Raw genomic sequence first — 115343 nt, forward strand, 5'->3', positions numbered from 1 at the left:
GGGTGAATAACCAATACGTGAAAGCACTTGATCTTGATCAAGTTGTGGCACTTACACTTCCACATCTTCAAAAGGCAGGCAAGGTAAGCGAGCAGCTGACAGAAGAAGAAAACACGTGGGTGCGCAAACTCATTTCTCTATACCACGAGCAATTGAGCTACGGAGCAGAAATTGTTGAGTTAACAGAGTTGTTCTTTAAGGAACAAATTGAGTATAATCAAGAGGCAAAGGAAGTTCTTGCAGAAGAGCAAGTACCAGAAGTGATGGCTTCGTTTGCAGGTCAGCTTGAACGTCTTGAGTCTTTCACACCAGATGAAATCAAAGCTGCCATTAAAGCGGTACAAAAAGAAACAGGGCATAAAGGTAAGAAACTATTCATGCCAATTCGTGTGGCTGTCACTGGACAAACGCATGGCCCAGAACTTCCGCAAAGTATTGAACTGCTAGGTAAAGAGACGGTATTAAACCGCATTAAACAAATATAAGGAAAATCGTTGCGAGGGAGAAGTACAATGTTATCGTCCATCACAGAAAGAGTCTTCACCGGCTGAAAGAGACTTATGGGCAGACGTTGGAAATGCACCCTCAAGACCCTTGAGGAACACGTATGTTAGTATGCAAGGGCGGTACCCTCCGTTATGGGATGAAGTTGAGAAGGCTGCGAAATGAGGGCTTTCTAAACAGAGTGGAACCGCGTTTTCAAAACGTCTCTGTCATATGGCAGAGGCGTTTTTTATTTGTCCAAAAAAGAGAGCAAGTCCTAAGAGAGATTGATGGGGAAGAACGGGGGGAGCATGTGTTTTTCAAAATGCTGAAAGAAGATATTGATACTGTGTTTGATCAAGATCCTGCTGCTAGAAGCTATCTTGAAGTAGTGCTAACCTATTCAGGGCTTCATGCGATTTGGGCTCATCGTGTTGCGCATGCATTTTACAAGCGTAAGCTGTATTTTCTTGCGCGGATCATTTCTCAGGTCAGCCGGTTTTTCACAGGGGTTGAGATTCACCCAGCAGCAACCATCGGCCGGCGGTTCTTTATTGATCACGGCATGGGCGTCGTGATTGGGGAAACATGTGAAATTGGCGATAACGTCACTGTTTTCCAAGGCGTGACATTAGGGGGAACAGGGAAAGAAAAGGGAAAGCGGCATCCAACTATTTTGGACGATGCCCTGATTGCGACTGGTGCTAAGGTGCTCGGTTCCATTACCGTAGGAAAAGGGTCCAAGATTGGTGCGGGGTCTGTTGTGTTAAAAGACGTACCAGACCACTCCACTGTTGTAGGTATACCTGGGCGAGTGGTCGTTCAAAATGGAAAGAAAATCAATCGTGATCTCAATCATCAAGATTTGCCAGATCCAGTTTCTGATCGTTTCAAAGAATTGGAGCGAGAAATGGAAAAGCTAAAACGTGAGCTGGCTTCATTGAGCAGAAAGGAAGAACAATCATGACAATCAATATTTATAATACATTGACACGTAAAAAAGAAGAGTTTGTCCCACTTGAACCAGGAAAGGTGAAAATGTATGTATGCGGACCAACCGTGTATAACTACATTCATATCGGGAATGCAAGACCGGCCATTGTATATGACACGGTACGTAAGTATTTAGAATATAGCGGCTATGATGTGAATTTCGTATCCAACTTTACTGATGTGGATGATAAACTCATCAAAGCAGCAAATGAATTAGGCGAAGATGTCCCAACGATTGCTGATCGATTTATCCAAGCATACTTTGAGGACGTCAGTGCATTAGGCTGCAAAAAAGCAGACCTTCACCCGCGAGTGACAGAAAATATGGATGATATCATTGCGTTTATCGCCACATTGATTGAAAAAGGCTACGCCTATGAAGCAGATGGTGACGTGTATTACAGCACACGCTCATTTGAAGGCTACGGAAAACTGTCTCACCAATCGATTGATGAACTAAAGACAGGTGCCCGTATTCGTGTAGGTGAAAAGAAAAGGGATGCACTCGACTTTGCATTATGGAAGGCCGCAAAGGATCAGGAGATTTCTTGGGATAGCCCGTGGGGCGAAGGGCGTCCAGGCTGGCACATCGAGTGTTCTGCGATGGTCAAAAAGTATTTAGGCGATACGATTGACATTCATGCTGGCGGACAGGATTTAACGTTCCCTCATCACGAGAATGAGATCGCTCAATCTGAGGCTTTGACAGGAAAACCTTTTGCGAAGTATTGGATGCATAACGGGTATATTAATATTGAGAATGAAAAAATGTCAAAATCACTTGGGAACTTTGTGCTTGTACATGACATTATTAAAGAACAAGATCCAGATGTGCTTCGTTTCTTTATGCTGTCGGTTCACTATCGTCATCCAATCAATTACTCCATTGACTTATTGGAAAGTACAAAGAGTGCATTTAACAGACTCAAAACATCTTATTCAAATCTACATCATCGCCTTGAGAGCAGTACCAATTTAACAGAGGATAACACTGAATGGTTGACAAAGATTGAAGAGCAGCGAGCGACATTTATTTCTGAAATGAATGATGACTTCAATACGGCAAATGCCATCTCTGTTTTATTTGAACTAGCGAAACAAGCGAATTACTATATGGAAAATGATCATACTTCTGAGGAAGTGATCAAGGCATTTATTGGCTTGTTCCAAGAAATCACATCCGTCCTCGGCTTCTCACTAGAAGAAAAGCACACGCTTGACGAAGAGGTAGAAGCATTAATTGAGAAGCGGAATGAAGCTAGAAGGAATCGTGACTTCGCATTGTCTGATCAAATTCGTGACCAGTTAAAGAGCATGAATATTGTATTGGAGGACACTCCTCAAGGTACGCGCTGGAAAAGAGGAGAATAGGTCATGTTGAATTTTGAAAAGCTGAAAGACGGAAAACAGTTGAACGGACTTGCACTTGCTTATATGGGTGATGCCATTTTTGAAGTATACGTGAGGCATCACCTCCTCCAAACGGGGGCGACCAAACCAAATGAGCTTCATAAACGTGCAAGTAAGATCGTTTCAGCTAAATCTCAGGCCGCTATTTTATTTGAGCTTCAGCAGAAGGGCTTTTTCACAGAAGCAGAAGAAGCGGTGCTGAAAAGAGGAAGAAATGCAAAATCAGGCACAGTGCCTAAAAACACAGACGTTCAAACGTATCGTTATAGTACAGCGTTTGAAGCGCTCATGGGTTATTTATTTATTGAGAAGCAGGACGAACGCTTAGAAGAGTTGATTAGTCAGGCGATTGAAATCGGAACGTCAGGGAGGAAGACAAATGAGTCAGCAACATGATTATGTGATTGGGAAAAATGCAGTGATTGAAACACTGAAGTCAGATCGGGAGTTATACAAGCTCTGGATGGCAGAAAACACTGTAAAAGGACAAGCCCAGCAGGTCATTGAACTCGCGAAAAAGCAAAATATCACCATTCAGTATGTTCCGAGGAAAAAGCTTGATCAGATGGTAACAGGTCAGCACCAGGGAATCGTTGCACAAGTAGCAGCATATGAATATGCAGAATTGGACGATTTGTATCAAATTGCTGAAAAGCGGAATGAACAACCATTTTTCATCATCTTAGATGAAATTGAAGATCCGCACAATTTAGGGTCGATCATGCGTACGGCCGATGCTGTTGGTGCACATGGAATCGTCATTCCAAAACGACGAGCGGTAGGCTTGACGACAACTGTTGCGAAAGCATCTACTGGAGCCATTGAACATATCCCGGTCGCAAAAGTAACCAATCTTTCCAGAGCTCTTGATGAAATGAAAGAAAGAGGAATTTGGGTCGCAGGAACAGATGCATCTGCGAAGCAGGACTACAGACAATTTGATGGCACGATGCCTCTCGCTCTTGTCATCGGCAGTGAAGGGAAAGGAATTGGCCGATTGATTAAGGAAAAATGTGATTTCTTGATTAAATTGCCAATGGCCGGGAAGGTCACTTCATTAAATGCATCAGTTGCCGCTAGTCTATTGATGTATGAAGTGTATCGAAAACGTTATCCGTTAGGAGAATAGAGATGGACATCCTCTTAGTCGATGGATACAACATGATAGGTGCATGGCCTCGTTTGCAGCACTTAAAAGAAAACAGCTTTGAAGAAGCCAGAGACGTGCTGATTCAACATTTAGCAGAATATCAAGCATATACAGGGTATCGAGTCATTGTCGTATTCGATGCCCATATGGTCAAAGGAATCGAAAAGAAGCGGACAAACCACCGAGTAGAGGTCATCTTTACAAGAGAAAATGAAACGGCTGATGAGCGGATTGAAAAACTGGCACAGGACTTGAATAACATTCGGACGCAAATTCATGTGGCGACCTCTGATTATACAGAACAATGGGCGATTTTTGGACAGGGTGCACTTCGTAAGTCAGCACGAGAGCTCTTAAGAGAGATAGAAGTGATTGAACGAAAGATTGAAACACGTGTCAAAAAGATTACTTCTGATAAACCAGCATCCAAAATTGAATTGTCAGAAGATGTATTGAAAACGTTTGAAAAATGGCGGCGGGGAAACTTGGAATAGCTTGACGATATTTCAACCATTATTGTATAATATTTCTATCTAGGTGCGGTCGGGGGGATCGAAGTGAATCTAAACAACAGCAAGGGTAAGTCCATCAGAGAGCAATTTTGCCAGTTGGAAGATGAACAAGTCATTGAAAGGGTTCATGTCGGAGATAGTGATGCGCTAGATTATTTAATAACGAAATACCGCAATTTTGTACGTGCGAAAGCAAGATCTTATTTCTTGATTGGAGCGGATCGAGAGGACATTGTCCAAGAGGGGATGATCGGACTTTATAAGTCTATCCGCGATTTCAGAGAGGACAAGCTTACTTCATTTAAGGCTTTTGCAGAATTATGTATTACCCGCCAAATTATCACCGCAATTAAAACAGCTACTCGCCAAAAACATATCCCGTTAAATTCCTATGTATCATTAGACAAGCCGATATACGATGAAGAATCGGACAGAACATTATTGGACGTCATTTCCGGTGCTAAAGCGCTTAACCCAGAAGATTTAATCATTAGCAAAGAAGAATTTGATGATATTGAAATGAAAATGGGTGAATTACTAAGCGAGCTGGAAAGAAAGGTACTTGTGCTTTATCTTGATGGCAGGTCCTATCAGGAGATTTCTGAAGATTTAAACCGTCATGTGAAATCAATTGATAACGCACTCCAAAGAGTAAAGAGAAAATTAGAGAAATATTTAGAGCTGCGCGAGATCAGTCTCTAATCAAACCTATATTGACAGCTTTTTCGACACTGTGATAAGGTACTAAGGAAATGATGTCGAGAAAATAGGTGTAAATATGAGGAAAAAGATTACTCTAGCCTGTAAAGACTGCGGAAGCCGCAATTATACGACAATGAAAAGTGTTGCTTCAGCAGCTGAAAGATTAGAAGTTAAGAAATATTGCAAGACTTGTAATTCACATAAAACACATTTAGAAACGAAGTAGGATTTGCGTTCTTTAATCTGTGGAGGTCTTTTACATGCGTATTATCAGTTTCTTAAAAAGTGTCGGGAAAGAAATGAAAAAGGTCAGCTGGCCAAAGAAAAACGAAATGGTCCGCTACACGATCACTGTTATTTTAACAGTCGTATTTTTTGCCATCTTTTTCTCTTTTCTTGATATAGGAATCTCACAATTAATCGAATTAATTCATTAATACTTGAATAATGGTCTGCTGAACGTGCTATAATAGATCATAATATGACTTGCCAAAAAACCCGTTTTACGGGTTTTTTCAATTGCTTGAAAATATTTACCGGTACTCGAGATTCGTCAAATAGACATTACGAAATGTGGGGAGGGAAGGACTAAATAGTCCTGAACGAAAATGGAAAAGAATTGGTATGTTGTGCATACGTACTCTGGCTATGAGAACAAAGTGAAAGCGAACTTGGAAAAGCGTGTTGAATCAATGGGCATGCAGGATAAAATTTTCCGCGTTGTTGTACCAGAAGAAGAAGAAACGGACATTAAAAACGGTAAGAAAAAAGTAGTGAAAAAGAAAGTATTCCCTGGATATGTGCTAGTAGAAATCGTCATGACTGACGATTCTTGGTATGTCGTTCGTAATACACCAGGTGTGACAGGATTCGTTGGATCAGCTGGATCAGGCTCTAAGCCGACAGCGTTATTACCTGGCGAAGCGGAAACCATTCTGAAGAGAATGGGACTTGAAGAGCGCAAGACAGAAATCGACTTTGAACTAAAAGAAACAGTCAAGGTCATCGATGGACCATTTGCTAACTTCACAGGCTCTATCGAAGAGATTGATTATGATAAAAGCAAAGTCAAAGTATTCGTTAATATGTTTGGTAGAGAAACTCCTGTGGAACTTGAGTTCACTCAGATCGATAAATTGTAATTTAAAAGAGCTTGAAATGAGTGTATAGAAGTGGTAATATAGCAAAGGTACGTCTTGAGTTCGCTCAAGATCGCTAGCTAGTTATTTCGTCATTCATATAAAGAATGAAGTTGTTGAGTGGGAGGGGGATTCCCCTATTACCACATCACGGACTTTAAGGAGGTGTGTCTCGTGGCTAAAAAAGTAGTAAAAGTTGTTAAATTGCAAATTCCTGCTGGAAAAGCTAACCCAGCTCCACCAGTTGGACCTGCACTAGGTCAAGCCGGTGTTAATATCATGGGATTCTGTAAGGAGTTTAACGCTCGTACAGCTGACCAAGCTGGTCTTATCATTCCTGTTGAAATTTCGGTTTTTGAAGACCGTTCATTTACATTTATTACTAAAACTCCACCTGCTGCAGTATTACTTAAAAAAGCAGCTGGTATTGAGTCTGGTTCTGGTGAACCTAACCGTAATAAAGTGGCAACTGTTAAGCGTGATAAAGTACGCGAAATCGCGGAAACAAAAATGCCTGACTTAAACGCTGCTAGCGTTGAATCAGCTATGCGCATGGTTGAAGGTACTGCACGCAGTATGGGTATTGTCATCGAAGATTAATTTTTTGTCTTGTTGGGTTGCGAGTTTGGTTTTGACAAGTTCGCAACCCTTATTCGTGGGAGGTTATTCCGCTAAAACCACATAAGGAGGATTTTATAATGGCTAAAAAAGGTAAAAAGTATGTAGAAGCTGCTAAGCTGATCGATCGTACAAAAGCGTATGATGTTGCTGAAGCTGTTTCTCTTACAAAAAAAGCAAATACAGCGAAATTTGATGCGACTGTAGAAGTTGCTTTTCGTTTGGGCGTAGACCCTCGTAAAAACGATCAACAAATCCGCGGTGCAGTTGTACTTCCTAACGGAACTGGTAAAACTCAACGCGTTCTTGTGTTCGCTAAAGGCGAAAAAGCAAAAGAAGCAGAAGCTGCTGGAGCAGACTACGTTGGAGATTCTGATTACATCACTAAAATCCAACAAGGCTGGTTCGAATTCGATGTAATCGTTGCGACACCTGACATGATGGGTGAAGTTGGTAAGATCGGTCGTGTACTTGGACCAAAAGGTCTTATGCCAAACCCTAAAACAGGAACTGTAACTTTCGAAGTAGAAAAAGCAATCAATGAAATCAAAGCTGGTAAAGTAGAATACCGCGTTGATAAAGCTGGTAACATCCACGCGCCAATCGGAAAGGTTTCTTTCGAGGACGAAAAGCTTGTTGAGAACTTTGCAACAATCTATGACACAATCCTTAAAGCAAAACCTGCAGCGGCTAAAGGTGTATACGTGAAAAACGTTTCTGTTACATCTACTATGGGCCCTGGCGTGAAAGTGGATCCATCTTCTTTCTCTGCAAAATAATTCTTGACTTATCACAATCGTTTTGATAATATCAAAATGTTGTAAAATAGAATAATCATTTATACCGTAGACAGCAGGGGCCTTATGGCTTAATTAACCCGCCGAGGTGTATATGTCACAGTCTTACGTTAACGTATGCTTGTATATACAGCCTCCATGTCTTAATGGAGGCTTTTTATATGGAGAACCGTTCGTTAGGAACGTGATGGCCTGATCGGTATAAGTGTTACACAAAGAATGTACAGGAGGTGTAACCATGAGCAATGCAATCGATACTAAAAAAGTTGTCGTTGATGAAATTACTTCTAAATTTAAAGACAGTATGTCTACTGTAATCGTAGATTACCGCGGTCTTTCAGTTTCTGAAGTGACTGAACTTCGTAAACAGCTTCGTGATGCTGGCGTAGAATTCAAAGTTTACAAAAATACTTTGACTCGCCGTGCAGTTGAACAAGTTGAACTAACGGGTTTAAACGATTTCTTAACAGGTCCAAACGCTATCGCATTCAGTAACGAAGATGTTATCGCACCTGCGAAAATCATCAACGAATTTGCGAAAAGCCACGAAGCTTTAGAAATCAAAGCTGGTGTTATCGAAGGAAACGTAGCGACTGTAGAAGAAGTGAAGGCTCTTGCGGAACTTCCGTCTCGCGAAGGCTTACTTTCTATGTTGCTTAGCGTTCTTCAAGCTCCAGTTCGTAACCTTGCTCTTGCTACTAAAGCAGTTGCAGATCAAAAAGAAGAACAAGGCGCTTAATGCGTACTTGACGTAAAAAAACTTAAAATGGAGGAATTACAAATGGCTTTAAATATCGAAGAAATCATTGCTTCAGTTAAAGAAGCAACTGTACTTGAGTTAAACGACTTAGTAAAAGCAATCGAAGAAGAATTTGGCGTAACTGCTGCTGCTCCTGTAGCTGTAGCTGCTGGTGGCGGTGCTGCTGCTGAAGAAAAAACTGATTTTGATCTAGTACTTGCTGGTGCTGGAGACCAAAAAATCAAAGTTATCAAAGTGGTTCGTGAAATCACTGGTCTTGGCTTGAAAGAAGCTAAAGAACTTGTTGACAACACTCCAAAACCACTTAAAGAAGGTATTGCTAAAGAAGAAGCTGAAGAACTTAAAGCTAAGCTTGAAGAAGTTGGCGCTTCTGTAGAAGTTAAGTAATCTTCGCCTAATCTTTTGGGAAAGCTCGCTTTTACTGGCGGGCTTTTTCTTTTCTTATCTCCTGAAACGATTGAATCCAGAGGAGGTCCATTCACCATGAGTGACCACTATTATACGGAAAAGCCATCAGTGAAAAGCAATAAACAGACATGGGACTTCACCTTGAGAAACCGTAGCTTTACTTTTACAAGTGACAGTGGAGTGTTTTCTAAGAAAGAAGTCGACTATGGTTCGAGGCTTTTAATTGAAGCTTTTGAAGAACCTGACTTGGATGGCGACGTCTTAGATGTCGGTTGCGGTTATGGACCGATCGGCTTATCGTTAGCAAACGAAATGACAGGCCGCACCATTCATATGATTGATGTGAACGAAAGAGCAGTCGAACTTTCAAAGGAAAACGCTAAGCATAATCGCATTGATAATGTCCGCATCTATCAAAGTGATTTGTTCTCGAATGTTCATTCATCAGCTGCTTTTGCCTCTATACTGACCAATCCCCCAATACGGGCAGGGAAGAAAGTAGTACATGCGATCTTTGAAAAAAGTGCTGATCATTTATTGCCGGAAGGTGAGTTGTGGGTGGTTATTCAGAAAAAACAAGGTGGACCATCTGCGATTGAGAAATTAGAGCAGCTTTTTGGAGAAGTGACGGTCGTTATGAAAAAAAAGGGCTACTATATTATCAAAGCTAAAAAAGTTTGACGCAGTTTCCTAGCTGTGTTAACATTATAAAATGCCAATGTGTATATTTTGCTTGATAGGCTTAAAAAACAACTATTTTGTATAAATTATGCATACTTGGGAAAACTAATAAAATCGGTATTTGTTTTTGGATGTGGTTTTCTTATTTTAGAAACCCTTTTTTCTTTTGTCTTGTAAAAGTATTTCTTTACTGACATTTGAAAGACAGAAATACTTTTTACACATATAATACGCATGATTTGAGGGGTGAATCAGTTGACAGGTCAACTAGTTCAGTATGGACGACACCGCCAGCGCAGAAGCTACGCACGCATAAGCGAAGTGTTAGAATTACCAAATCTCATTGAAATTCAAACCTCTTCTTATCAGTGGTTTCTTGATGAGGGTCTTAGAGAGATGTTTCAAGATATATCCCCAATTGAGGATTTTACTGGTAACCTTTCTCTTGAATTCATTGATTACAGCCTAGGGGATCCTAAGTATCCTGTAGCAGAATCAAAAGAACGTGATGTAACTTACTCTGCTCCACTAAGAGTAAAAGTTCGTTTAATTAACAAAGAAACTGGAGAAGTAAAAGACCAAGATGTGTTTATGGGTGATTTCCCAATCATGACAGACACAGGTACTTTTATCATTAATGGTGCGGAACGTGTAATCGTTTCTCAGTTAGTACGTTCTCCAAGTGTATATTTCAGTGGTAAAGTAGACAAAAACGGTAAAAAAGGTTTTACTGCGACTGTCATTCCAAACCGTGGCGCATGGTTAGAATACGAAACTGATGCGAAGGATGTAGTCTATGTACGCATCGATCGCACACGTAAGTTGCCGGTTACGGTTCTTTTGCGTGCTCTCGGCTTCAGCTCTGATCAAGAGATTCTTGACCTCATTGGCGAGAATGAATACCTACGCAATACGTTGGAAAAAGACAATACAGAGAATGCCGATAAAGCACTTCTCGAAATCTACGAGCGTCTTCGTCCCGGAGAGCCACCAACTGTTGAAAATGCGAAAAGCTTGCTAGACTCTCGCTTCTTTGATCCGAAGAGATATGACCTAGCAAATGTTGGACGCTACAAGATTAATAAGAAGCTTCATATTAAAAATAGACTATTCAATCAAAAATTGGCTGAAACGCTAGTTGATCCTGAAACAGGTGAAATCCTAGCAGAAAAAGGTCAAATTTTAGATAGAAGAGTGCTTGATAAAGTTCTTCCATACTTAGAAAACGGCATCGGATTTAGAAAGCTTTATCCAAATGGTGGCGTAGTAGAGGATGAAGTAGAACTTCAATCTATCAAGATTTATGCACCAACTGATCAAGAAGGCGAGCAAGTGATCAACGTGATTGGTAATGCATATGTAGAGGAAGCTGTGAAGAACATCACGCCTTCTGACATCATTGCTTCAATCAGTTACTTCTTTAACCTGCTTCATGGAGTAGGTGACACAGATGATATCGATCACCTTGGTAACCGTCGTCTGCGTTCTGTAGGTGAACTTCTGCAAAACCAATTCCGTATTGGTTTAAGCAGAATGGAGCGTGTTGTTCGTGAAAGAATGTCGATTCAAGACACGAACACGATCACACCTCAGCAGCTGATCAACATCCGTCCTGTGATCGCTTCTATCAAAGAATTCTTTGGTAGCTCTCAGCTTTCTCAGTTCATGGATCAAACAAACCCGCTTGCTGAATTGACACACAAACGTCGTCTATCAGCGCTTGGACCGGGTGGTTTGACACGTGAGCGTGCAGGAATGGAAGTTCGTGACGTTCACTATTCTCACTATGGTCGTATGTGTCCGATTGAAACACCAGAGGGTCCAAACATTGGTTTGATCAACTCTCTATCTTCATTTGCGAAAGTGAACCGCTTCGGATTTATCGAAACACCTTACCGTCGGGTTGATCCTGAAACAGGTAAAGTGACGCCGAGAATCGATTACTTAACCGCTGATGAAGAGGATAACTACGTTGTAGCACAAGCGAACGCTCAGCTAGCTGATGATGGTTCGTTTATCGATGATAACATTATCGCTCGTTTTAGAGGGGAAAACACCGTTGTTCCTCGAAACCGCGTTGACTACATGGACGTTTCGCCGAAGCAGGTTGTTTCTGCAGCGACAGCATGTATCCCATTCTTAGAAAACGATGACTCTAACCGTGCTCTAATGGGAGCGAACATGCAACGTCAGGCTGTGCCTTTGATGCAGCCGGAATCACCGATTGTTGGTACAGGTATGGAGTATGTATCAGGTAAAGACTCTGGTGCTGCTGTGATCTGCCGTTACCCAGGTGTTGTAGAACGTGTTGAAGCGAAGAATATTTGGGTTCGCCGTTATGAAGACGTTGACGGACAACAAGTCAAAGGAAACCTAGACAAATACAGCTTGCTGAAATTTGTCCGCTCTAACCAAGGGACTTGCTACAACCAGCGCCCAATTGTAAGTGTTGGAGATGAAGTCGTCAAAGGGGAAATCCTTGCAGACGGTCCTTCTATGGAAAAAGGTGAATTGGCTCTAGGACGTAACGTCATGGTCGGCTTCATGACTTGGGACGGTTACAACTATGAGGATGCGATCATTATGAGTGAGCGCCTTGTAAAAGATGACGTCTACACTTCTATTCATATTGAAGAATATGAATCAGAAGCTCGTGATACAAAGCTTGGACCAGAAGAAATTACGCGTGATATTCCAAACGTTGGGGAAGATGCTTTACGCAACCTTGACGAGCGTGGAATCATCCGTATTGGTGCAGAAGTAAAAGACGGAGACCTTCTTGTCGGGAAAGTAACGCCTAAAGGTGTAACAGAACTAACAGCTGAAGAACGTCTATTACATGCAATCTTCGGTGAAAAGGCTCGTGAAGTACGTGATACGTCTCTACGTGTACCACACGGCGGCGGCGGAATCATCCATGATGTCAAAGTCTTTAACCGTGAAGATGGAGATGAATTACCACCAGGTGTTAACCAGCTAGTCCGTGTATACATCGTTCAGAAGCGTAAAATTTCTGAAGGTGACAAAATGGCCGGACGACATGGTAACAAAGGTGTTATCTCTAAGATTCTTCCAGAAGAAGATATGCCGTATCTTCCAGATGGAACACCGATTGATATCATGTTAAACCCTCTAGGGGTACCATCTCGTATGAATATCGGTCAGGTACTTGAGCTTCATATGGGTATGGCTGCACGTTACCTAGGCATCCACATTGCGTCACCAGTATTTGATGGTGCGCGTGAGGAAGATGTTTGGGAAACGCTTGAAGAAGCAGGTATGTCCCGTGATGCGAAAACAGTCCTTTATGACGGTCGAACTGGTGAACCATTCGATAACCGTGTATCAGTCGGAATCATGTACATGATCAAACTGGCTCACATGGTTGACGATAAACTTCACGCTCGTTCAACTGGACCATACTCACTTGTTACGCAGCAGCCACTGGGCGGTAAAGCACAGTTTGGTGGACAGCGTTTCGGAGAGATGGAAGTATGGGCACTTGAAGCTTACGGTGCAGCATATACACTTCAAGAAATCTTAACTGTAAAATCGGATGACGTTGTGGGTCGTGTGAAAACATACGAAGCGATCGTCAAAGGGGATAACGTACCTGAACCAGGTGTCCCTGAATCATTCAAAGTATTAATTAAAGAACTTCAAAGTTTAGGTATGGATGTGAAAATCCTATCTGGCGATGAAGAAGAGATAGAAATGAGAGATTTAGAAGACGATGAGGAAACGAAGAAAGCAGACGGATTAGCGTTATCTAATGACGAAGATGCTGCAGACCTCGCACCTGTCGATCTTGAACGTGACGCAGTCACAAAAGAATAGCAGAAACGATTAGAGCAAGTGACTAGGGTATAACCCGAAGATTAAAAGGGAGGTAGGCCCCTTGCTAGATGTGAACAATTTTGAGTATATGAACATCGGTCTCGCATCACCTGATAAAATCCGTTCTTGGTCTTTTGGTGAAGTGAAAAAGCCTGAAACGATTAACTATCGTACACTGAAACCGGAAAAAGATGGTCTCTTTTGTGAACGTATCTTCGGACCGCAAAAAGACTGGGAATGTCATTGTGGAAAGTATAAACGCGTTCGTTATAAGGGTGTTGTATGTGACCGTTGTGGTGTAGAAGTAACACGGGCAAAAGTCCGTCGTGAGAGAATGGGGCATATCGAACTGGCTGCCCCAGTTTCCCACATTTGGTATTTCAAAGGTATCCCAAGCCGTATGGGTCTTGTTCTAGATATGTCACCACGTGCGTTAGAAGAAGTGATTTACTTCGCTTCTTACGTCGTGACTGATCCGGGCAACACACCGCTTGAGAAGAAACAACTTCTTTCTGAGAAAGAATTCCGTGCTTATTTAGATAAATACGGTAACACCTTCCAAGCAGCTATGGGTGCAGAAGCAATTAACAAACTTCTTCAAGATATCGATCTTGTGAAAGAAGTAGATACACTCAAAGAAGAGCTAAAAACAGCTCAAGGACAGCGTCGTACACGTGCGATCAAACGCCTTGAAGTGTTGGAAGCTTTCCGTAACTCAGGAAACAAACCGTCTTGGATGATCCTTGATGTACTTCCGGTTATTCCACCAGAATTACGTCCGATGGTTCAGCTTGATGGCGGACGTTTTGCTACTTCTGACTTGAACGACCTTTATCGTCGTGTCATCAACCGTAACAATCGTCTGAAACGTTTATTAGATCTTGGCGCGCCAAGCATCATCGTTCAGAACGAGAAGCGTATGCTTCAAGAAGCTGTCGATGCTTTGATTGATAATGGACGTAGAGGCCGACCAGTAACAGGACCAGGAAATAGACCATTGAAATCTCTTTCTCACATGCTGAAAGGGAAACAAGGGCGTTTCCGTCAAAACTTGCTTGGTAAACGTGTTGACTATTCTGGACGTTCCGTTATCGTCGTTGGACCACATTTGAAAATGTATCAGTGTGGACTTCCGAAAGAAATGGCTCTTGAACTATTCAAACCATTCGTGATGAAGGAGCTTGTTGAAAAAGGATTAGCTCACAACATTAAGAGCGCGAAACGTAAGATTGAGCGCGTGCAGCCGGAAGTTTGGGATGTTTTAGAATCAGTGATTCGTGAGCATCCAGTCTTACTAAACCGTGCACCAACTCTTCACAGACTTGGTATTCAAGCGTTTGAACCTACACTTGTGGAAGGACGCGCAATTCGTCTGCATCCACTTGTATGTACTGCCTACAACGCTGACTTTGATGGTGACCAAATGGCGGTTCACGTACCATTATCTGCTGAAGCTCAAGCTGAAGCTCGTATCTTAATGCTTGCTGCTCAAAACATTTTGAACCCGAAAGATGGAAAACCTGTTGTTACGCCATCTCAGGATATGGTGCTAGGTAACTACTACCTTACACTTGAGCGTAAAGGTGCTATCGGAGAAGGTATGGTCTTCAAAGATACGAACGAAGCCCTTCTAGCTTATCAAAATGGGTATGTGCATCTTCATACACGTGTAGCTGTTGCAGCTAACTCGTTGAAGAATGTGACATTCACTGATGAACAGCGTTCTAAATTGTTGATTACAACAGTTGGAAAACTAATCTTTAACGAAATCTTACCGGAATCATTCCCTTACATGAATGAGCCGACAAAGAGCAATATTGAAGAAAAAACGCCTGACCGCTTCTTCCTTGAAAAAGGAGAAGATGTCAAAGCTGCGATCGAGAAACAAGAAATCAATGCGCCGTTCAAAAAAGGTATTTTAGGTAAAATCATTGCGGAAATCTTTAAGAGATTCCATATCACTGAGACATCTAAAATGCTTGACCGCATGAAAAATCTTGGTTTCAAATACTCTACTAAAGCGGGTATTACGGTTGGGGTGTCTGATATCGTCGTATTAGATGATAAACAGAAGATCCTCGAAGAAGCGCAAGCAAAAGTAGATAACGTCATGAAGCAATTCAGACGTGGTTTGATTACTGAAGAAGAGCGTTACGAGAGAGTCATTTCGATCTGGAGTTCTTCTAAAGATGTCATCCAAGGTAAACTGATGAAGTCCCTTGATGAAGTCAACCCTATCTACATGATGAGTGACTCTGGAGCGCGTGGTAACGCATCTAACTTCACTCAGCTGGCTGGTATGCGTGGTCTGATGGCCAACCCGGCTGGACGTATCATTGAACTTCCGATCAAATCTAGTTTCCGTGAAGGTTTAACCGTATTGGAATACTTTATTTCTACTCACGGAGCGCGTAAAGGTCTTGCCGATACAGCTCTTAAAACAGCTGACTCTGGTTACCTCACGCGTCGTCTCGTTGACGTTGCGCAGGATGTTATCATCCGTGAAACAGATTGCGGTACAGACCGTGGAATCTTGGCGAAGTCCATTAAAGAAGGAAATGAAATTATTGAGAAACTTGAAGAACGTCTTATCGGACGTTTTGCAAGAAAACCAATTGTTCATCCTGAAACGGGCGAAGTCATTGTTGGCGAAAACGAACTAATTGATGAAGATAAAGCACTTGAAGTAGTTGAAGCAGGAATCGAGGAAGTATGGATCCGTTCTGCATTTACATGTAACACGCCTCATGGTGTATGTAAACGATGCTACGGCCGTAACCTTGCAACTGGTACTGACGTTGAAGTCGGTGAAGCAGTTGGAATCATCGCTGCACAATCGATCGGTGAGCCAGGAACACAGCTTACAATGCGTACGTTCCACACCGGTGGGGTAGCAGGAGACGATATCACTCAAGGTTTACCTCGTATCCAAGAGTTATTTGAAGCGCGTAATCCGAAAGGGCAGGCAACCATTTCTGAAATTGATGGTGTCGTTGCTGAAATTAACGATGTTCGTGACAAGCAACAGGAAATTGTGGTTCAAGGCGAAGTTGAAACTCGCTCTTACACAGCTCCTTACAATGCACGTCTGAAAGTTGTTGAAGGTGACAAAGTCACTCGTGGTCAAGTACTGACAGAAGGTTCAATCGATCCGAAAGAACTTCTTAAAGTGACTGATATGACAGCTGTTCAAGAATATCTGCTTCATGAAGTACAAAAAGTATACCGTATGCAAGGGGTAGAAATCGGAGATAAGCACGTAGAAGTAATGGTTCGCCAAATGCTTCGTAAAGTGCGTGTCGCTGATGCAGGGGATACAGATGTATTACCAGGCACACTTCTTGATGTACACCAATTCACAGAAGCGAACAAAAAAGTACTATTCGAAGGCAAACGCCCTGCAACAGGCCGTCCAGTTCTTCTTGGTATTACAAAAGCATCGCTTGAAACAGACTCATTCTTGTCTGCAGCATCCTTCCAAGAAACGACTCGTGTCCTAACAGATGCGGCGATCAAAGGAAAACGTGATGAACTGCTTGGCTTGAAAGAGAATGTCATCATCGGTAAACTTGTTCCTGCTGGAACTGGAATGCCAAACTACCGTAAAGTTAAGCCGGTTTCACAAGTGCAGCCGTCTGACGATATGGTTCCTGTAGAGTAATCTTTCTCTTAAGATTTCTATAAAAATCATCAAAAAATGGTGAAGGATGTCAAGATTATCTGTCAAACGATATTGACATCCTTCTGCCATGATGATAATATAACCAAGGTGCTCAAAATAAAACCTGTTACTTTGGAGGATATTCGATGTCTTATGATAAAGTATCACAGGCTCAATCCATTATTATTGGTACGAAGCAAACAGTAAAAGCTCTGAAACGAGATTCAGTGAAGGAAATCGTCGTAGCGAAAGATGCTGATCCTGCTTTAACCGCTAGTGTAATGAAACTAGCGCAAGAGAAGGGTGTAGACATTTTAGTGGTAGATTCCATGAAAAAGCTCGGCAAGGCCTGCGGAATTGAAGTTGGGGCAGCAGCTGTTGCCATTATGTTATAGCGTACTTGTTTTGTTTTTGCATGCTTAAAATGCAAAAGCATTGTTTTTTGCCTTTTGATGAACCACCTGGGTATGTGGGTTATAAAAAAAGTAATGAAGGGAGGAATAACAACATGCCTACAATTAATCAGCTAATACGCAAAGGACGCGTGAGTAAAGTTGAAAACTCAAAGTCTCCTGCACTTAACAAAGGATACAACAGTTTCAAAAAAGAGCACACTAACGTAACATCTCCACAGAAGCGCGGGGTTTGTACTCGTGTCGGTACAATGACACCGAAAAAACCAAACTCAGCACTACGTAAATATGCTCGTGTACGTTTGTCTAACCTGATTGAGGTAACAGCTTACATTCCTGGTATCGGACATAACCTACAAGAGCACAGTGTAGTACTTATCCGTGGCGGACGTGTAAAAGACTTACCGGGTGTACGTTACCACATCGTTCGTGGTGCGCTTGATACTGCCGGAGTTGACGGTCGTATGCAAGGACGTTCTAAATACGGAACAAAACGCCCTAAACAAAGTAAATAATATAAACAAACATAAGGGTTTTTAGAAGTTGAGTTCAGATCAGTGGAGTCAGACAGTTGACAATGAAATTGAGATGAAAGACAGATAGAAATCCTTTTAAAAGAGAAGGGAGGCTATTCAGATGCCACGTAAAGGTCCTGTAGCAAAAAGAGACGTTTTGCCAGATCCAATTTACAATTCTAAACTTGTATCTCGTTTGATCAACAAAATGATGATCGACGGTAAAAGAGGAAAGTCACAAACTATTCTCTACAAGTCATTTGATATCATCAAAGAACGTACTGGTAATGAAGCGATGGAGGTTTTCGAACAAGCCTTGAAAAACATCATGCCAGTTCTTGAAGTTAAAGCACGTCGTGTAGGTGGAGCTAACTACCAAGTTCCTGTAGAAGTTCGCCCAGATCGTCGTACGACTTTAGGTCTTCGCTGGTTAGTAAACTACGCTCGTCTTCGTGGAGAAAAAACGATGGAAGAGCGTCTTGCTAACGAAATCCTTGACGCAGCTAACAACACTGGTGCTGCTGTTAAGAAACGTGAAGATACACACAAAATGGCAGAAGCGAACAAAGCATTCGCTCACTACCGCTGGTAGGATTTATACCAAACTAAAAAAACTATTCCCTAATAAGGAAGGAGAAATTACCCAATGGCAAGAGAGTTCTCCTTAGACAAAACTCGTAATATTGGTATCATGGCTCACATCGATGCCGGTAAAACGACAACGACTGAGCGTATCTTGTACTACACTGGTCGTATCCATAAAATTGGTGAAACTCACGAAGGAGCTTCACAAATGGACTGGATGGAGCAGGAGCAAGAACGTGGTATTACAATCACTTCTGCTGCTACTACAGCACAATGGAAAGGTTACCGTGTAAACATCATTGATACACCAGGACACGTAGACTTCACTGTTGAAGTTGAACGTTCTTTGCGTGTACTTGATGGTGCGGTTGCTGTTCTTGATGCACAATCAGGTGTAGAGCCTCAAACTGAAACAGTTTGGCGCCAAGCAACAACTTACGGAGTACCTCGTATCGTATTCGTTAACAAAATGGATAAAACCGGTGCGGACTTCCTTTACTCTGTAAGCACATTAAGAGATCGTCTTCAAGCGAACGCTCATGCAATTCAATTGCCGATCGGCGCTGAAGATCAATTCGAAGGAATCATCGACCTTGTAGAAAACGTAGCATACTTCTACGAAGATGACCTTGGAACTCGCTCTGATGCACAAGAAATCCCTGCTGAGTATAAAGACAAAGCTGAAGAGCTTCGCAGCAGCTTGATTGAAGCTGTCGCTGAGCTTGATGAAGAGCTTATGGAAAAATACCTTGAGGGTGAAGAAATCACAATTCCTGAATTGAAAGCTGCAATCCGTAAAGGAACTTTGAATGTTGAATTCTACCCAGTTCTTGTTGGATCTGCTTTCAAAAACAAAGGTGTTCAGCTTGTACTTGACGCTGTGCTTGACTACCTTCCTGCACCAACTGATGTTGCTGCAATCAAAGGTACATTGCCAGATACAAATGAAGAGGTTGTACGTGAGTCTACTGATGACGCACCATTCGCAGCTCTTGCATTTAAAGTTATGACTGACCCTTATGTTGGGAAACTAACTTTCTTCCGCGTATACTCTGGAACACTTGATTCTGGTTCTTACGTGAAGAACTCTTCTAAGAACAAGCGTGAGCGTGTTGGACGTATCCTTCAAATGCACGCAAACAGCCGTGAAGAAATCTCTACTGTATATGCAGGGGATATCGCAGCAGCTGTTGGTCTTAAAGATACATCTACTGGTGATACTCTTTGTGACGAGAAAAATCTTGTTATCCTTGAGTCTATGGAATTCCCAGAGCCAGTTATCGATGTAGCTATCGAGCCTAAATCTAAGGCTGACCAAGATAAAATGGGTATCGCTTTAGCTAAACTAGCTGAAGAGGATCCAACATTCCGTACACAAACAAACACTGAAACTGGTCAAACGATCATCTCTGGTATGGGTGAGCTTCACCTTGATATCATTGTTGACCGTATGAAGCGTGAGTTCAAGGTTGAAGCTAACGTAGGAGCTCCTCAAGTTGCGTACCGTGAAACATTCCGTTCTAGTGCAAAAGTTGAAGGTAAATTCGTACGTCAGTCTGGTGGACGCGGTCAGTTCGGACACGTTTGGATCGAATTCGAACCAAACGAAGAAGGCGCAGGCTTCGAATTCACAAATGCAATCGTCGGTGGGGTTGTTCCACGTGAATACATTCCAGCAATTCAAGCAGGTCTTGAAGATTCACTAGAAAATGGTGTATTAGCTGGATTCCCATTAATCGACATCAAAGCAAAATTATTCGATGGATCTTACCACGATGTTGACTCTAACGAAATGGCGTTTAAAATTGCTGCATCTATGGCATTGAAAAATGCTGTCAGCAAATGTAACCCAGTTCTACTTGAGCCAATGATGAAAGTAGAAGTCGTTATCCCAGAAGAATACATGGGAGACATCATGGGTGATATCACATCTCGTCGTGGACGTGTAGAAGGTATGGAAGCTCGCGGTAACGCTCAAGTTGTTCGCGCTATGGTTCCACTTTCTGAAATGTTCGGATATGCAACTGCACTCCGTTCTAACACACAAGGACGCGGTACTTTCACTATGCACATGGATCACTACGAAGAAGTGCCTAAGAGCATCAGTGAAGAAATCATCAAAAAAAATAAAGGTGAATAATTGATTTTGCCTTTAAACTAAAGTATAACTACTATTGAAGATCAGAAAGTGGGAGGTAACTCTTCACTTTCTATCACTCATACCAAATACAATGAACCTTTAAGGAGGATTTTTAGAATGGCTAAAGAAAAATTCGACCGTTCCAAATCGCATGCTAACATTGGTACAATTGGACACGTTGACCATGGTAAAACAACTCTAACTGCTGCTATCTCAACAGTTCTTCATAAGAAATCTGGTAAAGGTACAGCTATGGCTTATGACCAAATCGATGGTGCTCCAGAAGAGCGCGAGCGTGGAATCACAATCTCAACTGCACACGTTGAGTATGAAACTGAAACTCGTCACTATGCACACGTAGACTGCCCAGGACACGCTGACTATGTTAAAAACATGATCACTGGTGCTGCTCAAATGGACGGCGCGATCTTAGTAGTATCTGCTGCTGATGGTCCAATGCCACAAACACGTGAGCACATCCTACTTTCTCGTAACGTAGGTGTTCCTTACATCGTAGTATTCCTTAACAAATGTGACATGGTTGACGATGAAGAGTTACTTGAACTTGTTGAAATGGAAGTTCGTGACCTTCTTTCTGACTATGACTTCCCTGGTGATGATGTACCAGTTATCAAAGGTTCTGCTCTTAAAGCTCTTGAAGGTGATGCTGATTACGAAGCAAAAATCTTCGAACTTATGGATGCGGTTGATGAGTACATCCCAACTCCAGAGCGTGACACTGAGAAGCCATTCATGATGCCAGTTGAGGACGTATTCTCAATCACTGGTCGTGGAACAGTTGCTACTGGTCGTGTTGAGCGTGGACAAGTTAAAGTCGGTGACGAAGTTGAAATCATCGGTCTTCAAGAAGAAAACGGTAAAACAACTGTTACAGGTGTTGAAATGTTCCGTAAACTTCTTGACTATGCTGAAGCTGGTGACAACATCGGTGCACTACTTCGTGGTGTATCTCGTGAAGATATCCAACGTGGTCAAGTACTTGCTAAACCAGGTACAATCACTCCACATAGCCGTTTCAAAGCTGAAGTTTATGTACTTTCTAAAGAAGAGGGTGGACGTCATACTCCATTCTTCACTAACTACCGTCCGCAGTTCTACTTCCGTACAACTGACGTAACTGGTATCGTACATCTTCCAGAAGGTACTGAAATGGTAATGCCTGGCGATAACACTGAGATGGAAGTTGAACTTATCTCTACTATCGCTATCGAAGAAGGAACTCGTTTCTCTATCCGTGAGGGTGGACGTACTGTAGGTTCTGGCGTCGTTTCTACTATCATTAAGTAATAACAGTTAAAAGAGACTCCTTGCAAAAGGGTCTCTTTTTTTGCTTTTCCAGTGCATAACGGCTACTATAAGCTATAGAATCTAAATGGAACCGAGAGGATCACTGGAATGGCGAAGACAATGTTGAAAAAGTGGCCGATTGGCGGTCTTGATCAATGGATTATGATAAAAGAAGATCAAGCAGAAAAAACAAAACCTGTTTTATTATTTTTACACGGTGGCCCAGGCTCAGCTCAAATGAGTTATATCGATTCCTTTCATAAGGAACTTGATCAAGACTTCACTGTTGTTCATTGGGACCAGCGCGGTGCAGGACTGTCTTATCAAAAAAACATTCCTGAGTCTTCTATGACCATTGGGCAATTCGTAGAGGATACGATTGAGCTTACAGAAAAACTGCTTTCTTATAATGATCAAACGAAAATATACATTGCAGGTTATTCATGGGGATCATTAATAGCGATACAAGCTGTACATAAACGACCAGATTTGTATCATGCCTATTATGGGATTAGTCAGGTGGTTGAAGTATTAAAAGAGGATATTGTATCGTACGAACTTCTTCTAAAAAAATATCAAGGAAAGCATTTCTTCACTAGGTGTCTAAGATTGCTGACACCACCCCCTTGGAAACGCACCTCTGCTCATGCTTTGTTCTCTCTATACAAAGAGTTCGCAAAAGTAGGGCTCACGCATAGGTGGAAGCCACTTTTTCAAATGCTGTATGCATTTCTTGTTAGTAAGCATTATCAGCTAAAAGATAAGTGGAAATTCCTTATGGGACAGAAGTATAGCCAGGATTTACTGTGGGACGAGCTGATGAACGAAAGCATTCAATACCGAGTTTCTTCTATATTAATACCCTGCTACTTTATCATCGGGGAACATGACTTGATTACACCAGCTGCTGTATCAAAACCATATGTTGATCAACTTACAGCACCAATAAAAGAGTGGTTTACTTTTAAAGAATCTGCGCATTCTCCGCATATTGAAGAGCCAGAAGAATTTATTCGTATCGTCAGGAAGACAGCTACACATCATCTTCAGGGAAAGCTTGATTTATAGGCTGAACCCCTGTATAATATGAAAAGTGTGCAAATCATAAATTTATCCGATTTATTATTGCAACACGCAGGCCAATTTGGTACAATAGTGCATGTTGGTCTTTGACTGCGATGAAGTGAGAGGTTGCTGACACACCCGGCCGCTTTGCCATGGCAAGGTGATCAGGTTTTTCTCACGGAGAACTGTCTAACGTAAGTAGGCGAAAAGGAGGGAAAATAATGGCAAAACAAAAAATTCGTATTCGTTTAAAAGCATATGATCATAGAATTCTTGATCAATCTGCTGAGAAGATTGTTGAAACGGCTAAGCGTTCTGGTGCTAGTGTATCTGGTCCAATCCCGCTTCCAACTGAAAAATCAGTTTACACAATCCTTCGTGCGGTGCATAAGTACAAAGATTCTCGTGAGCAATTCGAGATGCGTACTCACAAACGTCTAATCGACATCGTGAATCCAACTCCGCAAACAGTTGATGCACTTATGCGTTTAGATTTACCATCCGGTGTAGATATCGAAATCAAACTTTAATTCAAATAGAAAACACATATTATAGGAGGTGTGACGAATGACCAAAGGAATCTTAGGTAGAAAAATTGGTATGACGCAAGTATTCGCAGAAAACGGTGATCTTATCCCTGTAACTGTTGTTGAGGCTGCTGCTAACGTTGTTCTTCAGAAGAAGACTACTGACACGGATGGCTATGAAGCAATCCAAATCGGTTTTGACGACAAACGTGAGAAGCTTTCTAACAAACCAGAGAAAGGCCACGTTGCTAAAGCGGAAACTGCTCCTAAGCGCTTCGTAAAAGAATTACGCGGTGTGGAGTTAGATGCGTATGAAGTTGGTCAGGAAGTCAAAGTTGATATTTTCGCAAATGGAGATATCGTAGATGTAACAGGAACATCAAAAGGTAAAGGATTCCAAGGGGCTATCAAACGCCACGGACAATCACGCGGACCAATGACTCACGGTTCACGTTACCACCGTCGTCCTGGTTCAATGGGACCTGTTGATCCAAACCGAGTATTCAAAGGTAAACTTCTTCCAGGACGTATGGGCGGAGAGCAAATCACTGTCCAAAATCTTGAGATCGTTAAAGTTGATGCAGAACGCAATCTTCTTTTGATCAAAGGAAACGTACCAGGAGCTAAAAAATCTCTAGTAACTGTAAAGAGTGCAGTTAAAACTAAATAACTCTCTTAGGAAAGGAGGAAACAAGTCATGCCAAAAGTAGCATTATTTAACCAAAACGGTTCTACTAACGGTGAAATCGAATTAAACGCTTCTGTGTTTGGAATTGAGCCAAACGAAAGCGTAGTATTCGATGCTATTCTTATGCAAAGAGCTTCCTTACGTCAAGGAACTCACAAAGTAAAAACTCGTTCTGAAGTACGTGGCGGAGGTCGTAAACCTTGGAGACAGAAGGGTACAGGTCGTGCTCGTCAAGGTTCTATCCGTTCACCACAATGGCGCGGAGGCGGTATCGTATTCGGTCCAACACCACGTAGCTATTCTTATAAATTACCTAAAAAAGTTCGCCGCTTGGCTATCAAGTCAGTATTGTCTTCTAAAGTAATCGACAACAACATCATCGTTCTTGAAGATCTTACTCTTGATGCAGTGAAAACGAAAGAATTCGCAGGCATCCTTAAAGGGTTATCTGTTGAGAAGAAAGCGTTGATCGTCACTGCGGATGCAAACGAAACAGTTGCTTTATCTGCTCGTAACATCCCTGGAGTAACAGTTGTTGAAGCTAACGGTATCAACGTTCTTGACGTTGTCAACCACGACAAACTTCTGATCACTAAAGCAGCGGTTGAAAAAGTAGAGGAGGGACTTGCATAATGAAAGATCCTCGTGATGTTCTAAAGCGCCCTATCATTACTGAACGTTCTGCTGATCTAATGACAGAGAAGAAGTACACGTTCGAAGTTGATGTCAGAGCTAACAAGACAGAAGTGAAAGACGCTGTTGAAGAAATCTTTGGAGTGAAAGTTGAGAAAGTCAACGTTCAAAACTACAAAGGTAAATCAAAACGCGTTGGACGCTACACTGGTATGACTAGCCGTCGCAGAAAAGCGATCGTGAAATTAACTGCTGACAGCAAAGAAATCGAAATTTTTGAAGCGTAAATCTTAAAAAGAAGGAGGGAAATTCAAAATGGCGATTAAAAAGTATAAACCAACCAGTAATGGTCGTCGTGGCATGACTACTTCAGATTTTGCTGAAATCACGACTGACAAACCAGAAAAATCGTTGCTTGCACCGCTTCACAGAAAAGGCGGACGTAACAACCAAGGTAGATTGACTGTTCGTCATCAAGGTGGCGGTCACAAACGTCAATACCGTATCATCGACTTTAAGCGTGATAAAGACGGTATACCTGGACGCGTTGCTACAATCGAGTATGATCCAAACCGTTCAGCGAACATCGCTCTTGTAAACTATGCAGATGGTGAGAAACGTTACATTCTTGCTCCGAAAGGAATCCAAGTTGGTACTGAAGTTACTTCTGGACCAGAAGCTGACATCAAACCAGGTAATGCTCTTCCACTTATCAACATCCCAGTTGGTACAGTTGTGCATAACATTGAATTAAAACCAGGTAAAGGTGGACAATTAGTTCGTTCTGCTGGTACTTCTGCTCAAGTTCTAGGTAAAGAAGGTAAATACGTTCTTGTACGTTTGAACTCTGGTGAAGTACGCATGATCCTTTCTGCTTGCCGTGCGACTATCGGTCAAGTTGGAAACGAACAACACGAACTAATCAACATCGGTAAAGCTGGACGTTCTCGCTGGAAAGGCGTACGCCCAACAGTTCGTGGTTCTGTAATGAACCCTAACGATCACCCACACGGCGGTGGTGAAGGACGCGCTCCAATCGGACGTAAATCACCAATGTCTCCATGGGGTAAACCGACTCTTGGATTCAAGACTCGTAAGAAAACCAACAAGTCTGATAAATTCATTGTACGTCGTCGTAAAAACAAGTAACGGGGTTGTCTACGGTTCATTTAGGACCGTAGTTCAATCACGAAGGGAGGTTCCACAATGGCTCGCAGCTTAAAAAAAGGACCATTTGTTGATGATCATTTGATGGCTAAAGTCGAGAAATTGAATGAAACTGACAAAAAGCAAGTCGTAAAAACTTGGTCTCGTCGTTCTACAATTTTCCCACAATTCATCGGTCACACAATCGCTGTCTATGACGGACGCAAACATGTACCTGTTTTCATTTCTGAAGATATGGTAGGTCACAAATTGGGCGAATTCGCACCAAGCCGTACTTACAAAGGTCATGCTAGTGACGATAAAAAAACAAGACGCTAATGAGAGGAGGCTTTTAAATGCAAGCTAAAGCTGTCGCAAGAACAGTCCGTATTGCTCCTCGTAAAGCACGTCTAGTAATGGACCTGATCCGAGGTAAGCAAGTAGGAGAAGCAGTTTCTATCTTAAACCTTACACCTAAGGCTGCTTCACCAATTATTGAAAAAGTATTAAAATCTGCTATCGCAAATGCTGAGCACAACTACGAGTTGGACGCTAACAGCCTAGTGATTACTCAAGCATTCGTTGACGAAGGTCCAACACTTAAGAGATTCCGTCCACGTGCTATGGGTCGTGCGAGCGCAATTAACAAACGTACTAGCCACATTACAATCGTTGTATCAGAAAAGAAGGAGGGATAATCCGTGGGTCAAAAGGTAAATCCAGTAGGTCTTCGTATTGGCGTCATTCGTGATTGGGAATCTAAATGGTTCGCAGGAAAAGATTACGCTGACTTCTTACATGAAGACTTGAAAATCCGTGAATTCATCAGCAAGCGTTTGTCTGACGCGTCTGTTTCTAAAGTAGAAATCGAACGTGCTGCAAACCGCGTAAATATCACAATCCACACGGCTAAACCAGGTATGGTAATTGGTAAAGGCGGATCTGAAGTTGAAGCACTTCGTAAAGCTCTTAACAGCCTAACTGGCAAACGTGTACACATCAACATTCTTGAAATCAAGAGAGCAGATCTTGATGCTCAGCTAGTTGCTGAAAACATCGCTCGTCAACTTGAAAATCGTATTTCATTCCGTCGTGCACAAAAACAAACAATCCAACGCACAATGCGTGCTGGAGCACAAGGAATCAAAACAATGGTTTCTGGTCGTCTTGGCGGTGCAGATATTGCTCGTTCTGAATATTACAGTGAAGGTACTGTTCCATTGCACACACTTCGTGCTGACATCGACTATGCTACTGCTGAAGCTGATACTACTTATGGTAAGCTTGGCGTAAAAGTATGGATCTATCGTGGAGAAGTCCTTCCAACTAAGAAGAATACTGCGGAAGGAGGAAAATAATATGTTATTGCCAAAACGCGTGAAGTATCGCAGAGAACATCGTGGAAAAATGCGTGGTCGTGCAAAAGGCGGCACTGAAGTACATTTCGGTGAGTTCGGTATCCAAGCTCTTGAAGCTTCTTGGATCACTAACCGTCAAATCGAAGCTGCTCGTATTGCTATGACTCGTTACATGAAACGTGGCGGTAAAGTTTGGATCAAAATTTTCCCTTCTAAGCCATACACTGCTAAACCTCTAGAGGTCCGCATGGGTTCCGGTAAAGGTGCTCCAGAAGGCTGGGTAGCTGTAGTAAAACCGGGCAAAGTTTTATTTGAAATTTCTGGTGTGTCTGAAGAAGTTGCTCGTGAAGCTCTTCGTCTTGCATCTCACAAATTGCCAATTAAAACGAAGTTCGTAAAACGTGAAGAAATTGGTGGTGAATCAAATGAAAGCTAATGAAATTCGTGACCTTACCACTGCTGAAATTGAACAAAAAGTAAAGTCTCTTAAAGAAGAACTTTTCAATCTTCGTTTCCAATTAGCGACTGGGCAGCTTGAAAACACTGCTCGCATTCGTGAAGTGCGTAAATCAATCGCACGCATGAAAACTGTGATTCGTCAAAGAGAAATCGCTGCTAATAAATAATAATTAGAGGGGAGGCCCCGCAAACATGAGCGAACGTAACCAACGTAAAGTGTATCAAGGTCGTGTTGTTTCTGACAAAATGGATAAAACCATCACTGTTGTAGTTGAAACATACAAAAAGCATTCACTTTATGGCAAACGTGTAAGATACTCTAAAAAGTTCAAAGCACATGATGAAAACAACCAAGCAAAAATCGGAGACATCGTAAAGGTCATGGAAACTCGTCCATTATCTGCGACTAAACGCTTTCGTCTAGTTGAAGTTGTCGAAGAAGCTGTTATTATCTAATAAAGTTCGGATTTCTTTTTCCGAAGGGAGGTAACATTAATGATTCAACAGGAGACTCGTTTAAAAGTAGCTGACAACTCTGGCGCACGCGAAGTACTAACGATTAAAGTTCTTGGTGGCTCTGGACGTAAAACGGCTAACATCGGTGATGTCATTGTTTGTACGGTTAAACAAGCAACACCAGGAGGCGTTGTCAAAAAAGGTGAAGTTGTGAAAGCAGTTATCGTTCGTACTAAGAGCGGAGCTCGCAGAAACGATGGATCTTACATCAGTTTTGATGAAAATGCATGTGTCATCATCCGTGACGACAAGAGCCCACGTGGAACTCGTATCTTCGGACCAGTAGCACGTGAACTTCGTGAAAACAACTATATGAAAATTGTTTCTTTAGCACCAGAAGTACTTTAATGAATACAATCCGCGACTCAAGGAGGTGCGATTAAATGCATGTTAAAAAGGGCGATAAAGTAGTGGTTATCTCTGGTAAAGATAAAGGTAAACAAGGTGTCATCCTTGCTGCTTTCCCTAAAAAGGACCGTGTTTTAGTAGAAGGTATTAACCTTGTGAAAAAACACTCTAAACCAACCCAAGCTAACCCTCAAGGCGGAATTTCTGAACAAGAAGCGCCGATCCACGTATCAAACGTAATGCCGCTTGATCCTAAAACGGGTGAAGTGACACGTATTGGATATAAAGTTGAGGACGGAAAGAAAGTCCGTGTAGCGAAAAAATCTGGGCAAGTTCTAGATAAATAGTAAATAAGGAAGGGAGGTCTTTCTCATGAACCGCCTTAAAGAAAAGTATGTAAAAGAAATTACACCTGCATTAGTTTCTAAGTTTGAATACAAATCAGTAATGCAAGTGCCAAAAATCGAAAAAATCGTGATCAACATGGGTGTTGGTGACGCCGTTCAAAACGCTAAAGCAATCGATACTGCTGTTGAAGAATTAACGTTTATCGCTGGTCAAAAACCTGTCGTTACTCGTGCGAAGAAGTCTATTGCTGGATTCCGTCTACGTGAAGGAATGCCAATCGGTGCGAAAGTAACACTTCGCGGAGAGCGCATGTACGATTTCCTTGATAAACTTATTTCTGTATCTTTACCACGTGTACGTGACTTCCGCGGGATTTCTAAGAAATCTTTCGACGGTCGTGGAAACTACACGCTTGGTATTAAAGAACAGTTAATCTTCCCAGAAATTGATTACGATAAAGTAACAAAAGTCCGCGGTATGGATATCGTTATCGTTACGACTGCCAACACGGATGAAGAAGCACGTGAGTTATTAACTCAAGTAGGTATGCCGTTCCAGAAATAATCAATGAAAGGGAGGCGAAATCGTGGCTAAAAAGTCTATGATTGCGAAACAACAACGCAAACAAAAGTTTAAAGTTCAAGAGTATACGCGCTGCGAACGTTGTGGACGTCCACATTCAGTAATTCGCAAGTTTAAACTTTGCCGTATTTGTTTCCGCGAACTTGCATATAAAGGACAAATTCCTGGCGTTAAAAAAGCCAGCTGGTAATCCCCATAAATGGGAAGGAGGTTATTAAATAATGGTTATGACAGATCCGATTGCAGATTTGCTGACTCGTATTCGCAATGCGAACATGGTACGTCATGAGAAGCTAGAAGTACCGGCTTCAAAAATCAAAAGAGAAATTGCTGAAATTTTAAAGCGTGAAGGTTTTATCCGTGACGTTGAGTACGTCGAAGACAGCAAACAAGGAATTATCCGTTTGTTCCTTAAATACGGCCAAAACAACGAACGTGTTATCACTGGTCTTAAAAGAATCAGTAAACCTGGTTTACGCGTATATGCGAAATCAAATGAAGTACCACGTGTACTTAACGGACTTGGAATCGCAATTATTTCTACATCACAAGGTGTTTTATCGGACAAAGAAGCCCGTGCTAAACAAGCTGGTGGAGAAGTACTTGCTTACGTATGGTAAAAAAAGTTTAAGATGAATGGAGGTGCTTGGTATGTCTCGTATAGGTAAAAAGCTAATCGAGATCCCTTCAGGAGTAACTGTGACAAACAACGATAACACAGTGACAGTAAAGGGACCAAAAGGTGAACTAACTCGTGCATTTCACCCTGATATGGAAATTAAAATTGAGGACAACGTCTTAACTGTAAGCCGTCCGTCTGAAAATAAAGAACACCGTGCATTACATGGTACAACACGTAGCTTAATTGCAAACATGGTTGAAGGTGTATCTAAAGGTTTCGAAAGAGGTTTAGAACTAATCGGTGTCGGTTACCGTGCAGCTAAATCTGGAAACAAACTTGTTCTTAACGTTGGATACTCTCACCCAGTTGAAATCGTTCCTGAGGCTGGAGTAGAAGTAGAAGTTCCATCTCAAACGAAAGTAATCGTTAAAGGTATCGATAAAGAGCGTGTAGGAGCTCTAGCTTCTAACATCCGCGCTGTCCGTGCTCCAGAGCCTTACAAAGGTAAAGGAATTCGTTACGAAGGTGAATTCGTTCGCCGTAAAGAAGGAAAAACTGGTAAGTAAGATCGCTTAATGTGAAGAAAGGAGTGACTCGGATGATTACGAAAACTAGCAAAAACGCTACTCGTCTTAAAAGACACGCTCGTGTTCGTGCGAAACTTTCAGGTACTGCTGAAAGACCTCGCCTTAACGTTTTCCGTTCTAACAAGAACATCTACGCTCAAGTAATTGATGATGTTAACGGTGTAACACTTGTAAGTGCTTCTACTCTTGATAAAGAGTTAAAGATCGAGAATAGTTCTGACGCTGCAGCTGCTACTAAAGTTGGCGAACTTGTTGCAAAACGTGCTGTTGAAAAAGGCATCTCTAACGTGGTATTTGACCGCGGAGGATACTTATATCATGGACGTGTAAAAGCTCTAGCTGAAGCTGCTCGTGAGGCTGGACTTAAATTTTAATAAAAGAAGGAGGGACACATCCGAATGAGTCGTATTGACCCAAGCAAATTAGAGTTAGAAGAACGCTTAGTTACGGTTAACCGGGTAGCGAAAGTTGTTAAAGGTGGACGTCGTTTCCGTTTTGCAGCTTTAGTTGTTGTCGGTGACAAAAACGGTCATGTAGGATTCGGTACTGGTAAAGCACAAGAAGTACCAGAAGCGATCCGCAAAGCTGTTGAAGACGCGAAAAAGAATTTAATTGAAGTACCAATGGTTGGAACTACAATTCCACATGAAATCATCGGTCGATTCGGTGCAGGAAACGTTCTATTGAAGCCTGCTTCAGAAGGTACAGGAGTTATCGCTGGAGGCCCAGTGCGTGCGGTACTTGAGCTTGCTGGTCTAGCTGATATCCTTTCTAAATCTCTAGGTTCTAATACACCGATCAACATGATCCGCGCAACACTTCAAGGTTTAAGTGAACTTAAACGTGCTGAAGATGTAGCGAAGCTTCGTGGAAAATCTGTAGAAGACCTGTTAGGATAAGGAGGGAACAATAATGGCAAATAAATTAGAAATTACCCTCAAACGCAGTGTAATCGGTCGCCCGGAAGATCAGCGTGTCACTGTTCGTACTCTTGGTCTAAAGAAAACAAACCAAACAGTCGTACATGAAGACAATGCAGCGATCCGCGGCATGATTAACAAGGTGTCTCATTTAGTTTCTGTTAAAGAACAATAAAACATTTTTAATCGATAAGGAGGTGCCCAAATGAAACTTCATGAATTGAAGCCTTCAGAAGGTTCACGTAAAGTACGCAACCGTGTTGGTCGTGGTATTGGATCAGGTAACGGTAAAACTTCTGGTAAAGGTCATAAAGGTCAAAACGCTCGTTCTGGCGGCGGTGTACGCCCTGGATTCGAAGGTGGTCAAATGCCTTTATTCCAACGCCTTCCAAAACGTGGTTTTACAAACATCAACCGTAAAGATTACGCGGTAATCAACTTAGACAGATTAAACAGTTTTGACGAAGGAACGGAAGTCACTCCTGAACTTCTTCTAGAGACTGGTGCAATAAGCAAGTTAAAAGCAGGAGTAAAAATTCTTGGCAACGGTAAATTAGAAAAAAAATTAACTGTAAAAGCCAATAAATTCTCTGCTTCTGCTAAAGAAGCGATTGAAGCTGCTGGCGGTACAGCCGAGGTGATCTAACTTGTTTAAGACAATCTCCAATTTTATGCGCGTGAAAGATATACGGAATAAGATTATATTTACACTTTTAATGTTAGTCGTCTTTCGTATAGGTGCTTTCATCCCTGTGCCTAATGTGAACGCTGAAGTTCTCCAGGCACAGGATCAAATGAGTGTTTTCGGAATCCTCAACACGTTTGGGGGCGGGGCACTTTTCCAATTCTCCATTCTTGCAATGGGGATTATGCCGTATATCACTGCTTCGATCATCATCCAGCTCTTGCAGATGGATGTTGTACCGAAGTTTACTGAGTGGTCAAAGCAAGGAGAGGTTGGCCGCCGAAAATTAGCACAATTCACAAGGTATTTTACAATTGTTCTAGGATTTATCCAGGCGTTAGGAATGTCATATGGATTTAACAATATGGCAGGAGGCATGCTGATTGAAAACCCAGGTGTTTCAACGTATCTCTTAATTGCGGTCGTACTCACTGCGGGAACAGCATTTTTAATGTGGCTGGGAGAGCAGATTACTGCTCACGGTGTTGGTAACGGTATTTCGATTATTATCTTTGCCGGTATCATCGCAGGTATCCCTCAAACATTAAAGCAAGTGTACGCTCAGCAATTTGTAGGTGGAGATGGACAGCTGTTCATGCAAATCCTGAAAATTGCCCTTATTGTGATTGCTATTCTTGTCATTGTTATCGGTGTTATTTACATTCAAATGGCAGTGAGAAAGATTGCGATTCAATATTCAAAAGGAACTGGCCGTGCACAAATGTCTGCTAGTCAAGCAACGCACCTTCCATTGAAAGTGAATCCAGCAGGGGTGATTCCAGTCATCTTTGCCGTTTCGTTCATTATTACTCCGCAGACGATCGCATCGTTCTTCGGAACAAATAATGTGACAACCTGGATAACTAACAACTTTGACTATACTAAGCCAATCGGTATGACGATTTATGTAGCACTGATTGTTGCTTTCACATATTTTTATGCCTTTGTCCAAGTAAACCCTGAACAAATGGCTGAAAATCTGCAAAAGCAGGGTGGCTATATCCCGGGAGTTCGTCCAGGGAAAATGACTCAAGATAGAATTACGAGCATTTTGTACCGACTCACGTTTGTGGGCGCCATTTTCTTAGCCGTGATTTCAATACTTCCTATCTTTTTCATTCAATTCGCTGGATTACCTTCCGCTGCACAAATTGGCGGCACAAGTCTTCTCATTGTTGTAGGTGTTGCACTTGAAACAATGAAACAGCTTGAAAGCCAATTAGTGAAACGAAACTACCGTGGATTTATGAAATAAAACAGAGGGCTGGGCTCCTGCCCAACCTCTCTAAGTAAGGAAGGGGAAATCCGAAATGAACTTAGTCTTAATGGGGCTTCCGGGTGCTGGTAAAGGCACTCAGGCAGAACGAATTGTTGATGATTATGGGATCCCTCATATCTCAACAGGAGATATGTTCCGTGCTGCTATGAAAGAGGAGACACAACTTGGACTCGAAGCAAAATCCTTTATCGATAAAGGAGAGCTTGTTCCTGATGAGGTCACAATCGGTATTGTTAGAGAAAGACTTGGCAAGAATGATTGTGAACAAGGTTTTCTTCTGGACGGATTTCCGCGAACAGTCGCTCAGGCTGAAGCTTTAGAAGACATTCTAAAGGACCTTGGCAGAACGATTGATTATGTCATTAATATTAAAGTCGATAAAGATGCTTTGATGGAGCGTCTGACTGGCCGAAGAATTTGCAAAGATTGCGGAGCAACATATCATTTAGTATTCAATCCACCTGCGAAAGAAAATGTTTGTGACAAGTGTGGAGGCGAGCTTTATCAACGTGCAGATGATAATGCAGAAACCGTTTCGACAAGACTTGAAGTGAACTTAAAGCAGACTGAACCTTTACTGAACTTCTATTCAGAAAAAGGATATCTTGCAAACATTGATGGTGCGAAGCACATTAACGATGTTTACGCTGATATCAAGGACCTGCTTGGGGGATTAAATAAATGATTATCTGTAAAACTCCTCGCGAGCTTGAGATTATGAGAGAAGCTGGACGCATTGTCGCACTGACTCATGAAGAGCTGAAGAAACATATAAAAGCAGGTATTTCGACAAAAGAATTGGATCAAATTGCCGAACGTTTTATTACAAAGCAGGGTGCAATCCCATCTTTTAAAGGGTATAATGGTTTTCGCGGGAGCATTTGCGTTTCGGTGAATGAAGAACTCGTTCACGGTATTCCTGGTAAACGGGTTTTACGTGATGGAGACATCATTAGTATCGATATCGGCGCAAAGTTAAATGGCTATCATGGTGACTCTGCTTGGACTTATCCAGTTGGGGTAATCAGTGATGAGGACCGCAAACTACTGGAAGTCACAGAGGAATCTCTATATAAGGGCTTACAGGAAGCAAAGCCAGGTGAACGTCTGTCAAACATTTCCCATGCCATACAAACGTATGTTGAAGATGAGAATTTCTCAGTTGTTAGAGAATATGTTGGACATGGGGTCGGACAGGATCTTCATGAGGACCCTCAAATTCCTCATTATGGTCCGCCGAACAAAGGCCCACGGCTCAAACCTGGAATGGTGTTGGCCATCGAACCGATGGTGAACGCAGGCAGCCGATATGTGAAAACACTGGCTGATAACTGGACGGTTGTAACGGTTGATGGGAAAAAGTGTGCTCACTTTGAGCATACGATTGCGATTACAGATACAGGTTTTGATATACTGACTAAGATTTAGGTCTTCACTGAAGCCTTTCAGGCCCAAATCGGGCAGGTTGTCTGTATAGTCCAAGGAAAGAACAAGATCAGTATACAGTTGTCATCGGCGTGTTCGATGGCTGCCATGTACTAATCGCAGACGGAGAAAAGCGTAAATTCATTCTCCTAAGAAAAAATATCAATCATTTAACCTTTTATGATTGCGTATCTCCGGAAGTTCAGAACAGTATATTCAAAACAGGTCGGGTGATAGATGGACAATTGAGAACATCTCATTTGGACATTTATCAGAGAGCAAGTTACTGATTTGAAGAAGGGAGAACACTTGAATGGCGAAAGACGATGTAATTGAAGTGGAAGGTACTGTAGCAGAAACTTTGCCAAATGCAATGTTCAAAGTTGAACTAGAGAATGGTCATACAGTTTTGGCTCATGTATCAGGAAAAATCCGTATGCACTTCATTCGCATTTTACCTGGAGACAAAGTTACGGTAGAATTATCTCCATATGACTTAACTCGTGGTAGAATTACGTACCGTTACAAATAAAGCAACTCCGGAAGAAGGAGGTTGGAAACACATGAAAGTGAGACCATCTGTTAAACCTATCTGTGAAAAATGTAAAGTGATTCGCAGAAAAGGAAAAGTAATGGTGATCTGTGAAAACCCAAAACATAAACAAAAACAAGGCTAATAACAAGGAGGTGCCCAAATCATGGCTCGTATTGCTGGTGTAGATATTCCACGTGATAAGCGTGTTGTCATTTCTTTAACATATGTTTTTGGAATTGGTCGTACGACGGCTCAACAAGTCCTTAAAGAAGCAGGTGTTTCTGAAGACACTCGCGTTCGCGATCTAACTGAAGACGAACTAGGTAAAATCCGTGATATCATTGACAAACTTAAAGTAGAAGGTGACCTTCGTCGTGAAGTTTCACTTAACATTAAACGTCTAATTGAAATCGGAAGCTACCGCGGAATCCGTCATCGTAGAGGACTTCCTGTTCGTGGACAAAACACAAAAAACAACGCGCGTACTCGTAAAGGTCCGCGTCGTACTGTAGCTAACAAGAAAAAATAAGTAAAGGAGGTAGTTAAAGAATGGCTGCTGCTCGTAAACAAAATACGCGTAAACGTCGCGTGAAAAAGAATATTGAAGCTGGAATCGCTCATATCCGTTCCACTTTCAACAACACGATTGTAACGATTACTGATGTTCATGGAAACGCAATTTCTTGGTCAAGTGCTGGTGCATTAGGATTCAGAGGTTCTCGTAAATCTACTCCTTTCGCTGCACAAATGGCTGCTGAAACTGCTGCTAAAGGTTCTATCGAACATGGTCTTAAAACACTTGAAGTAACTGTTAAAGGTCCTGGTTCTGGTCGTGAAGCTGCAATTCGTGCGCTTCAAGCTGCAGGTCTTGAAGTTACTGCAATCAGAGACGTAACTCCAGTTCCTCATAACGGATGCCGTCCACCAAAACGTCGCCGCGTGTAATTTGTTTGTATAGATTTTGTGTCCCTGTCAATAATGGGTTATGATACAGTTATTTATGAGACGAATACACGACTCGTTGCCTGAGCACATACGGGACTAAACAATGAGGAATTTCGGATGGAATCTCATATGATTCTATTCGAGGTTTCGACGTTTTGAAGGAGGGTTTTATTAGATGATCGAAATTGAAAAACCAAAAATCGAAACGGTTGAAATCAGCGACGATGCCAAGTATGGCAAGTTTGTCGTAGAGCCACTTGAGCGTGGATATGGTACCACTTTAGGGAACTCCCTTCGTCGTATCCTTTTATCCTCACTTCCTGGTGCAGCTGTAACATCGATCCAGATAGATGGTGTCTTACACGAATTCTCAACGATCGAAGGCGTGGTTGAAGATGTTACAACGATTATCTTAAACATTAAAAAGCTTGCACTCAAAATCTACTCTGAAGAAGAGAAGACGCTTGAAATTGATGTACAAGATGAAGGAACTGTAACAGCTGCTGATATTACACACGACAGCGATATTGAAATCTTAAATCCAGATCTCCACATCGCAACTCTTGGCAAAAATGCGAGCTTCCGTGTTCGTTTGACTGCACAAAGAGGTCGCGGGTATAATCCTGCTGATGCAAACAAAAGAGACGATCAGCCTATCGGCGTGATTCCGATCGACTCAATCTATACACCTGTATCTCGTGTAACTTATCAAGTGGAGAACACCCGTGTTGGGCAAATCACAAACTATGATAAATTAACACTAGATGTATGGACTGATGGAAGCACAGGACCGAAAGAAGCGATCGCTCTAGGTTCTAAGATTTTAACTGAACACCTAAATATTTTCGTTGGGTTAACTGACGAAGCTCAGCATGCAGAAATCATGGTTGAAAAAGAAGAAGACCAAAAAGAAAAAGTGCTTGAAATGACAATTGAAGAGCTTGATCTTTCTGTTCGTTCTTACAACTGTTTGAAGCGTGCGGGTATTAACACTGTTCAAGAGCTTGCTAACAAGACAGAAGAGGATATGATGAAAGTTCGTAACCTTGGACGTAAATCTCTTGAAGAAGTGAAAGCGAAACTAGAAGAACTTGGACTGGGTCTTCGTAAAGACGATTGACTAGTTTCATTGTGAACTAGGATTTTCGTGTGTTTTTTATTCATACAGCATCTCTAATTAAGGAGGGGACATCACATGGCATACAGAAAGCTAGGACGCACTAGTGCACAACGTAAAGCAATGCTTCGTGACCTAACGACTGATTTGATCATCAACGAACGCATCGAAACAACTGAAACACGTGCGAAAGAACTTCGCTCTGTAGTTGAAAAAATGATCACTCTTGGCAAACGCGGAGATCTTCATGCTCGCCGTCAAGCTGCAGCTTACATTCGTAACGAAGTAGCTAACGCTGAAACAAACCAAGATGCACTTCAAAAATTATTCGCTGACGTTGCAACTCGCTACGAAGATCGCCAAGGTGGATACACTCGTATCATGAAGCTTGGACCTCGTCGCGGCGATGGCGCACCAATGGCTGTCATTGAATTAGTTTAATCACATATCGTGTATCTAAGAAAGGGCGGGACAGTTCATAACTGGATCTATGCCCTTTTTTAGATACTACGGCTTTTTAGCAATAGGCAAAGTAGAGGTTGAGCTGAGAGGAGGTCCGGTAGAGATGGAGAAGACATTAATTGACGTAAAAGACATTGTATTTCGTTATCACAAAGATGCGGACAAGCCCGCTTTAGACCAAGTGTCATTGCATGTGAATCAAAATGAATGGCTTGCCATTGTTGGCCACAACGGTTCAGGTAAATCCACACTTGCCCGTGTACTGAATGGGCTCATTTTACCGGATGCAGGAACGGTCAAGGTTGGTGAGATTGAGCTGAAAGAAGAAAGTGTTTGGGATATTCGCAAAAAGGTCGGCATGGTCTTTCAAAACCCAGACAACCAATTCGTTGGCTCAACGGTTCGTGATGATGTGGCTTTTGGTTTAGAAAATAACGGGGTTGAGCGGGAATTGATGATAGAGCGTGTAGATTGGGCTGTCAAACAGGTCAATATGCAGGAGTTTCTTGATCAAGAGCCGCACCATCTATCAGGCGGGCAAAAGCAGAGAGTAGCAATCGCAGGTGTACTTGCCGCAAGCCCTGACATCATGATCTTGGATGAAGCAACATCAATGCTTGATCCGATTGGCCGTGAAGAAGTGTTAGAAACCGTCAGACTGCTGAAGGAACAAGGAACGGTCACGGTCATTTCCATCACACATGATTTAAACGAGGCTGCGAAGGCAGACCGCGTTATTGTGATGAATGGCGGGAAGAAATTTGCCGAGGGAACACCAGAGGAAGTATTTGAACTAGATGAACAGCTGGTTCAGATTGGACTTGATCTGCCATTTTCCTACCGTTTGAGTAAGCAATTGAAGCAGCAAGGTGTGCCGCTTGCAAATGCCCATTTGACACAAGAAGGATTGGTGAAAGAGCTATGGACATTACGATCAAAGAATTAGAGCATCGTTATCAAATGAAAACGCCGTTTGAGCGTCTCGCTTTGTATGATGTCAATGCTTCCATCAAAGAAGGCAGCTATGTGGCTGTCATTGGTCATACGGGTTCCGGCAAGTCGACGTTGCTGCAGCACTTAAATGGACTGCTCAAACCAACAAAGGGGAGCATTGCGCTTGGAGATACGGTCTTACAAGCCAATAAAAAGCAGAAGGATATGAAACCCCTTCGAAAAAAGGTCGGCATCGTGTTTCAGTTTCCTGAACATCAGCTCTTTGAGGAGACGATTCTAAAGGATATCTGCTTTGGTCCGATGAATTTCGGTGTTCCAAAAGAAAAGGCAGAAGCCAAGGCTAAAGAGATGCTGAAGCTTGTAGGCCTTCCTGAATCCTTGTTACCTCGATCACCCTTTGAATTAAGCGGTGGTCAAATGAGACGTGTGGCGATTGCAGGTGTTCTAGCGATGGAGCCAGAAGTGCTTGTGCTTGATGAGCCGACTGCGGGATTAGATCCACGCGGACGTAAAGAAATCATGGACATGTTCTATGAGCTTCATCAAAAAGCCAACCTGACGACGATCCTTGTGACACACAGTATGGAAGATGCCGCTCATTATGCGGATCAAATGATTGTGATGCACAAAGGAACAGTAAAGGCGACAGGTACGCCGAGGGAGCTATTTGCCAATCGTACCGACATGTCTTCTTTCGGACTGGACCTCCCGGAAACGATCAAATTCCAGCAGGCTGTCGAAGAAAAGCTGGGGATGACGTTTCCAAGACCGCTTCTGACCATGGATGAAATGGCAGAAGCCTTAACAGCTTTATATCAGGAGGACACGACATCATGATGGATAGTATGATTATCGGCAAATATGTGCCAGGTACATCCTTTGTCCATCGTCTTGATCCAAGGACAAAGCTGTTATCAATTTTCTTTTTTGTCTTTATTGTCTTTTTTGCGAATAACTACATCACTTACGGGCTTTTAGGGGTCTTTACGATCCTTGTGGTGATGGTGTCTCAGGTGCCGCTGTACTTTATTCTCAAAGGAATGAAACCCATCCTTTGGATTGTTCTGTTTACCTTTATTCTGCATATCTTCATGACAAAGGATGGCGCTTTGCTCCTTCACTTTGGTTTTCTGAATATTTATGAAGAAGGTCTAAAACAGGGGATTTTCATTTCACTCCGTTTTGTCTATCTCATCATGATGACAACACTTCTGACGTTGACCACAACGCCTATCGAAGTGACAGACGGTATGGAGAAGCTGCTGCATCCTTTCCGTAAAATCAAGCTACCTGTTCATGAACTTGCTCTTATGATGTCAATTTCTCTTCGATTTATTCCGACTTTACTCGAAGAAACAGACAAAATCATGAAAGCCCAAATGGCAAGAGGTGTTGATTTTACAAGCGGACCCGTGAAAGATCGTTTAAAAGCGATTGTTCCGTTGCTTGTCCCGCTTTTCGTCAGTGCGTTTAAGCGTGCGGAGGAATTGGCGACCGCTATGGAAGCGAGAGGCTACCGCGGGGGAGAAGGGCGTACGAAATACCGTCAGCTTGTCTGGGGAATGAAAGACACGTTCACGCTGCTTCTATTCATTCTGTTAACAGCACTCCTTGTGCTGCTTAGAAATTAGGTGATGCCTAGATGAAAGTAAAATGTACCGTATCATACGATGGGACACATTTTAAAGGGTATCAAGTGCAACCAGGACAGCGTACTGTACAAACGGAGATTGAATCTGCTCTTGCTAGAATGCATAAACAAGATGAACTGATTCCGATTGTGGCTTCTGGCCGGACAGACAGTGGCGTTCACGCAAAGGGGCAGGTCATCCATTTTGACACCCCGCTGGCCATCCCGATGGAAAGATGGCCTTTTGCCCTCAATAGTCTCCTGCCTGATGACATCAGGGTTCTAAAGGCTGAGGAAGTGGATGAATCGTTTCATGCACGTTTTAGTGTCGTTTCGAAGGAGTACCGTTATAAGGTCTCAACGGAAACGCACCAAAATGTGTTCACGAGACAGTATGCCTGCCACTTTCCTTACCGGCTGGATGCAGACAAAATGAGAGAAGCTGCTGGGCACCTCATTGGCATACATGATTTCACAAGCTTTTGTGCGGCCAATACAGAGGTTCAAGACAAGGTGAGGGAGATTTACGCCCTTGAGTGGAAAAACGTCTCAGACGGGCTTGAAATGCGTGTGAGAGGGAATGGTTTTTTATATAACATGGTGCGAATTATAGCCGGCACGTTACTTGAAATTGGTTCTGGTAAATTTCACCCTGAGGAGATAAAAGCTATGCTTGCCGCCCGAAATCGCGAAGCGGCAGGCAAGACTGCGCCCAGTCACGGACTGTATTTATGGGAAGTTTTCTATGACAACTAAACCAGGTGTAACATGTTCTTGACACAGGAAGCAGAAAGTTATAAGATATCATATGGTATGTATTTCAACCCCACAAATAAGCCCCGGAAGACTTATCTGTGTTTTGAAATAGAACGTAGCATTTGATTCAGGAAAATTCATTGATTTATTTAGGAGGGAAACTCATGCGTACAACACCAATGGCGAACGCAAGCACAATTGAGCGCAAATGGCTAGTGGTTGATGCGGCAGGTAAGACTCTAGGTCGTCTTTCTACTGAAGTAGCATCACTTTTGCGCGGTAAGCACAAACCAACTTATACACCACACGTTGATACAGGTGATCACGTGATCATCATCAATGCTGAGAAAATCGAATTAACTGGTAAGAAATTGACGGACAAAATTTACTACCGTCATACGATGCACCCAGGTGGTTTGAAACAAAGAACTGCTCTTGAGATGCGTACAAACTACCCTGAAAAAATGTTGGAGCTTGCTATCAAAGGTATGCTTCCAAAGGGTCCACTAGGTCGTCAAATGTTCAAAAAATTAAATGTGTACCGTGGTTCTGAGCATCCACATCAAGCACAACAACCTGAAGTTTACGAACTTCGCGGTTAATTATAAGGGAGGTTAACAATTTGGCACAGGTTCAATATTACGGTACAGGTCGTCGTAAAAGTTCTGTAGCGCGCGTTCGCTTAGTTCCAGGTGAAGGCCGTATCGTCGTTAATAATCGTGAAATTACTGAATACATTCCATTCGCTGCTTTAATCGAAGACGTGAAACAGCCTTTGAACATCACAGAAACAGCTAACAGCTACGATGTTCTTGTAAATGTTCACGGTGGTGGATTCTCTGGTCAAGCTGGAGCAATTCGTCACGGTATCTCTCGTGCTCTTCTAGAAGTAGATCCTGAGTACCGTACACCACTTAAACGTGCTGGACTTCTTACTCGTGACTCTCGTATGAAAGAGCGTAAGAAATACGGTCTTAAAGGCGCACGTCGCGCACCTCAGTTCTCAAAACGTTAATTCTATTACGTTTCGAAGACTCTCAGGCTTATGCTTGGGGGTCTTTTTTTTTAAGGGTTCAAGAACTTCTTTTATAAAATTGAAGACGTGAGTATTTTAAGCTGGAGATATGAGTCTAGAGATATTTATATTACTGAAGGTATTAATTTATAGGCAGGTGAAAATGTGAGTTTAGTTAATATAGAGCCCGGAGGAATATTTAATAATAATGAAATAACTGAAATTTTTAAATGTGCTCCTCAAGGAGGTATGAGGCGCTCGCATAAAACAAATACCTTAGTTTTAGTATCAGATCATACAAAAGCATTGTATGAAGATCGATGGGACGGAAATGTTCTTCATTATACTGGTATGGGCAGAGTGGGAGATCAGACATTGACATCTCAAAATAAAACTGTGGCTGAATCAATAAGTAATAAAGTGGAGCTGCATTTGTTTGAAGTGTTTGAAGCAAAGAAATATTTGTATATGGGGGTAGTGAAATTAGCTGGTGAACCCTATCAAGAAGAGCAACTAGATGATAAAGGCCAGCATCGGCAAGTTTGGGTTTTCCCTCTTATGTTAGAAGACAAACAAAAGGAGGTATTTCTTTCAGATAAGACGATAAAAATGAAACAAGAATTACGGGAAAAGAAGGTAAGAAAACTGGATGAGAGCGAATTAGAAAACAGAGCTAGAACCGCCAGAAGAAAAAGTAGTAAACGTCAGACTATCTCAACTACATATGAACGTGACCCATATATAACAGAATTTGCAAAACGTTGGGCAAAGGGGATTTGTCAGTTATGTGATCAACCGGCTCCATATGTAAATAAGAATGGGGAGCCTCATTTACACACCCATCATATCAAATGGTTATCACTTGGTGGAGAGGATTCAATATATAACACTATTGCTCTTTGTCCCAATTGTCACGATAAAATGCATATTTTAGATTTGGAAGAGGACGTAAGAAAACTACAAGAGAAAGTGACAAAGTACGTAAGGAATAGAAATGATAAAAATTTAAATTAATTGGAAATTTCCAGCGGAAGACAGTTTGGTTAATTGTGGTCGTATTTTTGACGACGAAACAAACGATATTCATTCTATTTTTGATAAATGAAAAAAACCGTTGACTCAGGATTTTAAAAATCAAACACTTCTCCTTTTCTTCATACTTATAACTTAGACAAAAGAGCGTAAGAAATACGGTCTTAAAGGCGCACGTCGCGCACCTCAGTTCTCAAAAGGTTAATCAATATTATATTGTATGGACGTTTTACAAGGGTTTGTACAGACAAACCCTATATGAAAAGCATCAGCATCCTGCTGGTGCTTTTTTATTTGTGTTTCTTTCTGTCTGGAAACATATAAAATAGGATCATAGTCAGGTTTCTGTTTAAAAAATGATGTTAAAGGGGGATGGCATTTATGAATCTAACAACAGAAAGATGTCTCATTCGACCGTTTATTGAGGATGATTGGCAAGATGTCTATGCATATACATCTGATCTAGCGGTGATGAAGTATATGCCAGAAGGTGTTTTTTCTAGAGAAGAGGCGCAGCAATTTGTCAAAAATAATCGTCTTGAGACGGGCAAGAATTTTGCTGTTCTATTAAAAGAAGATCATACATGCATCGGGCATATCGTGTTTCATCCTTACTTTGGTGAGCACACATATGAAATTGGCTGGGTCTTCAATTCTGCATATCAAAACAAAGGCTATGCATCAGAAGCTGCTTTTGCTGTCCTACATCATGGTTTTCACACAATGAATTTACATCGAATCATTGCCACTTGTCAGCCTGAAAATGTGCCGTCATGGAGAGTGATGGAGAAAATGGGGATGAGGAGAGAGGGCTATTTTGAAAAATGTATACCACAAGGAAATGAGTGGTGGGATGAGTTTTATTATGCCATCTTACGAGAGGAATGGAAAACTTGATAAGTTTTCATGATATGAAGTAATTCGTCATTCCAAATATCCCTTGGCTTGCTCTATTGATATAATCAGGTCAAATAAGCAGAAGAGGGGCGCGGGCATGAGGATCTTTGATGCACATTTTCATATCATTGATTTTGATTTTCCTATTCAAGAAAACCAAGGATATACACCGCCGAGTTATGTGGTGAATGATTATAGGAGAGAGACAGCTGATTTGGGGATTGTAGGTGGAGCGATTGTGTCAGGGTCATTTCAGGGTTTTTATCAAGGTTATTTGTTGAAAGCCCTCGATGAAATGGGACCAGCTTTTTGCGGTGTGACACAATTACCTTTTACAGCAACTGACGATGAGATTGTTCATTTGGATCAACATGGGGTCAAGGCTTTACGTTTTAATGTGAAGCGGGGCGGTTCGGAGGATATTTCAAAGCTCGACTATTTTGCGAGAAGGGTGTATGAGCTGGCTGGGTGGCATAGTGAGATTTACATAGACGCTAAGCATCTCCCTGACATCTCATCAACGCTTGAACAGCTGCCGGCCGTTTCCATTGATCATCTAGGCTTATCTGAAGAAGGTTTGCCGCATTTGCTCAAGCTGGTTGATAAAGGGGTTCGTGTGAAAGCGACTGGCTTTGGACGTGTAGATTTACATGTTGAACAGGCATTGACGTCTATTTATCAAACGAATCCTGATGCACTGATGTTTGGTACAGACCTGCCCTCTACAAGGGCGAAACGGCCATTTGAATACGGTGATGTTAAATTGATTCAACAGATGTTTGATGAGGAAGCAGTGGATAAAATTTTATATGAGAACGCTATCAATTGGTATTTTGGCAAATGAATAAAGGCTTCCATTCCGTGATAGGAGGTGTGTTCATTGAATCTGAATCAATTGACATTTAGAGAAGCCGTCCAAGGAGACCTCGACAACATCGTTTTGATGCTTTCAGATGACAAATTAGGCCAAAGAGAGAACGCTACACTCGTCCATTATTAGAAAGCTACCTCAATGCCTTTCATTCGATCGAAGCGGATCCCAATATTGAACTAATCGTCGCTTGTGATCGGGACGAGGTAGTCGGTGTTCTCCAATTAACAATGACCCCATTTCTAACGTATCAAGGAGGATGGAGAGCTTCAATAGAAGGAGTTCGTACAGCCTCGACTCATAGAGGAAGAGGAATTGGCACATTGTTGATCAAACGGGCTATTCAACGCGCAAGTGACCGCGGGTGTCATATGATTCAGCTGACAACTGACAAACAGAGGCCAGAAGCACGCCGTCTTTACGAAAAGTTGGGATTTGAAGCTACACATGATGGGATGAAACTGCATCTTCTTCGTAAATAAACACATCAAGAAGCAAAGGTATTCACAGCCCTTTGCTTTTTTGTGCCTTTGTTTCAAATATTTGTTATATTGGAGACGAGAATCTATAGTGGTTTGGAAAGGTGAAACATTTGAAGAAAACAAAAGAGGATCTTTTGACATTTGTCACGAAAAACAAAAAGGACGTATCAGTAACAATTATTGAAAATGAAGATGTGGTATTAGATTGGAATGGTGATCAAAAAACACCACTTGCAAGTACGATGAAATTAATGGTTTTGTTTCATTTTGTTAAAGCTGTATCCAGAGGTGACATCAAGCTAGGTGAAAAAGTGACATTGTCTGATATAGAGCGGTTTTATATTGATAGAACCGATGGCGGTGCTCACACATACTGGCTGGAGGTTAACGATTTTTCTGAGCATGCAACTTTATTAGATGTTGCCAAAGGGATGATGCAATTTAGTTCGAATGCTTGTACTGATTATTTGATTGACCTGCTGGGCTTAGAGAAGATCAATGATCAGATGAAACAAGCAGGTCTTACAGAACATGATGAACTCATGCCGCTGACACCCAAGGTGTTGTGGCCAGCCTATGTATCTGATCATGAGCAGGATGCATTAAAGCAAATAAGCGATGTAACTGATGAACAATACAAATCTCTGATGATTGAGATTTTTCATATCATGAAAAATGACCCGGAGCATAAAAAGGCGTTAGAAGAAAAATTAATGAAAAAGAACTTGTTAAGCTTGCGTATTCAATCATTACTGACGCAAAAGATGACAAGGTCTACAACGAATCAATATGCACATTTTATGAAACGTCTACAGGATGAGCTGTTAACAACAGAAGAAAAGCGTCTTTTTAGCCAAATTGTGTTGGGAGAAACATTGAAGACGGAAACAGATCAATATATTTGGTATAAAGGTGGATCGACGTTGTTTGTTGTCACTGCTGCCTTATATCGAAAAACGGATACATCAACTATATCGATTTCTCTATTCATCAATGACCTGAAAGCGGAGAATTCTCACTGGATGGGGGAAGTGTTCGATGAATTTATACTTACCGTAGTAGCAGATCAAAACTTTCGACAACGATTGATTCAAGCTTTTACTACATAATTATCAAAAAACAGAGGGTGACGCCCCTCTGTTTTTATTATTTCTTGATGGGAAACGCTTTGTATACATCTTGACGTTTATCTTTTGACTTCACAACTCCATCAACCAGTTCCTTTTGCCAAAGCGCTGTATCGTCTTTGTACTCTTTAAAAGAGTGAGGCAGCTTTTTTTCTAGCTGTTTTCTTTTAAACGTGACGGATGGCTCGTCTTTAGCGTTCATCTTGAGTGTCACTTGCTCCACATTATCGATAAGAATAAAAAGTGCCAATGCATTATATAAGTAGTTTTTTTCAATGGTATCCTTCTTATCAAACCAAAATGTATCAAACTGTTCTTCTGTATCATTGGTATTTTCTTTCACGCCGTATGTCACTTTTAGCGCTTTTTCATCTACGATTTCATACTCGCGAATCACGTTACCTGGAAGATCTGATAAAATAGCGCCGACTGCTCCATTGTCTCCAATATAAGAATTTTTGTGTTTGGAGAGCTGTTTTAATGATATGTCTTCTATTCCTTTTATGTCGCTCTTCTGCTCGGTCGCTTGACTGCCGCATCCAGATAAGACGACTGTTAGTAGCAACAGGATATACATCCACTTCTTCATGAATTTTGCCCCTTTTCTATTCTTTCTATATATAAATGTTCATTTTATCACAATTTCCCAATCCGTTAGCGCATTGATTTCCATTTACTGAACTGCATGTTTTGTTCAAACCAACGAACAATACAAAGAAAAAAAGGAGTTCAGTCCATGGCAGAAGTTCTTTCATTTTATCAATTGAAAACAAAACGAGATGTCACGCTTGAAAAGAAGCTGTTGCGTACATTGTCTCTTCAACAGGTGACGGTCGCTTCCGAGAAATTCACGAGGAAGCTGTTCCCATTTGCAGATGATCCAGCTGGGATTATGAGTGATGGCTGTATCGATTTCGCCATTGAGGCTTTTTTAGCAGGTGGGAGATACGGTGAGTCGAGTAAGTATGGTGAATCCTTCGATGATATAAAAAAGCGGTCAGTTCATGAAGAAGATGAGCTGGTTGAGGAGCTAGCAGGGTGTTTGCAATCATGGGGGAATATGTTCCGAATGGAGCGTAAGATGTCGTGTCTGTATCCATTTGCTAAGGAATTTTTAAGTAAGTGGTGGCAGGAAGGCTTTCGGGAATCAGAAAAAAGGCATAAGCTTCGACTGCACTAAGCATATTTCCAGCCCTTGTCCCATATCTATAAAATAATGGTGTATGGGAGGGACAGGGATGAAAAGAAAGCTGAAATGGACAGGGTTTTTAATCGGGTTTATTGTCCTCTTATTCTTATTCAGATTTCAGTTTCTAAATGATGATTCGTGGAAATCGTGGAACTTGCCTTTGAGCGGCAAGATCATCTATTTAGATCCGGGTCACGGCGGTCCAGATGGCGGGGCCGTAGGAGGAGAGCTGCTCGAAAAAGAGATTGCACTGGATGTGTCCATGAAGATAAGAGACTATTTGCAGGAGCAGGGAGCGCTTGTTCTCATGACCCGGGAGGATGACTCTGATTTATCATCAAAGAATACAAAGGGTTATGCCCGAAAGAAAGCGGAGGATTTGAGAAACCGTGTGAAAGTCATCAATGAATCTGAAGCGGATCTCTATTTAAGCATTCATTTAAATGCGATCCCATCGAACAAATGGAGCGGGGCACAGACGTTCTTTTACGGAAAGTATGAAGAGAATGAAAAAGCAGCGAAGTTCATTCAAGATGAATTGCGCAACAACCTTGAAAACACAGATCGCAAGGCGAAGCGAATCAACGGGATTTATTTAATGCAAAATGTCACGAAGCCAGGAGCGCTTGTCGAAATCGGATTTTTATCGAATCCAAAAGAGGCTGGTCAGCTGGCGACTCCTAAATATCAGGATCAAATTGCTGCTTCGATTTATAAAGGCATTTTAAGATATTTAACAGAGCAAAAAGAGCCGCCTGAATAAGGGGCTTTTTCTTGTTTATCGCAGGCAAAGAGGACAGACATTGTAAGGATATGTATGATATACTTGGATTGTAAACGAATTCAATAAAGGGTGAGGTTCTGCTATGATCGGACAAGATGATGTGAGAAAACTAGTTGGGAAGATGGACGAACCTTTCCTTCATATACCGCTTGGTGAGCTGGATGCCATCAAGGAAATCAGCCTAAAGCCTGAAAAAGAGCATGTGAGCTTAAAAGTGGCGATTGCCAAAACAGGCACTGCTGAGCAGATGAAGCTGCAGCAAGACATCGTACAAGCTTTAAAAGCAGCCGGCGCGAACACTGTAGGACTTCGTTTTGAAGAACTGCCTCAAGAAACGCTTGAAAGGTTTATGCCGTCACAAGATGAGGAAGAAAATTTGCTCAACTCTAAAAATCCACCTGTGTTCTTAGCGATTGCGAGTGGAAAAGGCGGAGTTGGGAAATCAACTGTTTCCGTTAACCTGGCTGTGGCACTGGCTCGTCTAGGGAAAAAAGTGGGACTGATCGATGCTGATATTTACGGCTTTAGCGTACCGGATATGATGGGAATCACCGTCAGACCGACAGTTAAAGGGGAAAAAATTATTCCTGTGGAACGCTTTGGCGTCAAAGTGATTTCAATGGGCTTTTTTGTTGAAGAAAACGCACCGGTCATTTGGAGAGGACCGATGCTTGGTAAAATGCTAAATAACTTCTTCCACGAAGTAGAGTGGGGAGAATTAGATTACTTACTATTAGACCTTCCGCCTGGAACAGGTGATGTGGCACTTGATATTCATACGATGCTTCCGAGCTGTAAAGAAATCATTGTGACGACACCGCATCCAACAGCGGCTTTCGTTGCTGCTAGAGCAGGCGCAATGGCACTGCAAACAGATCACGAGGTGCTAGGGGTCGTTGAGAATATGAGTTACTATGAAAGCAAAAAAACAGGTGAGAAGGAATATGTCTTTGGAAAGGGCGGCGGGGACAAGCTGGCGGAGGAGCTGCGTGTATCAGTTCTTGGTCAAATCCCTTTAAGACAGCCTGATTGGAATGAGGACGATTTTGCACCTTCTGTCTATGATGCGAGTCATCCGACAGGGGAAGTGTATCAACACATTGCCAATAAAGTCATAGAACAATTAACAGTGAAAGCATAATGAAAGCCCGAGTGGACCTTGTGCCACTCGGGTGATGTTTAACTGCCGCTTCCTTGTGAACCGGAATCATTGCTGCTTTCAGAGACTGCTTTTTTTAGCTCATCTTCGAACTTCTTCTTATAGAGAGGGCTGCTCAATGTTTCTGTGATGACTTTCTCTAAGTGCTTTCTGAACTCTTTGCTTTTGACCAGTTCACCGTATTTCTTTTCCATTTCAGGATCCTTGAGAATATCCATCATCATTTGTTGATAGTCAGGGTCCTTCATCAATTGTTTTAACATCTTTTCATGCTGTTGCTGCATGGATTTTGCGAAAGTCTCGGCAAATTTAGAATCCTCAAAGACCTTCTTCCAGAACTCTTTGCCTTTATCAGAAGTCAGTGTTTTCTCTATTGTTTTTTTCACAGTTTGTTCATCCATTACCAAAGCTTCATTCATTGCCTCGTCATTTAATAACTGTTGAATGGCCTTTTTACCGTCATCTGTTTTCAAAATATCGACGACCATTTTTTTCGTTTCGTCATAGTCCATATTAGATGAGGATTGGGTTTTGGGAGCACAAGCTGTTAGAGATAAAAGAAGAAAACAGCTCATTATACGCAAGATGCCTTTTGACATACTGTGGCTCCTTTCGTTACATGTCTTACTTTTAATATGAATGTTTCACATGAATTTATACATAACAAAAATAGGGGTTGGGTCATTTCAATGAAAAGTCGGGATTTAGTTCGTTTTTTCTTCTCTGTGCTGGCTGTTGGAGCGGTCATTACAAGCGTGGTAGGTTTTGCGCTGGAGTGGGGGAAATATCAGAAGCTGTTTGTATCGTTTGAGATTTTAGAGATTGCGTCTGTGTTATTTTGGTTTATTGGTGTGGGGATGATCTTTAGTGTAATCAGTCAAATGGGGTTTGTTGTCTTTTTGACAGTGCACCGGTTTGCGCTGGAGATTTTCAGATCGCATTCTTTATGGAATACCATTCAGTTATTCCTTGTGATTTTCGTGCTGTTTGATTTAGCTTATTTGCGGTTTTTGTTTTTCGGGGAGAATGAATCATTTCTTCCATACTTGTGGCTGCCTGTTTTTATCGGTGTGTTTGCATTGATCGTGTCTTATTTTAAACAGCAGCAGTCCTCTAAGAAAACATTTATTTCTGCAATGTTTCTCATGGTCGTCATCACGTCGTTAGAATGGTTTCCGGCGCTTAGAGTCAATGAAGAGGACTGGCTATATTTAATGCTATTCCCGCTATTAGGTTGTAATGCGTTTCAGTTATTAGCTATGCCGCGGTTTTCAAAAGCAAAAGCTACTTAACCTCAGTTGACTTTGTTTTTGTATTAGAGATAAGCTCGCCAACCGTGACGTTTCTTAAATTCTTGTCTTTTAAGTGTTTTAAAATGGCTGGTAAGGCTTGAGCGGTTTGGGTGGCTGAATCTGAGGCGTGAAGGAGAATGATGTCTCCGCTTTTCATTCGATCATTTACATTATGAACAATCTGGTCGACGCCCGGGTTCAGCCAATCTTGAGAATTGATGCTGTAATGGACAACGGTATATCCATACTGTGTTGCAATTTTCAATACCGTTTCATTAAATTGCCCAGTTGGCGGTCTTAATAATTGAATGTCTTCCAGTCCAAGCTTTTGGAATGTATTTTGTGCACGGACAAGATCACGCTTAATTTCGTTTTCTTCAAGCTGGCTATAATTTTTATATGCATAGCCAAGGCTGCCGATTTGATGGCCGTCCTCTTTAATCCTTTTCACAATATCCGGGTGACGCTCAGCCCAAGAAGCAGACAGAAAGAAAGTGGCGTTCTTTATATCGTACTCTCGGAGGACATTTAAAATAGGAACAGCCTTCTCGTCTCCCCAGCCAATATTAAACGTAAGGGATGCGTGTTTTGATGAGGTCTCTCCTTTATAAATTGCTCGGGGTCCTTGTTCTGTTTTAAATACCGACAGCGGCGGTGCCTTTTGTACATAAAAAAAGGTTGCAGCTGCAAGGGCTGCTACAAGAATAATGACTACTTGCTTCAGCCGTTTAATAGGCAACACATATAATCGACTCAATTCAAACACTCCTGCCTTGTCCAAGATTGTTACTTGATTGTATGCAGGACAAGGGTTTAACATGCACGATAAAACTATTTTAAAAAAAGTTCTGAAAAGGCGTTGACCAACAGAATGTTTTCGTGATATATTATTAATCGTCGCTGACACACAGTGACAAACACAAACGCTTCGGGAAATAAACTTGAAAAAAGTTGTTGACATAAGATGAAGCGAAATGTTATATTATTAAAGCCGCTAAGAACGGCGAAGATGATCTTTGAAAACTAAACAAGACAAAACGTACCTGTTAATTCGAGTTTTTATAAAAAAATCCTATGATACATCATAGGTAGTCAGTCAAACTGGCGAAAAGCAAAACTTCGGTTTTGTACTTTTTCGGAGAGTTTGATCCTGGCTCAGGACGAACGCTGGCGGCGTGCCTAATACATGCAAGTCGAGCGGACAGAAGGGAGCTTGCTCCCGGATGTTAGCGGCGGACGGGTGAGTAACACGTGGGTAACCTGCCTGTAAGACTGGGATAACTCCGGGAAACCGGAGCTAATACCGGATAGTTCCTTGAACCGCATGGTTCAAGGATGAAAGACGGTTTCGGCTGTCACTTACAGATGGACCCGCGGCGCATTAGCTAGTTGGTGAGGTAACGGCTCACCAAGGCGACGATGCGTAGCCGACCTGAGAGGGTGATCGGCCACACTGGGACTGAGACACGGCCCAGACTCCTACGGGAGGCAGCAGTAGGGAATCTTCCGCAATGGACGAAAGTCTGACGGAGCAACGCCGCGTGAGTGATGAAGGTTTTCGGATCGTAAAGCTCTGTTGTTAGGGAAGAACAAGTGCAAGAGTAACTGCTTGCACCTTGACGGTACCTAACCAGAAAGCCACGGCTAACTACGTGCCAGCAGCCGCGGTAATACGTAGGTGGCAAGCGTTGTCCGGAATTATTGGGCGTAAAGGGCTCGCAGGCGGTTTCTTAAGTCTGATGTGAAAGCCCCCGGCTCAACCGGGGAGGGTCATTGGAAACTGGGAAACTTGAGTGCAGAAGAGGAGAGTGGAATTCCACGTGTAGCGGTGAAATGCGTAGAGATGTGGAGGAACACCAGTGGCGAAGGCGACTCTCTGGTCTGTAACTGACGCTGAGGAGCGAAAGCGTGGGGAGCGAACAGGATTAGATACCCTGGTAGTCCACGCCGTAAACGATGAGTGCTAAGTGTTAGGGGGTTTCCGCCCCTTAGTGCTGCAGCTAACGCATTAAGCACTCCGCCTGGGGAGTACGGTCGCAAGACTGAAACTCAAAGGAATTGACGGGGGCCCGCACAAGCGGTGGAGCATGTGGTTTAATTCGAAGCAACGCGAAGAACCTTACCAGGTCTTGACATCCTCTGACAACCCTAGAGATAGGGCTTTCCCTTCGGGGACAGAGTGACAGGTGGTGCATGGTTGTCGTCAGCTCGTGTCGTGAGATGTTGGGTTAAGTCCCGCAACGAGCGCAACCCTTGATCTTAGTTGCCAGCATTCAGTTGGGCACTCTAAGGTGACTGCCGGTGACAAACCGGAGGAAGGTGGGGATGACGTCAAATCATCATGCCCCTTATGACCTGGGCTACACACGTGCTACAATGGACAGAACAAAGGGCTGCGAGACCGCAAGGTTTAGCCAATCCCACAAATCTGTTCTCAGTTCGGATCGCAGTCTGCAACTCGACTGCGTGAAGCTGGAATCGCTAGTAATCGCGGATCAGCATGCCGCGGTGAATACGTTCCCGGGCCTTGTACACACCGCCCGTCACACCACGAGAGTTTGCAACACCCGAAGTCGGTGAGGTAACCTTTATGGAGCCAGCCGCCGAAGGTGGGGCAGATGATTGGGGTGAAGTCGTAACAAGGTAGCCGTATCGGAAGGTGCGGCTGGATCACCTCCTTTCTAAGGATATATGGAGCAGCGTACGTTTTTCGTCTTGTTTAGTTTTGAAGGATCATTCCTTCAAAACATGTCTCTAGCGAGACAGGATTGTTCTTTGAAAACTAGATAACAATAAGTAATACATTCACATTGAATGCAATGCAAAGTTCATCACACATAGTGATTCTTTCTAAAGTAAGAAATGGTTAAGTTAGAAAGGGCGCACGGTGGATGCCTTGGCACTAGGAGCCGATGAAGGACGGGACGAACACCGATATGCTTCGGGGAGCTGTAAGCAAGCTTTGATCCGGAGATTTCCGAATGGGGAAACCCACTGCTCGTAATGGAGTAGTATCCATACTTGAATACATAGAGTATGAGAAGGCATACCCGGGGAACTGAAACATCTAAGTACCCGGAGGAAGAGAAAGCAAATGCGATTCCCTGAGTAGCGGCGAGCGAAACGGGAACAGCCCAAACCAAGAGGCTTGCCTCTTGGGGTTGTAGGACACTCTATACGGAGTTACAAAGGAACGATATAAGCGAAGAGGTCTGGAAAGGCCCGCCAAAGAAGGTAACAGCCCTGTAACTGAAATGTTGTTCTCTCCAGAGTGGATCCTGAGTACGGCGGAACACGTGAAATTCCGTCGGAATCCGGGAGGACCATCTCCCAAGGCTAAATACTCCCTAGTGACCGATAGTGAACCAGTACCGTGAGGGAAAGGTGAAAAGCACCCCGGAAGGGGAGTGAAATAGATCCTGAAACCGTGTGCCTACAAGTAGTCAGAGCCCGTTAACGGGTGATGGCGTGCCTTTTGTAGAATGAACCGGCGAGTTACGATCCCGTGCAAGGTTAAGCAGAAGATGCGGAGCCGCAGCGAAAGCGAGTCTGAATAGGGCGCATGAGTACGTGGTCGTAGACCCGAAACCAGGTGATCTACCCATGTCCAGGGTGAAGTTCAGGTAACACTGAATGGAGGCCCGAACCCACGCACGTTGAAAAGTGCGGGGATGAGGTGTGGGTAGGGGTGAAATGCCAATCGAACCTGGAGATAGCTGGTTCTCTCCGAAATAGCTTTAGGGCTAGCCTCAAGGTAAGAGTCTCGGAGGTAGAGCACTGATTGGACTAGGGGCCCCTACCGGGTTACCGAATTCAGTCAAACTCCGAATGCCGATGACTTATCCTTGGGAGTCAGACTGCGAGTGATAAGATCCGTAGTCGAAAGGGAAACAGCCCAGACCGCCAGCTAAGGTCCCAAAGTATACGTTAAGTGGAAAAGGATGTGGAGTTGCTTAGACAACCAGGATGTTGGCTTAGAAGCAGCCACCATTTAAAGAGTGCGTAATAGCTCACTGGTCGAGTGACTCTGCGCCGAAAATGTACCGGGGCTAAACGTATCACCGAAGCTGCGGACTGTTCTTACGAACAGTGGTAGGAGAGCGTTCTAAGTGCAGTGAAGTCAGACCGGAAGGACTGGTGGAGCGCTTAGAAGTGAGAATGCCGGTATGAGTAGCGAAAGACGGGTGAGAATCCCGTCCACCGAATGCCTAAGGTTTCCTGAGGAAGGCTCGTCCGCTCAGGGTTAGTCGGGACCTAAGCCGAGGCCGAAAGGCGTAGGCGATGGACAACAGGTTGATATTCCTGTACCACCTCCTCACCATTTGAGCAATGGGGGGACGCAGGAGGATAGGGTAAGCGCGGTATTGGATATCCGCGTCCAAGCAGTTAGGCTGGGAAATAGGCAAATCCGTTTCCCGTGAAAGCTGAGCTGTGATGGCGAGCGAAATTTAGTAGCGAAGTTCCTGATTCCACACTGCCAAGAAAAGCCTCTAGCGAGGTGAGAGGTGCCCGTACCGCAAACCGACACAGGTAGGCGAGGAGAGAATCCTAAGGTGATCGAGAGAACTCTCGTTAAGGAACTCGGCAAAATGACCCCGTAACTTCGGGAGAAGGGGTGCTTCTTAGGGTGTTAAAGCCCCGAGAAGCCGCAGTGAATAGGCCCAGGCGACTGTTTAGCAAAAACACAGGTCTCTGCGAAGCCGTAAGGCGAAGTATAGGGGCTGACGCCTGCCCGGTGCTGGAAGGTTAAGAGGAGCGCTTAGCGTAAGCGAAGGTGCGAATTGAAGCCCCAGTAAACGGCGGCCGTAACTATAACGGTCCTAAGGTAGCGAAATTCCTTGTCGGGTAAGTTCCGACCCGCACGAAAGGCGCAACGATCTGGGCACTGTCTCAACGAGAGACTCGGTGAAATTATAGTACCTGTGAAGATGCAGGTTACCCGCGACAGGACGGAAAGACCCCGTGGAGCTTTACTGCAGCCTGATATTGAATGTTGGTACAGCTTGTACAGGATAGGTAGGAGCCTTGGAAACCGGAGCGCTAGCTTCGGTGGAGGCATCGGTGGGATACTACCCTGGCTGTATTGACCTTCTAACCCGCTGCCCTTATCGGGCAGGGAGACAGTGTCAGGTGGGCAGTTTGACTGGGGCGGTCGCCTCCTAAAATGTAACGGAGGCGCCCAAAGGTTCCCTCAGAATGGTTGGAAATCATTCGCAGAGTGTAAAGGCACAAGGGAGCTTGACTGCGAGACCTACAAGTCGAGCAGGGACGAAAGTCGGGCTTAGTGATCCGGTGGTTCCGCATGGAAGGGCCATCGCTCAACGGATAAAAGCTACCCCGGGGATAACAGGCTTATCTCCCCCAAGAGTCCACATCGACGGGGAGGTTTGGCACCTCGATGTCGGCTCATCGCATCCTGGGGCTGTAGTCGGTCCCAAGGGTTGGGCTGTTCGCCCATTAAAGCGGTACGCGAGCTGGGTTCAGAACGTCGTGAGACAGTTCGGTCCCTATCCGTCGCGGGCGCAGGAAATTTGAGAGGAGCTGTCCTTAGTACGAGAGGACCGGGATGGACGCACCGCTGGTGTACCAGTTGTTCTGCCAAGGGCATCGCTGGGTAGCTATGTGCGGACGGGATAAGTGCTGAAAGCATCTAAGCATGAAGCCCCCCTCAAGATGAGATTTCCCATTCCGCAAGGAAGTAAGATCCCTGAAAGATGATCAGGTTGATAGGTCTGAGGTGGAAGCGTGGTGACACGTGGAGCTGACAGATACTAATAGATCGAGGACTTAACCTATATTCTAATGTGAAGCGTGAACATTGTTATCTAGTTTTGAGAGAACATTCTCTCCATCAGGTTTGGTGGCGATAGCGAAGAGGTCACACCCGTTCCCATACCGAACACGGAAGTTAAGCTCTTCAGCGCCGATGGTAGTTGGGGGTTTCCCCCTGTGAGAGTAGGACGCCGCCAAGCTTTTTGTTTATATCCTTCCAATGGAAGAAGTTACTTTATCCATTCCGCAGTAGCTCAGTGGTAGAGCTATCGGCTGTTAACCGATCGGTCGTAGGTTCGAGTCCTACCTGCGGAGCCATGCTTCCATAGCTCAGTAGGTAGAGCACTTCCATGGTAAGGAAGAGGTCAGCGGTTCGAGCCCGCTTGGAAGCTTTCCTCTATATGATAATGGTAAATGTTAAGGTTTCTCGTTGATGAGAAGGCTTTTTTTGTTTGTTTTAAAATAAGTTGACGTTTATTGATCTTAGTCAGGCTCATGAAAATAGAAAATGACTCGAGCGATTTTGATGGAAGCTTTGCCTTAGCTTTCTATATACTCCTTCTATTTGTTCTTGATTCTTCGGCGTATTTCTTTTATCCTTACTAAAGTGATGACACCCTCTCAAACAAAAGACTCTGTACGTGCCTCTTTTTCCCCGAAATTGAATGGTTATTGTTTTTTCCTTTCTGTATCTCCGGTTTTTATTCGCCTACTTTTTCCTTGTACGGTATGTATATAAAAAGGAGTAGATGGTTTGAAAGATTTATTTGTAAAGCAAGAATGGTTTGGACATGTGCGTCAGGATGTGCTGGCGGGTATTTTAGTGGCCTTGGCTTTGATTCCTGAGGCGATTGCGTTTTCGATTATTGCGGGCGTTGATCCTAAGATCGGTTTGTATGCTTCGTTTTGTATTGCGATTGTGATTTCGTTTGTTGGTGGACGGCCAGGTATGATCTCTGCCGCTACTGGTGCTATGGCGCTGGTCATGGTCAATTTAATTGCAGATCATGGATTGCAGTATTTGTTCGCAGCTACGATTTTAACAGGCTTGATTCAAATTGTGTTTGGAGTGTGCCGTGTTTCTCGTCTGATGAAATTTATTCCGAGGTCTGTGATGGTTGGTTTTGTTAATGCATTGGCAATTATGATCTTCATGGCACAGCTCCCGCATTTCGTTGGGGAATCCATGGCTATGTATGTCATGACAGGTGGAGCATTGTTGATCATTTATGTATTGCCGATGGTCACAAAAGTTATTCCCTCTCCACTTATTGCAATTATTGTGATGACGATGATTGCTGTATTTGGGCATATTGATGTCAGAACGGTTGGGGACATGGGAGAGCTTCCTAGCTCTTTGCCAACTTTTCTTATTCCCAATGTACCGTTTAGCTGGGAAACACTTGCTATCATTTTTCCTTATTCCTTAGCACTTGCGATGGTTGGTTTACTTGAATCTTTATTAACAGCACAGATTGTAGATGATATGACGGAAACGTCTAGTCGTAAAAATAAGGAAGCGAGAGGCCAAGGAATTGCCAATGTGGTGGCAGGATTTTTTGGCGGTATGGCTGGCTGTGCGATGATTGGTCAATCTGTGATTAATACAAAGGCAGGGGGACGAGGCAGGCTTTCTACCTTTGTGGCTGGTGCATTTTTAATGGTATTGATTTTTGTGCTCGGTGATGTGGTTGTTCAAATTCCCATGGCTGCTCTTGTGGCTGTCATGATCATGGTTTCTATTGGTACCTTTGATTGGAGTTCATTCCAGCAGCTGAAAAAGAACCCAAAAACAGATTCTCTTGTGATGCTTGTCACGGTCGTGACGGTGGTGTTCACTCATGATTTATCCAAGGGTGTTTTTGCAGGAGTGCTGCTTAGTGCCGTATTCTTTGTGGCTAAAATATCAAAACTTCATATCACCTCTACAGAAAGCCAAGCTGGTACATGGATTTATCGAATTAAGGGACAAATTTTCTTTGCTTCCGTGACTGAATTGATTCAAGCCTTCCATCATGGAAACGACCTGAAAACGGTTGTGATTGATTTGTCTGAAGCGCGTATATGGGACGAATCAGGTGTGGCCGCGATTGAACGTGTGAAGGAAAAATATCGTACAGCTGGTGTAGAGGTGGACGTAGTTGGAATGGATACGTCTAGTCAAAAACTTATGAAACAAGTGATCGGATCTTAAAGAGACTTTTCTGTTTGTTACAATAGAACAAGGAAGAAAGTGAAGGATGGAGGTGGCCGGCATGCTTGTCCGTTTGAATCAGGTGCTCGGCCGGATGATGCCGCTCATTACGCCTGTCAGCGTGCTACTTGGTGTATTATTGGCGGCGTATTTAAAAGATTTCACCTTTTTGGTGCCTTGGGTGTTTGCTGTGATGACATTTTCAGGGAGCTTGTCATCTACTTTTTCAGCTTTAAAGCATACGGTGATGCATCCATTGCCTTTGATTTTATCGTTTATGATTTTGCATGTGCTGATGCCCCTTTATGCATGGTCAGCGGGGCATTTGATATTTGCAGGTGATTCTATGACGATCACCGGTTTGACGCTTGCGATGGTGATTCCGACAGGTGTGTCTAGTTTAATATGGGCGGCAATGTATAAAGGAAATGTGGGGTTAACGTTATCTATCATATTAATTGATACATTGCTTTCGCCATTGATTGTACCAGTAAGCTTGTCAATCTTCGTTGGTACACAGGTCCATATGGACATGGTGGCGATCATGAAAGGACTATTCGGTATGGTGGTGCTGCCCTCTATTTTAGGGATGCTCGTTCGTCAGTATGCAAAGCCATCGGTGACAAAAGCAATGAGTCAGACCTTGGCTCCTTTTTCAAAATTAGGCTTGTTTGTTGTCGTATCGATTAACAGTTCTGTTGTCGCCCCATATTTGCGTGAACTGGATGTTGCATTTTTTAGCAAAGCAGCGACTGTCTTTTTCATTGCGATGAGTGGGTATGCGTTTGCGTGGTTGATTGGAAAGGCGATGAAATGTACCCAAGGAGAAATTGTGGCGATTGTGTATACGGGCGGTATGCGGAACATTAGCGCGGGTGCTGTGCTTGCCATTAGCTTTTTCCCGCCTGCTGTTGCTGTTCCTGTTGTGATTGGCATGCTGTTTCAGCAAGTGCTTGCAGCCTTGTTTGGCTTTTTACTTCATCGTTTCGAGCTGAAAGTACCTGCTGTGACTAAGTCTTTATCATGAAAAAACCTCCATCCTTTAAGGTGGAGGCTTTTTTGCGATTAATAGATGAGGTATTTCTTCCGTTTCTTTTCGAATGTCTTTAGGTCATGGTGGTATTGTTTCATGATGTGTTTGATAGAAGTGCCTTTATTGATTTCTTCTTTGATCCAGCTATTCCCGATGAGTTTATCAAAGCTGCCTGTTTGTAGGAATTGAAAGTCATTAGGATACAAGTCATGAATTGCTTTGATGATGGATAGACCTGTTTTGACTGCTTCGAATGATTTTCGGTCTGTGACATACAGCTGTACCCCATGAGACAAAGTCCCGGCATGTTTTGAAAAGGTAGGGGTAAATGAGACAGGTCTAAATTGAACGCCTTTTAGTTTTAACCCATTTAAATGATCTGCTAGCTCATTGCTATTGATATATGGAGCGCCAATGAGTTCGAACGGTTTTGTCGTTCCTCTGCCTTCAGAAACGTTTGTGCCTTCGATTAATCCTGTTGCTGGGTAAACAAAGGTACTATCAACGGTCGGCATGTTAGGTGAAGGGAGGACGAACGGCAGCTTCGTGTCATCGAACGTCATGGATCGTTTCCAATGTTTCATTTTGATCACTTTTACATCAGCGTTGATATGAAACTCTTTGTTAAACATGTATGCAAGTTCTCCAGTTGTCATCCCATGTCTTAATGGGATGGGATAGAGACCTACAAAAGAGGCGTGTTCTGGCTCTAATACGGGTCCTTCTACTTTTACCCCACCTATTGGGTTTGGACGATCTAAGACAACAAATGGAATGTTGTTTTCCTTAGCTGCTTCCATTGCATAGGCCATCGTGTAAATATAGGTGTAATAACGAGCACCAACGTCTTGAATATCAAATAGCAGGACATCTACATTTTTGAGCATTTCAGGAGTTGGATTTCTTGTTTTTCCATAAAGAGAGTAAACAGGCAGGCCTGTTTTTTCGTCAGTATACGATTCGACGCCTTCTCCTGCTTGTGCATCACCGCGGACGCCATGTTCAGGCCCATACAAGGCAGTCAGTTTAATATCGGGGTGTTCAAATAGCAGATCGACACTGCTTTTCATGTTTGCATCAATGCCTGTAGGATTCGTAATAAGCCCTACTTTTTTCCCTTTAAGCCAAGAGAGGTTACTTGAGAGTAATGTTTCGATACCTGTTTTGACTGTTGCTTTTTTTCCTTTTGTATCTGTTCGTTCTGAATCTGCGGGGGAGGCGGCGGTCAATGTGCTGATCATGAGAATGCTAGCGAGTATCAAGCTTGCTGTCTTTTTCAAGAGAATCCCTCCTATTTGATCTGTTTTCCTTTTAAATTGAGTCCATAGCCAAATGGGTAAAGGGTTTGATTAGGATGAGTGACTGATGGGATAGCGACGGGTAATTTCCCTTTAGGTGAGGCCGCTCCAAAAATCACTTCTAGTCCCGCAGGAATATTCGGTTGATTGAATTGTCCGTTTGAGTACCCTTTAAAACCGTACACAGCTAGTAAGGCATCGGCTTCTTCAAAATTTGCCGCATCATAAGGGTTTCGGAGACTCATGATGACCAATTTTTTGTTTTGTGCTGCTGCTTCTTTCATGACAGCACGAGGGAAGGCCGTTGCCCATTTTTTCGGATCCTGTACACCGTCATCAATGACGCCATCATTCACAGCCGGGTCATTTTGGACAACGTAAGAGCCGGTAATGACATAGTCAGCATTTTGAATGAGTTTGGCTGTTTCTTTGGAGAAGCTCTTATCTGCAAATGCGTATGATTGGATACGCACAGGTTTGATCTTTTTCTGTTTGATTAGTGATTCAATTGTGACGGACATTGCTTTTGTTTGATCTTCGTACGGTGCCATGAACAAGATTTTGTCATTCTTTTTAGGCTTAAAAGGCAAGGTTTTGTCGTTGTTTTTAAGGAGAGTGATTCCTTCACGTGCCATTTTTTGTTCTGCTTTTCGGTGCGACTTTTGACCAACGAGCTGTGTGGCTTTTTTGATTTTCTTCTCAAGGCTTACTGGTTTATTGGCGGAAATGATGCCGCGTTTGATCTTTAATTGAAGGATTTTTTCGACAGATTGATTGATCTGTGACATTGGAATTTCTTTTGTGAGAACTGCTCTTTTTAAAGCATTGAACACATTCTCTAGGTTTTTTTCTGTCTTTAAGGACGTGACAGGTGCTGGCATGAGGGCAATGTCGACGCCTGCTTTAATAGCCATTACCACAGCTTCTTCCTGTCCGAAGTTATCTGCAATCGCTTTCATATTGAGGGCGTCTGTTACAACCACTCCTTGAAAGCCCATGTCTTCTTTTAATAAGTTTGTGATGACTTTTTTTGATAAGGTTGCTGGAACCATAATGTCCTCGCCATCTTTTTTGCTTTTATACGTTGTGTCATCAATGGCTGGGAATTGAACATGAGCGGTCATGACCATATCTGCCCCTGCGTTGATTGCTTGTTGAAATGGATACAGCTCCACCTTTTTAAGACGATCTAGATCATGTTCGACAAGCGGAAGACCGTAGTGACTATCAACAGCTGTATCACCATGTCCCGGGAAATGCTTTAATGTGGAAATGGTCTTTTCCTTTTGAAGTCCTTTCATGGTTTGCAGACCAAGTCTTGTGACAAGTTCAGGGTCAGAGCTAAAGGAACGGACACCGATGACGGGGTTATTCGGGTTATTATTTACATCAAGAACAGGAGAGAAATTTGTATTGATACCTAGAGCGTTTAATTCTTTGCCGATGATTTTTCCAGTGTCATAAGCATTTTTCTTACTTCGAGAGGCACCAATCGACATATTTCCTGGGAAATGTGTTCCCTTTTGTAGTCTTGTGACGATTCCGCCTTCTTGATCAATGGAAATGAGTAAAGGAATGTTGGGTGATGCTTGTTGAAATTCATGTGTGAGTTTGACGGTTTGTTTCGTATCAACGACATTTTCTGCAAATAAGATGACACCACCTAAATGATATTTCTCTACAAGGTAAGAAACTTCTTTATTCATTTTTGTGAAGCCTGTAGGAGCGGATTCACCTTCTGCTTGCCAATTGCGAAAGTCTGGCATGAGCATTTGGCCAATTTTTTCATCCAAGGACATGTCCTGAACCATTTGTTTGGCAGTTGGGAGAGGGGCGGAGCTCACCTTTTCCGTTGGAATGGAAGAGGTGAGCAGGGCCAAAACGAGTGCAGCAGGGAACAGAGCTTTTAACATCGAATTCCTCCTTTTACTTAAAAGATTCGTAGATTGCGGTCATGATGCTTCCATAAGTACCAGTTGGGAAAAGGTCACCTTCAAATTGATTTGGGTTGACTTCAGGTGAAACGACGGGTGAATGCTTTTTATTTGTCAGCAAGACGACGCCTAGATTGTGTTTTGGATCAATCAATGTCATCGTTCCGGTCCAGCCTGTGTGTCCATACGCTTCTTTACTTGCGTATTTCCCAAACATCCATTCCATGTCAGTATTGCCGTTTTTCCGCCAGCCTAGCCCGTAAGTTGGGTTCGTGTCTGATGATTCCGTAAAGAGATCGATAGAAGCTTGGTCAAAGATGGTTGTTTTCCCATAGCCTCCTTTATTGAGCATCAGCTGAAGCAGTACGGCCATATCTGATGTATTAGAGAAAAGTCCAGCATGTCCGGAGACACCTGCCATTGAGTAATAGGCTTTCTCATCGTGGACTTCACCTAGCAAGGTATACCTGCGAATGTTTTCAAAATCAATGACACCATCTCTTGTATTGCCTAGACGCTCGGTTGCTGCAAAATGCTTTGGCTTGAATCCCTTTTTCAGCGGATTGAACATGGTATGTTTTAGACCAAGCGGTCGATAAATCGTCGACTCTACATATTGATCAAGTGGCATACCGGTTTTTTTCTCAATGATCATGCCTAACAGCATGTAATCAATATCACTATAAATATGCTGAGTGCCTGGTTTGTATTGCAGAGGCACCTTTGGCAGCCATTTCATGGTTGTTTGTCTATCTTGAGAGAAAAAAGAGCCCGCTTGCTCTTTGCTATAAAATAAAACACTGGAAGGCAGTCCGGCAGAATGGGTGAGAAGATCCTTGACTCGAAGCTGATCTTTGCCGGTTACCTTTGCATCTGGTTCATCTTGAAAGTCAGGCAGGATGGTTTGTATTTTTTCATTTACATCTAGTTTTTGTTCATATACTAGCTTTTGCAGGGCATAGTTGGTGGCATACATTTTTGTATTGGATGCCAAATCGAACAGTGTGTTCTTTTTCATTTTCTTATAGAATTTGAGTTCTGTTGTCCCTTTATATTTTTGTCTGTAGCCATAGGCTTTTTGATGGACGATCTGACCATCCTTGATAATGATGAGTGCTGCCCCTGGAAACCCTGCTTTGATATCGTTTTGAATCATGTGATCAACCTTCCTAAGCTGCCTAGAAGAAAAACCTACTTGTTCCGGTCGTTTTGCTTTTTTTAAGACGGGATATTCTTCAGGTGCTGTTTTAGACAAAGACGATACAGGATGGGAGCTAGTTGCAAATGTTTGTACTGGTAACCCTAGGAGCATGAACAGACTTGTGATGATGAGAAAATATTTCTTCAAGAGCTAGACCTCCTATTGCTTATTTTCCTCGAATTCAACAGCCATATCATCATGAAATCCGAATAAGTATGTGAAGATAAATCCAGCGACATATGCAATGAAGAGACCTATTAAGTAAAGCAGCATTTGATGTGTGTGAACGATAAAGGTTAATGGGAGACCTGATACCCCTATTGCTTTAGTGGCGATTTGGAAATAGGCTTGAAATGCTCCGCCGATTCCTGCGCCGAGACAAGCAGTGAGGAAGGGTCTTCCGAGCGGGAGTGTGACACCGAAAATGAGCGGTTCTCCAATTCCAAGCATTCCTGAAGGAAGTCCGCCTGCAATGGCTCTTTTCAGCTTTTTCTTTTTTGTTTTCATATAAATGGCAAAAGCAGCACCGACCTGTCCTGCGCCTCCCATAGCGAGGATTGGCAGAAGCGGGTCATCTCCAATTGAATTAATCAGTTCCATATGAATAGGTGTTAGGCCTTGGTGAAGTCCAGTGACAACAAGAGGAAGGAAGGTAGCACCAAGAACAAATCCGGCAAAAATACCGCCAATGTTTAATAGATAAGTAAGTCCAGAGGTGATGGCATCAGATATAAATCCGCCGACTGGCATGAAGATAACGTACGTGAAAATGCCTGTAATGAGTAGTGTGATTGTTGGTGTGACGATGATATCGAGTGATTGCGGGACGAAGCGTCTGATCCGGGTCTCAACAAGTGCCATAAAAATAGCTGCAAGAAGAACACCGATAAGTCCGCCTCTACCTGGTAGAATATTAGTGCCAAATAACATAATATCAGCGGCAGCTGGGTTAATGATGAGAATACCTGCTAATGCGCCTAATGCAGGAGAGCCACCAAATTCTTTTGCGGCGTTTGTTCCTACTAATATACCGAGATAAGCAAACAAGCCTGAGCCTATAACGGTTAGGATAATCGCAGCTTGAGATTTTTCATCGAGCCAGCCTGCTTGCACGACCGCTTTTGTAATACCCGTTATAAGACCCGATGCAACGAGTGCTGGAATAATGGGAATGAAAATGCTGGCGATCCGCCGTAAGAACAGCTTGAATGGTGTGCGGTTCTTTTGTGAAATGGCTTGTTTGTTTTTCTGTGCTTCGTTGTTTAAGTCATATGAACCTGAGGCATTGAGCAGCTGTTCAAACGCACTTGATACTTGGTTGACAACACCTGTGCCTAAAATGATTTGCAGTGTTTCCGCTTCGACGACGCCAATGACGCCATCGAGTTCTTTGATCGCGGTGGTTTCCACTTTTTCACGATCAATGGGTGTAATTCGGAGACGTGTCATACAATGTGTGTGGGAAGAGATGTTTTCAGAACCACCACAGAGTGAAAGGATGTCTTTCGCCAACTGCTGATATTTTTTTTGATGACTCATGTTGAATCCCCCTTTGTTTTTCGTTTCATGGAGCGGATGGCATGCCTTGTTTTGTCAATATATTGTGCTGTCTGTTCATATTGACGGGAGGCTAAACTGAGGAACAAGACATCGATTAAATAGAGCTGTGCCATTCTAGAGGAAGTGGCAGCACTGCGAAAAGGTGCTTCATTGGAACCAGACGTCGATAGATGAACATCACACAATGCAGAAACGCTTGTATGCCCTGGATGCGTTAAAGCAATGGTTTTCACTTCATTTTCTTTTGCGAGCTGAAGGGCTTGGATGATGTCTAACGTTTCTCCTGAGAAGGATATACCGAACACAATGTCATTCTTTCCAGCATTTGCGATGACCGTAGATGCGATGTGCATGTCAGTGAAGGCTGTGGCTGCATAATTGATTCTGAGAAATTTCTGCTGGGCATCAGCTGCGACGATGCCAGATGCACCCACACCGATAAAATGGATTTGGTTTGCATTCAGCAGCAGTTGAACAGCTTTTTCTAAAGCTTCTACATTTAAAATAGAGGCTGTATCTTTGATCGATTGAATGGTGTTTCCTGCTGTCTTTTGAATAATGGATTGAAGTGGTTCATCTTGTTCGATATCCCGGTAGCCTTGTTTATCAGTGTGCATTAAGTCTCCAGCGATCCGCATTTTCAAGTCGTGATAGCCATCCAGCCCGAGAGACTTACAGAGGCGGATGACGGCAGAGCCGCTTGCGCCGGCAGCCTGACTGATTTCATGCACTGTGCTTTTAATGACTTTGTCAGGATGGGCAAGGATATAGTCTGCAATGATTTTTTCAGATTGGGGAAGCTTTGATTTCATTGTGTGTAGTAGGGTGAGTCCGCCTGCTGACATGAGTTTCCTCCTTTAAGATTGATGACGTAAGATGGCTTTGTCGATGTGACCATCTGCTTTGTTGAGCAGGTCTTTGGCTGTCTTTTTATCTGTTTTGGTTTGGAGCATGACGATGGCTGTTTTAACTTCTAAATCGGCTGCTTCAAGGGCTTTTACGGCTTGTTCGTAGGAAGCATTGGTCACATGCTGAATGATGGTGATGGCGCGTTCTTTCAGTTTATGATTGCTTACTTTTACATCTACCATCAGGTTTTCATATACTTTGCCTTGTCTGATCATGACAGAGGTGGAAAGCATATTTAAAATCATTTTATGAGCGGATGCGGCTTTCATTCGTGTTGATCCAGTGATGGCTTCTGCTCCTACGACGACTTCAATGGCGCAGTCTGCTAGTTCGCTAATCTCTGCTTGTTCATTGCAGCTGAGGGCTACTGTTTTTGCTCCAATGGTTCTAGCATAGTTTAAAGCGCCAATGATATAGGGTGTTCTACCGCTCGCCGCGATTCCGACAACCGTATCTTTTGATGTTAGGTGAATGTGTTCTAAATCTTTTTGACCAGCTTCTTCACTGTCTTCCACATCTTCTGCTGCATGTGAAAAGGCAGAGTCTCCACCGGCCATGATGCCTACGATGACATCAGGTGAAATGCTATAGGTAGGTGGACATTCGACCGCATCCATTACCCCAATTCTGCCACTTGTTCCAGCGCCTAGATAAATGAGTCTGCCCCCATTCGAGATGGATTCAAAGGCCAAGTCACTTGCTGTCTTTACGTCTGGAAGGACACGGTTGACGGCTTGAGCGACCTTCATATCTTCCGCATTTATCATTTGGAGTATTTCTAGCGGGCTTGCTTGTGAAATTCTCATGGTGTTAGGGTTTCTTGATTCTGTTGTCAAAGAACGCAGTTGAGATGGCTGCATGTGACATACCTCCTTATTTCTTCATTTTCAGTATATTGAGTATGACATGAAATTTCAATATTATATTTAAATACTGAAATTATATTTCAGTCGAAATGTTGTGCTGATGAGGGTTGAATAGTTAGAAAATAAAAAAAATAAAAATCCCCTTTACAAAAGGGGGACAACCTGTATATAATAACTTTTGTCAGCTTCACGGAAACAGTAAACTTGACAAACTGGCCCGTTGGTCAAGCGGTTAAGACACCGCCCTTTCACGGCGGTAACACGGGTTCGAATCCCGTACGGGTCACCATCATGTGGAGGATTAGCTCAGCTGGGAGAGCATCTGCCTTACAAGCAGAGGGTCGGCGGTTCGAGCCCGTCATCCTCCACCATATGCCGGTGTAGCTCAACTGGTAGAGCAACTGACTTGTAATCAGTAGGTTGGGGGTTCAAGTCCTCTTGCCGGCACTGTTTTTCTTTTATCAATTCCATATGTGGAGGGGTAGCGAAGTGGCTAAACGCGGCGGACTGTAAATCCGCTCCCTCCGGGTTCGGCGGTTCGAATCCGCCCCCCTCCACCATTTTTGGGCTATAGCCAAGCGGTAAGGCAACGGACTTTGACTCCGTCATGCGTTGGTTCGAATCCAGCTAGCCCAGTTAAGACACCTTTTTTAAAAAGGTGTCTTTTTTTATTTTGACGATTGGAATGTATAACTATTCAAAATATTGTTGAGTTGAGTCAGAAGGCACCGAGAAAGTAAAATATAAGCATGAACGGAAAGGGGATGTACATATGGGAGATCAAAAGAAGGTCACAATTGTCGGGGTGCCGATGGATCTCGGTCAAATGAGAAGGGGCGTCGATATGGGGCCGAGTGCTATTCGCTGTGCTGGTGTAAAAGAAAAATTGGAATCGCTTTCATTTGATGTCGAAGATCTAGGGGATATTCCTGTTGAGCAAAGAGATGATGAGAAAGGTCTCTATACAAGTGAAAAACTGAAAAACTTAACGGAGAATGCTGGCGCAAACCAGCTTCTTGCTGAAAAGGTTAGCAGTATTGTGCAGTCAGGTTCGTTTCCGCTGATTTTAGGCGGGGATCATAGCATTGCAATTGGTACACTAGCCGGTGTAGCCAAGCATTATAAAAGTTTGGGTGTCATTTGGTATGATGCGCATGGTGATTTAAATACAGAGGAAACCTCTCCTTCTGGAAATATTCATGGGATGCCGCTTGCTGTCAGTCTCGGCTTTGGGCATGCTGATCTAATCAATATTGGCGGTTATACACCTAAAGTAAAGCCTGAGAATGTGATCTTGATCGGTGCTCGTTCTTTAGATGAAGGAGAGCGGGCATTGATTAGAGAAAAAGGCATTAAAGTGTATACGATGCATGAAATCGATCGATTAGGGATGACGAGAGTAATGGAGGAAGCCATTGCCTATTTAAAAGAAAGAACAGATGGTGTTCATTTGTCGCTTGATTTAGATGGGCTAGATCCTGCAGAGTGCCCTGGCGTGGGAACGCCGGTTGCTGGCGGCGTCAGTTATAGGGAGAGTCATCTAGCAATGGAGCTTTTAGAGGAAGCAGGTATTTTGACTTCTGCTGAGTTTGTTGAGGTGAATCCGGTATTAGATGAGAAAAATAAAACAGCAGAAGCGGCAGTTGCATTAATTGGTTCTTTAATGGGTGAAAAGCTATTATAGAGCGGGACTTGTTCCCGTTCTTTTTTTAATTTTGGGGAAATTTAAGGATATGTTAAGGTTTTTACCGGCTGATAAGCGTAACATGCTGTCAAAAATTTGTTACACTATTTTTTAGAGGAGAATGAAACCTTTTGGAACGAGGTTCGTATACATAAAGACCGGTGAAGGCAGAGGTTGAATATACTATGGAAACAATGATTAAAAAGAGAATTAAGCAAGTGAAAAAAGGCGACCAGAACGCATTTGCAGACATCGTAGACCTGTATAAAGACAAAATTTATCAGCTGTGCTATCGTATGCTTGGGAATGCACATGAAGCAGAAGATATTGCGCAGGAGGCGTTTATTCGTGCCTATGTGAATATTGAGAGCTTTGATGTGAATCGTAAGTTTTCCACGTGGCTGTATCGCATTGCAACCAACCTGACCATCGACCGTATTCGTAAAAAAAAGCCGGATTATTATTTAGATGCAGAGGTGGCAGGGACAGAAGGACTGAATATGTATTCTCAAATTGCGGCTGACGGCATTTTGCCAGAGGACGAGGTGGTGTCGCTTGAATTATCGAGCACCATTCAGCAAAAAATTTTAAGATTACCCGATAAATATCGCTCGGTCATCGTATTAAAGTATATTGATGAACTCTCGTTAAAAGAAATTAGTGAGATTCTGAATATACCAGTTGGTACGGTGAAAACGAGAATACACAGGGGTAGAGAGGCTCTCCGGAAACAGTTGAGAGACCTTTGAGTGAGGTGATTTTGATGAGCTGTCAGGAAAAAATCGTCCTGCTTATGCATCAGTATTTAGACGGGGACATAGAGCCCGAAGATGAAAAAGAATTAAAGAGCCATCTGCAATCGTGTGAGGAATGCCGTACTCATTTTCAACAAATTGAGAAATCCATCGCGCTCGTGCAGAGTACATCTCATATAGAAGCACCATCTGATTTCACTGCAAAGGTGATGGCAGGTCTTCCAAAGGAGAAAAAGCGTGTGTCGATTCAAAGATGGATCAAAGCTCATCCGCTAATGGTCGCCGCTGCCCTCTTTGTCATATTGATGGGAGGCAGTCTGTTTACTAGCTGGAATACGGATCATAATTTCAGTGTGTCAAAGCAGCCGAATCTCGTGGTTGAAAATGATACAGTGACGGTACCTAAAGGGGAAACCGTCAAAGGTGACGTCACTGTGAAAAATGGCAAGCTGATTGTAGAAGGCAAGGTTGATGGAAACGTAACAGTCGTCAATGGAGAACAGCTGACTGCTTCTGCCGGACAAGTCACTGGTCAAATCAATGAAATTAATGAAGTGTTTGATTGGGTTTGGTACAAAATGAAGTCTACAGCACAAGACGTGATGCGGGTCATTGGGCCAGAGGAACAAAAGTAAATCAAACAGTGTGAGAGCAGTCTCTAAGGGACTGCTCTTTTTCTATTGATGGACAGACTTGAATGCCAGCCAGATATGGCAACTATTTTCCTTGCTGAAACAAAATGTGGTATAATAGCCACGCTATGTACTTACACATAGGCTCTTTTTTTATAAAAAATAAATCGAACGAAGAATAACTGAAAATTCTGGAGGACGAGGAAATGGCTTTAGGGGATATTCCTTTTTTGCAGTACCTCGGTAATGCTGTTGATATTCTCGTTGTTTGGTATGTGATATATAAATTAATGATGGTCATCCGCGGAACAAAAGCGGTTCAGCTTTTAAAGGGAATTGTCGTCATTGTTCTCGTCAGGATGGGGAGTGCGTATCTCGGTCTTAACACACTTCAATGGCTGATGGATCAAGCGATTACGTGGGGGTTCCTTGCGATCATTATTATTTTTCAGCCAGAGCTAAGGAGAGCGCTTGAGCAGCTTGGGCGCGGCCGTTTCTTCTCTAGAAGCGGAACACCTGTAGAGGAACAGCAGCAGAAAACGATCGAGGCAATTACAAAAGCAATTAACTATATGGCAAAACGAAGAATAGGCGCGCTATTAACGATTGAGCGCGACACTGGAATGAATGATTACATAGAGACCGGAATTCCTTTAAATGCAAAGGTCAGTTCTGAGCTGCTGATTAATATCTTCATTCCGAATACACCGCTTCATGACGGCGCTGTGATTATGAAGCGTGATGAGATTGCAGCTGCAGCGTGTTATTTACCGCTGTCTGAAAGTCCTTTTATCTCTAAGGAGCTCGGTACACGTCACCGCGCGGCAGTTGGTATTAGTGAAGTAACGGACAGTTTAACCGTCATTGTCTCCGAGGAGACAGGCGGCATTAGTGTCGCAAGAAATGGTGATCTCCATCGAGAATTGACAGAAGAAGCGCTTGAAGAAATGCTGATTGCTGAGTTTAGTAAGAACAGCAAAGATGCTTCCTCGACCAAATGGTATTGGAGGGGCAAGAAAAATGGATAAGATTTTGAATAATCGCTGGGCCGTTAAGTTTCTTGCATTGGTCTTCGCTTTATTGCTGTATGGTGCAGTCAATTCAGCGCAAGCGCCCACGCCGAAAAAAATCGGTGAATCCTTTTTCCCAACATCGACAACAGACGAAGCAACCTTAACGGACATACCTGTTAAAGCATATTATGATGACGAAAAGTATGTAGTCACTGGTGTGCCGCAGACAGTCAATGTCACGATTAAAGGATCAACTAGTGCTGTGAAAACAGCAAGACAAACGAAAAATTTTGAAATTTACGCAGATATGCAAAACCTGACGACAGGTACACATAAAGTCGAATTGAAGGCAAGAGATGTATCGAAAGGAATCACGTTAACGATTAATCCGTCTGTGACGACTGTGACGATACAAGAAAAAACGACAGCTGAATTCCCTGTTGAAACTGAATTTTATAATCAAAATAAAATCAAAGACGGCTATTCACCAGAGCAGCCTATTGTGAATCCGAAAAATGTCACGGTTACTGGCTCGAAAGATGTGATCGACAAAATTTCTGTCATTAAAGCATTTGTGAACTTAGAGGATGTCGATCAGCAAATTGAGAAAGAAGCGAAGCTCACTGTGTATGATAGCAGTGGGAATGAGCTGCCAGTCGAAGTGAGTCCGTCTGTGGTAGATATTACGGTCCCGATTACGAGTCCAAGCAAGAAAGTTCCGTTTAAGATTGAGCGGACGGGCAGCTTGCCAGATGGGATCAGTATCTCAAGTATCGAGACAAGCCCAAGTGAGGTTACAGTCTACGGTTCTCAAAAGGTGCTGGATGCACTTGATTTTATTGACGGCGTTAAGCTCGACCTAAGCAAGATTAAAGATGATACAGAGATTGATGCCGACATTCCACTGCCAGATGGTGTGAAAAAGGTATCACCTGAAACTGTTAAAATCAAAGTGAAGGTTGCAACAGCTGAAGAAAAAAAGATCGATAATGTTCCAATTTCTGTCGTGGGTCTGAGCAAGGATCTTAGCTCTGCATTTGTGAGTCCGTCTTCTGGGCGTCTCACACTAACAGCAAAAGGATCAAAGAGTGCAATTGATAAACTAAAGGCTTCAGATATTGAAGCCTATATCAATGTCGGGGACTTAAACGAAGGAACACATGAGGTCAAAGTACAAGTGAATGGCCCTCAAAATGTGACATGGACATTATCTAGATCGAAGGTCAAAGTGAAACTGACTTCTACTGATACAGAAGATCAGCCGGCTTCTACGAATGATCGAAAAGATCAATCATCCGATGATGATCAGGAAGAGAAGAGTCAAAAGGAATCAACACAAGATAAAGCAAAAAAAGAATCGAGTCAAAGACAGCGGGTCAAAGAAGATAACAAAGAGGACGCAGCGTCCTCTTGAATGGTAAAAAAGGAGCGATTGAAACATGGGCAAGTACTTTGGAACTGATGGTGTAAGGGGTGTGGCTAATAGCGAATTAACGCCAGAGCTCGCATTTAAAATTGGGAGATTTGGCGGCTATGTGCTCACGAAGGATAAAGAACGTCCAAAGGTACTCGTTGGACGAGACACGCGTGTATCTGGTCATATGTTAGAAGGAGCACTCGTAGCAGGCTTACTTTCAATTGGGGCTGAAGTCATGCGTTTAGGTGTGATCTCAACACCTGGTGTGTCTTATTTAACGAAGGCAATGGATGCAGAAGCAGGTGTCATGATTTCAGCTTCGCATAACCCAGTTCAAGACAACGGAATTAAATTTTTCGGCGGTGACGGTTTTAAACTGTCAGATGAACAGGAGAATGAAATCGAGCAGCTGATGGATCAGCCGGTCGATCAATTGCCACGCCCAGTTGGAGCGGATCTTGGAACAGTAAATGACTACTTTGAAGGCGGTCAGAAATACTTGCAATTCTTGAAACAGACAGCGGACGAGGATTTCACAGGCATTCACGTAGCGCTTGATTGTGCACATGGTGCAACATCTTCTCTTGCAACACATTTATTTGCAGATTTAGATGCAGATGTGTCAACAATGGGAACATCACCAAACGGATTGAATATCAACGATGGCGTAGGTTCTACTCATCCAGAGGCACTTTCTGCTTTTGTGAAAGAAAAAGGAGCGGATATTGGTCTTGCGTTTGATGGCGACGGCGACCGCTTAATTGCAGTCGATGAAAAAGGTGATATTGTAGACGGCGATCAAATTATGTACATATGTGCACGTTATTTAAAGGGTGAAGGCCGATTGAAGGATGACACGGTCGTGTCAACGGTCATGAGTAACCTAGGTTTCTATAAAGCGCTTGAGAAGCAAGGCATTAAGAGCATTCAAACCGCTGTTGGTGACCGCTATGTGGTCGAAGCGATGAAAAAGGATGGCTATAATGTCGGAGGCGAGCAGTCAGGCCACTTGATTTTCCTTGATTATAATACGACAGGTGACGGCATGCTTTCAGCAATCATGCTGGTGAATACACTAAAAGCAACAGGAAAAACATTGTCAGAGCTTGCAGCTGAAATGGAGAAATTCCCGCAACTTCTAGTGAATGTAAAGGTATCTGATAAGTATAAAGTGGAAGAAAATGAAAAAGTAAAAGCTGTGATCCAAGAGGTTGAAAAAGAGATGAACGGTGACGGACGTATCCTTGTGCGTCCATCAGGAACAGAGCCGCTTGTACGTGTCATGGCAGAGGCGAAAACAAAAGAGCTGTGTGATGAATACGTGGCTCGCATTACGGCTGTTGTCAAAGAAGAAATGGGTATTGAGTAATTGATGTAAAGCAAATCGCTAAGCAGCGGTTTGCTTTTTTTCGAATAAACGTCATAAGAGGAAAGTTCTATACGAATGATATAAGCGAGGGCAATTTGCTGCTTGCTTTCATACATAAGAGAGCACATCAAAGATAGAACGTGACAAGCCTCATCGCATATAGTGTAGGGAGGTCTTACTTTCTAACATGATGGGGATCACCCGCTAAATTGTGATTGACGGAGGTCAGACCTTATAGTACAATCATCCTTGTGTTACTGGATTTTTATTCTAGCAGGAAAGGCAGGGTAGATGTTCAGCCACTCTTATAATTATAGCGCCCGAACTAAGCGATCGAACGAGACAGATGCTTAGTTGACGAGGATGGAGGTTATCGAATTTTTCGGCGGATGCCTCCCGGCTGATCAAATATAGAGATCACAGCCGTAAGTGTTTCTTTAAAGCAAAGAGGTGACTCTTTGTACAAAGGGAATACACATGATCTCCCAAATTAAACATGTAGAGAGGGACGAAGAAATGTCCCTTCTATTTTAGTAGGCTTTCTTTGTCCCTTTCACATGATCGGGAGGAAGAATATTTATGTGTGGAATCGTAGGTTATATTGGTCAGAATGATGCGAAGGAAATCTTATTAAAAGGTTTAGAGAAGCTTGAGTACCGTGGGTATGACTCAGCAGGTATCGCTGTGGCAAACGAAGAAGGCGTGCATGTGTTCAAAGAAAAAGGACGTATCGCTGAGCTTCGTGAAGTCGTTGATGCAAACGTGGCATCTTCATCAGGAATTGGACATACACGCTGGGCAACACACGGTGTACCAAGCCATCTAAATGCGCATCCGCATCAAAGTGCTTCTGGCCGTTTTACGCTTGTTCATAACGGTGTCATCGAGAACTATGTACAATTGACACGCGAATATTTACAAGACGTCACACTAAAAAGCGACACAGATACAGAGGTTGTTGTTCAAGTCATCGAACAATTTGTGAATAGAGGTCTTGATACAGAGGAAGCTTTCCGTCAAACGCTTCTTCAACTAAAAGGTTCTTACGCAATTGCCCTTTTCGATAACGAAAACAAAGAAACAATCTATGTGGCGAAAAACAAAAGCCCATTATTGGTTGGTTTCGGCGAAGATTTCAACGTTGTGGCTTCTGACGCAATGGCGATGCTTCAAGTAACAAACGAATATGCGGAATTAATGGATAAAGAAATGGTCATTGTCACAAAAGACGAGGTTATCATTAAAAACCTTGACGGTGATATCATGACACGTCCTTCTTATATCGCTGAGCTTGATGCAAGCGACATTGAGAAAGGCACATATCCTCACTACATGTTAAAAGAAACGGATGAACAGCCGCTTGTTATGCGCAAAATCATCCAAGAATATCAAGATGAAAACGGCAAGTTGTCAGTCGCTGGCGATATCGCAAGCGCAGTAGCAGAAGCAGACCGCATTTACATCGTGGCTTGCGGAACGAGCTACCATGCTGGACTTGTCGGTAAACAATACATTGAAGACTGGGCAAAAGTACCTGTAGAAGTCCATGTAGCAAGTGAATTCTCTTACAACATGCCGCTTCTATCGAAAAAACCGTTGTTCATCTTCCTTTCTCAATCTGGAGAGACTGCGGACAGCCGTGCTGTACTTGTTCAAGTCAAAGAGCTTGGTCATAAAGCATTAACGATCACAAACGTACCAGGATCTACGCTTTCCCGTGAAGCAGACTTCACATTGCTTCTTCATGCAGGACCAGAAATCGCAGTGGCTTCAACAAAAGCCTACACAGCACAAATCGCTGTTCTTGCGATCCTTGCATCTGTTGCAGCTGAATTAAATGGTCAATCACTTGACTTTGATCTTGTGAAAGAGCTTGGAATTGTAGCAAACGCAATGGAAGCCCTAGTCGATCAAAAGGATGAAATGGAACAAATCGCTCGTGATTTCTTCACAGTGACACGTAACGCATTCTTTATCGGAAGAGGACTTGACTACTATGTGTGCCTTGAAGGTTCACTCAAACTAAAAGAGATCTCTTACATCCAAGCAGAAGGATTTGCTGGCGGAGAACTCAAACACGGCACGATTGCTTTAATTGAAGAAGGCACACCGGTTATTGCCCTTGCCACGCAAGAGCACGTGAACCTCAGCATTCGTGGTAACGTCAAAGAAGTTGTTGCACGCGGCGCAAACCCATGTGTCATCTCACTAAAAGGCCTAGAAGACGAAGGCGACCGTTTCGTCCTTCCAGCTGTACACCCAGCACTTGCACCACTTGCATCTGTTGTGCCATTACAGCTAATCGCTTACTACGCAGCCCTTCACCGCGGGTGTGATGTGGATAAACCACGTAACCTTGCGAAGAGTGTGACGGTGGAGTAGGTTTACAAAAATATTTCATAAAATAACCTCTTCGGATATGATGTCCGTAAGAGGTTATTTTATTTTGAAAAAGGTGAAAATATAGTGTTACCTATGTATAATCCCCCAAAACTCGTCTGTTAGTTTAGAATAGATAGTATGCTTATAATTACTTCAAATTGATATAATAGAAATTATTTACTGAAAAACTGAAAAATCTTCTGAAATATTCTAAAAACAGTATGAGCTAATGAGAAAATGAACCCATATGGTCATTTTAAGCCATTTACTGATAATGTCATATTGGCATAACCAAGGTTTCGAGATGATGAAAGTGGCGAAAACTTTGATTAATATGTAGAACAATTTCATAACTCTATAATAATAAATACTTTAAACAGCTTTTATCTATCAGGGCTAAAAATAAAGGGGTATTGTCTCGTAATTTTATATTTAGTGAAAATGAAGAATATGACGTAAGAAGTTTTATTAAAGCTTCAAATCTATGTATAAACATGATACATAAAATAGCTTTTATAATTCAACCTAAACTAAATACGTATTTTAATATATTTTCAAAATAGTTTATTTTTCTATTAAGTTAACATTTGTTTTAAGTGTTATATAATATATACTTAATTTTAACTTTTTATTCCTATTATATTGCATTTGCGGTAAAATAGAAATAGTTAGGAGGTGTTCAATGCTTGATAAAGAAGTTTTACCTTTTTTAACTTGGGCAGGAGGAAAAAGGTGGTTAGTAAATAGTTATCCAGAAGTTTTTCCATCAAATTTCAATAGATATATCGAACCGTTTTTAGGATCTGGTTCAGTTTTTTTTCATTTAAAACCTCAGAAAGCTATTTTATCTGATATAAATAAAGATTTAATCGATACATATATGGCATTAAAAATGGATTGGCAGAATGTATATAAATATTTAAAGATTCATCAAAGAAAGCACTCTCCTGATTATTACTATAAAATACGTAATTATAATCCTAGGAAAATAGAAACTAAAGCCGCCAGGTTTCTTTATTTAAATAGAACTTGCTTTAATGGTATCTACCGAGTTAATAAACAAGGGAAATTTAATGTTCCGCTCGGTTCTAAGCAAAATGTAATTTTAAATACAGACGACTTTGAAGAAATTTCAAATAGATTGAAAGATGTCTCTATTTTAAATCATGATTATGAAGTGGTAATTAATAAAGCCAATAAAGATGACTTTATATTTGTTGATCCTCCTTACACCGTTAATCACAATGATAATGGATTTATTCAATATAATGAAAAACTTTTTTCATGGGCTGATCAAATTAGACTTTGTGAAGCTTTAGTGAGAGCTCGTGATAGAGGTGCAAAAATTATAATGACAAATGCTAATCATGAATCTGTTAGAAATTTATACAAAGAGTATGGTTTTGAATTTAAAATTGTTTCACGTTTTTCTGGAATTTCATCAAAAGTCAAAGGTAGAAAAAAATATGAAGAAATTATTGTGAAATCTAACTTTTAAAGAGGTGTTCTTATGTCAGCTATTCAAGATTTAGTTTCTAACGCAGTATTAAGTAATAGTCCCTTAAAAATATTAAAAGATTTCTTAGATAAACAACATCAACTTCATTCCGCTGGGGTAAAACAAGATTACCGTTTTATTGGATATGTTTTAGATTTAGGATATGATACGGCTAAAATTATTACGTCAGATCCCTATAAAATTGCTGTAGGTGGAATTCCAAGAGGGAGTTTCCTAATTTTGGCTATAGATGAAAGAGATGAACAGGGAAATCCTATTCAGACTGGTTTACCACCACACTTCACTTTACTACGAGTGAAATCCGTTTCTTCTACTCCTTTGAGTAATCAAGTACAGCAGACTTATTTTGAACTTCATAAGAAATCAATGCCTGAATTAGATATTTGGACGCAGGCAGAATTACAATGGGGAGCTTTAGAGTGTGACGTTATTGGAATGTTCTATCCGAAACCATCTGATAAAAATTTGGTGGAGTTTTCTGGTGATGTGAACAACGTAGTAAGTGCCCATAAATATAAGGTGTTTTCTCCCGATAAAGATTTGTTAGACTTAATACTTAATGGTCTAGTAAACAAGGAAAACCAGCAACACCTGGGTGTATTTAGACCTACAGAGTGTCAAGTTGGATTATTAAATAACAATTATCCAGAATTAAAAATATCTATTGAGGATTTTAAAGGACGTCGCACGGCTATGTTCGGTAAAACTCGACTTGGTAAATCAAACGTAGTCAAAGTTTTGGCTGATGCTATCATCCGAACTTCTACTACAACACAAAATGTTGGCCAATTAATATTCGATATTAACGGTGAATATGCAAATGATAATCCGCAGGATGGAAATAAATCACTCGCTTCAGCCCACACTAATAACTGTATAGTATATGCTCTTAATCCTAGAAACCCAAGCTTTAAGGAATTAAAACTTAATTTTGCCGAACAACCTGAAAGTGCACTGCCAATTATCAAATCATTTTTAGAACGAGATAATCACACTTCAAATTATATTAAGAGTTTTGGGAATATTGAACTACCATCTATTCTTGAAATAAAATCCGAAGCTGATAAAGGGAAAAAAATAAGAAACATCCGCAAAATACAAATGTTTTGGGCTGTTTTAAAAAGTGCTGGATTTAATCTAGATGAATCTAAATTAGTAAGTCTAAATTTATCTATCGGTCAAATAAACAAGTTTAACCCTGGACTAAAAAAAGACTTAAGAAATGAGGTTTATGGCGGTACTCCCCCAGTATCTCCAAACAATTTAAATGATTTAATAAAAGAGTTTAGCTTATTAGCAACCTTTATCCAGAATAATAAGTCTTCTAATTTATTAATGGGAAGTAGTGAACCTCTTTTTGATCAAGATGCCATTGCTTTATTAAATTTTTTAAATCCCGCTTCTGGATCTGGCACCCAGATTTTAACTAGTTATCGCCATTATCACTCCCCGAGTGCTGGGGATTTTATTACTGAGATTATTCAACTTCTTAACGATGGTAAAACAGTTATTTTAGACTTGGGGAACGCTTCGGAAGATGTTCGTAAATATTTTTCTGATATGTTATCTAAAGCCGTATTTGCCTCACAGGAAGATAAATTTGTTTCGAATACTTTGTCCAATCATTTTATTCAACTATATTTTGAAGAGGCTCATAATTTATTCTCAAACAACAATAAGGAAAATACAACTGTGTATCACCGATTTGCAAAAGAAGGTGCAAAATTCCATATTGGGATGGTATATTCGACACAATCTCCTTCAACAATCAGCCAAGAATTATTAGTTCAAACCGAAAATTTCTTTGTAGGTCATTTAGCTTCTACACATGAAGCAAACGCATTATCTAAACTACAACATACATTTAATGGGCTTGAAGATGATATTAAAAAGTCTAGAACTCCTGGATATATGAGAATTCTAACAAATTCACACCGTTTTGTAATACCAGTACAAGTTAAAAAGTTTACAGTTTAAGGAGGTACAACTTTTTATGGCATATAATTCTAAAGGTGGATTACCGTTTGAAGGTGCCTCAAAATTAGGTCATTTATCTCTAATGAATTCAGAGTGGATCACTTCTTTAGTAAAAGATTTCGAAGCTCAGTATAGTTCACCAAGTTCAAGTGTTACTTCAAATTGGAATGAATTTAATAGTAGCTCACAAAATCTCATTGACCAAATTTGGGTTGTAGATGGATCTTACGTTCCTGTTCAATCAGATGCTATTCCTCCAAAAGAAGCAGCATTTATTAAAACTGCGATTTTAAACATATCTGAAGCATCTTTGGAACATATTGATAAATATAATCCACATCCTATGGATTTACAAAAAATTATGAAAGATAGTGCTTTATTCCATTCTACGGTTTTACCTTTAAGAAACATTAAGTCTAGTAAAGGTACTAATTTTGATACAATTAGAAATATTATTTTTGAATCTATAAAAATTGATGAGAACGGTGAATATTTCGAAACGTTGAAATGGCTAACTTATCAAAAATGGTTAGATAAGCCTACTAATTCACCTTCATTTAATTGTCCATTCTGTGAAGTTAGTTTGGAATTTACGGCTGACCTTGAAAAAATGAATTGTATAACATGTAGTAAAGAGCTTTATTTAACTGATATGATTGGTTTTCACTTAGATATGACTGAAGATAAAGCTACAGATGCTATCGCTTCAGCATATATGTCTATTATGGAACATTTAATGTTATTCACCATAATAAGGTTATATTGGTCAAAGCAAGATAAATCATTGTTTAAGAATACTTTATTTATTAAAGATGGTCCACTAAGTCTAAATAGCCAATATGTAAAATTGATTCCTCGTATACGAGAATTTTTAGAGTTTGCTAAACAAAAAGGTATACTGATTAATATAATTGGCCAAGAGAAATCCGGAAAATTTGTTGATCACTTATCAATTGTAGGACGACATGTTAAACCTTTAGAAAAGGGTGAAAAACTCCACTATCATGTACTAAGTCACGATTACGTTGAAAAAGAAGTACAAGATAAACCAAGTGCAATAAACTATGGAGAAAGATCAAATTGGGGAGAAAAAGTACTTGTGAAAGTTGATCCAGTTACAGAATTAGTAATTAATGTCCCTACAGGTGATTACTTGAATAGGAAAAATGCACCTTTAGCAAACGAATTAATTAACTTAGAAGTTATTCTAAATGTTATTCCACATATAATTAGTAGAAGGTTTTCAGGAGGTTTGTATCCCATTGAATTAGCAAATGGGATAGCTTCACTTTCAAGTTATCCATCAGCTAAAATACTTCAAAGATTATTAGAATAACTAAAAATAGAAGATTAGCTTGTCATATGCGTTACCTTCAGAAGAGTAGATATATTTTAAAATCAATCTTTTCTTTAATAAATTTAATTTAAATAAAACTTATCCCGTGCATATTGATTAATATGTGTTCAAAATGCGCGGTTTTCTTCTATTCTAAAGTTAACATTTACAGCACAATTTTGATTAGTTCTTATATGTAAATTGGCGATCAAGAAAAGGGATAGATATTATATCATAAGAGTCGTAATTTTTGGAGGCATGGCAGTTAAATATGTAATGAGAGAAGAGAAAATAACACATGACCAAACCTAAAATCTACACAATGAGCTTCGCAAAAGTCTATCCTCTCTATATCGCAAAGGCAGAGAGAAAGGGTCGAACGAAGGCTGAGGTTGATACGATTATTTGTTGGTTGACGGGGTACAGTCCAGCAGAGTTACAGCAACAGTTGGACAAGCAGATAGACATTGAAACCTTCTTTGCTGACGCCCCTGAGCTTCATCCTTCCCGCAGTTTAATCAAAGGAGTCATCTGTGGTGTTCGAGTAGAGGACATTGAGGAAGAAACCATGAAAAATATTCGGTATCTAGATAAGCTGATTGATGAGTTAGCCAAGGGAAAGAAAATGGATAAGATTATGCGAGATTCATCATGACCATCACAAGCAAGCCCAGTGAATAACCCTCACTGGGCTTTTTTATATTTATAGACCATTCGATTGATAAAAATAAAAACCATTTGAACGAATTCTCTCTTCATGTCGTCAAAAGAAGTAATACCAAAACAAATTGACGTTTGAAAAGGGAGTGGCGTGATGGACATGCAGATGATTTTACCTCTTATTTTGCTACAAGCGATTTTAATGGTGATTAGTTTGTTTGATTTGTTGAAAAGAGATCCATCGAGGATTAGGGGAGAAGTGAAGTGGGTTTGGGCTTTGGTGATTGTGTTTGTGGCGAGTGCCGGTCCTATTGCGTATTTCATTTTTGGTCGTAAACAATCTTAGTAGGGGGGATTCGCTTGAATATGTTGGAGTGTCACGGCCTGACGAAATCGTATGGACGGCATGAAGTGTTAAAAGATGTTTCGTTTTCTGTTGGGGAGGTTGGATGTGTTGGCTTTTTAGGAGCCAATGGAGCGGGGAAGACAACGACGATCCGGATTTTGACGGGGCTTGCTCGTCCTACGTCTGGCGTTGTGAAGGTGGCAGGTTTTGATGTCGAAAAGGACATGGATCAAATCAGTCAGGTGATTGGGTACTGTCCGCAGCATCCTGCATTTTATCAGGATATGACGGGGCAGGAATGGATGCATTGGGTTGGCGGGTTATTTCATTTAGAGAAAAACACCATTCGTTCCAAAACAGATGAATTGTTGAAGCTTTGCCGCATATACGAGGCGAAGGATCGTGCCATTGGCAGCTACAGCGGAGGCATGAAGCAAAGACTTGCCATTGCGCAGGCACTGATCAACAGCCCGAAGGTTCTCATCCTGGATGAGCCTGTGTCTGCACTTGATCCTATGGGGAGAAAAGACGTCCTGACTTTGATTGAGCGTCTAAAGCATGAGATGCTGATCTTTATGTCGACCCATATTTTAGATGACATTGAACGTGTGGCGGATCATATTATCATGATCAACAGCGGCAAAATTGAGATGTCCTCTTCGATGAAACAGCTCAAAGAAGACTATATCCAGCCCGTGATTGAACTTCAATTAGAACAACAGAATACGAAACTAGTGGCTTTGTTAAAAGAACGGGATTGGGTGGAGGAATGCATGGAAACAGGAGACGCTTATCAGGTGCGAGTCAACAATCAACAAACGGCATTGAAGGAACTGCCGGCTCTCATTACTGAAACTGGCGGTGTTCTTCTCCATTATCGACTATCTAAGCTGACGCTTGAAGATATTTTTATGAAGGTTGTGACGGCATGATGATGTTGAAAAAGGAATTTAGGGAGTTATTCACTAGTTATAAAATCTTATTTGTGCCGATCATTTTCACGATTTTAATGATTACGCAGCCTATTACGCTCAAAATGCTGCCGGATCTTTTATCGAAATCGGCTAATTTACCTGAAGGGTCTACATTTTATATACCAGAGCCTAGTGCTGGAGAGGCTTTAGCCAGTGCATTGAGTAAATTTGATTCGCTCGGCGTGTTTATCCTCATTATGATCGTGATGGGGACGATTGCTGGAGAGCGTGCCTCTGGGGTGACGGCGATGATTATGGTGAAACCGATCAGTCGAATGAGTTATTATGCCTCAAAAGTATGTGCCTATGCCTGTTTAACTTTGTTTAGTTTGATAGTGGCGGTGCTTGCTTCCGTTTATTATGTGAACATTCAATTTGGGCATGTGGCTTGGGGCGATGTGTTAAAAGGAACGCTTTTGTATTATCCAAACCTACTGCTTATTGTGGTGTCGACCATTTGTGCATCGGCATTCTTTAAGCGCTCAGTGACTGCGGGCGGCGTTTCCCTTTTGATCAACCTCATCCTGTTTACCGTTCCTTCGTTTTATGAGGATACATTAGGGAAGTTTGCACCTAAAGGCGTCACAAGTGCGGCTGAGGAGATGATTCATAGAGGGACTTATTCGGATCAGGCGCTTACAAGCTTTCTAGGTGTATCGGTATTGATTGGTTTCTTTTTTCTCATCGGATGGTTTCTTTTTAGAAAACAAGAATTATAGCATGATGTACCCTTTGGATATGAAAATCTAAAGGGTTTTTTATATATTTAGTAAGTAATAAATAAGATGTAAATACATATTATCATGATTTAAATGTTGAAATAATATATACTTAGTATATAATTACTCCGTAAAGGGGTGGGAGGAGTTTGCAGATGATTCAGATCAAGCATGTGAAGAAGGAGTTCATTCAAGGCCAGGAGCGGACTGAGGTGCTGAGGGGCGTTGATTTGACGGTAGAAGAAGGGGAGTTTGTAGCGGTGATGGGACCGAGTGGTTCTGGAAAAAGTACATTACTTCAGTTGTTAGGCGGGCTTGATCTGCCTACTGATGGAGAGATTTTGATAGATGAGCATCAGTTGAGTGAGATGAATGAGAAAGAGAGAACGATTTTTCGCAGAAAACAGATTGGGTTTGTGTTTCAAAATTATCAGCTGCTGCCTACATTAACTGTCGAAGAAAATGTGGCGTTTCCGCTGCATGCAGATGGACGTTTAACAAAGGAGAATCAACAGACGGTTGTAGAGCTGTTAGAGGCTGTTGGCTTGAATGGACTTGGACGGAAACGGGCTAGTTTGCTGAGCGGCGGGCAGCAGCAGCGTGTAGCGATTGCAAGAGCTCTAGTCAATCAGCCATCAGTGCTGTTAGCAGATGAGCCGACGGGGAACTTGGACCGACATAGAGCGGAGGATATTTTGGCGTTAATGTGCAAGTTCAATCGAGAAAGCAAGCAGACGATTATTATGGTGACGCATGATATTTTCGCAGCGGGGTTTGCGGATCGAATCATCCTTTTTAAAGACGGTGTTATTGATCAAGTGATTTCTAGAAAGGATGATGATTATGCTCAGTATGTGGCGAATTTCATGGCGTAACATGCTTCAGCATAAAAAGCGGTTCGCCATTTCTGTCTTAGGCATCATGGTGGGGATCGCTTTTGTCACGTCGATGCTCATTGCCGATCGAACGACAAATGATGTGTTTCATTACTATGAGCAAATGTATGTCGCTGATGCAGATTATTGGGTGTTGAGTGATGATCATACGTATGATGAGGAACAGATCTCCTCCATTTTAAAGCATCCTGATGTGACAGGATCATTATTAGCGCTGGATAAACAGACGTTTTTTGATGTAGAAGGTGATCACTCTCTTAACCAACGGGCGGTGCGAATTACCGGAGTACAAGATCAAACGAGCTCTTTACTGAAGCTGCCTGTGATTGAAGGGCGTTTGGATAATCAGGGGTTGGTCATACCAGATGTTGTGGCGAAGCTGCTGAATAAAAAAGTGGGAGATACCATTCGTTTTTCTGATTTGGGCGAAGCGAAGGTATCTGCCATTGTGGAATATACACAGCTGCTTTCAAGTCCGAGTGACTGGAAGGGTGCAGAATCATCGAGCTTTCGTGTGATGGCGCCGCTTGATTTATTGAGAGACTGGACGGGACTCGATCATCAGCTTTCTTATATGAGATTTCAGACGAATGATGGCGGAGAGCAGCTCTTTCAATCTTTACAGAAAGAGTTCAAGGATGCCGATGTTTTTGTCCAGCCTGTGGTGGCGGATGACCGGCAAAGTAATGACATTGGCGGGTTGTACACGTTCTTTTACCTCATCGCAGGGCTGTCGATGTTTATGAGCGGTTTTATCGTGTTTAATATGATCTATACGAGTGTGATGGAACGAAAAAAAGAATTTGCGATTATGAAGAGCTTCGGTTATACACAGGGCTCTGTTTCTAAGCTGATGTTGATTGAGGTTTTGATCTTGGCTTGTATTGGAACCGTCATTGGGGTACCGATTGGCGTTTGGCTTGGGGATGTGTTCATGCAAACACTGCTTGGTGTGTTTGCTTTTGATATGGTGTATTCGTTAGATTGGCAAGTGCCTGTTGTAATAGCAGTGATCATTGGTATTGTGTTCCCTGTGCTGTTTTCGTTATTTCCGATCTATCATGCAGGGAAAACGTCTGTGCTGCTGACTTTAAAATCCATCACCCAAACTTCTGCACCGAAGAAACAATCGGTCATTAGAGCGGCGATAGGGGTAGGCTTGCTTTCATTCATATGGGTGGATCATCCGGCTGCTTATCTTGCCATTTTAGCCAGCATGGTTCTGTTATTCCCATTTTTCCTGCTCTTTTTGAACCGGTTGTTGGCGCCCCTTTTGAAGCTTGTTTTTGGCTATCCAGGTCATCTATCAGCGCAGCATGTCACGCAGCAACTGAATCGAAATGCCAATACGGCGGCGATTCTAGCTGTTGGGATTGCTGTGATCTTGCTTTTAAGTGCGGTCATTGAATCGGCTCCAGATGGCTACGAAAAAGAGATTCGTCAAACGTATGGAGGCGATCTCAGGGTTACTTCTGAGGCTCCATGGACGAAAGCGGATCAAGAAAAGCTGTCATCCTATGAGGCTGTTGAGCGGGTGGAACCGATGATGGAAGCGGCTCCTTTGACATGGGAAACGGCTGATGGAGAGAAAAGACAATTTTCTCTGATCGGCGTAGAGGAAAAGGGACCGTCTTTTATAGAAGATAACAATAAAGGCGATTTGTATCAACATTTAGCAGAAAAGCCCTCTATCGTGTTAGGAGAGCGTGCGTTTGATGAATGGGGTGGGCGTATTGGAGAGAGTGTGTATCTCAATGCACCTTCTGGCCGGCAGCAGTTACAAGTCATTGATGTGGTCAAGACTTCTCATCATTCGGGTTATGTGGCATTTGTCGATCAGACATTTTTACAAGAGGATTTAGGGTGGACGCAGCCCCTTGATATCCTGCTTACGTTAAAAGACAAAGGTGCCGGTGAGTCTTTACGAGATCAGCTATGGGAAGACTTTGGGCAGCGGCTTTCAAAGGTGAAAACAGTAGAGGATGAGATTGAATCAACGACATCGGCTTTAACTGGTATGAACGAGTTAATTTCTATGATGCTCATTTTCATTATGGGGCTCGCGAGCATTGGAACAGCCAATACACTGCTGATGAATACGCTTGAACGTACATCTGAGATTGGCACCATGCGGGCGCTTGGGCTGACAAAGCAGCAGGTGAGAAAAATGATCGTCGGAGAAGGTGTGCTCATTGGGTTATCAGGTGTGATTGGCGGCATTTTATTTGGTGTGATTCTTCTATATGTCTCAAGCCAATCTGATTGGCTCGGTGGATTTGTTTCATTTCAGCTGCCATTTGTGCATGTGTTGCTGGCAGTGATCGCAGGAATTGCGCTCAGTTTAGCGGCTTCGTGGATTTCTAGTGCGACAGCGAGTAAAATAGAGATGATATCATCTCTCAAAGAAGGTTAAATCATATGTCAGTGAAATACGGAATTTTAACATCGCTCTGTCAGCAGCAACATCATGGATATGAATTAAAGCTAGAGCTGGAGTCATTGCTCGGAATAAAAGGAAAAATCAACCCGGGTCAAATCTACACGACGCTTGATCGGTTAATTCGTGATCAATTGGTGACAGCAGTGGGAATAGATGACCAAGATCGAAAGCTGTACGACGTGACGGAAGAAGGCAGACAAGAGCTGGAATCATGGCTGTTGGCACCTGTTCCATATCATGCTGCAAAGGATGATTTTCACTTTAAATGGGGCTGTGCACGGAAAATCAGATTTCATCAAGAAAAAGAAATGCTTCAGCAGCAGAAAGCCGTCATCATGAAAGATGTGATGGAACTCACGAAGCTGAAAACGGAATGTCTTGTGCAAGGTGATGAGAGTCGGTACTTATTGATTTCTGGCACGCTGCTTCATTTAGAGGCGGATTTGAATTGGATTCATCAAATTGAGCATCGGAGCGGAGCATCATTTTAGAGAGGTCTTTCTTTTGAAGAAAGGTCTTTTTTTTGGCTTCGTTCGGAGCATACGCAGATAGGATGGGAAGAAAGTTTGGTATGATAGGTGTAAATTGATTGTATTTTCAGAAAAGGGGTTTGATCAATGAAAACATCACGTAATCCTGAGACCATTCACGCGCCAGTTGCACCGTACATCCATCAAATAGAGACAACAGGGCCGCAGCGTTGGTTAACCTTATCAGGACAAGTGGGGATGGAAGTCGATGGGACCATCCCAGCGAGCCCGATGGAACAGCTCGAGCTAGCGTTAGAGAATGTAAAACGCAATGTAGAAGCGGCAGATATGAAAGTAGAAGATATAACAAAGCTTGTGTTTTATTTGGTAGGTGAGTTTGATGCTGAGAGTAGAAAACGAATCATGGGTCAGTTTTTAGGAGACCACCTGCCTTGTATGACGATGATTTATGTGGTGGCTTTGGCTTCACCTGCTTTAAAGGTTGAGGTGGATGCTTGGGCTTGTCGGGATATGGATTCGGTTTAAGAGTTGGCTTAATGATGGTCTTGATGAGGTAGATAATGAAAAATTTTTGCATAAGGGAAGTATGGGATAAAAGATTGGATTTTCATATCCAATCTTTTTTATATTTAGTTCTCTCTAATTTATTGATATAAATACCTTTTAAGTATTTTTTTAGAATATTTTACACAATTCCCCTTACTTCGACATTTTTCATATGGTAATATCAGGGTGCATAGCGATAGGGTCTATTGACACTATGCAAATTTCTAGAGGAGGTTTTACTTATGACAAGAAACCAAAAAGAATGGGAATCTGTGAGTAAAAAAAGCCTTAAGCGTCCAGGTGGCACTTCAATTGTTAAGGCGGCTGGATGTATGGGGTGCTGGGCCTCAAAGAGTATTGCAATGACACGAGTTTGTGCACTGCCACATCCTGCAATGAGAGCTATTTAATGAATAACATAGGGAGTTAAGCATATATTGCTAGCTCCTTATTCTATAAAAGGGGTGTCTATTTATGTCAAGTAATCAACTAGCAGAATACGATTTACCTGAACTAGCGATTCATTTGCAGCCTCATGGCGCAGTCATGATAGATAGAAAATCAATGTATTACTTTAGATTGAGTGGAAGAGGAGCTCAGCTTGCATTTTTATTATCTAAGAATAAAGACGTGAGCAAAACTGCTCGTATCTGGGAAATCGTTAAAAAGGAAAAGCTAACAGCTGATCAGTTGCGTGAAGAATTGAGTGCTCATCCTTTTACAGAAGCTTGGACACAGGGGTTATTGGATCAACCTATTCAATTTACAGGATCTTTACAGTCCTATTTGCCCATTAGCTGTACTCTCCAATTAACAAACGCTTGTAACTTAGGTTGTTCCTTTTGCTATGCTAGTTCCGGTAAGCCCTATCCTGAAGAGTTAACATGTTCCCAGTGGATTAATGTGATGCAAAAACTAGCTGCGCAAGGTGTGGCTGATGTGACTTTAACAGGGGGCGAAGCCAAGCTCATAAAGGGTTTTAAAGAAATTGTGATGGTTGCGAGTTCATTATTTACGAACGTAAACGTTTTTAGCAATGGCTTAAACTGGAGACAAGAAGAAGTGGAATTACTCAGTCATCTAGGAAATGTATCTGTACAAATTAGTATTGACGGTACGAGCGACACTCACAATTCCTTAAGGGGAAGGAAAGGTGCTTTTCAGGAAAGTATGGAAACCATCCAGCGGTTAACAGAAGTGAATGTTCCTGTAATTGTTGCAATGACCATCAATGAAATGAACGCTGATCAAGTAGCGGAGGTTGTTGATCATTGTGCAAAAGCAAATGCCTCTATTTTCCGTGCTGGTAAGACATTATCCGTAGGACGTGCTACAAAGAATTTTAAAGCGCTAGAAACTTCATTTGAACATCGTGTTCAAAGCCAGTTACAGCAGGCACGTTCTAAGTGGGGACACCATTTGAATATAATTGATTGGGAGCATGAAGATAGTTCTTTTACAACTGATTTTTGTACACCGGGTTATTTGGCTTGGTATATAAGGGCAGACGGTTATGTGACACCTTGTCAATTAGAGGATATTCCTTTAGGTCATATTCTAACTGATTCTTTTTCTGATATTGGTTCACCAACACGTCTATTGAAATTGAAATGTGAAGCGAAAAACTGTAAATGTATAGGGAAAGTTGAACTATCCGAGCCAGATCTCCCCTTTGAAAATGAAAAGAGAGCAGGCATCACTCATGAATAGTATGACTTTTATTTTGTGGTCAGGTCTTGGAGTGATAGGGCTCTTCCTGTTTGCGAAGTATAGAGTGTCAACAATAGAATCAAACCTTTTAGATAAAATTGAGGCAAGAAAAGTTGGTATCGATTTTATTAGAGAGTTTGTGGGCATAGACGTGGAAGCTTGGGAGGTATATTCAGTCTATTGGTATGATCATGAAACAGTGAATAAGTTACATCATTTAGGTTTACTTAAAAAAAATCGACATATACTTCATGAAATAGGGTTGGTTGAGTCTTGGCGTGTTCGTTTTGTTCACCAAAACCAATCATTCGTGATAGGAGTAAACGCTAAACGGGAAGTGACCTTTTTTTATGCAGATGTAAGGCAAACTTCATTATCTAAAAAAGACGGTCAAATTTCACTAGAAGGTTTAAAAGATAAATTAACTTGTTCTTCAAAGGGATTATGGGCTAAGACAAAACCAACTGGTTCTGGTTCAAAAGAAGAGGATTTTCGTGAAATTAAAACATATTGGTATCTCGCTGAAAAGGAAGATATCCGACTTAAGGTAACAGTTGAAATGCAATCTGGTGTGATCACATATATCGGCACAGATACAGAGATTTTAACGGATCAGATGAATAAAGTAATAAGAGATGAACAAGTTGAGTCTACTTTTGGTCTCTCAGGTATGTTAGGGTCAGCTGCTGCGATGATCATGGCTATATTAGTTTTAGTCTTAATGAATGTTCAAATTAACCTCACATTAAGTTTTATGCTGGGTTTCATGATTGTACTAGTGCAATCTCTCACAATTAAGGAGGATATACAGTTAACGATAGTAAATGCTTACGATGCTAGGATGAGTGTTCAAACTGTTAAATTACTTGGTATACTCTCTACTTTGTTTGCAGGATTATTGACAGGATTTGTAGTATTTATATGTTCATTGGCAGGAGGCGCTCTTGCGAATGAATTAGAAATGAAATTTTTAGATGAAATCGTTGGACAAACTTTTATTGGTCTTAGCGCTGGGTTAATTAGTCTAGGCATCACATCACTGGTCTTTTACCTGTTAGAGAGAATGAATAAATTACGTATTTCTCCGGAACTATCGAATAGAAGTATGTTTTTATCTGGATTTACTTTAAGACAAGGGCTTAATATGAGTCTACAAAGTTCTATTGGGGAAGAAGTAATATACCGACTCTTAATGATTTCTCTTATATTTTGGTTTAGTGGGAATGCGATATTGTCCATTTTAATATCATCTTTTTTATGGGCAATTATGCATCAGGTTACTGGTTATGATCCAAGATGGATTCGCTGGGCGCATCTTTTTATTTTTGGATGTTTTCTTGGTTTTCTTTTTATGCATTATGGATTTATTTGTGTACTGGCGGCACATTTTATTCACAATTTTGTGCTCGTTTGTATGCCCTTATGGCAATTTAAACTTCAAAGATATCTACATACCAAAAAGCCTCAGCATACATCACTCTAATAAAAGGGAGAGATTTGATGCCATTCATGGAGGTTCAGAATGTAAGCAAACGATATAGCAATGGTGATGGGATAGAGGGTCTTTCATTTTCCATTGAAGCAGGGGAGGTTGTGGCGCTGCTTGGGCCTAATGGTGCGGGGAAGACGACAACCATTCGATGTTTAACAGGTCTCTATCAACCTGATCAAGGGGAAATACTCATAGAGGGATTTCCTCCTGGTCATTCCCATGTCCAAAAACAAGTAGCTCTTATTCCAGATCAGCCATATTTGTACCCAGATTTAACGGTTGCTGAACATGTTCAATTCCGTGCGAGGGGCTATCATAAAGGTTTAAAACAGATCAAAGAAAAGGTATTTGAGGCGTTGAAAGAAGTACATATCGAAATGAAGATGAACGAATTGTGCGGAAGGCTTTCAAGAGGTCAAAAACAGCGTGTCGTCTTAGCAGGGGCCATTGTGCAAGATGCCTCCCTTTTTATTTTAGATGAGCCGACTGTTGGGTTAGACATCCCTTCGAAACAATGGTTGTCAGATTGGCTGATACAGAAGAGCCTTCAAGGAGGTTCGGTTCTTGTGTCCACTCATAGCCTAGAGTTTGTTCTTGATACGGCTAGCAGGGTGATATTGATTCGAGATGGTGCCATCATGAAAAGTATCGCTGTTCCTAAGCGGCAGGAAGAACAAATGAAGTGGCGGGCAGAAGTCATTCAACTCCTAGGGGAGTGGTCTAGTGAATAACACGCTTTCCCTTTTATGGATGAAATCCCAAAGGCGCTTGATCAGTAAAAATCAAGAAAAGAAAATGCCCTTTCTGATCTTGCTACTTATGATGGCTGCCATCGGTTTTCAGCTGAGCGCAGTCTCAAGTATGGGCGATTGGAATGCAAGTACAGCTGGATGGATCATTGTCGTTTTATTTGTTCTTTATACTGGCTTTGGCTTGTTTTCGAATAGGCTGCCTAGTCAGATGAACGATATCATGTGGTTGTATGGAAGTGGTGCTTCCTTATGGACAGTTGTGATGAGTGTATGGGTATATCACATTCTTTGGCGATGTGCTCTTCTCATTGTTTCTGCTGTGATGGCTGATATCCTCCTTCTTTGTTTAACGCAGCAGTACTTTTTTCTACTTGGTAAATCACTCCTGTTAACAGCGCTGTTATGTATGATCGAAACATGGATGATTGCGGTATCTTGTGCAAGAACCATTCAAGTATATAAACGAGTGCTCTTCATTGGTTTTATACTGATGTTTGGTTGTCTTTCATTGCTCACTTTGAATCAATTGATATTGAAACAGTCGTCAATGATGGAGATATCTGCTTCTTTGATGTATCAAGTCGGACGCATGATAGAGGAGTTTTCATTCATTTCTGTATTGATATTACTTGGAGTGATGATTCTATCTTTCATGATGATGTACAGGTCGAGTCATCGTATAGAGATGATGGAGTCGTTAGTCAAAGAGGCGGCATTTTGGGAGGAATTTGAGGGGAAACAGGTTCATGCAAATCCAATAAGTTCAAAGAAAAGCAAGACGTGGTGGGGGCTTTCAACATTAACGGGCATCTGGGCTTTCCTTTGGCTAGAAATATTGATGATCAAAAAGTATGCTACCTTCCATCTGTTATCTACCATGCTGTTGATCGGTACTTACTATGTCGTCAGTTCTTATTTTTCAGATTGGTTGACTCTATTCTTTTTGGTCATTGGTGCATCTGTCCTGCTCAGTTCATATTACGCTGGGATTGTAAGACACGGGCAAACGGGAGTACTGTATCTTTTTCCGGGTGCTTTATATCAAAAGATTCTTCTATTGGAAGTGTTTCAAACCTTTTGGTTGTATGGTGTCTACTTGATTTCTCTTATCTTGTTAGAGATTCATGATGTATTGTATTGGGCCATTTATGGGGTAGGGGTTTATATTTGGTTTTTGACCATACGGCTCTTTGCCTTTACGCAGCCTTTGAGACGAGAAGCGAGTCTTTCTTTGGGCATCTATTATCGATCATTGCTCATCGGATCTGTCATAAGTGCTGCGGTCATCATTGGGATTCATCTGTTCACTAATGGCTGGTTTACAACGATGACATGTGTATTTGCTGGATGTGTATGTTATGTGATGTGTTATCGATGCCGTGGGACTCATTAAAAAGAGGAGTTGATTGTCATGAAACCAGAAGATAAGCTATCCCAATCGGTTCAACGTTTAGTCAATACCAATGAAGTAACGATCGTTCAAGCCATGGGGGAGTTAAGGAAATCAGGAAAAGAGGCAGTGCCAGTGCTTGTTGAAGCCTTAAAAGAAGAGGGTTCTTTGCGGAATATTGCAGCAGCGGTTCTTGGTGAATTTGGAGCAGATGCAGGGGACGCAGCAGAAGCCCTTGCCAAACTGTTAGAAAGTGAAGAAGAGGAGACAAGAATGGCGGCTGCGATCTCACTCATGAGAATTGGTCAGCCAAGTTTGCCATTTCTTCTGCCTTTGGCAAAACGCTATAAGGGTCCTACTTGTTTTTGGGCGTCGTGGTGTATCTCTTGGATTGACCCATCAAAAATCGAAAAAAATATGTACGAGTGCCTAAAACAGGAACAAGAGAATCCATCAGGAAATGTGGCACCTTTTGCTGCAGAAGAGGCATTAGGAAAAATCATTGCCTTTCAATTAAAAGAAAAGGGGGATGAGTAGTGGAAACGCAAATACATAAATGGCCTGAGCACCTTCCTTGGATTCATTCTTCACATCAGCGGTGCTTACCTGGAGGGCATACTCACCTTCTTTATTTTTGGTCAGTCAACTGTCCGCATTGTGAAGAATTAACCGACCACATTCTACATAGTGTGGATCAGTTGAGTATCCATTTAACCTGTGTCCATGTTCCATATACGGAAGAAGAAAAATCGATAGAGGTTGTTTCGAAATATGCGGAGGAAAAGAATCTCATTGCTCCTATTGTGTTGGATCAAGATTATGAGATTGTCACAAAATATAAAATTCAAGGATTACCAAGTTTTTGCCTCATAGATAAAGAGGGGCAATTAATTGATCGGAAAATGGGAGATACCGGCTGGGAAAAGATATTAAAAAAACTAGAAAAACGATCATAATTAGGGTTATGGAGGAGAGCGTTTTGTTTCAATCAAACCAAGAATTGAAAAAAACGGTGATCTTTTATGCAGGTGTGGGAGCTGTTTTGCTGATTCTCATGATGTTGAAATGGCTGCCGGTTTCTGCAGACTGGGAGTTGCCGTTGATTTTGTTTGGATTGGGGATTTTGTTTTATGTGAAGCGTGTGCTTTTTAAAGAAGAAAAAGATCATAAGGCATAAGTTTTCTACCGAGGTGATCTAGAAAGGTACAGCTGATGAAAGGTAAGTAATAAAAGGTTGGATGTTGCATCCAACCTTTTATTACTTCCTGTACTGAGTTTAAAAACAAGGGAATGCTTTTATATTCTCAGGGCAGTGTTTGAATCAAATTTTAAAAATCCAATGTCCTCCATGTATTTGAAATAGCGTTTGATTAAATGATCGTCCATAGGGGGATAGGTCATTCCATGTGCTTGGAGAACCGTTTGAGTATTTGTTGAGTCAAAGTGCGCCATGTTTTCGTATAGTTCCCAGACTGTTTTGTCTCGTTCTACCTTTTCAGTGAGCATTGGAAGAAATGGCGTAAGGGCGTTGTCTGCGTGTTGGTCGCTTGCTTGAATGAGAGCTTCTACCCAATCGTTATATGCTTTCTTTTCTAATGGATAGCCTATTTCTTCTGTGATTTTTTGAAAAAATTCACCTAATTCCATGCTTTCTTCTTGAGGTGGGACGAGGTGATAGGCTTTGCCGAAGTTGGCTGGATCCTTGCATATGGTTGTAATGGCTTTTGAAACAAAGTCGACGGGTACGAATTCTTTTCGTTGATTCGGTAGCTCACCGTAAGCCTTTAATTGGATGCATCCTTTGATTAGTCTCGCCATGTAATCCTCTGTATTATGAACGCCTGTTTGACTGTCGCCCATGATGAAGCCGGGGCGAAGGACTGTGATCGGCACGCCACGTTTTTTTGCTTCCCACATCATTTTTTCTGCCACCCATTTACTTTGAGAGTACCCAATGTCCTTTTCTACAATAGGAAGATAAGCATCGATGGATGTATCTTCAAAAAGAACGGTCGTGCCATCTAGATACCCGGCAGGTCCGAATATGGCAATGGTCGATAAGAAATGAACAGGCTTTACCTGTTCTGTGCAGGCGAGTTTGATGATATTTTCTGTGCCAGTGACATTTGTATCCTTGTGCATGTGATAGGGCTGAACGTAATTGACTTTTGCTCCATTATGATAGATGGCATCAATGTTTTGGGCGAGTTGTTGAAATTCCTCTGTTGAGAGCCCTAGTTGAGGCTTGTCCAAGTAACCTACAATCGGTTTTAGTTGTTTCAGATAATGTTCGTCCCATAGGTGATACTTCTCCATATTTACTTGTATTCTCTGTCTTGCGTGCTGTTTGTCTCTTGCTCTGATGACACAATAGATTTGGATGGAGGGATTCATTCGAACAAGCTCTTTAATGAGATAAGCGCCTAGAAAGCCGGTTGCTCCTGTTAATAACACGGCATTCTGCTTAAAGGATTTAGAATCGAATAGGTGCTTTGGCTGAATCTCTTCATCTAAAAATCCCTCTGATGTGAGCTGTTGTTTCGGCTCAGGTGTTTGATTTTGTAGCATAAGATGAACTTGTTGAATCGTAGGATGTTCATAAAGGGTGCTGGCAGGTAGTTCAACGTGTAATGTTTCCTGCATACGCATTAAGGTTTTGGCGGCAAGGATGGAGTTTCCTCCTAAGTCGAAGAAGTGATCGTTTGTGCCAATGGGCTCTACCTTTAATAGGTCTGTCCATATTTCACAGAGTGCTTCTTCGGTTTGATTAGTTGGTGCGACATATTCAGTTTGCAGTTTGGGTCTGTCGAAATGATATCTTGGTAGTGCTTTTCGATCGACTTTTCCATTTGTGGTCGTAGGGAAGTTTGTCAATAGAACATAATGTGCAGGGCGCATGAAATCAGGGAATGTTTTCTTTGCATAAGTTTGAATGGTATATAGATCCCATGTCTTTTTGTTGGACGGAATGATGTATGCAATGATGCGTTTATCCCCAGGTATCACTTCTGTGGCTGTCACCAAACAGGATTTAACACTTGGGTGCTGGATCAACACATGCTCAATCTCGCTAAGCTCAATACGAAAGCCTCTAATTTTGACTTGGTCATCCTTTCTACCAATATATTCAATCAGCCCATCAGGTTGTTGTCGAACAAGATCCCCTGTTTTGTAATAGGTTCTTCCATCCCGTTCGATGAAACGTTCCTTTGTTAGGTTTTCTCTTCGCCAGTAGCCTAATGCTAGTCCATCTCCCGAAGTGATGAGTTCCCCTATTTGTCCTTGAGAGACAGATTCACTTTGTTCATTTGTGATGTCAATGATGGTTCCTGCTACAGGTCTGCCAATCGGTATACTGACGAGATCATCCCAAGTGTCTGGCAGTTGAAAAGTTGTTGTGAAGATTGTATTTTCTGTCGGGCCATAGCCATTAATGATGGTCGTATGTGGGAGCTCCTTTAATGCTTGATGAACGACTTGAGGAGACATGACATCTCCGCCAGAGACGATGTATTTAACTGATTTGATATCGTTCAGGTGTGACTCCATCATCAAGTTGAACAATCCAGTAGTTAAAAAAAGAATCGATACATCATAGTCTTTAATGGTTTGACTGACGAGTTCAGGAGTCAGTTTTCCAGAAGGAGGAATAGCGAGTGTCGCTCCATTTAATAAAGCGGACCATATTTCAAATGTAGAGGAATCAAAAGAGATGGTAGATAATAATGCTAAGGTATCAGAAGAATTAACGGGCAGAAAGGAAGGGTTATGCGTTAGGTGCATGATACATCTATGTGTAATGACAACACCTTTTGGTTTTCCTGTTGTGCCAGAGGTATACATGATATAAGCGGCATCAGAAGGTTTGACATCAAAAGACGGGTTTGACGTTGATTGTGTAAGGATGAGATGTTTTTCTTTATCTAAGTAGATAGTAGGAATAGGCAAGGAGGTTAGGCTTTGAGTGACATGTGATGTTGTGAGTAAAAACGATAGTTCGGCATCTTCAATCATAAATTGAATACGTTCACTAGGGTAATTTATATCTATAGGCACATATACGGCTCCTATTTTGGTGATAGCGAGAATAGAGATAATCATTTGTGGTGATCTTTCTAAGGCTAGGCCAATATGAGAAGCTTTCGTTACGCCCATTTTGATAAGGTAATTGGCGAACTGGTTACTTTGTTTCTCAAGTTCAGCATATGTGATGTTCTGATGGTTGCACGCTAAAGCTGGATGATGCGGCGTGTGAGTGGCGTGGTGTCTCATGATATCACATAAATTTTGATCATTCATGATGATATTCCCCCTCTAGAATTTGATAGATTAGGAATGTTATTCCTAAATCCACCCAAAGTGTATATGAAGAAATATTCATTGTCAATGAAGGTCATATCAACAATAAAATGTAAAATTTATATAATAATTGAAATAATATGCAGATATATTGTCCTATTTAGAGATAAAATGTATGGGACCCTCGGCTTTTTCCTTGAATGAGCGTTTTGATGATCAAGATGAGATGAAAATAGGGTTAAATTGAATTATAAGATAGGCTGGATTCACTGATAGGATGAAAGATCACTTTTTTATTAGAAATATATATACTATTTCGAAAAAAATTTGGTAAAATATACAGGTATATCTTAAATTTGTTATATATTGTTTAAGGAGCTGTCGTGTTGAAGGGATCTAGGGTTGAGTTTATTGATAGTTTACGTGGTTTTAGTTTATTAGGTATTTTGATTGTGAATATGCTTAATTTTCAATATGATTATGATTTTGAGAAGATGTTTGATCCGAGCATATGGGGACAGGAGTTTGGGGTATATGTCACAGAAATCTTGTTCCAGGGGTCATTTTATCCGATTTTCTCCTTTTTGTTTGGGTATTCTTTTATCAAACTGATTGAATCCACAAAGGCCAAGGGGCTGAATACGAATGCTATTGTCGTCCGCCGCGGCTTTGGTCTTATTGTGCTTGGGATGCTGCATTACATATTCATTTGGAATGGTGATATTCTCTTATATTATGGAGCATGTACGTTTTTCTTGATGATGTTTTTAAGCAGCCGGATCAAAACAATGCTGATTTGGTCAGGTGTGTTAGGTGCTTTGTCATTAGTGGTTTTACCATATCTGATGACCTTTGTTTATGGAAATGATGATTTATTAACTGATGTGTATGCGAAGGGTGCATACGGTGATATTTTATTGAGCCGGGTGACGATTGAAGACGATATGATGATTGTGACCATTATTATGGCGATCGTGACCATTACGATGATGCCGATCTTGGGTTTTCTATTCGGTACGATCATGGTGGGGCCATTTGCACTGCTTGGCATGGCGATCGGGAAAAAAGGTCATTTGACAGAAGAAGATCGAGGCATGGCTTATCGTAAAGGCTGGGTTTGGATGATTATCATCGGGCTCGCTTTAAAATGTGCGACGTTCAGTGATGCTCCTTGGAGTGAAATGGTGTTGACGTTAGGAGCCTATGTCCTGACGATCGGTTATATTCAAGCTTTTATTGTCTTCTACTATTCAAAGGCTGCACAAGGGTTGAAACGTCTGCTTGCAGGACTGGGCCGATTGTCTTTATCAAACTATTTGGCTCAATCTATTATTTGTACAACGATTTTCTATTCTTACGGACTTGGGTTATTCGGACAAATGGGCTCAATGTTTGGACTGCTACTTGCTGTTGGACTTTACACAGCTCAGCTGTTCATCAGCTATCTCTATTTGAAAAAGTGGAGAAGAGGGCCTGTGGAATGGCTTATGGGAAAATGGGTATATTGGAGATAAATTGATTTGTTGAGGAACCGCATGGCTGAAGAGCTGTGCGGTTTTTTAGTTGGATCGCATTCAAAAAAGTTCATAAAAGGAGTTGAATATTTTTTCAGTGTGTATATAATGTATATATAGTGTATATACAATATTTCATTGCGAATACCAGTACAGAAAAAAGAGGTTTTTTATATGCAAATTACGATTTCTAACCATTCTAAGGAGCCTATCTATGAGCAGATTACGACGCAAATCAAATCGTTGATCTTAACGGGTGAGCTTGCAGAAGGTGCGGGACTGCCGTCTATCCGAAAGCTGGCGAAGGATTTACAAATCAGCGTCATCACAACAAAACGTGCATATGAAGAGTTAGAGAAGGCAGGATTTATTTATTCGATTGTCGGTAAGGGATCATTTGTTGCCGAGCAAAACCTAGAGGTCATGAGAGAGAAAAAATTGAAGGTGATTGAGGAACAGCTTGGAGCGGTTGTTACAAACGGCAAGGAATTAGGCTTATCTTTTGATGAATTGCAGCAGTTATTAAAGTTCTTGTATGAGGAGTGAGATGAGTGGAGCACGTGATTGAATTCAAAGGAGTATCAAAACGGTTCAAAGACTTTTCTGTGCAGAATCTTGATTTACAGGTCAAAAAGGGCTTTGTTACTGGGTTTATTGGAGAAAATGGAGCCGGTAAGTCGACCACGATTAAAATGATCATGAATTTGTTAAAACCAGATTCTGGTGAGGTTAAAATTTTTGGATTAGATTATCGCACCCATGAAAAAGAGATTAAGGAACGAATTGGCTTTGTTTACGATGCTAACGTTTTTTTCCCAGGATTGAATTTAAAAGACATCAAACGGATTGTGGCACCTGCCTATAAACGCTGGGATGATAGACTATTTTATCAATATATTGAACAGTTTGGCCTGCCGCTTCATAAAGCGATTAAAACATTTTCAAAAGGGATGCAGATGAAGGCATCGCTTGCGATTGCGCTGTCGCACCATGCAGAGCTGATTATCATGGATGAACCAACTGCTGGTTTAGATCCGGTCTTTAGAAGAGAGCTGCTCGGCACGTTACAAGAATTGATGATTGATGGAAATCGAACGATTTTTTTCTCAACGCATATGACGACTGATTTAGATCGCATCGCGGATTATATTGCGTTTATACAAAATGGAAGATTGGTCTTTCAACAGTCGATTCATGAGGTGGCGGAGAATTATGCGCTGGTGAAGGGGAGCCTGGATTTGCTGGATCGAGACACAGAAAAGGCGTTTATCCATATTCAGCGTACGGCAGCCGGATTTGAAGCATTAACAGATCGGATTGATGAGGTGAAACTTATTTTTGGGGATGCTGTTGTGATTGAACCGGCGTCGCTTGAGGATATCATGTTTTATTTGAAAGGCGGGGTTGCGCATGTTTCATTTAATTAAGCGTGATGTGATTTTGCAAAAGAAGCAGTTACTTATTTTTATTCCGTTTATCTTATTTTTCATTTTCATGGATGTCCATCCAGTATTAACGTTTCTAGTCGCTAGTGTCTTCATTCCATTTAACACATATGCTTATGATGAGAAGGCAGAAACGAATATTCTATTAAATTCCTTGCCCTATACACGTAAAGAAATTATCGCATCACGTTATCTTGGCGCCATTTTCTATATGAGTATTGCGATCGTGCTGACAAGTGCTGCATTATTTGTGTTTGGGAAGCTGTTTTCGCTGTCAGATATTGCGATTGGCAGCGGGTTGTTTTTATTGTTCGCAGCATGTACGTTTCCATTGTTTTATATCTTAAAGCCTGGTTATATCACAACGGCAGTGATCATTGGCTTTATCGTATTATCTGCTATGGGACCGCCTGTTGTTCTCTATTTAGCAGAGCAATTCAGTGGAATCACTGATTTTATCATGAATTTATCGATCCCTATTGTATATACGGGGTCAACTGTACTGATTATGCTCATCTACTTGCTGTCTTGGGGACTTTCTACTGCGATTTACCAGAGGAAAGTGTTTTAAATCAGATGATCACATCATTTATAGAGAATCATTCATTTTGAGGTAGGCCTTTCAAAATGGATGATTCTTTTTTGCATCCGGTGAAATTGACATACAGAAGAAAAGAGGTTATTGTTAATTAACATAATGTTAATTATTTTTAACATATTGTTAAATAAATCATCCTTTAAGAAAGGAATTTGAAATGGAGATTAAAAATAGAATTAAGGTATTACGGGCAGAAAGAGACTGGACACAAAAGGATTTGGCAGAGAAGTTAGGTGTGACTCGTCAAACTGTGGCAGCGATTGAAAATGGTAAATATTCTTTGTCTTTAAAATTAGCATTTCAAATTGCTAGGACATTTGAAGTTGATTTGTATGACGTATTTCAAGAGGTCGACAAGGAGGAACAACAATGATAACGACGATCATACTTTATTCTCTCATTACCCTTTCTATTTTAAGCACGGCCTTTCAATTTAAGAAAAACCGTGAATATAAACATGATGAACGAGGTCAATTTATTTTAGCGAAAGCCGGAAGTTTTTCCATTATAGGTGTGGCTTTAGCCTATATATTGGTTGCTGTCGTTCAATCTTTGGTCCATCAATTCTCATCTCCAACAGAGTGGTTTTATATAGCAATTACGTTTATGTATGTATCAAGTGTTTGCGCAAATACAATCGGCATCATCTATTGTGAAAGAAAATATTAATTTTCATCGATGGATGTGAGCTAGAGTTCTTCATCATGAAGGGAAGAGAAAACCAATGAAAAAAATATTGAGAATCATGTTGATCTCCATAGGCACCATTATCACGGTCATGGTTGTTTTTCTAGCTACTGTTTATTTTGTAAACCTCATTAGTAATGAACGGGAGAAAGGGAAAATAGAAGATTATGGGCAAAAGGTCTTGGTGGATGGGAAGGAGATGAATGTGCTCATTCAAGGCGATGGGAAAGAAACGATTGTCCTTCTACCAGGCTATGGAACTGCTTCACCCGTGCTGGATTTTGAACCGTTAGTCAAGGAGTTATCGCAAGATCATAGAGTCGTTGTGATTGAACCGTTTGGTTATGGTTTAAGTGACGACACAGATAAAGTAAGGACAAGTCAAAACATTGTGGATGAGATTCATGAATGTTTGCAGAAACTCAACATTAAAAAATATACGCTAATGGGTCATTCGATTTCTGGCATTTATGGATTAGAATATGTGAATCAATACGAAAAAGAAGTCCAAGCCTTTGTTGGAATTGATAGTAGTTTTCCTAAGCAGGAGGATGCAGATGAATTGCCAGTCTCCAGCTTACAGCTGCTTCATCAATCCGGCTTTTACAGATTGATAGTGAAAATGAATCCAGATCAACTGGTGATGCCTAAAGTAGATGATCAAACGAAAGCTCAGATTAAAATGCTGACTTTCCGAAATTTCTTAGATGAAAGCCAAGCTAGTGAGGCAGAAAACTTTAGAAACAATTTTAAAAACGCTCAACGCCTACATTTCCCTAAGAAGCTCCCTGTGGCTTTCTATCTAGCGGATCAAACGGAGAAAGAAACACCAAACTGGAAACCAATGCATGAAGAGCTGCTGAAAAATGTAGACCACGGAAAAGTCGTTACTTTCAAAGGTGGCCATTATTTGCATCATACGAAATCAAAAGAAATCGCAGATGATGTGAGGAAGTTTCTATCGAACAACGAGCGCTCACGTTAGCGTTTTTCCTCCTCAGCTGGACAGATGAAACATCGCAATTTTGATCAAAACGAGTGAACTGATTTGTTTTATGATCAAGAAGAGGTGAGGGAGATGATGTATAGTCGGGTGACGCAAGAGGTGATTTCTTATTTGGAGTCGCATTTGATGGATGAGCTGTCGCTGAGACAGGTGCATGAGAAAGTAGGATATTCACATTTTCATTTGCTGCGTGTGTTTAAACGAGAAACCGGGCTGTCGATGGGGGAATATGTGCGGAAACGAAGATTAGCTACGGCTGCACAGCTTCTTTTGTATACGGATCAGGGGATTTTAGACATCGCTTTTTCGTTACAATTCCAATCGCAGGAAGCCTTTACGCGTGCTTTTAAGCATCTTTATTCTTTACCTCCCGGAATGTACAGGTCCATGATGAGAGACATGCAAATGAAAAAGGAGGAAGATTCGATGACATTACATGAAGCAGTACCTGGCTGGGGTTTGAGTGGTTCACATCCGCATATGTATGAGATGGGTGTTGATACAGCAGAGTTTCATACGGGAAAGCAATCAGGTGTTTTATCATCTAAAGAAGGCGTACAAGAAGGACAGTTTGCGACGATGATGCAGGGGTTTCAAGCAAAAGAGTATGTAGGCAAGCGATTGAAGCTCTCTGCTTTCTTGAAAACAGAGAATGTATCTTCAGCAGGAATTTGGATGCGGGTAGATGACGGAAAGGGTGATACGGTGCAGTTTGATAATATGCAGAATCGACCTGTGACAGATTCTACGGAATGGAATCAATATGCGATCGTATTAGATGTTCCTACGCGCAGTGAATCCATTCATTTTGGAGTGCTACTCAGCGGTCATGGAACAGTCTGGGCTGACGGTTTTCGATTTGAGGAAGTGGATGAGAAAACACCTACAACGAATATGGTGGAGGCTTCGGCTCTGCCAGATGTGCCGATGAATTTGCATTTTGAGCTTGAGAAGACCGTGTGAGCGGTCTTTTTTTGTTGTATACAAATCTGCATGAACCGTTTATAATGAAAAATATAATTAAACATACCGACGGTCGGTATGTAAAAGGGGGCGTTTGAACTGGTGCGAAATAAGTATCCAGAAAAGACGATGCAGCAAATTTTGGACGTGTCGACAAAGTTGTTTCAGGAAAAGGGATTTGAAAAGACAAGTTTGCAAGATATTATCCATGAATTGAATATGTCTAAAGGGGCTATTTATCATCATTTTAAATCGAAGGATGATATATTACGCGGCGTGATGGATCGGCAGTTTCGTTATGCAACCGAGAAGCTTGAGGAGTTAATTGAGCATACGGAGGCAGCTCATGCGAAAGAGAAGCTGCAGCTTATCCTGGAGCAGCTTGTGGCAGACCCGCAGTCTCATTCGATTGATGGGATCTTGGTTGATCAGATGAAAAATCCGCAATTTGTGATTGAAGGCATGAAGACAGGTGTCAATCAGGATGCTTTGAGAATCAAACAGTTAATCATTGAAGGGATTGAGGATGGTTCGATGGAAACTGCGTTTCCTGGTGAAGTGGCAGAAGTATTTTTGCTTCTTGTGAATATATGGTTGAATCCCACCTTGTTTGTCCGCAATCATGAAGAAACGGTCCAGCGTTTGTGTTTTTTAAAGCAGATGATGAAGGGTCTTGGCGTGGATATTGTGAGTGATCTATTTATTCAAAAGGTGACAGCGCACTATGCTGAAATTGGCGGGTATGATCTGCCCGAAAGATAAAGAATGCCAACTGATAGGAGGATGACGTATGATTCATTTTATGAAGGTTGAGCTAAGAAAAGGCCACATGAAGCAGTATATTCAAGCTAGTTTCATCGCGAGTATTGTGCTGCTAGTATTCATCTATTTTATTGCGTTTGCTGCAAAAATTGAACGCGAACCGGGTTTTCAGCAATATACGAATATTTATTTGTTAACGAGTACAGTATGGATGATCTTTTTTTCTATCATCACAGCTATGCTGTATTGGCGTGTAGGCAAGACTGTTTATCAGGAACGCACATTCAATTCAGTGAGATTCCTTTCTCATATGATATGGATGGTGTGCCTTTCAACGTTTGCGATGATGTGCAGTATCATTCCTTCGTTTGTTGTGTTTATTGTGACTGAATTGTTTTTCCCTATTGTTCACGATACGCTGACGGCAGGTTCTCTGTTTCAATTGATGAAAACATTCTTTATGTTGATTGTTTGTGTTCAAGCGATTAGCATGATGGCGATGAGAATAGGGTTGAGCAAGAAATCTGTTTTGATGACCGTCCTGACTGCCATTGTTTTATGTGCTGTTTTAGGAAATGTATCGCTCGCCATTTATGGCAATGATCAAATGAACCTCATCCTGTCAGGAGTGATGATTGCAGCAGTCCTCATTGTGATCTTGGAATTGTGGAGCCGCATCGGCCGGCTGCAAACGAGGTAATTCATGATGGGAAAAGGATGGAGACATGTGAAGCATACGGTTCAAATTGAAGAAGCAATAACGGAACTTTCATTAAACTGGCTGGTGGGAGATGTTCGCCTTTATCACCATGATCATCCTTATTTATTGGTGAAGCAGACCACCAATCACGTATTCCCCCATCGGTATTTACTGCATCATCAAGTGCAGGAAGGCAGGCTAGTCATTCAAGATAAAAGAAAACGAGCGATCAGCTTGGGGCTTCATCTTCATCAAACGAATTTGGAGATTTACCTCCCTCAGGCACAGTTACAGTCCTTGTCTATTCATTGTAAAGGAGCAAATCTATTCTTGGATGGACTGAAGGTGAAGGAGGCTGACTGCCAATTGATTTCTGGAAAGTCCATGTTCACGGGAGAAATCAAGCATCTGCGCTTGCAGACAGTGGGTGGATTTATCTCTAGTCAACAGCTCAACACGCAGACATTGAGCCTGCGTACTACTTCGTCAAAAGTGGAGATGGTAGGTGCTTTTTCAGATATTGATCTGAATTTAATAGGCAGAAGGGTACAGATACATTCAAAGGCCATGTTGCATTCGCTCAAATCGACGTCAACTGGATCATCTGTCAAAGTGGCAATTCCGGAAAATGATGGATTTATTTGTTATGTGAAGAAAAGATCAGGTACTTTTCACAATGACTTTCCTTGTGTTGATGATCAGGATAGAATGGTTTATAAAAATGGAGGGAAAAGCTTTGAGGTCGATATAAGGGGAGGTTCTTTTCTATTAAGTGATGGTCATTGAAGCGATGATGATCCTCTGATTCGATATATCAATATAAAATAATTTGAATATCTTTTTATGTCAGAATATTTTGTTAATAGTGTTTTCCTCAAAAAAACAATTGTTTTTTAAGGGTAGATTTATTATGATAATATACATCGAAAGATTGAAGATTTTGAATCAGAATGAAAATTCTGATTTTTTATTTTTTATGTTGTTTGTTGATGAGGGGGAATAGAAGTGGCTCAAAAGGAATTAAAGAGAGGGTTAAGTGCTCGTCATATTCAAATGATTGCGCTTGGCGGCACAATTGGTGTTGGCTTATTTATGGGGTCAGCTAAAGCCATTCAATGGACAGGTCCATCGGTTCTTCTCGCGTACGCAGTGTGTGGTATTTTTATCTTTTTTATTATGCGTGCGATGGGAGAAATGTTGTATCTTGAACCGAGTACGGGATCGTTTGCTACATTTGGGCATCAATATATTCATCCGCTTGCGGGGTATATGACAGCTTGGAGTAACTGGTTCCAGTGGGTCATTGTTGGAATGTCTGAGATTATCGCCGTAGGTGCTTATATGAAATATTGGTTCCCGGAGTTACCGGCGTGGATTCCCGGATTAATCGCCATGATCATTTTAGGTGCGGCCAACTTGATTTCGGTTAAGTCATTCGGTGAGTTTGAATTCTGGTTTGCGATGATCAAGATTGTGACGATTATTTTAATGATCATTGCAGGTTTAGGCATTATTTTCTTTGGGTTTGGCAATGGTGGAACAGCGATTGGTTTGTCTAACCTTTGGGCGCACGGCGGGTTCTTTACAGGTGGATTTAGCGGTTTCTTGTTTGCATTGTCCCTAGTGATTGCTGCCTATCAAGGGGTAGAGCTCATTGGGATTACTGCAGGTGAGGCGCAAAATCCGCAAAAGACGCTGACAAATGCCATCAAAAGCATCATCTGGCGTATTTTGATTTTCTATATCGGTGCGATATTTGTCATCGTAACGGTGTATCCGTGGGATCAGCTGAATACGCTCGGCAGTCCATTTGTGGCGACGTTTGCGAAAATTGGAATTACGGCAGCAGCAGGTATTATTAACTTTGTTGTCATTACAGCAGCGATGTCCGGCTGTAATAGTGGAATCTTCAGTGCGGGGCGTATGCTTTATACATTAGGTGTGAATGGACAGGCACCTGCTTTCTTTACAAAAATTTCGAAGAATGGTGTACCGTATTTTGGGACATTTGCTGTGCTGATTGGTTTAGCGGTTGGGGTGGTCTTAAATTACGTTTCTCCGCCAAACATTTTCGTTTATGTGTATAGTGCGAGTGTCCTTCCTGGTATGGTGCCTTGGTTTGTGATTTTAATTAGTCACATTGGCTTCAGAAAGGCGAAGGGGGCAGCGCTTGATCAGCATCCGTTTAAGCTGCCGCTTGCGCCATTTTCTAACTATTTGACAATCGGATTCTTGCTGATGGTGCTTGTGTTTATGCTGATTAATCAGGATACACGAATTTCTCTCATTGTGGCAATTGGGTTCTTGATTTTAGTGGCGCTTAGCTTTTTTGTATTTGGAATTGGTAAACGAAAACCGATTGAAACAGCTTCTTCTGATCAAACGGTGAAATAATCAAAAGCCTTGCGGAACAACCGCAAGGCTTTTGTCGTTTACAGAGAAGCTTTGACACGCTGAAAGACATCTGGAAAGTTGGTGAAAAGACCGGTGACGCCGTATTGCAGAAGACGTGTCATGTCTGCTTCGCTGTTTACCGTATATGGGTGAAGGAGGAGTCCGTGGCTTCTGACCTGCTGTACATTTTCAAGTGTCAAAGCTCTAAAATTCGGTCCGACCCCCACTGCATATGATTTGATGAAGTCGAGCTGATCATCTGTAATAGACGTCATTTGCGCTCTATCTAATAGCTGTACTTTTGGAAGCCGAGGGGCGAGTTTCTGCAATTTTAATAGACTTTCTTGGCTGAAAGATTGGATGATGACCTGCCCTTTTCTCGTATGTTTTCCAAGAAGATGATGTTTCTTTAAGACGGCCAATAGCTTTTCTTCCATTTGCGGATAGATGTCTGGTTTTTTGGTTTCAATATAATAATTTTCTCGTTTACCGAAGTAGCGTAATACCTCATCTAATGTGAGGACTTGCTGTCCAATAAAGTGGGCATTTTGTTTGTCGGGGTTGGCTTCGTTAAACCATGCACCGGCATCGAGCTGTTTGATTTCGGCAAGTGTGAGGTCTTTGACCCAGCCTGTTCCGTTTGTCGTCCGGTCAACCGTTTCATCGTGCATGACGATGAGGTGTCCATCCTTTGTCATTTGAAGGTCGAGTTCGAGGTAATCTGCATTCATCTTTGTGGCGAGCTTGTAGGAAGCTAGGGTATGCTCTGGGGCATACCCTGATGCTCCGCGGTGTGCAACGGTTAAAATGCGATCTGGAGATAAAAGATGTTCATGTGCCGATATGGTGGTCGGCACCCAACCAAAAGACAGTAAAGCAAAAGAGAGTAACACGAAAGCAAGTAATCTACTTTTCTTCATATTTTATCCTCCTTTTACGGTAACTGCCTCCATCATAAGAAATAGATGTAAAGGGCATGTTGGGCGGAGATGAATCTTTTATGTGATTTTCATTAAGCTTGCTCTACGCGCTTTCCTGTATTCCATGTCATGGCGAGGAACACAATTGCAAGGATACAAGAACCAACTAGTAAAATGAAACCTCCTGTCCAGTCATAGTGATCGACGACGACACCCATCATGGCATTAGCGAAAGCAGAGCCGCCAATATATCCAAAGAATCCTGTCAACCCGGCAGCAGTGCCAGCGGCTTTTTTCGGAGCGAGATCAATGGCTTGCAGTCCAATGAGCATGACGGGTCCGTAAATTAAAAACCCGATGCTGATGAGGGCAATGTTATCAACCATTGGATTGCCAGCAGGGTTTAACCAGTACACAAGAACCGCAATTAATACGCCAATCATAAAGAGTACGCCAGCAGGTGCGCGGCGGCTTCTAAAGAAGCGGTCACTAATCCACCCGCACAATAATGTACCAGGGATGCCTGCATATTCATAAAGGAAATAAGACCAGCGTGAATGCTCTGGTGAGAATCCTTTTGCTTCTGTTAAATAGGTAGGTGCCCAGTCTACGACCCCGTAACGGACAAAGTACACAAAGACGTTGGCAATGGCGATATACCAAAGGAATTTATTGTTGAGTACATATTTAAACAAAATCTCTTTTACGGTTAATTCTTTTTCTTGATCTTCATATTGTTGTGCCGGATAGTCATTTCGGTATTCTTCAATTGGCGGAAGACCAGCGGATTGCGGGGTGTCCCGTACGAGAAGAATGATGACGAAGGAGACGATAATGGCGATGATGGCAGGGAAGAAAAAGATACTTTTCCACGTCGCAAACAGAACAATTCCTAATGTAATAAGCGGTGCAAGAATCCCCCCGCCGATATTGTGAGCGACGTTCCAAATGGACATTTTCGTACCACGTTCACTCACCGAAAACCAATGCGCCATCGTTCGTCCGCATGGCGGCCACCCCATTCCTTGAAACCAGCCGTTTAAGAACATGAATAAAAACATGATCCATACACTGGATGTCACCCATGGAAATGAGACAAAAAGAATATTGATAAGAGCTGATAGAAAGAGTCCAGCGGCTAAAAAGTATCTTGGGTTACACCGGTCTGAGATCATCCCCATAATGAATTTACTAAAGCCATAAGCGATTGAAACAGCCGCCAGTACAAAGCCTAATTCACTTTTTGTGAACCCCTCTTCCTGTAAATAAGGGATGGCAAATGCGAAATTTTTGCGCAGCAAATAGTAGCCCGCATATCCGATAAAGATTCCCAAAAAGACTTGCAGCCGCAACCGTTTATAGGTTTCGTCTGTTTTGGCATCATCGAGCCTGTCGATATGCGGAGCTGGTTTAAACCATTTGAACATAAACATCCTCCTCTTGTAGATATGACTGAAACAAAAGTACGAGGTCTGTCTTTGATCTTGTACTTTTTCAGAGACAAAAGAATTGATAACGCTTTCTTTTGTACTCCCATCATATCGGATGGAGAAGATGTTTATGATGAGGCTTTTGTCATTATTTTGGAAAAACAGTTCGTGAAGTGATGAAAAAAATCCGCACAATGGCGGATTTTTAATAGTGGTTAAATTGATACATCAATTTTTGCAGATTTCTTTAGTTGATCAATTTCTTTTTGTACTTCTTTTTGCTTTTCTTGAGATTCTAACTGCTTCTTGATTTGTGATTTGACGTCTTTGAAATCAGGTGCTTTTTGTTTTTGCTTTTTCATTTGTTCGGCGTATTGGTCATAGTACGCTTTGACGTCTTTTTCAGACACAGAGGCTGATTTAATTTCTTTGTCGACATATTGGCTGTATTTGATGCTGTCGGCAATATCACTTTTCAGCTGATCCATTGTCAGTCCGCTCTTTTTGAGTGCTTCTTCAAATTGAGCATTGTCTTTAAATTGTTTCTTTTCTTCTTTTAGCTGCTTATCGACTTGCTTGTCAGAGGCTTTATAGCCCTTCTTCTCAGCATCTTGCAGGATGAGCTCTTGACCTACGAGCGCATCAATGGTTTGCTTCTTGACAGCTTTAGCGCCTTCTTTAGATGTTGGGTCTTGTCCTGACTGCTGAAGTTGACCTTGAATGGTCGATAGAGCGCTATTGTATTCACTGCCTGTGATTTTATCTTTGTTGACGGTCGCAACGACCTTTTGATCATCAATTTTTTGTGCGTCTAATTTCTTTTGCATCTCTTCCATTTGCTTTTGCTGCTCTTTTTGGTCAGCCTGTGTTGTTTCCTTGCTTTTGGCTGAATCGTTTTGCTTATCCTGTTTCGCATCGTTTGATGAGCAGGCTGCAAGCCCCACTGATAACAGACAAGCAATGAGTGTATATGATACTTTTTTCAATTATTTTCTCTCCCTTCGGTATGAGAACATCTAGTGCGCATTCTATCCGTTTTAGAGGAAAAATAAAACCGTATAGACGAATTGTTAGCGGATTGACATTTTTTTTATCTGTTTGTCCTCATTTTGTCTTCTCATAGTCATCATATGACAGCTCAAGTTTGGAATAATTGTTCCATCGCTTCGTCGAGATTGGTGATCGGCTGGCGGCAGCTGTAGTTTTCACAAATATAGACCGTCGTGCTGTCGTTGATCGTTTTGTAATCTTTTGCAAAAGGTGCGAGCCTTGCTAATTCTTGCCCTGTTTCGGCAGTTAAAATGAGATCAAATGGCATGAATCGTTTTTGCAATGCTTGTAGAAGCTGTTCTTTTTGCGGATCGCCCTTTTTCCCGAGAATAATGATTTCTCGTTTTACGGCATATTGGCTTAATAGTCCTTGTAAAAAGGCGGTATGTCCGCTTGGATAGGAAGAGACATCGACGTAAAAGGCGCTGAACATCTTCTCTAGTGTTTCGATCCAGTCTTGACGTCCGATCATTCTGCTTAGTTTCAGAAGCTGTTGGAGTGCAGTACTGTTACCAGACGGCATGGCCCCGTCGTATACTTCTTTTTCACGAACGATAAGCGCTTCTGCATCTGAGCCTGAGAAGAAAAAGCCCCCGATTTGCTCATCCCAAAACAGTTCAAACATATTTTCAGCAACGGCTCTTGCTTTTGTCAGCCAATCTAGGTCAAAGGTCGCTTCGTATAAAGACATATACGCTGTGAGCATGTGCGCATAATCCTCGATAAAGCCTAGATGCTTTACGTCCCCTTCTCTGAAGCGGACCATGAGGCGTCCCTGTTGGATGAGGTGTGTTTCGAGAAAAGACATCGCCTGTTTTGCCATGCGTATGGCCTCTTTTTCATGAAAGACACTCCCTGCTTTGGCAAGTGCGGAAATCATCAGCGCATTCCACGAGGTGAGTACCTTGTCATCGATTAGCGGTGCAGGCCGCTGCTGTCTTACAGTGAGTAAGATGTGTCGAGCGGATTGCAGTTTGGAATGAAGGGTTTTGTCGTCGATTGAAAAAGCTGCTTTGATGTCATCAAATGAGGTGGAAATAGTATGAGGGATGTTCTGTCCTTCAAAGTTCCCTTCCTCTGTGATGTGGTAGACCGCACAAAATAAAGTGCCGAGGTCATCGCCTAAATGGGTCATGATCTCCTTTTTTGTCCAAACGTAATATTGCCCTTCCTTTCCTTCTGAATCGGCATCGATTGCCGAATAAAAAGAGCCATCACGATTCATCATGTCTCGTTTGATAAATTGAATGAGGTCTTGGACAAGCTTTTCGTACTCAGGGTGTTGAGTGATTTGATAGGCTTCGGTGTAGGCATTTATTAGCAAGGCGTTATCATACAGCATCTTTTCAAAATGCGGCACAAGCCATTTTTCATCGGTTGAATACCGAGTAAATCCAGAACCAATATGATCATAAATACCGCCGTTTGCCATACCGTTTAACGTTTTTGTGACAGCATATAACGCATTTTCTTGCCCTGTCCATTCAAAATAGCGCATGAGAAACGTGAGCATATGAGGCGCAGGAAATTTAGGCGCAGAACCGAAGCCGCCATACAGCGTATCAAAGCTGCTCATGAGCTGATAATAGGCTTTGTGAATCGACTCCTGAGTGAGCGTATTTTCTGTCTGCCCTGCTGCCTTGATCCGCAAATTATTTGTTGCCTTTTCTGCCAATGATTCAATATGATCTCGGTCGTTGTGATACGCATCCAGCAATTGCGTCAGTGCATCAATGAAGCCAGGACGGCCGTAAGCACTTCTTTTTGGAAAATAAGTCCCCGCATAAAACGGCTTTTGATCAGGCGTGACAAACACGTTGAGCGGCCAGCCGCCTTGCCCAGTCATCATCTGACAAACGGACATATACATCGAGTCAATGTCTGGACGCTCCTCACGATCGACTTTGATTGAAATGAAATGCTCGTTTAGGATGTCGGCGACTTGTTGATCTTCAAAGCTTTCGTGTGCCATGACGTGGCACCAGTGGCAAGTGGCATAGCCAATGCTTACCAGCAAAGGCTTGTTTTCTTTTTTTGCTTTATCAAATGCTTCTTTTCCCCATGGATACCAGTTAACTGGGTTATGGGAGTGTTGGAGAAGATATGGAGATTTTTCAGTGATTAATCTGTTGGGTTTATTGTTAGTAGACATGGAATCTCCTCCTTTCATATTTATTTATCAGATGAGTAAATAAAATAATTGATCAAATCTTTTTGAGTGTAAAGGATGATGGGCTTAAGGAATTTCATTTGAATTTAGATAGTACTACTTCAACAAAGTTACGTAGGATAATAACCGATAGTTCTTTATTTTCTAAAATTTTGAAACTGAGCAAAAATCAAAAAACTATAATTAGGTCAAAGATTTATAGGGACTGCTGTGGAAATTTTGACTTTCGATAGATTTGTTTTCAATTCTTTTATTCGCTTCATTAATTATGAAAACCTATATTAACGCCTTTTAAATGGAATTTATTACTATATTTATCTTGTGTGTATTTAATCATTAATAACAAGCTGTTATAATAGCTTTGTGTTTTTATGAAAATATGTGTTAAAAGTGGTGTTGGAAATAAATATATACTATTCATTCTAGTAATCTCTTCGTTTGGTGGAGAAGCACTCTTAGCACATTTAATTTCAATAGGTCTAGCGGTGACTATTACAGGAGTTACTTATGTTGCATAATCTGAGTTTAAGAAGCATGAAAGAACATACATTCAAAAAATCTAAAAAATGGGTATATGAGAAGGTGTAAATA

At 41.8% G+C, this 115343-nt stretch carries 122 protein-coding genes, 7 tRNA genes, 3 rRNA genes, 1 pseudogene and 2 other annotated features (2 of these 135 cut by a window edge); of the genes and pseudogenes, 119 read left to right on the forward strand and 14 right to left on the reverse strand.

Going from position 1 to position 115343, the window contains the following annotated elements; translation table 11 throughout:
• The 64 genes and pseudogenes from gltX to NST24_RS00930 all read left to right on the forward strand — a co-directional run.
• Window positions 1-485: the 3' portion of a glutamate--tRNA ligase gene (gene gltX / locus NST24_RS00615; protein ID WP_039169429.1), read on the forward strand. The gene continues 967 nt to the left of window position 1, outside the view; the window shows 485 of its 1452 coding nt (coding positions 968-1452); the start codon falls outside the window, past its left edge; its stop codon occupies window positions 483-485.
• Window positions 486-715, forward strand: a binding site (T-box leader).
• Window positions 716-796: 81 nt separating this feature from the next.
• Complete coding sequence (gene cysE, locus NST24_RS00620) at window positions 797-1450, forward strand: serine O-acetyltransferase (RefSeq protein ID WP_017366453.1); 654 nt, start codon at window positions 797-799, stop codon at window positions 1448-1450.
• On the forward strand, window positions 1447-2847 hold the full coding sequence (gene cysS / locus NST24_RS00625; RefSeq protein ID WP_008345429.1) for a cysteine--tRNA ligase: 1401 nt from the start codon (window positions 1447-1449) through the stop codon (window positions 2845-2847). Before cysE ends, cysS begins: the two co-directional genes overlap by 4 nt.
• Window positions 2848-2850: 3 nt before the next feature.
• Complete coding sequence (locus tag NST24_RS00630) at window positions 2851-3282, forward strand: Mini-ribonuclease 3 (RefSeq protein WP_008345428.1); 432 nt, start codon at window positions 2851-2853, stop codon at window positions 3280-3282.
• The gene (rlmB, locus tag NST24_RS00635; RefSeq protein ID WP_017359163.1) at window positions 3266-4015 is read left to right on the forward strand and encodes a 23S rRNA (guanosine(2251)-2'-O)-methyltransferase RlmB; all 750 of its coding nucleotides are present in this window, start codon (window positions 3266-3268) and stop codon (window positions 4013-4015) included. The genes NST24_RS00630 and rlmB overlap by 17 nt, the downstream gene beginning before the upstream one ends.
• 2 nt (window positions 4016-4017) lie before the next feature.
• Window positions 4018-4530, forward strand: coding sequence for a ribosome-dependent mRNA decay endonuclease Rae1/YacP (rae1, locus tag NST24_RS00640; protein ID WP_007496285.1), 513 nt, complete (start codon window positions 4018-4020; stop codon window positions 4528-4530).
• A gap of 63 nt (window positions 4531-4593) precedes the next feature.
• The gene (gene sigH / locus NST24_RS00645) at window positions 4594-5250 is read left to right on the forward strand and encodes an RNA polymerase sporulation sigma factor SigH (protein WP_008345424.1); all 657 of its coding nucleotides are present in this window, start codon (window positions 4594-4596) and stop codon (window positions 5248-5250) included.
• 76 nt (window positions 5251-5326) lie between these two features.
• Window positions 5327-5476, forward strand: a complete 150-nt coding sequence (rpmG, locus tag NST24_RS00650; protein WP_008356502.1) for a 50S ribosomal protein L33 — start codon at window positions 5327-5329, stop codon at window positions 5474-5476.
• Window positions 5477-5510: 34 nt separating this feature from the next.
• A complete protein-coding gene (secE, locus tag NST24_RS00655) occupies window positions 5511-5687 on the forward strand; it encodes a preprotein translocase subunit SecE (RefSeq protein WP_008345422.1) in 177 nt (58 codons plus the stop codon).
• Window positions 5688-5858: 171 nt separating this feature from the next.
• On the forward strand, window positions 5859-6392 hold the full coding sequence (gene nusG / locus NST24_RS00660) for a transcription termination/antitermination protein NusG (protein WP_003217197.1): 534 nt from the start codon (window positions 5859-5861) through the stop codon (window positions 6390-6392).
• Between the two features lie 171 nt (window positions 6393-6563).
• The gene (gene rplK, locus NST24_RS00665; RefSeq protein WP_003216956.1) at window positions 6564-6989 is read left to right on the forward strand and encodes a 50S ribosomal protein L11; all 426 of its coding nucleotides are present in this window, start codon (window positions 6564-6566) and stop codon (window positions 6987-6989) included.
• A 98-nt stretch (window positions 6990-7087) separates the two neighbouring features.
• Window positions 7088-7786, forward strand: a complete 699-nt coding sequence (gene rplA, locus NST24_RS00670; RefSeq protein WP_017359164.1) for a 50S ribosomal protein L1 — start codon at window positions 7088-7090, stop codon at window positions 7784-7786.
• 46 nt (window positions 7787-7832) lie between these two features.
• Window positions 7833-7973, forward strand: a sequence feature (ribosomal protein L10 leader region).
• Between the two features lie 69 nt (window positions 7974-8042).
• Window positions 8043-8543, forward strand: coding sequence for a 50S ribosomal protein L10 (gene rplJ / locus NST24_RS00675; protein ID WP_003217048.1), 501 nt, complete (start codon window positions 8043-8045; stop codon window positions 8541-8543).
• Window positions 8544-8585: 42 nt separating this feature from the next.
• A complete protein-coding gene (rplL, locus tag NST24_RS00680) occupies window positions 8586-8951 on the forward strand; it encodes a 50S ribosomal protein L7/L12 (RefSeq protein WP_008345418.1) in 366 nt (121 codons plus the stop codon).
• Between the two features lie 96 nt (window positions 8952-9047).
• The gene (locus tag NST24_RS00685) at window positions 9048-9653 is read left to right on the forward strand and encodes a class I SAM-dependent methyltransferase (RefSeq protein WP_007496296.1); all 606 of its coding nucleotides are present in this window, start codon (window positions 9048-9050) and stop codon (window positions 9651-9653) included.
• A gap of 255 nt (window positions 9654-9908) precedes the next feature.
• Complete coding sequence (gene rpoB / locus NST24_RS00690; RefSeq protein ID WP_024425866.1) at window positions 9909-13490, forward strand: DNA-directed RNA polymerase subunit beta; 3582 nt, start codon at window positions 9909-9911, stop codon at window positions 13488-13490.
• Between the two features lie 61 nt (window positions 13491-13551).
• The gene (gene rpoC / locus NST24_RS00695; RefSeq protein WP_007496298.1) at window positions 13552-17151 is read left to right on the forward strand and encodes a DNA-directed RNA polymerase subunit beta'; all 3600 of its coding nucleotides are present in this window, start codon (window positions 13552-13554) and stop codon (window positions 17149-17151) included.
• A 146-nt stretch (window positions 17152-17297) separates the two neighbouring features.
• Window positions 17298-17546 carry a 50S ribosomal protein L7ae-like protein gene (locus NST24_RS00700; protein WP_008345416.1) on the forward strand — a complete coding sequence of 83 codons (249 nt, stop codon included), beginning with the start codon at window positions 17298-17300 and terminating at the stop codon, window positions 17544-17546.
• 113 nt (window positions 17547-17659) lie between these two features.
• Entirely contained in the window at window positions 17660-18079 is a 420-nt protein-coding gene (gene rpsL, locus NST24_RS00705) for a 30S ribosomal protein S12 (protein ID WP_003216962.1), read from the forward strand.
• Between the two features lie 121 nt (window positions 18080-18200).
• The gene (gene rpsG / locus NST24_RS00710) at window positions 18201-18671 is read left to right on the forward strand and encodes a 30S ribosomal protein S7 (protein WP_003216884.1); all 471 of its coding nucleotides are present in this window, start codon (window positions 18201-18203) and stop codon (window positions 18669-18671) included.
• A gap of 54 nt (window positions 18672-18725) precedes the next feature.
• Window positions 18726-20804 carry an elongation factor G gene (fusA, locus tag NST24_RS00715; RefSeq protein ID WP_007496301.1) on the forward strand — a complete coding sequence of 693 codons (2079 nt, stop codon included), beginning with the start codon at window positions 18726-18728 and terminating at the stop codon, window positions 20802-20804.
• Window positions 20805-20921: 117 nt separating this feature from the next.
• A complete protein-coding gene (gene tuf / locus NST24_RS00720; protein ID WP_007496302.1) occupies window positions 20922-22112 on the forward strand; it encodes an elongation factor Tu in 1191 nt (396 codons plus the stop codon).
• A gap of 108 nt (window positions 22113-22220) precedes the next feature.
• Window positions 22221-23180 carry an alpha/beta hydrolase gene (locus NST24_RS00725; RefSeq protein WP_342462172.1) on the forward strand — a complete coding sequence of 320 codons (960 nt, stop codon included), beginning with the start codon at window positions 22221-22223 and terminating at the stop codon, window positions 23178-23180.
• A 218-nt stretch (window positions 23181-23398) separates the two neighbouring features.
• Window positions 23399-23707, forward strand: a complete 309-nt coding sequence (gene rpsJ / locus NST24_RS00730; RefSeq protein WP_003156464.1) for a 30S ribosomal protein S10 — start codon at window positions 23399-23401, stop codon at window positions 23705-23707.
• Window positions 23708-23744: 37 nt separating this feature from the next.
• Window positions 23745-24374: a 50S ribosomal protein L3 gene (gene rplC, locus NST24_RS00735; RefSeq protein WP_007496311.1), complete on the forward strand. Its 630-nt coding sequence runs from the start codon at window positions 23745-23747 to the stop codon at window positions 24372-24374.
• A gap of 27 nt (window positions 24375-24401) precedes the next feature.
• On the forward strand, window positions 24402-25025 hold the full coding sequence (rplD, locus tag NST24_RS00740) for a 50S ribosomal protein L4 (RefSeq protein ID WP_007496312.1): 624 nt from the start codon (window positions 24402-24404) through the stop codon (window positions 25023-25025).
• Window positions 25025-25312 carry a 50S ribosomal protein L23 gene (gene rplW / locus NST24_RS00745; protein ID WP_003217016.1) on the forward strand — a complete coding sequence of 96 codons (288 nt, stop codon included), beginning with the start codon at window positions 25025-25027 and terminating at the stop codon, window positions 25310-25312. Before rplD ends, rplW begins: the two co-directional genes overlap by 1 nt.
• Before the next feature lie 28 nt (window positions 25313-25340).
• Window positions 25341-26174 (forward strand): 50S ribosomal protein L2, encoded by an 834-nt coding sequence (gene rplB, locus NST24_RS00750; protein ID WP_007496314.1) that lies wholly within the window; start codon window positions 25341-25343, stop codon window positions 26172-26174.
• Between the two features lie 57 nt (window positions 26175-26231).
• Window positions 26232-26510, forward strand: coding sequence for a 30S ribosomal protein S19 (rpsS, locus tag NST24_RS00755; protein ID WP_003216920.1), 279 nt, complete (start codon window positions 26232-26234; stop codon window positions 26508-26510).
• 17 nt (window positions 26511-26527) lie between these two features.
• A complete protein-coding gene (gene rplV / locus NST24_RS00760; protein ID WP_007496316.1) occupies window positions 26528-26869 on the forward strand; it encodes a 50S ribosomal protein L22 in 342 nt (113 codons plus the stop codon).
• 3 nt (window positions 26870-26872) lie between these two features.
• The gene (rpsC, locus tag NST24_RS00765) at window positions 26873-27529 is read left to right on the forward strand and encodes a 30S ribosomal protein S3 (RefSeq protein WP_003217241.1); all 657 of its coding nucleotides are present in this window, start codon (window positions 26873-26875) and stop codon (window positions 27527-27529) included.
• Window position 27530: 1 nt separating this feature from the next.
• On the forward strand, window positions 27531-27965 hold the full coding sequence (gene rplP, locus NST24_RS00770) for a 50S ribosomal protein L16 (protein WP_003225801.1): 435 nt from the start codon (window positions 27531-27533) through the stop codon (window positions 27963-27965).
• On the forward strand, window positions 27955-28155 hold the full coding sequence (gene rpmC, locus NST24_RS00775; protein WP_003217155.1) for a 50S ribosomal protein L29: 201 nt from the start codon (window positions 27955-27957) through the stop codon (window positions 28153-28155). The genes rplP and rpmC overlap by 11 nt, the downstream gene beginning before the upstream one ends.
• Window positions 28156-28180: 25 nt before the next feature.
• Entirely contained in the window at window positions 28181-28444 is a 264-nt protein-coding gene (rpsQ, locus tag NST24_RS00780) for a 30S ribosomal protein S17 (RefSeq protein ID WP_003216906.1), read from the forward strand.
• A gap of 39 nt (window positions 28445-28483) precedes the next feature.
• Entirely contained in the window at window positions 28484-28852 is a 369-nt protein-coding gene (gene rplN, locus NST24_RS00785) for a 50S ribosomal protein L14 (RefSeq protein WP_003216882.1), read from the forward strand.
• Window positions 28853-28887: 35 nt separating this feature from the next.
• Window positions 28888-29199, forward strand: a complete 312-nt coding sequence (gene rplX, locus NST24_RS00790) for a 50S ribosomal protein L24 (protein ID WP_007496325.1) — start codon at window positions 28888-28890, stop codon at window positions 29197-29199.
• A gap of 25 nt (window positions 29200-29224) precedes the next feature.
• Window positions 29225-29764 (forward strand): 50S ribosomal protein L5, encoded by a 540-nt coding sequence (gene rplE, locus NST24_RS00795; protein ID WP_003217159.1) that lies wholly within the window; start codon window positions 29225-29227, stop codon window positions 29762-29764.
• Window positions 29765-29786: 22 nt separating this feature from the next.
• Window positions 29787-29972, forward strand: coding sequence for a 30S ribosomal protein S14 (rpsN, locus tag NST24_RS00800; RefSeq protein WP_008356542.1), 186 nt, complete (start codon window positions 29787-29789; stop codon window positions 29970-29972).
• Between the two features lie 31 nt (window positions 29973-30003).
• Window positions 30004-30402 carry a 30S ribosomal protein S8 gene (gene rpsH / locus NST24_RS00805; protein ID WP_007496327.1) on the forward strand — a complete coding sequence of 133 codons (399 nt, stop codon included), beginning with the start codon at window positions 30004-30006 and terminating at the stop codon, window positions 30400-30402.
• Window positions 30403-30433: 31 nt separating this feature from the next.
• A complete protein-coding gene (gene rplF / locus NST24_RS00810; protein ID WP_008345395.1) occupies window positions 30434-30970 on the forward strand; it encodes a 50S ribosomal protein L6 in 537 nt (178 codons plus the stop codon).
• A 32-nt stretch (window positions 30971-31002) separates the two neighbouring features.
• A complete protein-coding gene (gene rplR, locus NST24_RS00815; protein ID WP_003216951.1) occupies window positions 31003-31365 on the forward strand; it encodes a 50S ribosomal protein L18 in 363 nt (120 codons plus the stop codon).
• Window positions 31366-31389: 24 nt separating this feature from the next.
• Window positions 31390-31890: a 30S ribosomal protein S5 gene (gene rpsE, locus NST24_RS00820; protein WP_007496332.1), complete on the forward strand. Its 501-nt coding sequence runs from the start codon at window positions 31390-31392 to the stop codon at window positions 31888-31890.
• 13 nt (window positions 31891-31903) lie between these two features.
• On the forward strand, window positions 31904-32086 hold the full coding sequence (gene rpmD / locus NST24_RS00825) for a 50S ribosomal protein L30 (RefSeq protein WP_003217067.1): 183 nt from the start codon (window positions 31904-31906) through the stop codon (window positions 32084-32086).
• A gap of 30 nt (window positions 32087-32116) precedes the next feature.
• Window positions 32117-32557: a 50S ribosomal protein L15 gene (gene rplO / locus NST24_RS00830; protein WP_003216888.1), complete on the forward strand. Its 441-nt coding sequence runs from the start codon at window positions 32117-32119 to the stop codon at window positions 32555-32557.
• 1 nt (window position 32558) lies between these two features.
• The gene (gene secY, locus NST24_RS00835) at window positions 32559-33851 is read left to right on the forward strand and encodes a preprotein translocase subunit SecY (RefSeq protein ID WP_007496334.1); all 1293 of its coding nucleotides are present in this window, start codon (window positions 32559-32561) and stop codon (window positions 33849-33851) included.
• A gap of 55 nt (window positions 33852-33906) precedes the next feature.
• Window positions 33907-34560 (forward strand): adenylate kinase, encoded by a 654-nt coding sequence (locus tag NST24_RS00840; RefSeq protein WP_007496336.1) that lies wholly within the window; start codon window positions 33907-33909, stop codon window positions 34558-34560.
• Window positions 34557-35303, forward strand: a complete 747-nt coding sequence (gene map, locus NST24_RS00845; RefSeq protein WP_342462173.1) for a type I methionyl aminopeptidase — start codon at window positions 34557-34559, stop codon at window positions 35301-35303. The genes NST24_RS00840 and map overlap by 4 nt, the downstream gene beginning before the upstream one ends.
• Window positions 35304-35613: 310 nt before the next feature.
• Window positions 35614-35832 carry a translation initiation factor IF-1 gene (infA, locus tag NST24_RS00850; RefSeq protein ID WP_003217190.1) on the forward strand — a complete coding sequence of 73 codons (219 nt, stop codon included), beginning with the start codon at window positions 35614-35616 and terminating at the stop codon, window positions 35830-35832.
• 31 nt (window positions 35833-35863) lie between these two features.
• Window positions 35864-35977 (forward strand): 50S ribosomal protein L36, encoded by a 114-nt coding sequence (rpmJ, locus tag NST24_RS00855; RefSeq protein WP_003156543.1) that lies wholly within the window; start codon window positions 35864-35866, stop codon window positions 35975-35977.
• A gap of 21 nt (window positions 35978-35998) precedes the next feature.
• Window positions 35999-36364, forward strand: a complete 366-nt coding sequence (rpsM, locus tag NST24_RS00860; protein WP_003217023.1) for a 30S ribosomal protein S13 — start codon at window positions 35999-36001, stop codon at window positions 36362-36364.
• 20 nt (window positions 36365-36384) lie between these two features.
• Window positions 36385-36780 carry a 30S ribosomal protein S11 gene (rpsK, locus tag NST24_RS00865; protein ID WP_003217231.1) on the forward strand — a complete coding sequence of 132 codons (396 nt, stop codon included), beginning with the start codon at window positions 36385-36387 and terminating at the stop codon, window positions 36778-36780.
• A gap of 175 nt (window positions 36781-36955) precedes the next feature.
• Complete coding sequence (locus tag NST24_RS00870; RefSeq protein ID WP_003217009.1) at window positions 36956-37900, forward strand: DNA-directed RNA polymerase subunit alpha; 945 nt, start codon at window positions 36956-36958, stop codon at window positions 37898-37900.
• Between the two features lie 75 nt (window positions 37901-37975).
• Window positions 37976-38338 carry a 50S ribosomal protein L17 gene (rplQ, locus tag NST24_RS00875; RefSeq protein ID WP_003216944.1) on the forward strand — a complete coding sequence of 121 codons (363 nt, stop codon included), beginning with the start codon at window positions 37976-37978 and terminating at the stop codon, window positions 38336-38338.
• A gap of 124 nt (window positions 38339-38462) precedes the next feature.
• Window positions 38463-39305, forward strand: a complete 843-nt coding sequence (locus NST24_RS00880; RefSeq protein ID WP_342462174.1) for an energy-coupling factor ABC transporter ATP-binding protein — start codon at window positions 38463-38465, stop codon at window positions 39303-39305.
• Complete coding sequence (locus NST24_RS00885; RefSeq protein ID WP_342462175.1) at window positions 39281-40150, forward strand: energy-coupling factor ABC transporter ATP-binding protein; 870 nt, start codon at window positions 39281-39283, stop codon at window positions 40148-40150. The genes NST24_RS00880 and NST24_RS00885 overlap by 25 nt, the downstream gene beginning before the upstream one ends.
• Window positions 40147-40944: an energy-coupling factor transporter transmembrane protein EcfT gene (locus NST24_RS00890; RefSeq protein ID WP_007496348.1), complete on the forward strand. Its 798-nt coding sequence runs from the start codon at window positions 40147-40149 to the stop codon at window positions 40942-40944. The genes NST24_RS00885 and NST24_RS00890 overlap by 4 nt, the downstream gene beginning before the upstream one ends.
• 11 nt (window positions 40945-40955) lie before the next feature.
• Entirely contained in the window at window positions 40956-41699 is a 744-nt protein-coding gene (truA, locus tag NST24_RS00895) for a tRNA pseudouridine(38-40) synthase TruA (RefSeq protein WP_110487780.1), read from the forward strand.
• A gap of 164 nt (window positions 41700-41863) precedes the next feature.
• A complete protein-coding gene (gene rplM, locus NST24_RS00900; protein ID WP_003217042.1) occupies window positions 41864-42301 on the forward strand; it encodes a 50S ribosomal protein L13 in 438 nt (145 codons plus the stop codon).
• 20 nt (window positions 42302-42321) lie between these two features.
• Entirely contained in the window at window positions 42322-42714 is a 393-nt protein-coding gene (gene rpsI / locus NST24_RS00905; RefSeq protein ID WP_007496354.1) for a 30S ribosomal protein S9, read from the forward strand.
• Between the two features lie 165 nt (window positions 42715-42879).
• Window positions 42880-43728 carry an HNH endonuclease gene (locus NST24_RS00910; RefSeq protein ID WP_342462176.1) on the forward strand — a complete coding sequence of 283 codons (849 nt, stop codon included), beginning with the start codon at window positions 42880-42882 and terminating at the stop codon, window positions 43726-43728.
• Window positions 43729-44127: 399 nt separating this feature from the next.
• Window positions 44128-44643 (forward strand): GNAT family N-acetyltransferase, encoded by a 516-nt coding sequence (locus NST24_RS00915; RefSeq protein ID WP_144680487.1) that lies wholly within the window; start codon window positions 44128-44130, stop codon window positions 44641-44643.
• Window positions 44644-44740: 97 nt separating this feature from the next.
• On the forward strand, window positions 44741-45487 hold the full coding sequence (locus tag NST24_RS00920; RefSeq protein ID WP_342462177.1) for an amidohydrolase family protein: 747 nt from the start codon (window positions 44741-44743) through the stop codon (window positions 45485-45487).
• A 36-nt stretch (window positions 45488-45523) separates the two neighbouring features.
• Window positions 45524-45996: pseudogene (locus NST24_RS00925) on the forward strand (GNAT family N-acetyltransferase).
• Between the two features lie 101 nt (window positions 45997-46097).
• Window positions 46098-47105, forward strand: a complete 1008-nt coding sequence (locus tag NST24_RS00930; protein ID WP_342462178.1) for a serine hydrolase — start codon at window positions 46098-46100, stop codon at window positions 47103-47105.
• Between the two features lie 37 nt (window positions 47106-47142).
• On the opposite strand, the gene NST24_RS00935 is transcribed toward NST24_RS00930, so the two are convergent.
• Window positions 47143-47712: a DUF4825 domain-containing protein gene (locus NST24_RS00935; protein ID WP_342462179.1), complete on the reverse strand. Its 570-nt coding sequence runs from the start codon at window positions 47710-47712 to the stop codon at window positions 47143-47145.
• A 147-nt stretch (window positions 47713-47859) separates the two neighbouring features.
• Here NST24_RS00935 and NST24_RS00940 point away from each other — a divergent pair, with 147 nt between their 5' ends.
• The 3 genes from NST24_RS00940 (at window position 47860) to NST24_RS00950 (ending at window position 50237) form a co-directional block, all read left to right on the forward strand.
• Complete coding sequence (locus tag NST24_RS00940) at window positions 47860-48303, forward strand: YbaK family protein (protein ID WP_035389125.1); 444 nt, start codon at window positions 47860-47862, stop codon at window positions 48301-48303.
• A gap of 58 nt (window positions 48304-48361) precedes the next feature.
• Window positions 48362-49075 carry an N-acetylmuramoyl-L-alanine amidase CwlD gene (gene cwlD, locus NST24_RS00945; RefSeq protein ID WP_017359175.1) on the forward strand — a complete coding sequence of 238 codons (714 nt, stop codon included), beginning with the start codon at window positions 48362-48364 and terminating at the stop codon, window positions 49073-49075.
• 103 nt (window positions 49076-49178) lie between these two features.
• Window positions 49179-50237, forward strand: coding sequence for an Mrp/NBP35 family ATP-binding protein (locus NST24_RS00950; protein ID WP_110487782.1), 1059 nt, complete (start codon window positions 49179-49181; stop codon window positions 50235-50237).
• A gap of 38 nt (window positions 50238-50275) precedes the next feature.
• Here NST24_RS00950 and gerD read toward each other — a convergent pair whose 3' ends face one another.
• On the reverse strand, window positions 50276-50854 hold the full coding sequence (gerD, locus tag NST24_RS00955; protein WP_007496366.1) for a spore germination lipoprotein GerD: 579 nt from the start codon (window positions 50852-50854) through the stop codon (window positions 50276-50278).
• A 90-nt stretch (window positions 50855-50944) separates the two neighbouring features.
• On the opposite strand from gerD, the gene NST24_RS00960 reads away from it, so the two are divergent.
• Window positions 50945-51547 carry a KinB-signaling pathway activation protein gene (locus NST24_RS00960; protein WP_008345196.1) on the forward strand — a complete coding sequence of 201 codons (603 nt, stop codon included), beginning with the start codon at window positions 50945-50947 and terminating at the stop codon, window positions 51545-51547.
• Here the strand turns inward: NST24_RS00960 and pdaB are convergent.
• Window positions 51540-52304 carry a polysaccharide deacetylase family sporulation protein PdaB gene (gene pdaB, locus NST24_RS00965; protein WP_017366469.1) on the reverse strand — a complete coding sequence of 255 codons (765 nt, stop codon included), beginning with the start codon at window positions 52302-52304 and terminating at the stop codon, window positions 51540-51542. The two genes, NST24_RS00960 and pdaB, sit on opposite strands and share 8 nt — an antisense overlap.
• Window positions 52305-52679: 375 nt before the next feature.
• Here pdaB and NST24_RS00970 point away from each other — a divergent pair.
• From NST24_RS00970 to NST24_RS01000, 7 genes are all read left to right on the forward strand, one after another.
• A 16S ribosomal RNA gene (locus NST24_RS00970) occupies window positions 52680-54228 on the forward strand.
• Between the two features lie 183 nt (window positions 54229-54411).
• Window positions 54412-57342: ribosomal RNA gene (locus NST24_RS00975) — 23S ribosomal RNA — on the forward strand.
• A 61-nt stretch (window positions 57343-57403) separates the two neighbouring features.
• A 5S ribosomal RNA gene (rrf, locus tag NST24_RS00980) occupies window positions 57404-57519 on the forward strand.
• The 16S, 23S and 5S rRNA genes sit together here with 2 tRNA genes alongside, the layout of an rRNA operon.
• 43 nt (window positions 57520-57562) lie before the next feature.
• Window positions 57563-57637 (forward strand) — tRNA-Asn (locus NST24_RS00985).
• 1 nt (window position 57638) lies between these two features.
• Window positions 57639-57711 (forward strand) — tRNA-Thr (locus NST24_RS00990).
• A gap of 362 nt (window positions 57712-58073) precedes the next feature.
• On the forward strand, window positions 58074-59513 hold the full coding sequence (locus NST24_RS00995; RefSeq protein WP_342462180.1) for a SulP family inorganic anion transporter: 1440 nt from the start codon (window positions 58074-58076) through the stop codon (window positions 59511-59513).
• A gap of 61 nt (window positions 59514-59574) precedes the next feature.
• Window positions 59575-60540, forward strand: a complete 966-nt coding sequence (locus tag NST24_RS01000) for a bile acid:sodium symporter family protein (protein ID WP_048002340.1) — start codon at window positions 59575-59577, stop codon at window positions 60538-60540.
• Window positions 60541-60578: 38 nt separating this feature from the next.
• On the opposite strand, the gene NST24_RS01005 is transcribed toward NST24_RS01000, so the two are convergent.
• From NST24_RS01005 to murQ, 6 genes are read right to left on the reverse strand one after another with little or no spacing between them, the layout of a single operon-like run.
• Window positions 60579-61826 (reverse strand): DUF1343 domain-containing protein, encoded by a 1248-nt coding sequence (locus NST24_RS01005; protein WP_342462181.1) that lies wholly within the window; start codon window positions 61824-61826, stop codon window positions 60579-60581.
• Between the two features lie 11 nt (window positions 61827-61837).
• Window positions 61838-63757: a glycoside hydrolase family 3 protein gene (locus NST24_RS01010; RefSeq protein ID WP_342462182.1), complete on the reverse strand. Its 1920-nt coding sequence runs from the start codon at window positions 63755-63757 to the stop codon at window positions 61838-61840.
• A 13-nt stretch (window positions 63758-63770) separates the two neighbouring features.
• Window positions 63771-65126: a penicillin binding protein PBP4B gene (gene pbp4b, locus NST24_RS01015; RefSeq protein ID WP_060832001.1), complete on the reverse strand. Its 1356-nt coding sequence runs from the start codon at window positions 65124-65126 to the stop codon at window positions 63771-63773.
• A 12-nt stretch (window positions 65127-65138) separates the two neighbouring features.
• Window positions 65139-66518, reverse strand: a complete 1380-nt coding sequence (locus tag NST24_RS01020; RefSeq protein WP_203144033.1) for a PTS transporter subunit EIIC — start codon at window positions 66516-66518, stop codon at window positions 65139-65141.
• Window positions 66515-67384, reverse strand: coding sequence for a MurR/RpiR family transcriptional regulator (locus NST24_RS01025; RefSeq protein ID WP_342462183.1), 870 nt, complete (start codon window positions 67382-67384; stop codon window positions 66515-66517). Before NST24_RS01025 ends, NST24_RS01020 begins: the two co-directional genes overlap by 4 nt.
• 12 nt (window positions 67385-67396) lie before the next feature.
• Window positions 67397-68308: an N-acetylmuramic acid 6-phosphate etherase gene (gene murQ, locus NST24_RS01030; RefSeq protein WP_045035284.1), complete on the reverse strand. Its 912-nt coding sequence runs from the start codon at window positions 68306-68308 to the stop codon at window positions 67397-67399.
• Between the two features lie 220 nt (window positions 68309-68528).
• On the opposite strand from murQ, the gene NST24_RS01035 reads away from it, so the two are divergent.
• The 31 genes from NST24_RS01035 to NST24_RS01185 all read left to right on the forward strand — a co-directional run bounded on the left by NST24_RS01035 (window position 68529) and on the right by NST24_RS01185 (window position 95991).
• A tRNA-Glu gene (locus tag NST24_RS01035) sits at window positions 68529-68603 on the forward strand.
• A gap of 6 nt (window positions 68604-68609) precedes the next feature.
• Window positions 68610-68685: transfer RNA gene (locus NST24_RS01040), tRNA-Val, on the forward strand.
• A gap of 3 nt (window positions 68686-68688) precedes the next feature.
• Window positions 68689-68761, forward strand: a tRNA-Thr gene (locus tag NST24_RS01045).
• A gap of 28 nt (window positions 68762-68789) precedes the next feature.
• Window positions 68790-68874 (forward strand) — tRNA-Tyr (locus NST24_RS01050).
• A 4-nt stretch (window positions 68875-68878) separates the two neighbouring features.
• Window positions 68879-68950 (forward strand) — tRNA-Gln (locus tag NST24_RS01055).
• 136 nt (window positions 68951-69086) lie between these two features.
• Window positions 69087-69998, forward strand: coding sequence for an arginase (gene rocF, locus NST24_RS01060; protein ID WP_163116234.1), 912 nt, complete (start codon window positions 69087-69089; stop codon window positions 69996-69998).
• 185 nt (window positions 69999-70183) lie between these two features.
• A complete protein-coding gene (gene sigW, locus NST24_RS01065; protein WP_007498553.1) occupies window positions 70184-70747 on the forward strand; it encodes an RNA polymerase sigma factor SigW in 564 nt (187 codons plus the stop codon).
• A 14-nt stretch (window positions 70748-70761) separates the two neighbouring features.
• Window positions 70762-71388, forward strand: coding sequence for an anti-sigma-W factor RsiW (rsiW, locus tag NST24_RS01070; RefSeq protein ID WP_008344028.1), 627 nt, complete (start codon window positions 70762-70764; stop codon window positions 71386-71388).
• A gap of 203 nt (window positions 71389-71591) precedes the next feature.
• A complete protein-coding gene (gene cdaA, locus NST24_RS01075) occupies window positions 71592-72413 on the forward strand; it encodes a diadenylate cyclase CdaA (RefSeq protein WP_008344027.1) in 822 nt (273 codons plus the stop codon).
• Window positions 72406-73812 carry a YbbR-like domain-containing protein gene (locus tag NST24_RS01080; protein ID WP_035704327.1) on the forward strand — a complete coding sequence of 469 codons (1407 nt, stop codon included), beginning with the start codon at window positions 72406-72408 and terminating at the stop codon, window positions 73810-73812. Before cdaA ends, NST24_RS01080 begins: the two co-directional genes overlap by 8 nt.
• A 25-nt stretch (window positions 73813-73837) precedes the next feature.
• Entirely contained in the window at window positions 73838-75184 is a 1347-nt protein-coding gene (glmM, locus tag NST24_RS01085; protein ID WP_008360584.1) for a phosphoglucosamine mutase, read from the forward strand.
• 579 nt (window positions 75185-75763) lie between these two features.
• Window positions 75764-77566 carry a glutamine--fructose-6-phosphate transaminase (isomerizing) gene (gene glmS / locus NST24_RS01090; RefSeq protein WP_342462184.1) on the forward strand — a complete coding sequence of 601 codons (1803 nt, stop codon included), beginning with the start codon at window positions 75764-75766 and terminating at the stop codon, window positions 77564-77566.
• 682 nt (window positions 77567-78248) lie between these two features.
• Window positions 78249-79064, forward strand: coding sequence for a Dam family site-specific DNA-(adenine-N6)-methyltransferase (locus tag NST24_RS01095; RefSeq protein ID WP_274660717.1), 816 nt, complete (start codon window positions 78249-78251; stop codon window positions 79062-79064).
• A 12-nt stretch (window positions 79065-79076) separates the two neighbouring features.
• Window positions 79077-81062 (forward strand): DUF87 domain-containing protein, encoded by a 1986-nt coding sequence (locus NST24_RS01100; protein ID WP_342462185.1) that lies wholly within the window; start codon window positions 79077-79079, stop codon window positions 81060-81062.
• A gap of 16 nt (window positions 81063-81078) precedes the next feature.
• Complete coding sequence (locus NST24_RS01105; protein WP_342462186.1) at window positions 81079-82398, forward strand: hypothetical protein; 1320 nt, start codon at window positions 81079-81081, stop codon at window positions 82396-82398.
• A 298-nt stretch (window positions 82399-82696) separates the two neighbouring features.
• The gene (locus tag NST24_RS01110) at window positions 82697-83053 is read left to right on the forward strand and encodes a DUF2200 domain-containing protein (RefSeq protein ID WP_342462187.1); all 357 of its coding nucleotides are present in this window, start codon (window positions 82697-82699) and stop codon (window positions 83051-83053) included.
• 159 nt (window positions 83054-83212) lie between these two features.
• Complete coding sequence (locus tag NST24_RS01115; protein ID WP_342462188.1) at window positions 83213-83404, forward strand: PLD nuclease N-terminal domain-containing protein; 192 nt, start codon at window positions 83213-83215, stop codon at window positions 83402-83404.
• Window positions 83405-83418: 14 nt separating this feature from the next.
• A complete protein-coding gene (locus NST24_RS01120) occupies window positions 83419-84336 on the forward strand; it encodes an ABC transporter ATP-binding protein (protein ID WP_342462189.1) in 918 nt (305 codons plus the stop codon).
• On the forward strand, window positions 84333-85097 hold the full coding sequence (locus tag NST24_RS01125) for an ABC transporter permease subunit (RefSeq protein ID WP_342462190.1): 765 nt from the start codon (window positions 84333-84335) through the stop codon (window positions 85095-85097). Before NST24_RS01120 ends, NST24_RS01125 begins: the two co-directional genes overlap by 4 nt.
• A gap of 155 nt (window positions 85098-85252) precedes the next feature.
• On the forward strand, window positions 85253-85972 hold the full coding sequence (locus NST24_RS01130) for an ABC transporter ATP-binding protein (RefSeq protein WP_024719122.1): 720 nt from the start codon (window positions 85253-85255) through the stop codon (window positions 85970-85972).
• Window positions 85941-88406 carry an FtsX-like permease family protein gene (locus tag NST24_RS01135; RefSeq protein WP_342462191.1) on the forward strand — a complete coding sequence of 822 codons (2466 nt, stop codon included), beginning with the start codon at window positions 85941-85943 and terminating at the stop codon, window positions 88404-88406. Before NST24_RS01130 ends, NST24_RS01135 begins: the two co-directional genes overlap by 32 nt.
• A gap of 5 nt (window positions 88407-88411) precedes the next feature.
• The gene (locus NST24_RS01140; RefSeq protein ID WP_048002314.1) at window positions 88412-88924 is read left to right on the forward strand and encodes a PadR family transcriptional regulator; all 513 of its coding nucleotides are present in this window, start codon (window positions 88412-88414) and stop codon (window positions 88922-88924) included.
• Window positions 88925-89050: 126 nt separating this feature from the next.
• A complete protein-coding gene (locus NST24_RS01145) occupies window positions 89051-89449 on the forward strand; it encodes a RidA family protein (RefSeq protein ID WP_039169392.1) in 399 nt (132 codons plus the stop codon).
• A 263-nt stretch (window positions 89450-89712) separates the two neighbouring features.
• The gene (gene skfA / locus NST24_RS01150; protein WP_017366484.1) at window positions 89713-89880 is read left to right on the forward strand and encodes a sporulation killing factor; all 168 of its coding nucleotides are present in this window, start codon (window positions 89713-89715) and stop codon (window positions 89878-89880) included.
• Window positions 89881-89944: 64 nt separating this feature from the next.
• Window positions 89945-91180 carry a sporulation killing factor system radical SAM maturase gene (gene skfB / locus NST24_RS01155; protein ID WP_340958676.1) on the forward strand — a complete coding sequence of 412 codons (1236 nt, stop codon included), beginning with the start codon at window positions 89945-89947 and terminating at the stop codon, window positions 91178-91180.
• Window positions 91173-92663 carry a type II CAAX endopeptidase family protein gene (locus NST24_RS01160; RefSeq protein ID WP_342462192.1) on the forward strand — a complete coding sequence of 497 codons (1491 nt, stop codon included), beginning with the start codon at window positions 91173-91175 and terminating at the stop codon, window positions 92661-92663. Before skfB ends, NST24_RS01160 begins: the two co-directional genes overlap by 8 nt.
• A gap of 17 nt (window positions 92664-92680) precedes the next feature.
• Window positions 92681-93403, forward strand: coding sequence for an ABC transporter ATP-binding protein (locus NST24_RS01165; RefSeq protein WP_019744076.1), 723 nt, complete (start codon window positions 92681-92683; stop codon window positions 93401-93403).
• Window positions 93396-94817 carry a sporulation killing factor system integral membrane protein gene (gene skfF, locus NST24_RS01170; protein WP_342462193.1) on the forward strand — a complete coding sequence of 474 codons (1422 nt, stop codon included), beginning with the start codon at window positions 93396-93398 and terminating at the stop codon, window positions 94815-94817. Before NST24_RS01165 ends, skfF begins: the two co-directional genes overlap by 8 nt.
• Before the next feature lie 18 nt (window positions 94818-94835).
• Window positions 94836-95351 carry a HEAT repeat domain-containing protein gene (locus NST24_RS01175; RefSeq protein WP_024719127.1) on the forward strand — a complete coding sequence of 172 codons (516 nt, stop codon included), beginning with the start codon at window positions 94836-94838 and terminating at the stop codon, window positions 95349-95351.
• Window positions 95351-95770: a TlpA disulfide reductase family protein gene (locus NST24_RS01180; RefSeq protein ID WP_203144040.1), complete on the forward strand. Its 420-nt coding sequence runs from the start codon at window positions 95351-95353 to the stop codon at window positions 95768-95770. The genes NST24_RS01175 and NST24_RS01180 overlap by 1 nt, the downstream gene beginning before the upstream one ends.
• Before the next feature lie 23 nt (window positions 95771-95793).
• Complete coding sequence (locus tag NST24_RS01185; protein ID WP_041508147.1) at window positions 95794-95991, forward strand: hypothetical protein; 198 nt, start codon at window positions 95794-95796, stop codon at window positions 95989-95991.
• Between the two features lie 119 nt (window positions 95992-96110).
• On the opposite strand, the gene NST24_RS01190 is transcribed toward NST24_RS01185, so the two are convergent.
• The gene (locus tag NST24_RS01190) at window positions 96111-99113 is read right to left on the reverse strand and encodes an amino acid adenylation domain-containing protein (RefSeq protein ID WP_342462194.1); all 3003 of its coding nucleotides are present in this window, start codon (window positions 99111-99113) and stop codon (window positions 96111-96113) included.
• A gap of 386 nt (window positions 99114-99499) precedes the next feature.
• Between NST24_RS01190 and NST24_RS01195 the strand changes: the two genes are divergently transcribed.
• The 12 genes from NST24_RS01195 to NST24_RS01250 all read left to right on the forward strand — a co-directional run bounded on the left by NST24_RS01195 (window position 99500) and on the right by NST24_RS01250 (window position 109182).
• Window positions 99500-100627 (forward strand): DUF418 domain-containing protein, encoded by a 1128-nt coding sequence (locus NST24_RS01195; protein WP_061417701.1) that lies wholly within the window; start codon window positions 99500-99502, stop codon window positions 100625-100627.
• A gap of 174 nt (window positions 100628-100801) precedes the next feature.
• Window positions 100802-101173, forward strand: coding sequence for a GntR family transcriptional regulator (locus NST24_RS01200; RefSeq protein ID WP_008343911.1), 372 nt, complete (start codon window positions 100802-100804; stop codon window positions 101171-101173).
• Between the two features lie 5 nt (window positions 101174-101178).
• The gene (locus NST24_RS01205; protein WP_039169374.1) at window positions 101179-102054 is read left to right on the forward strand and encodes an ABC transporter ATP-binding protein; all 876 of its coding nucleotides are present in this window, start codon (window positions 101179-101181) and stop codon (window positions 102052-102054) included.
• A complete protein-coding gene (locus NST24_RS01210; protein WP_008343909.1) occupies window positions 102038-102643 on the forward strand; it encodes an ABC-2 transporter permease in 606 nt (201 codons plus the stop codon). Before NST24_RS01205 ends, NST24_RS01210 begins: the two co-directional genes overlap by 17 nt.
• A 184-nt stretch (window positions 102644-102827) precedes the next feature.
• Entirely contained in the window at window positions 102828-103043 is a 216-nt protein-coding gene (locus tag NST24_RS01215; protein WP_012008754.1) for a helix-turn-helix transcriptional regulator, read from the forward strand.
• Entirely contained in the window at window positions 103040-103339 is a 300-nt protein-coding gene (locus NST24_RS01220) for a hypothetical protein (RefSeq protein ID WP_008343907.1), read from the forward strand. Before NST24_RS01215 ends, NST24_RS01220 begins: the two co-directional genes overlap by 4 nt.
• Window positions 103340-103394: 55 nt before the next feature.
• Window positions 103395-104342, forward strand: coding sequence for an alpha/beta hydrolase (locus NST24_RS01225; RefSeq protein WP_342462195.1), 948 nt, complete (start codon window positions 103395-103397; stop codon window positions 104340-104342).
• Window positions 104343-104435: 93 nt separating this feature from the next.
• Complete coding sequence (locus NST24_RS01230; protein ID WP_041508153.1) at window positions 104436-105326, forward strand: AraC family transcriptional regulator; 891 nt, start codon at window positions 104436-104438, stop codon at window positions 105324-105326.
• Window positions 105327-105455: 129 nt separating this feature from the next.
• Window positions 105456-106088 (forward strand): TetR/AcrR family transcriptional regulator, encoded by a 633-nt coding sequence (locus tag NST24_RS01235; RefSeq protein WP_039169364.1) that lies wholly within the window; start codon window positions 105456-105458, stop codon window positions 106086-106088.
• A gap of 28 nt (window positions 106089-106116) precedes the next feature.
• Window positions 106117-106788 carry a bacitracin ABC transporter permease gene (locus NST24_RS01240; RefSeq protein WP_342462196.1) on the forward strand — a complete coding sequence of 224 codons (672 nt, stop codon included), beginning with the start codon at window positions 106117-106119 and terminating at the stop codon, window positions 106786-106788.
• A gap of 6 nt (window positions 106789-106794) precedes the next feature.
• The gene (locus tag NST24_RS01245) at window positions 106795-107574 is read left to right on the forward strand and encodes a DUF4097 family beta strand repeat-containing protein (RefSeq protein WP_342462197.1); all 780 of its coding nucleotides are present in this window, start codon (window positions 106795-106797) and stop codon (window positions 107572-107574) included.
• A gap of 219 nt (window positions 107575-107793) precedes the next feature.
• Window positions 107794-109182: an amino acid permease gene (locus NST24_RS01250; protein WP_008343901.1), complete on the forward strand. Its 1389-nt coding sequence runs from the start codon at window positions 107794-107796 to the stop codon at window positions 109180-109182.
• A 38-nt stretch (window positions 109183-109220) separates the two neighbouring features.
• Here NST24_RS01250 and NST24_RS01255 read toward each other — a convergent pair whose 3' ends face one another.
• The 4 genes from NST24_RS01255 to NST24_RS01270 form a co-directional block, all read right to left on the reverse strand.
• On the reverse strand, window positions 109221-110102 hold the full coding sequence (locus NST24_RS01255; protein WP_017358710.1) for a glycerophosphodiester phosphodiesterase: 882 nt from the start codon (window positions 110100-110102) through the stop codon (window positions 109221-109223).
• Window positions 110103-110194: 92 nt separating this feature from the next.
• Window positions 110195-111529 (reverse strand): glycerol-3-phosphate transporter, encoded by a 1335-nt coding sequence (glpT, locus tag NST24_RS01260; RefSeq protein ID WP_008343899.1) that lies wholly within the window; start codon window positions 111527-111529, stop codon window positions 110195-110197.
• Window positions 111530-111747: 218 nt separating this feature from the next.
• Window positions 111748-112518 (reverse strand): SurA N-terminal domain-containing protein, encoded by a 771-nt coding sequence (locus tag NST24_RS01265; RefSeq protein ID WP_008359353.1) that lies wholly within the window; start codon window positions 112516-112518, stop codon window positions 111748-111750.
• A 152-nt stretch (window positions 112519-112670) separates the two neighbouring features.
• Window positions 112671-114734: a thioredoxin domain-containing protein gene (locus NST24_RS01270; protein WP_342462198.1), complete on the reverse strand. Its 2064-nt coding sequence runs from the start codon at window positions 114732-114734 to the stop codon at window positions 112671-112673.
• Between the two features lie 608 nt (window positions 114735-115342).
• Here NST24_RS01270 and NST24_RS01275 point away from each other — a divergent pair.
• Window position 115343: a 1-nt sliver of a hypothetical protein gene (locus NST24_RS01275; RefSeq protein WP_024719143.1), read on the forward strand. The gene runs 455 nt beyond the window's last position; only 1 of the gene's 456 nt is visible here; the start codon is cut by the window's right edge — 1 of its three bases falls inside, at window position 115343; its stop codon lies beyond the right edge, outside the window.

The organism is Bacillus sp. FSL R5-0286 (assembly GCF_038593245.1).
In the GTDB taxonomy this organism is placed as follows: Bacteria; Bacillota; Bacilli; order Bacillales; family Bacillaceae; genus Bacillus; species Bacillus altitudinis.

What these genes read in the sequence shown, in the direction of transcription:
- cysS (WP_008345429.1), top strand. Translation starts at nt 1,447, where the DNA reads ATGACAATCAATATTTATAATACATTGACACGTAAAAAAGAAGAGTTT.
- NST24_RS00630 (WP_008345428.1), top strand. Translation starts at nt 2,851, where the DNA reads ATGTTGAATTTTGAAAAGCTGAAAGACGGAAAACAGTTGAACGGACTT.
- rlmB (WP_017359163.1), top strand. Translation starts at nt 3,266, where the DNA reads ATGAGTCAGCAACATGATTATGTGATTGGGAAAAATGCAGTGATTGAA.
- rae1 (WP_007496285.1), top strand. Translation starts at nt 4,018, where the DNA reads ATGGACATCCTCTTAGTCGATGGATACAACATGATAGGTGCATGGCCT.
- rpmG (WP_008356502.1), top strand. Translation starts at nt 5,327, where the DNA reads ATGAGGAAAAAGATTACTCTAGCCTGTAAAGACTGCGGAAGCCGCAAT.
- secE (WP_008345422.1), top strand. Translation starts at nt 5,511, where the DNA reads ATGCGTATTATCAGTTTCTTAAAAAGTGTCGGGAAAGAAATGAAAAAG.
- nusG (WP_003217197.1), top strand. Translation starts at nt 5,859, where the DNA reads ATGGAAAAGAATTGGTATGTTGTGCATACGTACTCTGGCTATGAGAAC.
- rplA (WP_017359164.1), top strand. Translation starts at nt 7,088, where the DNA reads ATGGCTAAAAAAGGTAAAAAGTATGTAGAAGCTGCTAAGCTGATCGAT.
- rplJ (WP_003217048.1), top strand. Translation starts at nt 8,043, where the DNA reads ATGAGCAATGCAATCGATACTAAAAAAGTTGTCGTTGATGAAATTACT.
- rplL (WP_008345418.1), top strand. Translation starts at nt 8,586, where the DNA reads ATGGCTTTAAATATCGAAGAAATCATTGCTTCAGTTAAAGAAGCAACT.
- NST24_RS00685 (WP_007496296.1), top strand. Translation starts at nt 9,048, where the DNA reads ATGAGTGACCACTATTATACGGAAAAGCCATCAGTGAAAAGCAATAAA.
- NST24_RS00700 (WP_008345416.1), top strand. Translation starts at nt 17,298, where the DNA reads ATGTCTTATGATAAAGTATCACAGGCTCAATCCATTATTATTGGTACG.
- rpsL (WP_003216962.1), top strand. Translation starts at nt 17,660, where the DNA reads ATGCCTACAATTAATCAGCTAATACGCAAAGGACGCGTGAGTAAAGTT.
- rpsG (WP_003216884.1), top strand. Translation starts at nt 18,201, where the DNA reads ATGCCACGTAAAGGTCCTGTAGCAAAAAGAGACGTTTTGCCAGATCCA.
- fusA (WP_007496301.1), top strand. Translation starts at nt 18,726, where the DNA reads ATGGCAAGAGAGTTCTCCTTAGACAAAACTCGTAATATTGGTATCATG.
- tuf (WP_007496302.1), top strand. Translation starts at nt 20,922, where the DNA reads ATGGCTAAAGAAAAATTCGACCGTTCCAAATCGCATGCTAACATTGGT.
- NST24_RS00725 (WP_342462172.1), top strand. Translation starts at nt 22,221, where the DNA reads ATGGCGAAGACAATGTTGAAAAAGTGGCCGATTGGCGGTCTTGATCAA.
- rpsJ (WP_003156464.1), top strand. Translation starts at nt 23,399, where the DNA reads ATGGCAAAACAAAAAATTCGTATTCGTTTAAAAGCATATGATCATAGA.
- rplC (WP_007496311.1), top strand. Translation starts at nt 23,745, where the DNA reads ATGACCAAAGGAATCTTAGGTAGAAAAATTGGTATGACGCAAGTATTC.
- rplD (WP_007496312.1), top strand. Translation starts at nt 24,402, where the DNA reads ATGCCAAAAGTAGCATTATTTAACCAAAACGGTTCTACTAACGGTGAA.
- rplW (WP_003217016.1), top strand. Translation starts at nt 25,025, where the DNA reads ATGAAAGATCCTCGTGATGTTCTAAAGCGCCCTATCATTACTGAACGT.
- rplB (WP_007496314.1), top strand. Translation starts at nt 25,341, where the DNA reads ATGGCGATTAAAAAGTATAAACCAACCAGTAATGGTCGTCGTGGCATG.
- rpsS (WP_003216920.1), top strand. Translation starts at nt 26,232, where the DNA reads ATGGCTCGCAGCTTAAAAAAAGGACCATTTGTTGATGATCATTTGATG.
- rplV (WP_007496316.1), top strand. Translation starts at nt 26,528, where the DNA reads ATGCAAGCTAAAGCTGTCGCAAGAACAGTCCGTATTGCTCCTCGTAAA.
- rplP (WP_003225801.1), top strand. Translation starts at nt 27,531, where the DNA reads ATGTTATTGCCAAAACGCGTGAAGTATCGCAGAGAACATCGTGGAAAA.
- rpmC (WP_003217155.1), top strand. Translation starts at nt 27,955, where the DNA reads ATGAAAGCTAATGAAATTCGTGACCTTACCACTGCTGAAATTGAACAA.
- rpsQ (WP_003216906.1), top strand. Translation starts at nt 28,181, where the DNA reads ATGAGCGAACGTAACCAACGTAAAGTGTATCAAGGTCGTGTTGTTTCT.
- rplN (WP_003216882.1), top strand. Translation starts at nt 28,484, where the DNA reads ATGATTCAACAGGAGACTCGTTTAAAAGTAGCTGACAACTCTGGCGCA.
- rplX (WP_007496325.1), top strand. Translation starts at nt 28,888, where the DNA reads ATGCATGTTAAAAAGGGCGATAAAGTAGTGGTTATCTCTGGTAAAGAT.
- rplE (WP_003217159.1), top strand. Translation starts at nt 29,225, where the DNA reads ATGAACCGCCTTAAAGAAAAGTATGTAAAAGAAATTACACCTGCATTA.
- rpsH (WP_007496327.1), top strand. Translation starts at nt 30,004, where the DNA reads ATGGTTATGACAGATCCGATTGCAGATTTGCTGACTCGTATTCGCAAT.
- rplF (WP_008345395.1), top strand. Translation starts at nt 30,434, where the DNA reads ATGTCTCGTATAGGTAAAAAGCTAATCGAGATCCCTTCAGGAGTAACT.
- rplR (WP_003216951.1), top strand. Translation starts at nt 31,003, where the DNA reads ATGATTACGAAAACTAGCAAAAACGCTACTCGTCTTAAAAGACACGCT.
- rpsE (WP_007496332.1), top strand. Translation starts at nt 31,390, where the DNA reads ATGAGTCGTATTGACCCAAGCAAATTAGAGTTAGAAGAACGCTTAGTT.
- rpmD (WP_003217067.1), top strand. Translation starts at nt 31,904, where the DNA reads ATGGCAAATAAATTAGAAATTACCCTCAAACGCAGTGTAATCGGTCGC.
- rplO (WP_003216888.1), top strand. Translation starts at nt 32,117, where the DNA reads ATGAAACTTCATGAATTGAAGCCTTCAGAAGGTTCACGTAAAGTACGC.
- NST24_RS00840 (WP_007496336.1), top strand. Translation starts at nt 33,907, where the DNA reads ATGAACTTAGTCTTAATGGGGCTTCCGGGTGCTGGTAAAGGCACTCAG.
- map (WP_342462173.1), top strand. Translation starts at nt 34,557, where the DNA reads ATGATTATCTGTAAAACTCCTCGCGAGCTTGAGATTATGAGAGAAGCT.
- infA (WP_003217190.1), top strand. Translation starts at nt 35,614, where the DNA reads ATGGCGAAAGACGATGTAATTGAAGTGGAAGGTACTGTAGCAGAAACT.
- rpmJ (WP_003156543.1), top strand. Translation starts at nt 35,864, where the DNA reads ATGAAAGTGAGACCATCTGTTAAACCTATCTGTGAAAAATGTAAAGTG.
- rpsM (WP_003217023.1), top strand. Translation starts at nt 35,999, where the DNA reads ATGGCTCGTATTGCTGGTGTAGATATTCCACGTGATAAGCGTGTTGTC.
- rpsK (WP_003217231.1), top strand. Translation starts at nt 36,385, where the DNA reads ATGGCTGCTGCTCGTAAACAAAATACGCGTAAACGTCGCGTGAAAAAG.
- NST24_RS00870 (WP_003217009.1), top strand. Translation starts at nt 36,956, where the DNA reads ATGATCGAAATTGAAAAACCAAAAATCGAAACGGTTGAAATCAGCGAC.
- rplQ (WP_003216944.1), top strand. Translation starts at nt 37,976, where the DNA reads ATGGCATACAGAAAGCTAGGACGCACTAGTGCACAACGTAAAGCAATG.
- NST24_RS00880 (WP_342462174.1), top strand. Translation starts at nt 38,463, where the DNA reads ATGGAGAAGACATTAATTGACGTAAAAGACATTGTATTTCGTTATCAC.
- NST24_RS00885 (WP_342462175.1), top strand. Translation starts at nt 39,281, where the DNA reads ATGGACATTACGATCAAAGAATTAGAGCATCGTTATCAAATGAAAACG.
- NST24_RS00890 (WP_007496348.1), top strand. Translation starts at nt 40,147, where the DNA reads ATGATGGATAGTATGATTATCGGCAAATATGTGCCAGGTACATCCTTT.
- truA (WP_110487780.1), top strand. Translation starts at nt 40,956, where the DNA reads ATGAAAGTAAAATGTACCGTATCATACGATGGGACACATTTTAAAGGG.
- rplM (WP_003217042.1), top strand. Translation starts at nt 41,864, where the DNA reads ATGCGTACAACACCAATGGCGAACGCAAGCACAATTGAGCGCAAATGG.
- NST24_RS00915 (WP_144680487.1), top strand. Translation starts at nt 44,128, where the DNA reads ATGAATCTAACAACAGAAAGATGTCTCATTCGACCGTTTATTGAGGAT.
- NST24_RS00920 (WP_342462177.1), top strand. Translation starts at nt 44,741, where the DNA reads ATGAGGATCTTTGATGCACATTTTCATATCATTGATTTTGATTTTCCT.
- NST24_RS00935 (WP_342462179.1), bottom strand. Translation starts at nt 47,712, where the DNA reads ATGAAGAAGTGGATGTATATCCTGTTGCTACTAACAGTCGTCTTATCT.
- NST24_RS00940 (WP_035389125.1), top strand. Translation starts at nt 47,860, where the DNA reads ATGGCAGAAGTTCTTTCATTTTATCAATTGAAAACAAAACGAGATGTC.
- cwlD (WP_017359175.1), top strand. Translation starts at nt 48,362, where the DNA reads ATGAAAAGAAAGCTGAAATGGACAGGGTTTTTAATCGGGTTTATTGTC.
- NST24_RS00950 (WP_110487782.1), top strand. Translation starts at nt 49,179, where the DNA reads ATGATCGGACAAGATGATGTGAGAAAACTAGTTGGGAAGATGGACGAA.
- gerD (WP_007496366.1), bottom strand. Translation starts at nt 50,854, where the DNA reads ATGTCAAAAGGCATCTTGCGTATAATGAGCTGTTTTCTTCTTTTATCT.
- NST24_RS00960 (WP_008345196.1), top strand. Translation starts at nt 50,945, where the DNA reads ATGAAAAGTCGGGATTTAGTTCGTTTTTTCTTCTCTGTGCTGGCTGTT.
- NST24_RS01000 (WP_048002340.1), top strand. Translation starts at nt 59,575, where the DNA reads ATGCTTGTCCGTTTGAATCAGGTGCTCGGCCGGATGATGCCGCTCATT.
- NST24_RS01010 (WP_342462182.1), bottom strand. Translation starts at nt 63,757, where the DNA reads ATGTTAAAAGCTCTGTTCCCTGCTGCACTCGTTTTGGCCCTGCTCACC.
- NST24_RS01020 (WP_203144033.1), bottom strand. Translation starts at nt 66,518, where the DNA reads ATGAGTCATCAAAAAAAATATCAGCAGTTGGCGAAAGACATCCTTTCA.
- NST24_RS01025 (WP_342462183.1), bottom strand. Translation starts at nt 67,384, where the DNA reads ATGTCAGCAGGCGGACTCACCCTACTACACACAATGAAATCAAAGCTT.
- murQ (WP_045035284.1), bottom strand. Translation starts at nt 68,308, where the DNA reads ATGCAGCCATCTCAACTGCGTTCTTTGACAACAGAATCAAGAAACCCT.
- rocF (WP_163116234.1), top strand. Translation starts at nt 69,087, where the DNA reads ATGGGAGATCAAAAGAAGGTCACAATTGTCGGGGTGCCGATGGATCTC.
- sigW (WP_007498553.1), top strand. Translation starts at nt 70,184, where the DNA reads ATGGAAACAATGATTAAAAAGAGAATTAAGCAAGTGAAAAAAGGCGAC.
- rsiW (WP_008344028.1), top strand. Translation starts at nt 70,762, where the DNA reads ATGAGCTGTCAGGAAAAAATCGTCCTGCTTATGCATCAGTATTTAGAC.
- cdaA (WP_008344027.1), top strand. Translation starts at nt 71,592, where the DNA reads ATGGCTTTAGGGGATATTCCTTTTTTGCAGTACCTCGGTAATGCTGTT.
- NST24_RS01080 (WP_035704327.1), top strand. Translation starts at nt 72,406, where the DNA reads ATGGATAAGATTTTGAATAATCGCTGGGCCGTTAAGTTTCTTGCATTG.
- glmM (WP_008360584.1), top strand. Translation starts at nt 73,838, where the DNA reads ATGGGCAAGTACTTTGGAACTGATGGTGTAAGGGGTGTGGCTAATAGC.
- glmS (WP_342462184.1), top strand. Translation starts at nt 75,764, where the DNA reads ATGTGTGGAATCGTAGGTTATATTGGTCAGAATGATGCGAAGGAAATC.
- NST24_RS01095 (WP_274660717.1), top strand. Translation starts at nt 78,249, where the DNA reads ATGCTTGATAAAGAAGTTTTACCTTTTTTAACTTGGGCAGGAGGAAAA.
- NST24_RS01100 (WP_342462185.1), top strand. Translation starts at nt 79,077, where the DNA reads ATGTCAGCTATTCAAGATTTAGTTTCTAACGCAGTATTAAGTAATAGT.
- NST24_RS01105 (WP_342462186.1), top strand. Translation starts at nt 81,079, where the DNA reads ATGGCATATAATTCTAAAGGTGGATTACCGTTTGAAGGTGCCTCAAAA.
- NST24_RS01110 (WP_342462187.1), top strand. Translation starts at nt 82,697, where the DNA reads ATGACCAAACCTAAAATCTACACAATGAGCTTCGCAAAAGTCTATCCT.
- NST24_RS01115 (WP_342462188.1), top strand. Translation starts at nt 83,213, where the DNA reads ATGGACATGCAGATGATTTTACCTCTTATTTTGCTACAAGCGATTTTA.
- NST24_RS01125 (WP_342462190.1), top strand. Translation starts at nt 84,333, where the DNA reads ATGATGATGTTGAAAAAGGAATTTAGGGAGTTATTCACTAGTTATAAA.
- NST24_RS01130 (WP_024719122.1), top strand. Translation starts at nt 85,253, where the DNA reads ATGATTCAGATCAAGCATGTGAAGAAGGAGTTCATTCAAGGCCAGGAG.
- NST24_RS01135 (WP_342462191.1), top strand. Translation starts at nt 85,941, where the DNA reads ATGCTCAGTATGTGGCGAATTTCATGGCGTAACATGCTTCAGCATAAA.
- NST24_RS01140 (WP_048002314.1), top strand. Translation starts at nt 88,412, where the DNA reads ATGTCAGTGAAATACGGAATTTTAACATCGCTCTGTCAGCAGCAACAT.
- NST24_RS01145 (WP_039169392.1), top strand. Translation starts at nt 89,051, where the DNA reads ATGAAAACATCACGTAATCCTGAGACCATTCACGCGCCAGTTGCACCG.
- skfA (WP_017366484.1), top strand. Translation starts at nt 89,713, where the DNA reads ATGACAAGAAACCAAAAAGAATGGGAATCTGTGAGTAAAAAAAGCCTT.
- skfB (WP_340958676.1), top strand. Translation starts at nt 89,945, where the DNA reads ATGTCAAGTAATCAACTAGCAGAATACGATTTACCTGAACTAGCGATT.
- NST24_RS01160 (WP_342462192.1), top strand. Translation starts at nt 91,173, where the DNA reads ATGAATAGTATGACTTTTATTTTGTGGTCAGGTCTTGGAGTGATAGGG.
- NST24_RS01165 (WP_019744076.1), top strand. Translation starts at nt 92,681, where the DNA reads ATGCCATTCATGGAGGTTCAGAATGTAAGCAAACGATATAGCAATGGT.
- NST24_RS01175 (WP_024719127.1), top strand. Translation starts at nt 94,836, where the DNA reads ATGAAACCAGAAGATAAGCTATCCCAATCGGTTCAACGTTTAGTCAAT.
- NST24_RS01190 (WP_342462194.1), bottom strand. Translation starts at nt 99,113, where the DNA reads ATGAATGATCAAAATTTATGTGATATCATGAGACACCACGCCACTCAC.
- NST24_RS01200 (WP_008343911.1), top strand. Translation starts at nt 100,802, where the DNA reads ATGCAAATTACGATTTCTAACCATTCTAAGGAGCCTATCTATGAGCAG.
- NST24_RS01210 (WP_008343909.1), top strand. Translation starts at nt 102,038, where the DNA reads ATGTTTCATTTAATTAAGCGTGATGTGATTTTGCAAAAGAAGCAGTTA.
- NST24_RS01215 (WP_012008754.1), top strand. Translation starts at nt 102,828, where the DNA reads ATGGAGATTAAAAATAGAATTAAGGTATTACGGGCAGAAAGAGACTGG.
- NST24_RS01220 (WP_008343907.1), top strand. Translation starts at nt 103,040, where the DNA reads ATGATAACGACGATCATACTTTATTCTCTCATTACCCTTTCTATTTTA.
- NST24_RS01225 (WP_342462195.1), top strand. Translation starts at nt 103,395, where the DNA reads ATGAAAAAAATATTGAGAATCATGTTGATCTCCATAGGCACCATTATC.
- NST24_RS01230 (WP_041508153.1), top strand. Translation starts at nt 104,436, where the DNA reads ATGATGTATAGTCGGGTGACGCAAGAGGTGATTTCTTATTTGGAGTCG.
- NST24_RS01235 (WP_039169364.1), top strand. Translation starts at nt 105,456, where the DNA reads ATGCAGCAAATTTTGGACGTGTCGACAAAGTTGTTTCAGGAAAAGGGA.
- NST24_RS01240 (WP_342462196.1), top strand. Translation starts at nt 106,117, where the DNA reads ATGATTCATTTTATGAAGGTTGAGCTAAGAAAAGGCCACATGAAGCAG.
- NST24_RS01245 (WP_342462197.1), top strand. Translation starts at nt 106,795, where the DNA reads ATGGGAAAAGGATGGAGACATGTGAAGCATACGGTTCAAATTGAAGAA.
- NST24_RS01255 (WP_017358710.1), bottom strand. Translation starts at nt 110,102, where the DNA reads ATGAAGAAAAGTAGATTACTTGCTTTCGTGTTACTCTCTTTTGCTTTA.
- glpT (WP_008343899.1), bottom strand. Translation starts at nt 111,529, where the DNA reads ATGTTCAAATGGTTTAAACCAGCTCCGCATATCGACAGGCTCGATGAT.
- NST24_RS01270 (WP_342462198.1), bottom strand. Translation starts at nt 114,734, where the DNA reads ATGTCTACTAACAATAAACCCAACAGATTAATCACTGAAAAATCTCCA.